The organism is Sinomonas mesophila, assembly GCF_001999765.1.
In the GTDB taxonomy this organism is placed as follows: domain Bacteria; phylum Actinomycetota; class Actinomycetes; order Actinomycetales; family Micrococcaceae; genus Sinomonas; species Sinomonas mesophila.
On sequence record NZ_MTIC01000008.1, the window covers coordinates 115,344 to 230,686 of the forward strand.

Consider the following 115,343-nt stretch of genomic DNA (forward strand, 5'->3'; position numbering starts at 1 on the left):
TCGGCCTTCTTGAGGCCCTCGTACGAGGACTGGTTGAACGACTGGTCGTCGAAGCCGCCGGAGTCGGAGACGATGCAGCCGATGAAGTCAGGGGCGCTCGCGGTGGGCCCAGTCGTCTCGGGCGGTGCGCCGCAGGCGGAGAGGACGAGTGCCGCGGCGCCGGCCAGCGCCGCGCCGGCAGCGGCCGTCTTCGCGAAATGGGGGCGTGTGGTGATCATGGGTTCCTCCAGATGCACAGGGCGCGGCGTGCCGGGATGCGGAGGCGCGGCCGCTGACGCGTGGTACACGTCACAGACTACTCCGAAGCAAGTCCTTCACACGCCGGTGTCCCAGTCGCGACCGGATCGTTGGCAATCTGTTACCTCAGGGTAGTGGCCAGCCGACGCGTGCGGCTCAGGCTGGGTACCGGGGCCCGACGCTTGCCGTGCTACAGCAGGTCGCGGATGCTCCGCAGCGCCGCGGCGGCGAGGACCTGGACCCCGCAGCCGATCGCCCGCTCGTCGACGACGAGGTCGCCGCGATGCAGGTCGTACTCCTCCCCGCCGGGGGTGTGGGTGCCGAGCCGGAACATCGAGCCGGGAACCTCGGCGAGGAACCAGGCGAAGTCCTCGCCACCCATCGACTGCGGGGTGAGCACGACGGCGTCCTCCCCCAGCTCGGCCCGCGCGGCCGCCTCGATGAGCGCCGTCTCGTGCTCGGAGTTCACGACCGGAGGGACGCCCCGCGTGTGCGAGAGGCTCACGTCGACGCCGTAGGGTGCCGCGACCTGCTCGACGACCTCGTCGAGGAGCTCGCCCGCGCTGTGCCAGGCCTCGCGGTCGAGGCAGCGCATGGTCCCGGACAAGGACCCCGACGCGGGGATCGCGTTGGGCGCCGAGCCGGCGGTGATCTGCCCCCAGACCATGGACACGCCACTTCGGACGTCGACCCTGCGGGACAGGACGGCGGGGACGTTGATCGCGATCTGCGAGAGGACGAAGACGAGGTCCTCGGTCAGGTGCGGGCGGGACGTGTGGCCGCCGCGGCCCGTGAGTTCGATCCGGATCGTGTCCGAGGCCGAGGTGATGGGGCCGATGCGCGTGCCGATCCTCCCGACCTCGATCCGAGGATCGCAGTGCAGCGCCATGATCCGCGGGACGCCCGAGAGCACGCCCTGGTCGATGCACGAGAGCGCCCCACCGGGCATGGTCTCCTCGGCGGGCTGGAAGATCACGCGCACGGTCGCGCCGAGCGGTCGCTCGCGGTCCATCTCGGCGAGCAGGAGCGCGGCGCCGAGCGCCGCCGTCGTGTGCACGTCGTGGCCGCACGCGTGGGTGACGCCGTGGTTGCGCGAGGAGAACGGCAGGCCGGACTCCTCGATGATCGGCAGGGCGTCGATGTCGCCGCGCACGGCCGTTGCGATGGAGCCGGAGCCGATGTCGACGACGACGCCCGTGCCCTCGAGCCGCTGCGGGGCGAGCCCGGCCTTCTCGAGCCGCGCCATGATCCTGTCCGTGGTGCGGAACTCCTGGAACGAGAGCTCGGGGTGTGCGTGGAGGTCGCGCCGGAAGTCGATCAGCTCTGGGAGAAAGGCCTCGAGCCGTGGTCCCACGATCGGCGTGGGCTCGGCTTCCGTCGTATAGTTCCGCACCCGTTCACTCTAGCGTCACCAACGCCTCCGCCCTGCGCGGCGGCACTCGACCAAGTCACAGAACAGCGTCACAGGACGTCGGTGTCGCCGCTGGCCTTGAGGGCGTCGACCGCGCCCTTGACCTTCTGGGCGTGCTCCTTTGTGGTCACGAGCAGCGCGTCGGGCGTGTCCACGATGACGACGTCCTCGATGCCGATGAGCGCGATGACGCGCTTCGTGTCGGAGACGACGACGCCCGAGGCCGAGTCGGCGAAGACGCGCGCGCCCTCGCCGAGCACGGTGACGTTGTTGTCCTCGCGCGCGCTGTTGAGCCGGCCGATCGCCGCGAAGTCACCGACGTCGTCCCAGCGGAAGGCACCGGGCACGACGGCGACGTCCCCGGCGGCGGCGGCCGGCTCGGCGACGGCGTAGTCGATCGCGGTCTTCGGCAGCGACGGCCACACGCGCGCGGCGACCTCGTCGCGCTCGGGGGTGTCCCACGCAGCGGCGATCTCGGTCACGCCCGCGTGCAGCTCGGGCTCGTTGGCCTCGAGGTGCTCGAGCATGAGCGCGACAGGGGCGACGAACATGCCCGCGTTCCAGAGGTACTCCCCGGACTCGAGGTACTTCTCGGCGACCTCGAGGCTGGGCTTCTCGACGAACTCGGCGACGGCGCGGGCGCTCGGGGCGCCGGGCACCTCGAGGGCATCGCCGCCGCGGATGTAGCCGAACCCGGTCGACGGGTGCGTGGGCTCGATCCCGATCGTGACGATCTTCCCGCGCGTGCCCACGGCCGCGGTGTGGACGGCCTCGCGCACGGCGGCCTGGAACACGTCGTCGGGGCTGATGACCTGGTCCGCCGCGAACGAGCCCATGATCGTGTCCGGGCTGCGGTGGTGCAGGATCGCCGCCGCAAGGCCGATGGCGGCGGCAGAGTCCTTCGGCTCGCTCTCGAGCACGAGGTCGTTCGGGTCGAGCTCCGGAATCTGCCGGCACACGGCCGTCTCGTGCGCGCGGCCGGTGACGACGAGGAACCGGCCCTGGGCCAGCGGCTTGAGCCGATCGTAGGTCGCGCGGATGAGCGTGCTGCCCGAGCCGGTGAGGTCGTGCAGGAACTTCGGCGCCGCGGCGCGGGAGAGCGGCCACAGCCTCGTCCCCACTCCGCCCGCGGGGATCACTGCGACGAAGCGGTCGAAGGGGGCGCGCGTCGGGGCAGGCTCGGCCTGGGCAGATTGTGTGCTCATCGCCCTTACTGTAACGGAGCGCCCGGCGCGCCCACGCTCTCGCCGCGCACGCAAGAGGGGAGAACGTGATAATTCCCACGCCCCCCAGAGGCCTTAAAGGGGCAATTCGGTAAGCTCTGAGCGAAGCCTAGATTTAGGCTGGAGCTCAAGAGCGAATGTGCCACTTCATGTCCTGCTGCATGGAAGGGCCACTCTGCACCGGCTGCCCCCTCCGCATGGGCCCCATGCGGGCGCCGGTGCCCGCAGGGAGGTTTATTCAGTGCCGACAAAACCAGCTGGCACCCTGTACCGCGGCCGTGAAGGCATGTGGTCCTGGGTCGGACACCGGGTCACCGGCGTCGTCATCTTCTTCTTCTTGTTGGTCCACGTCCTGGACACCTCGTTGGTGCGCGTGTCCCCCGAGGCATACACGGCCGTCATCGGCGCCTACAAGAATCCCCTCATGGCCCTCGGCGAGACGGGTCTCGTCGCCGCCATCCTCTTCCACGCCTTCAACGGCCTGCGCGTGATCCTGGTCGACTTCTGGAAGAGCGGCCCCAAGTACCAGCGCCAGCTGCTGTGGGCCGTGCTCGTGATCTGGCTCGTGGCCTTCGCCGGCTTCGCGATCCGCCATCTGTCGCTTGCGCTGGGAGGCCACTGACATGAGCGCCGCACCTGAGATCCGCGCCCCGCGCAGCACGTCGCAGACGGGCCGCGTCGCGCCGCAGTACCTCCGCTCCGGTGGCGCGAGGGGCCAGTTCGAGATGCTCGCGTGGCTGTTCATGCGCCTCTCCGGCATCGTCCTCGTGGTCCTCATCTTCGGCCACCTCTTCGTGAACCTCCTCGTCGGCGAGGGCATCCACGCGATCGACTTCGGCTTCGTCGCCGGCAAGTGGGCCGACCCGTTCTGGCAGTTCTGGGACCTCGCGATGCTCTGGCTCGCGATGCTCCACGGCACCAACGGCGTCCGCACGATCATCAACGACTACGCGGAGCGCGACAGCGTCCGGTTCTGGCTCAAGGTCGTCCTCTACGCCGCCACCGCGCTCATCGTCATCCTCGGCACGCTCGTGATCTTCACGTTCGACCCGTGCCCCGTGATCGACGGCGTCCGCCATGTCGCCGACTACTGCCCCGCGCCGTAGCGCGCCCCGACGAGAAGGAAGCATCAAAGCATGCAGGTCCACAAATACGACGTGGTGATCGTCGGCGCCGGCGGCGCCGGCATGCGCGCAGCCATCGAAGCGGGCCAGCGCGCGCGCACCGCCGTGCTGACCAAGCTCTACCCCACCCGCTCCCACACCGGCGCAGCCCAGGGCGGCATGTGCGCCGCCCTGGCCAACGTCGAGGAAGACAACTGGGAGTGGCACACCTTCGACACCATCAAGGGCGGCGACTACCTCGTCGACCAGGATGCCGCTGAGGTCATGGCCAAGGAGGCCATCGACGCGGTCCTGGACCTCGAGAAGATGGGCCTGCCGTTCAACCGCACCCCCGAAGGCCGGATCGACCAGCGCCGCTTCGGCGGCCACACCCGTGACCACGGCAAGGCCCCGGTGCGCCGCGCGTGCTACGCCGCGGACCGCACGGGCCACATGATCCTCCAGACGCTCTACCAGAACTGCGTCCGGCACAACGTCGAGTTCTACAACGAGTACTACGTGCTCGACCTCCTCATCGTCGAGGAGGACGCGACCCGCGCCGACGGCACGCCGTACAAGCAGAAGCGCGTCGCCGGCGTCGTGAGCTACGACCTCGCCTCGGGCGAGCTGCATGTCTTCCAGGCCAAATCGGTCGTGTTCGCCTCGGGCGGCGCCGGGAAGGTCTTCAAGACGACCTCGAACGCGCACACGCTCACGGGCGACGGCATGGGCATCGCCTTCCGCCGCGGCATCCCGCTCGAGGACATGGAGTTCTTCCAGTTCCACCCGACCGGCCTCGCGGGCCTGGGCATCCTCCTGACCGAGGGCGCCCGCGGTGAGGGCGCGATCCTGCGCAACTCGGAGGGCGAGCGCTTCATGGAGCGCTACGCCCCGACGATCAAGGACCTCGCGCCGCGCGACATCGTCGCCCGCGCGATGGCCAACGAGGTGCGCGAGGGCCGCGGCGCCGGCCCGAACAAGGACTACGTCTACCTCGACCTGACCCACCTCGAGCCCGAGCACATCGAGGCGAAGCTCCCGGACATCACGGAGTTCGCCCGCACCTACCTCGGCGTCGAGCCGTTCACCGAGCCGGTCCCGGTGTACCCGACCGCGCACTATGCGATGGGCGGCATCCCGACCAACATCAAGGCCGAAGTGCTCCAGGACAACGACACGGTCGTCCCGGGCCTCTACGCCGCCGGCGAGGTCGCGTGCGTCTCGGTCCACGGCTCCAACCGCCTCGGCACCAACTCGCTCCTGGACATCAACGTCTTCGGCAAGCGCGCGGGCATCCACGCCGCCGAGTACGCCAAGACCGCGGAGTTCATCGAGCTGCCGGAGGAACCGGCCGCGTTCACGGAGGGCCTCCTCGAGTCCCTGCGCAGCGCGAGCGGCACGGAGCGCGTCGCGCACATCCGCCGCGACCTGCAGGAGACCATGGACACGAACATGCAGGTGTTCCGCACCCAGGAGTCCCTCGAGACCGTGCTGCGCGACATCGAGAAGCTCGAGGAGCGCTACGCCAACATCTCCGTCGGGGACAAGGGCAAGCGCTTCAACCTCGATCTGCTCGAGGCCGTCGAGCTCGGCTTCCTGCTCGAGATCGCCAAGGTCATGACCGTCGGCGCCCTGCACCGCGAGGAGTCCCGCGGCGGCCACTACCGCGAGGACTACCCGGACCGCGACGACGCCAAGTTCATGAAGCACTCGATGGCCTACCTGGACACGTCCGTCACGGCGGAGTCCTCGGCCGAGGGCGTGGCTGGCATCCGGCTCGACACCAAGCCCGTCGTCTTCACCCGCTACGAGCCGATGGAGCGTAAGTACTGATGTCTGCTGCAACTGCCGAACCCGCATCCAAGGTCGAGCTCCCCGCCGGGTCCAGCGGCGGCGCGGTGCCGAGCTTCGACATCACGCTGCGCGTGCGCCGCTACGACCCCGAGGTCTCCGAGGAGGTCCGCTGGGACGACTTCAAGCTCACGATGTACGGCACGGACCGCGTGCTGGACGCCCTGCACAAGGCCAAGTGGGAGCACGACGGCTCCGTCTCGTTCCGCCGCTCGTGCGCGCACGGCGTGTGCGGCTCCGATGCGATGCGCATCAACGGCCGCAACCGCCTCGCGTGCAAGACGCTCCTGAAGGACCTCGACACGTCCAAGCCGATCCTGGTGGAGCCCATCAAGGGCCTGCCGGTGGAGAAGGACCTCATCGTGGACATGGAGCCGTTCTTCCAGTCGTACCGCGAGATCATGCCGTTCCTCATCTCCAAGGGCCACGAGCCCACGAAGGAGCGCATCCAGTCGGTCGAAGACCGCGAGCGGTTCGACGACACGACCAAGTGCATCCTGTGCGCCGCGTGCACGTCCTCGTGCCCGGTGTTCTGGACGGACGGGCAGTACTTCGGCCCGGCCGCGATCGTGAATGCGCACCGGTTCATCTTCGACTCGCGCGACGACGCCGGCGACATGCGCCTCGAGATCCTCAACGACAAGGAGGGCGTGTGGCGCTGCCGCACGACCTTCAACTGCTCGGAGGCGTGCCCGCGCGGCATCCAGGTGACCAAGGCGATTGCCGAGGTCAAGCAGGCCATCCTGGCCCGCCAGTTCTGAGGTACTGATCCCCGGGCACGGCCCGGAGTCGCGCAGAGGGCGCCGCTGCACCGCAGCGGCGCCCTCTGCGCGTCAGCGCACCGGTGCCTCGCCGCCGCCCTTCCGCAGGCCACGGAGCCATTGGACCGGGTGAAGCGCACGACGGCGACCCCCGGCTGGGTGCCGCCGCTCGCCGTCGTCCGCGTTCCGGGCCGCCGGAGCGGGTGCTGGGCCGTGGACCGCGTGCTGACGGGCGCGGATGAGCGCCGGGGAGGCATGCAGGCCCACGCGCGCGGAGCCGAAGGCCTCGGCCGCGTGGTGGCCGGCGGCGCTGAGGTCGGCCTGCCGGACTGTGCTCCAGGCCGCGGCCAGGAGGTACACCTGGCTCACGAGGTTGAACCAGATGAGCAGGCCGATGATGATCGCGAACGGCGCGAGAAGAGGGTTCGCCCCCGCCCGGGCCAGCAGCTGGGTGCTGAACGCCTGCAGGAGCGAGGTGCCGACGCCGGCGAGGACCGCGCCTTCAATGAAGGCCCGGCGGCCGAGCGTGAGCCCGCCCGCGAGGCGGAACATGATGACGGCTGTCACCGTGTTGAGGGCGAGGGGCACCGCGAGGCCCACGAGCCAGCCCACCGGGCGCATGAGCGCCCCGTCGAGCCCGAAGTTGCCGGCGATGAAGTCCAGCGCCGCGGTGAAGACGATGCTCACGGCGGACGTGACGACGATGAGCACGCCCAGAAGCAGGAGCGTGCCGATGTCCCGCAGCTTGAGCAGGACGGGGTTGACCGTGAGCGGAGGCAGCCCCACGACGCCGCGCAGCCCGTCGCGCAGGCCCGTGATCCAGCCCAGCGACGAGAACACGGTCACGACGACGGCGATGATCGCTGCCACGCCGAGGCCCGTGGGGTTGAGCAGGTCATCGGGGTCGACGAGGCCCTCTGAGCCGTCCACCCTGAGCAGGCCCGGCGCCGCGGCGGCGACGCTCGCCACGACCCGGTCGACGAGAGCCGGCTGCCCCGCGAGCACGAGGGCCGCGAGGGAGAAGCCCGTGGCCAGGAGGCCGAAGACGGAGAAGAACATGGTGAAGCCGATGCCAGCGCTCATGAGCGGACCGTGGGCGAGCGTGTAGTGCTGGAAGACCCGCACGGGGCGGAACGCCTTGAGCCGCGCGACGAGCCACTGCACCATCGCGAGGGTGACCTTGACCGTGCCCTCCCGGTTCCGCCGGGCCTTGCCGACGTCCTGCCGCCGGCGAAGGACCTCGAGGCGGAGCTTCGCGCGCTCAGTCGGCAGGGGCTGCTCAGCCGGCGTACGGCCGTTCGCGGTCTTCGTCCTCTGCTGCGCCAAATCGAAGCTCTTCCCTCAGCCGCCAGAACCCCTCGGCATCGTGCTCGTACAGGCCCATGCTAGCCACGGTGAAGGACTCGCTGTAGGAGTGGAGCGCCGATTCGGCGGCGTCGAGCTGCTCGGTCGGCACGTCGTGGGCCACCGTCACGTGGGGGTGGTAGGGGAACGGGAGCGTCCGCTCGAGCGGCCCCTGCTGGAGCGCCTCGTGCAGGCGGACGCACTCGTCGAAGCCGTCCGTGACCTTGAGGTAGACCACCGGGGAGACCGGCCGGAACGAGCCCGTCCCGGCCAGCTCGACCCGGAAGGGCTCGGCACCCGCCGCGACGGAGCGCACGTGGTCCACCGTCGCGTCCCAGTCGTCCGTCTCGGTCGTCGTCACGAGCGTGATGTGTGCGGGGATGACCTCTGCCATGGGGTCGCCGAAGGAGGCGCGCCATGACCTGAGCTCCCGCGCGATCCGCTCGGGGAAGCCGAGGATGACCCCCACGAGCGGCGCCGGCGCCGCCGCGGGCGCGGCGCCGCCCGCCGTCCTGGCGTTGTCGAGCTCGGGCATGGGCTAGGCGATCGTGGCGGCCGCCGGGGCGAAGGCTGGAAGGAAGCCGACGCGCTCGTAGACCTCCGCGAGCGTGGGCACCGCGATCTCGCGGGCCTTGGCCGCGCCGTGCGCCAGGAGCCGGTCGAGCTCGGCGGGGTCGGTCAGGAGCTCCTCGGTGCGGGCCTTGATCGGGGCGAGGGCCTCGACGACGATCTCGGCGAGGTCGACCTTGAGGTGGCCGTACATCTTGCCCTCGTAGGAGGCGACGATGTCCTCGATGGTGCGGCCCGTGATCGTCGAGTAGATGCTCAGGAGGTTCGAGATGCCGGGCTTGGCCTCGCGGTCGTACCTGATGACCGTCTCGGTGTCCGTCACCGCGGACTTGATGCGCTTGGCCGTGACCTTCGGATCGTCGAGCAGGTTGATGAGCCCGTTGGGCGAATCGGCGGACTTGGACATCTTCGCCATCGGGTTCTGCAGGTCGTAGATCTTGGCCGACGTGCGGGGGATGAGCGGCTCGGGGACGGGGAACGTCTCGCCGAAGCGGGTGTTGAAGCGGTGCGCGAGGTCGCGGGCGAGCTCGAGGTGCTGGCGCTGGTCCTCCCCCACGGGCACGCCGTAGGGCTTGTAGAGCAGGATGTCCGAGGCCATGAGCATGGGATAGGTGAAGAGGCCCGTGCTCGCCGACTCCTGCCCCTGGCGGGCGGACTTGTCCTTGAACTGGGTCATCCGGGAGGCCTCGCCGAACGTGGTGATGCACATGAGCACCCACGCGAGCTGGGCATGCTCGGGCACGTGGGACTGGACGAAGAGCGTGGCCTTGTCCATGTCGATCCCGCCGGCGATGTACTGGGCAGCCGTCTGCCGGGTGCGGTGGCGCAGCTCCGCCGGGTCCTGGGGGACCGTGATGGCGTGCAGGTCCGGGATGAAGTAGTAGCAGTCGTACTCGTCCTGCTGCGCGACCCAGTTCACGAGCGCGCCGAGGTAGTTCCCGAGGTGCAGCGATTCGCCCGAGGGCTGCATGCCGGAGAGCAGCCGCGGGCGGGTGGCGGGGGTCGTGGCGTTGGTCATGAAGTGAGCTTCCGGTCTAGAGCTTGTAGTCGATGACGAGTGGGGCGTGGTCGGACCAGCGGGTGTCCCACGCCGTCGCGCGGTCGACGACGGCGTTCTTCGCCGCGGCGGCGAGGGCGGGCGTGGCCATCTGGTAGTCGATGCGCCAGCCCGTGTCGTTGTCGAAGGCCCTGCCGCGCTGCGACCACCACGTGTACGGTCCGTCGACCTGGCCCGCGAGCTCGCGGTGGACGTCCTTCCAGCCGATCTCGTCGCCGAAGAAGCGGTCGAAGTACGCCCGCTCCTCGGGCAGGAATCCCGCGCGCTTCTGGTTCGCCTTCCAGTTGCGGATGTCCAGCGGCGTGTGGCCGACATTCAGGTCGCCCACGACGAGGGCGTACTTGCTGTGCTCCGCGAGCTCGGGAAGGCGCTTGAGCATGACGTCGAGGAAGCGGTACTTGTCATCCTGCTTGGGCGTGCCCGCCTCGCCCGAGTGCACGTAGGCGCTCACGACCGTCAGCTGCTCCCCGCCCTTGAGCGCGAAGTCCGCCTCGACCCAGCGGCCCGCCGTCGCAAAGTAGTCCTCCCCGATCCCGATGCGGGTCTCGGTCGGCGCTTCGCGCGAGGCGATGGCGACGCCGGCGCGGCCCTTCGCGTCGGCCTCGGCATGCAGGACGTTCCAGCCCTCGAAGTACTCGTTGACGAACGGATCGGGGGCCCGGACCTCCTGCATGCAGAGGATGTCCACGTCGCGCGTCGCGAGCCACTCCGGCATCCCCTTGCGCCATGCGGCGCGCAGGCCGTTGACGTTGACGGTGGCGATGCGCAGCGCCCCGCGCTTGGGCGCGTAGGCAGGCGTCGTGGGGGTATCGTCGCGGGTCACTGTGCCACTCTACCCCTCGTCGACGAGGGTCCCGGTGACGGGACCCTCGGGGTCGGGGCGCAGCATGTCGCGGGCGTTTGCCGCGGTGATCTGGATGGTCTCGAGGGCGCGGGCGACCTGGTCGGCGTCCTTGCCGAGGTTGTCGCGGACGACCCGTTCCTGGACCTGGATGATCTTGAAGGAGTGGTCGAGCTTGAGGTCGCGGGCGTCGTCGACCGTGCGGGCCTCACCTGCCGAGCCGCCGGACATCTTCGGCGCCCGGCCGCCGAACTGCCGCGCGGCCTCCTCGAACCGTGCCTGGGCGCGGCGCCCGGCGCCCCGGACCGTGAGGAAGACGAAGACGGCGAACGCGAGCCAGCCGAGCGAGATGACGGCCACGACCCAGCCGATGACGTCGTTCTGGTTCGCAGCGAAGATCACGGCGACCAGGAAGGCCAGCACGAGCACCGAGAGGCCGAGCGCGCCGACCCTGAACCCACCCGGGCGGCGTGACCCCTGGGTTGCGGGACCGGGCTGCTGGGACGGGCTGGGATGGCCGAGACTCTGCATGGGCCCCATTCTCCCAGACCCGCGGCCCCGCCCCGCCCATCCATCCCGCCGAGATGGGGTGGCGGGACGCCGAGATGGGGTGGTGGGGCGCCGAAGTGGGGTGGTGGGACGCCGAAGTGGGGTGGCGGGGCGCCGAAGTGGGGTGGTGGGACGCCGAAGTGGGGTGGTGGGACGCCGAAGTGGGGTGGTGGGACGCCGAGATGGGGTGGTGGGACGCCGAGATGGGGTGGTGGGACGCCGAGATGGGGGGCGCCGGGTCGGGCCGCGGGACCACGCCGTCGTGCCCTTCTGAGCCAGCGAGCATCTGCTGGCTTGGCACGCTTCTGCTGGGTGAATCCTCCCAGCACAAGCGGCTCAAGGCAGCACCTGTGGAAAGCTCAGCGGGCATGGACTGGCGGACGACGGCGGCTCCTCCACCCCCGGACGTCGGCTTCCTCATCGGTCCCTGCCGCCATCTCGGCGCCCCACCACCCCATCTCGGCGTCCCACCACCCCCATCTCGGCGTCCCACCACCCCATCTCGGCGCCCCACCACCCCACGTCGCGGTCACGGGACCCCACCTCGGCATCACTGGGCGGGTCAGCGGAGGAAGAGCGAGCGCAGGCGGCGGGTCGTGAAGGCGACGCCCACGAGGATCATGGCGGCGTAGTAGCCCACGTGGATCCAGGTGGCCGGCGTGAAGGCACCGATGCTGATCTGCCGCATGAGCTCGACCCCGTGCCACAGCGGGAAGGCCTGGACGACCCACTGGATCGGCTCCGGGTACACGGACAGGGGATAGAACGTCGCCGAGAACAGGAAAATCGGCAGCATGACGAAAGTGATCAGGTCCATCTGCTGGAACGTCTTCATGTAGCTCGTCACGGCCATCCCGAAGCTCGCGAAGCCGAAGGCGACCATGACCGAGGCCGGGACGAGCAGGAGCGCCCACGGCGTCGTGATGAGCCCCATGATCCCCATGACCCCCGTGAACCCGACGGCGTAGAGGAGCCCGCGGAACAGGGCCATGAAGATCTCCCCCATGGCGATGTCCAGCGGGCCGAGGGACGTGTAGAGCATGCCCTGGTAGAGCTTGCCGAAGTGCATCTTGAAGTACACGTTCCACGTCGAGTCGTAGATGGCTCCGTTCATGGCGGAGACCGCCAGGAGCGCGGGCGCGATGTACGCGGCGTAGGAGATGGGCGTCCCGCCCGGCCCCTCCACCTCGCCCACGAGGCTGCCGAGGCCGACCCCCATCGAGAGCAGGTAGAACACGGGCTCGAAGAATCCCGAGACGAGCACGATCCAGTTCTGGCTCCGGATGACCCGGAAGCCGCGCCAGATGACGGCCCGCGCGTTGCGGGCGTAGACCGCGCTGAAGGGTCGGGTGTCCGCGGCGAGGATACCGGCGTCGTCCGGGGGCGCGCTCACGCCCCGAGCCGCCTCGTGTAGTTCCGCCCCGCCCACGCGATTCCGACGGCGCCGAGCAGCGCGAGGTACGCGATGTGCACGGCGACGAGCCACGGCGGTTCGGCGAGGCCATAGGAGACGGCGCGGCCGAGCTGGTTCCCGTGCCACAGCGGCGAGACCCACCCGATCCACTGCATCGCGGCGGGCATCGTCTCGAGCGGGTAGAACGTCCCGGAGAAGAGGAACAGGGGCATCACCACGAACCGCTGGATCAAGGAGAATTGGAAGTTCTCCTTCTCGAGCCGGGCGGCATATGCCATGACCGGGGCGCCGAACGCCATGCCGGTCGCGACGCCGAGCGGGACCAGAAGCCACGCACTCCCGGCCGGGGCGGCGCCGAACGCGAGCATGATGAGGAAGAAGGCAGCGGACTGGACGGCCAGGCGCGCGCCGACAGCCATGATGTGCCCGGCCGCGAGCTGCCGTGGGGCGAGCGGGGTCACGTGCGGCCCGTAGTAGATGCGGCGCCACTTGAAGCCGTCCATGACCGGGAACATCATCTCGATCGCACACGTCATGACGGCGCTCGAGACGAGCAGCGCGGGCGCGGAGTACGCGAGGTAGCCCACGCCGTCGAACCCGCCGACGACTCTCCGGTCCACGATCGCCGCGAGGCCGATGCCCATCGAGAACAGGTACAGAAGCGGGTTGCCGACGCTGGTGACGACGATCGTGAGCAGGTAGGCGCGCATGGACCGCAGCTGGTGCTCGGCGAAGTAGAACGAGCCCCAGCGGCGCGCCCGGGCGGCGGAGACCTCAGGCCCGTGGGCGCGCAGCCGCCCGGCCCCCACCTCAGTCACCCCGCACCTCAGTCAACGAGGGACCGTCCCGTCAGGCGCAGGAAGACGTCCTCGAGCGATGCCCGCCGCACGAGGGAAGTCAGCGGGTGCAGGCCACTGGCGCGGATGCGCTCGAGCGAGCGCTCGCCGTCGTCCGTGTAGACGAGGAGGCGGTCGGGCAGCGCCTCGATCCGCTCGCCCACGTCCTCGAGCCGACGCACGACGGCGGCGTTCCGCTCCGCGCCGAAGCGCACCTCGAGCACTTCCCGGCTCGAGTGCTCCCGGATGAGCGCCGCGGGCGAGCCCTCGGCCATGATCCTGCCCTTGTCGACGACGATGATGCGGTCGCACAGCTGCTCGGCCTCGTCCATGTAGTGGGTCGTCACCACGAGGGTCACGCCCTGTTCCTTGAGCCGGAACAGCCGGTCCCACAGGATGTGCCTGGCCTGCGGGTCCAGGCCCGTGGTGGGCTCGTCGAGCAGGAGGATCCTCGGCTCGTTGACGAGCGAGCGGGCGATCGTGAGGCGGCGCTTCATGCCCCCCGAGAGCGAGTCGACCTTCGCGGCGGCCTTCTCCTCGAGCTGGGCGAAGGCAAGCAGCTCGTCGGCGCGCTGGCGCAGGTAGGCCAGCGGCAGGCCGAAGTAGCGCCCGTAGACGATGAGGTTGTCCCGCACGCGCAGCTCCTCGTCGAGGTTGTCCTGCTGGGGGACGACGCCGAGGTGCGCCCGCACCTCGGGGCCCTGGCGCTCGGGGTCGAGCCCCATGATCGTCAGGCGCCCGGACGTGCGCTGGGTGACGCCGCCGATCATCCGCATCGTCGTGGACTTGCCCGCGCCGTTCGGCCCGAGGAGGCCGAAGGACTCCCCCGCCGCGACCTCGAAGCTGATCCCGTCCACGGCTGCGAAGCCGCCGTACCGCTTGACGAGGTTCTCGGCCGAGATCACGGGTCGGCGCGGCGCCCCGTCGTCCGCGGGCGCCCTCGGGGAGGGAGCTGCTTGGTGTGACACTCATCGCACACTAGCGCGAGCCCGAACCTTCCGCAACGAGTCTTTCACAACGACGCTGGCGCGCTCCCGAGGGCCTCGACGGCGAAGTCCACGAGCGCCGCCGCGCGAGGGGTGAGCGCCATCTCCTCGGGCCAGATGGCCACGACGTTCGTGCCCATCCCCGGCGGGTCGAGCGGCCGCACGGCGAGCGGGCGCCCCTCGACGCTCACGGGGATGCTGTTCGGGCGGGACATGAGCAGGCCGTAGCCGACACCGCGGGCGACGAGCGCCTGGACCAGGATGACCTGCGGGACGCTCGCGACGATGCGCGGCGTCAGCCCCCGGGCCGCGAACACGCTGTGGGTGTTGGCGGTGCTGGGGCTCGACTCGTACATGACGAGCGGCTCGGGAGCGAGGTCCGCGAGGTCGACGGCGTCGCCGGCCGCGAGCGGGTGGTCCGCGGGCAGCACGGCCTCGAGCTCGGTCGGGAAGATCTCCCGCTGCGTGTATCCGGTCGGCAGGAGCATGTCGTAGACGATCGCGACGTCGAGCCGGCCGGACTGCAGCGCCGGCAGGAGGTCGTCGTGCGTGCCCACGGTGATCTCGACGTCGACCTCCGGGAACCGCCGCGGGAAGCCGTCGAGGATCTCGGGGACGACGGCGCTCGCGAAGCTCGCGAAGCAGCCGAGCTTCACCGGCCCGCGCAGCCCCCCGCCGTCGCCCTTGGCCCCGAGCACGAGCTCGCGCGTGTCCGCGAGGATCCCGCGCGCGCGGGCGGCGAAGTGCTGGCCGGCGGGGGTGAGCTGGAGGCCGCGGGCCTTCCGGCGCACGCAGAGCTGCTCGCCCACCGTGCGCTCGAGTGCCGTGATCGCCTGCGAGAGGGCGGACTCGGAGATGTGCAGGTGGTCGGCCGCGGCGCTGATCGTGGGGAAGTCCGCGAGCGCGGAGAAGAGCTCCAGCTGCCGGAGGGTCACGTCGGTCACGGTTCTCGGCCTTCCATCGTCGCGGCGCGGCAGGCCGCCGCCCGCCTCTACTTAAGCTGACTCGAACTATATTGACAGATTTCTGAAGTTTACATAAGGAAGTATGGGGGTCCACCATGGTGGTACCGCCGCCTCCCCGACACCAGCGCACCGCCGCGCGCCCCCGCGGCCACAAGCCGCCCCAGTCCGACGTCGCCGCCGACGCCGACCAGCAAGGACTTGAGCAATGAACACTTCCGGCGCCTCCGCCGCATCCAGCGCGTCCAGCGCAACCAATCAGCGAAGGGTCGCCTTCGCGACGATCATCGGCACGACGATCGAGTGGTACGACTTCTTCATCTACGCCACGGGCGCTGCCCTGGTCTTCGCCGAGCTCTTCTTCAAGCCCGCGGGCAGCGACATCGCCCTGCTGCTCTCGTTCGCCACCGTGGGCCTCTCGTTCCTCTTCCGCCCCCTCGGGGCGTTCCTGGCGGGCCACTTCGGCGACGTCATCGGTCGCCGCGCCATGCTGGTCATCACCCTGCTGCTCATGGGCGCGGCGACGACCCTCATCGGCTTCCTGCCCACCTTCGCCCAGATCGGCGTCGCGGCGCCGATCCTCCTGCTTGCCCTGCGCATCATCCAGGGCATCTCCGCCGGCGGCGAATGGGGCGGGGCCGTCCTCATGGCCGTCGAGCACGCTCCTGCGGACCGCCGGGGCCGCGCGGGCTCCTACCCGCAGCTCGGCGTCCCGCTCGGCATGCTCCTCGCCTCAGGCGTCATGGCGCTCATGACCGGGGTCATCTCGCCCGGTGCGGCCTTCCTCGAGTGGGGCTGGCGCGTGCCGTTCATCGTGAGCATCGTGCTCATCGGCGTGGGCTACTTCGTGCGCCGCTCGGTCGACGAGAGCCCCGTCTTCGTAGAGATCGCCGAGCGCGGCCAGCAGACCAAGGTCCCGATCGTGGCGCTGTTCCGCCGTCACTGGCACCTGGTGGCCCTCGCGGCCCTCGTCTTCGTGGGCAACAATGCGGCGGGCTACATGACCACCGGCGGCTTCATCCAGGGCTACGCGACCAACGGGCTCGCGATGGACCGGACCGCCGTCCTCGTGGCCGCCACGGTCGGCTCGGCCGCGTGGCTGGTCTCGACCCTCGCGGCGGGGATCCTGTCCGATGCGATCGGCCGGAAGAAGACGTACCTCGTCGGCTTCGTCCTCCAGGCGCTCGTCCTGTTCCCGGTCTTCTGGCTGATCAACACGGCGACCCTTGCCGGGCTCTACGCGGGCCTCATCATCCTCTCGATCGGCCTCGGCCTCACGTACGGGCCCCAGGCAGCGCTGTACTCCGAGATCTTCCCCGCCTCGGTGCGCTTCTCGGGGGTCTCGATCTCCTACGCGATCGGCGCGATCCTCGGCGGGGCCTTCGCGCCGACGATCGCCCAGGCCCTGCTCCAGGCGACCAGGACGACGGCGGCCGTGTCCCTCTACCTGCTCGTCGCAACCCTCGTCTCCATCGGCGCGGTGCTGTGCCTGCGGGACCGCAGCGGCATCCCGCTCGGCCCCGCGCACGAGGAGGAGCAGGCGGTCGGCGCCACCGTCTTCTACGCGGCCCGCACCCCCGCCAGGGACGAGGCCCCGGCCACCGTTTGACCCTTTGACGCCATCCTTTCGGGTACGCATCTCGTCGCCGAATCGCCATTTCGGGTGCACGCTGGTTGGCCCCCCGTGCACCCGAAAGGCCGAAAGCGCGTCGAGATGCGTACCCGAGATGAGGACGGGCGACGGCGACACCCCAGGTGGGTGCCGCCGTCGCCCGCTGCTGAGCCGCCCGCTGCTGGGCCGCCGCCCGCCTTCGGGTACACCGCGGGCCAGCCGCCGTGCACCCGAAATGCCCGAAACGCGTCGAGATCCGTACCCGAGACGGGGATGGGGTCAGGGCTTCTTGCGGTCGGCCCTCAGGACCTCGAGCCGCTGGCGGTACTCGGTCTCGTCGATCTCGCCGCGGGCGTAGCGCTCCCGGAGCACCGACTCGGCGCCCGCGCCCTGCATCTCGCTGGCATGCCGGCCCCACCAGAAGCGGCGCGCGAGCGCGAAGAACAGGATGAGCACGAGGATCCAGAACAGCGGGATCAGGAGGAACCACGGCCCCGCCCACGCTCCGGCCCAGGGGCCCGTGTAGTCCGCGGCGGTCTGTGCCGCGATGAGTGCTGCAGTCATGGCGTCGTCTCCCAGACTCTGTGATGCCGGCTGGCCTTCAGCCGCTGCCTCCAGTCTTCGCGCTGGCCGCGGCCCGCGCGTCGGCCGCCGGGAGTCACTTCGCGGGCCGCCGCCTACTCCCGCGGGAGCATGCGGGGCTGCGCCTCAGGCGAGCCAGCCCGGCCGTACGAGCCCCGATTCGTAGGCCAGCACGACGAGCTGCGCCCGGTCCCGCAGCCCGAGCTTGGTCATCGCGCGCGAGACATGCGTCTTCGCCGTGAGCGGGGTGATGACGAGCCGGGCCGCGATCTCGGCATTGTTGAGCCCCTGCCCGACGAGCGCCACGACCTCCCGCTCGCGCTCGGTGAGGAGTCCGACGTCGGCCGGGGCCCTCCCGGCCTCCGCTGGCCTCTCCGCGGCGAGCCGCTCGAGGAGGCGGCGGGTGACGGACGGGGAGAGCATCGCGTCGCCGTCGTGCACCGCGCGGACCGCGCGGATGAGCTCCTCCGGCTCGGTGTCCTTGACCAGGAAGCCGCTCGCCCCGGCACGGATCGCGCCCGTGACGTACTCGTCGAGCTCGAAGGTCGTGAGGATGACGACGCGCAGCCCGCCCGGCGCGGATTCGAGGATCCGGCGCGTGGCCTCGAGCCCGTCGCCGCCGGGCATCCGGATGTCCATGAGCACGACGTCGGGGGCGAGCCGGAGCGACTCGGACACCGCCTCCGCCCCGGAACCGGCCTCGCCCACGACCTCCATGTCCGGCTCGGCGTCCAGCAGCGCCCGGAAGCCCGCCCGGATGAGCGCCTGGTCGTCGGCGATGAGGATGCGGATCACGCCGTCACCCCCGGCGCCGAGCCGCCGCCCGCCTCGGGGAGCTCGGCGCGCACGCGGAGCCCGCCGTCGTCCACGAGGGTGAGCCTGCCGCCCACGGCCTCCACGCGCTCGCGCATCCCGCGCAGCCCCGCCCCCGGCGCGGCGCCGCGGAGGCCCGCGCCGTCGTCGTGCACCTCGACGGCGATCAGGCCGCCCTCGCGTGCGAGACGCACGTGCACCCGTCTGGCCCCCGCGTGCCGGACGGCGTTCGTGAGCGCCTCCTGCACCACCCTGTAGGCGATCCGCGCCAGAGCCGACGACGGCGGCGGGTCGATGCGGGCGTCGAACGTCACGGCAAGCCCGGCCCCGCGCGCGTCGTCGACGAGGGATGGGAGCCGCTCGAGTGGATCCCCCGGCGTGGTGGGCGCGTCCTGGCGGAGGACGCCGAGCAGCTCGCGGACCTCGCCGAGGGCCTCGTGGCTCGCGAGCTTGATGGCCTCGAGGGCCGGCCTGAGCTCCTCGGGCCTGCGCTCGGCCAGATGCAGGGCCACGCTCGCGCGGACGTTGATGAGCGAGAGGGAGTGCGCGACGACGTCATGGATGTCCCGCGCGAGCTCGAGCCGCTCCTGGTCGCGGGCCTCGCGGCGGCTCGCCTCCCACTCGCGGCGGCGGGCGGCGAAGCGCTCCCGGCGGACCCGCAGGCCCTCGCCGACCAGGAGGACGACGGCGGTCCACGCCACGGCCGCCCCGGCCCGCACCCACTCCCCCGCCACGAGGGCCCAGACGACAGCCGCGGCGGCGAAGGCCGCGCCGGCGGGCCAGGTCCAGCGGCGCGCCCCGGCCGCCGTCGCGAGGACGAGGCCGATCGCGGGCGCCACGAGCACGGGTCCCCAGGGGTACCCCGCCGCGAAGTAGCCGATCGTCAGGGCGACGACGGCCGAGGCGGCCTGGCCCGGACGCCAGCGCAGGGCCACGAGGAGGGCCGGGCCGGCCACGAGGAGGGCGATGCCGAACGCGTCGAGCGGGCGCGCCTCGGGCTGGCGGAAGGCGGCGCCGTGGGTCCCGGCGAGCTGGATCGCCGAGAGCACGACGGCGCCGGCGACCGCGAACGGCAGCGGCACCCGCCACCGGGCGCCGGCGCGCCGCTCGCTCTGCAACCGCATGAGGCGAGCCTACGCGCGCCGGTGCCGGGCGTCGTCGCCCGCGCGGCGCACCGCGCCGTCCGCCGCGTACTCCCGCTGGAGTAGGCGGCTCCCGGTGCCGCCACCACCCCCTCGGTTCCGGGTACGCATCTCGTTGCCGAATCCGCATTCCGGGTGCATGCCGGTCGGCCGGCGTGCACCCGGAATGCCCATATCGCGGCGAGATGCGTACCCGAAACCAGAGGGCGGGCGACGGCGCACGCGGACTTCTCGGGGCCCCGCGCCCGGCGTACCGTGGGCTCCACGCGGACCATCCGCGTGCCCGTCACCCGAGGAGTGCACCATGCGCCTGAACCCTTCCCGCTGGAGAGCCATCGCCGTCTCCACCGCCATCCTCGCACTCGCCGGAGCCTCCGCGCCGGCGCTCGCCGTCTCGGGCGGCATCCCCGCCATCCCACTCAATACCGGGCAGGAGGTCCCCGGCTCGGACACCGGCGCCTCGGGCTTCTTCAGCTACACGATCGCCGGCGACCAGCTGTGCTACACCCTCGAGGCGCGCGACCTGTCCGTCGCGGCGACGGCGGCGCACATCCACGTCGCCCCGCGGAACGTGGCCGGCGACGTCGTCGTGCCGCTCACTGTCGGCTCCGGGACGAGCTGGACCGAGACCGCATGCGCCACGGTGACCGACGCGGACCTGCTCGCCGCGATCGCCGAGAACCCGCGCGACTACTACGTCAACGTCCACACGCCGACCTTCCCCGGTGGGGAGATCCGCGGGCAGCTCAAGTAGCGCCCGGCAGATGCGAAAGGGCGACGGCGGCACCCGGGTGGGTGCCGCCGTCGCCCTTCGCCTGGCGGAGGAGGCGCTGCGGCTAGGCCTGGGCCGCGGCGCGCTCGGCCGCCTCGACCACGTTGGTCATGAGCAGCGCAACCGTCATGGGTCCCACGCCGCCCGGGTTGGGCGAGAGGTAGCCCGCAACCTCGGCCACGGCCGGGTCGACGTCGCCGAACACGAGCGGGCGCCCACCCTCCGGGTCGTCCTCGCGCGTCACGCCGACGTCGAGTACGGCGGCACCGGGCTTGACGTCCTCCGCCCTGACGACGTGCTTGACGCCCGCGGCCGCGACGATGACGTCCGCCTCGCGCAGGTGCTTGGACGCGTCCTTCGTGCCCGTGTGCGTGATCGTCACCGTCGCATTGACGTCCCGCCGCGTGAGCAGCAGCGGCATCGGGCGGCCGATCGTCACGCCGCGGCCGACGACGACCACATGCTTGCCGTTCAGGTCGTAGCCATTGCGCTCAAGCAGCTCGATGACGCCGCGGGGCGTGCACGGCAGCGGCGACTCGATGGGCTTGTTGACGTTGAGCACGAGCTTGCCGAGGTTGGTCGGGTGCAGCCCGTCAGCGTCCTTCGCCGGGTCGATGCGCTCGAGGATCGCGTCCGTGTCGAGGTGCTTCGGCAGCGGCAGCTGGACGATGTACCCGTGGCAGGCCGGGTCTTCGTTGAGCTCGTCGATGACGGCCTCGACCTGCTCCTGCGTCGCGTCCGCGGGCAGCTCCTTCTGGATCGAGTTCATCCCGATCGCCTTGGACTGCTTGTGCTTCATGCCGACGTACAGCTGCGAGGCCGGGTCGGCCCCGACGAGCACGGTCGCGATGCCCGGCGTGACGCCCTTGGCCTTGAGGGCCTCGACCCGTTCGGCGAGCTCGGCCTTGATGGCAGCGGAGGCTGCCCTCCCGTCGAGGACGACTGCCTTGCTCGAGGTGCGCTCGGCCATCAGTCCGCTCACCACTCCTCGTGCCCCGGGTAGAGGGGGAAGTCGTTGGCGAGCTTGTCGACGCGTGCGCGCAGCGCGTCACGGTCGGCGCTGCCCTTGAGGGCGGTCGCGATGATGTCGGCGACCTCCGTGAACTCGGCCGCGCCGAAGCCGCGGGTCGCGAGGGCCGGCGTGCCGATGCGCAGGCCCGAGGTGACCATCGGCGGGCGCGGGTCGAACGGGACGGCGTTGCGGTTGACGGTGATGCCGACCTCGTGGAGGAGGTCCTCGGCCTGCTGGCCGTCGAGCTGCGAGTTGCGCAGGTCCACGAGCACGAGGTGCACGTCGGTGCCGCCGGTGAGGACGGAGACGCCGGCGTCGGCGACGTCCTGCTGGTTGAGGCGGTCGGCGATGATCCTGGCGCCCTCGAGGACGCGCTCCTGGCGCTCCTTGAACTCCTCGGAGCCGGCGATCTTGAAGGCCACGGCCTTCGCGGCGATGACGTGCATGAGCGGGCCGCCCTGCTGGCCCGGGAAGACGTTGGAGTTGAGCTTCTTGCCGAACTCCTCCTTCGCGAGGATCACGCCGGAGCGCGGGCCCGCGAGGGTCTTGTGCACCGTGGAGGTCACGACGTGCGAGTGCGGGACCGGGGAGGGGTGCAGGCCCGCGGCGACGAGGCCGGCGAAGTGCGCCATGTCCGTCCACAGATAGGCGCCGACCTCGTCGGCGATCGAGCGGAACGCCGCGAAGTCGAGGTGGCGCGGGTACGCGGACCAGCCGGCGATGATGACGTTCGGGCGCTCGGCGAGGGCCTGCTCGCGCAGCTTGTCCATGTCGACGCGGAACGTGTCCTCCTCGACCTGGTACGCGGCGACCTGGTAGAGCTTGCCGGAGAAGTTGAGCTTCATGCCGTGCGTGAGGTGGCCGCCGTGCGCGAGCGAGAGGCCGAGGATCTTGTCGCCCGGGTTGATGAGGGCGGCGAGGGTCGCGGCGTTGGCCTGGGCGCCGGAGTGCGGCTGGACGTTGGCGTACTCGGCGCCGAAGAGGGCCTTGACCCGCTCGATCGCGAGGCTCTCGGCCACGTCGACGTACTCGCAGCCGCCGTAGTAGCGCTTGCCGGGGTAGCCCTCGGCGTACTTGTTGGTCAGGACCGAGCCCTGGGCCTCCATGACGGCGCGGGGGGCGAAGTTCTCGGACGCGATCATCTCGAGGGTGTTGCGCTGCCGGCCGAGCTCCTGGTCCAGGACGGCGGCGATCTCGGGATCGACCTCGGCGAGCGGGAGGTTGCTGACAGCGGACACTGTGGGAGTGGTGGGGCTCACGGGATCTCCTGTTGCAGGTGGCGGGAGGCTACTGGTCAGGCTACCGGCCCATCCCGCCCGCCGGTACTGCATGGCGGAGCGTGAAGGCGCGGCGCTGATCGACCCCTCGGCCCAGGCGTACGATCCGCGGTGTCCCGTGCGCGCCGCACCTCCCGCCCCGGAGGATCCCCGGGCCAGCGGTGCCGCGCGGTGCCGCTCCCCGGTGGTGACCCACCCAACGCCAGTCGCGACCCGGCCAGTCTACCGGCCGCCCGGGAACACGGAAGGCCCCCGTCCGGTTGACGAGAATAGTTGACGCATCAAAGGAAGCGGAAGGGGAGGCCCGGTGGAGGCACTCAGGACGGTCGTGGTCGGCGCGGGGCAGGCGGGCCTCAGCGCCGCATACTGGCTCGCCCGCCGGGGCCTTGCGCCGTGGTCGGACGTGGTGGTCCTCGACGCCAACGCCGGCCCGGGCGGCGCGTGGCGGCACCGCTGGGACTCGCTGACCTTCGACGCCGCGCACGGCCTCCACCCCCTCCCCGGCCTCCCGCTCGAGGCGCCGGAGCCGCGCGAGCCCGCCTCCGCCGTCGTGAGCCGCTACTACGGGGCGTACGAGCGCGAGCTCGGGATCCCGGTCATCCGCCCGGTCCGGGTCTCCTCGGTCTCGCACGCGGAGGCGCCACGACGCCGGCCCCTCCTCGTACGCGCGGGCGACGGCCGCGAATGGCTGGCTGAGACCGTCATCTCCGCCGCCGGCACCTGGGACCGTCCGCACTGGCCGTCCTATCCGGGCCAGCGGCTGTTCCGCGGGCGGCAGCTGCACACGCACGACTTCGTCTCGGCCGAGGAGTTCCGCGGGCAGCGCGTGCTCGTCGTCGGCGGCGGGACGAGCGCGCTGCAGTTCCTGCTCCAGCTCGACGCCGCCGGCGCCCGGACCGCCTGGTCCACGCGCCGGGCCCCCGACTTCACCGCGGCGCCCTTCGACGCGGACTGGGGCATCGACGTCGAACGCCGGGTCGGCGAGCGGACGCGCGCGGGGCTCCCGCCGCTGTCCGTGGTTGCCGCGACGGGCCTGCCGCTCACCGAGCAGTACCGCGCGGGCATCGAGGCCGGCGTCCTCGTCTCGCGCGGCCCGCTGGCCCGGCTCACGCCCACGGGCGCCGTCCTCGCGGACGGGACCGAGCTCGCGCTCGACGCGATCCTGTGGGCCACGGGCTTCCGGGCCTCGCTCAGCCATCTCGCGCCCCTCCGCCTGCGCGAGCCCGGCGGCGGGGTCATGATGGGCGACGACGGCGTCTCGGCTGTGCGGGAGCCGCGCCTCTTCCTCGTCGGGTATGGCGCCTCGGCCTCGACCGTCGGGGCCACGAGGGCCGGCCGGGCCGCCGCGGTGGCGGCGACGCGATTCCTCGCGGGCGCAGGGCGGGACGCGCGGCTCGCCTCGGTACCCTAGGACGCGTGGAACGCAACACCTTCATCGTGACCCTCTCCTGCCCCGACCGGCCCGGGATCGTCCACGCCGTGTCGGGAGCGCTGCTCGAGGCCGGGTGCAACATCGCAGAGTCGCGCCAGTACGAGAGCCCCGACACGGGGACCTTCTTCATGCGGGTCACGGTCGAGACCGCGTCCGAGCGCCCCGCCCTCGAGGCCTCGCTGGCGCCGGTCGCGGAGGCCTTCTCGATGAAGCTGGGCCTCTACAACGGCGGCGAGCCCGTGCGCACGCTCATCATGTGCTCGAAGGACGGCCGCACGCTCAACGACCTGCTGTTCCAGCAGCGCACCGGCACGCTGCCCATCGAGGTGCCCGTCGTCGTCTCGAACCATCCCGACCTCGCGCCGATGGCCGAGTTCTACGGCGTGCCGTTCGTGCACCTGCCCGTCACGCCCGAGACGAAGGCGGAGGCCGAGGCCAAGCTCCTCGCGCTCGTCGAGGAGCACGGGGTCGAGCTCGTCGTGCTCGCGCGCTACATGCAGGTCCTCTCGGACGACCTGTGCCGGGCGCTCGAGGGCCGCGCGATCAACATCCACCACTCGTTCCTGCCGTCGTTCAAGGGGGCCAAGCCGTACCACCAGGCCCACGCGCGCGGGGTCAAGATCATCGGGGCGACGGCGCACTACGTCACCGCGGCGCTCGACGAGGGGCCGATCATCGAGCAGGAGGTCATCCGCGTGGACCACGCGAAGACCCCCGAGCAGTTCGTCCGGCTGGGCCGCGACGTCGAGGGGCGGACCCTGTGCCGCGCCGTCCAGTGGCATGCCGAGCACCGGGTCCTCCTCGACGGGCACCGGACGGTCGTCTTCGACTGACGCCGAGATGGGGGCGTGTGGCGCCGAGATGGGGTGACCTGCCGCCGAGATGGGGGGATAGATCGCCGAAGTGGGGGCGTGTGCCGCCGAAATGGGGGCGCATGACGCCGAGATGGGGGCGTTCGACGCCGAGATGGGGGCGCATGACGCCGAGATGGGGGCGTACGACGCCGACATCGGGGCTTTCGTACTGCGCCGACGCCGAGGAGCTATGCATCCTGCCCGCCAGCCGTGGGATGAGCTAACCCCGAAGCCCGGTGACCGACGTCGTGCACGGGGCATGGATGAGCTACCTGGCCATGGACCCCGTCTTGGCGTCGGCAATCCCAGGGCCCCATTTCGGCGTTCTATGCCCCGATCTCGGCGCCACATCCCCCGATCTCGGCGCCACATCCCCCCATCTCGGCGCCACATCCCCCCATCTCGGCGCCACATCCCCCATCTCGGCGCCACATCCCCCCATCTCGGCGCCACATCCCCCCATCTCGGCGCCACATCCCCCCATCTCGGCGATGGAGGTGGGGCGGGTCAGTGCGTGGCGTTGGCCTTGCGGTGCGCCCGCGCGAGGTCGACGTAGTGCGAGGCGTTGCGGTGGACGCCGGCGACCTCCTCGTCGGTGAGCTCGCGCCGGACCTTGGCGGGCACGCCGGCAACGAGCGAGCGCGGCGGCACGACGGTGCCCTCGAGGACGACGGCTCCCGCGGCGACGAGCGAGCCCCGGCCGATCACGGCGCCGTTCATGACCGTCGCGCCCATGCCGATCAGGACGTCGTCCTCGACCGTGCAGCCGTGGACCACGGCGTTGTGGCCGACCGACACGCCCGCCCCGACGGTGCACGGAAAGCCCTCGTCCGCGTGGAGCACCACGTTGTCCTGGAGGTTGGTTCCGGCGCCGACGATGATGGTCGCCGTGTCGGCGCGGACGGAGACGCCGTAGAAGGCACTCGAGCGCTCGGCTAGGTGCGCGTCGCCGATGATGGACGCTGTCGGGGCGACGAAGGCGCTCGGGTGGATGTCGGGCGCTCTGCCCCCGAACTCGATGACTGGGCTCATGGGCCAAGACTAAGCCTTTCCTCCCCGGCCGCCTCGCGGAGCGCCCCCCGCCCGGTTTGCGTTCATTTCTTGACGACAAGGGCCTTCGAGAGGAAGCTAAGTCGCATGGTCTCCACCTTGCGCTCGACGACGAGCGCCGCCAATCCGGGCTCGCAGTCCGCGCTCCGACGGCTCAACGAGCAGCGCATTGTCGAGGCGCTCATGGCGGGGCCCGCGACCCAGGCCGAGCTCGCCCGTCAGACCGGCCTCTCCACGGCGACCGTGTCCAACATCGTCAAGGTCCTGCTCGACGCCGACATCGTCGCGACCGAGCCGACGACCAGCTCGGGGCGGCGCGCGCTGAGCGTGCGCCTCAACAGCAACTCCGCCGTCGCCGTGGGCATCGACTTCGGCCGGCGCCACCTGCGCGTCGTGCTCGCGAACCTCGCGTACGAGGTCCTCGCGGAGGAGAGCATCACGCTCCCCCTCGGCCATCGAGCGGACGTGAGCATCTCGGCGGCCGTCGACGTGCTCGACTCGCTGCTCGCCGAGGCGGAGGTGCGACGGGCCGACGTCGTGGGCGTGGGCGCGGGGATCCCGGGCCCGATCGACCACCGCACCGGCACCGTAGCCCAGGGCGCGATCCTGCCCGAATGGGTCGGCTTCCAGATCCTCGACCGCCTCGAGGAACACCTCGGGCTGCCCGTCTTTGTCGACAACGACGCCAATCTGGGCGCGCTCAGCGAGGTCACCTGGGGCCCGCACAGCGGCGTCGAGAACCTCATGTTCGTCAAGATCGGCTCGGGCATCGGCGCGGGCCTCATCCTCGGCGGCGTGCCGTTCTACGGCCACGTCGGCGTCACCGGCGAGATCGGCCACGCGACGATCGTCGAGCACGGCCACGTGTGCCGCTGCGGCAACCGGGGCTGCCTCGAGACCATCGCCTCGACCACGACCATGGCGGAGCTGCTCAGCCGGGGCGAGGCCGAGCCACTGACTCCGGACGAGATCGTTCGCCGGGCGCTCGCGCGGAACCCCGCCGTCCTGCGCGTGATCGACGACGCCGGGCACGCCGTCGGGCGCGCGCTGGGCAACGTCGCGAATCTCATCAACCCCGAGGTCATCGTGGTCGGCGGCCCGCTCGCCGAGCTCGGAGAGATCCTCCTCGAGCCCGTGCGGCGCGGCCTCCTGAGGCATGCCGTGCCCCTCATCGGCGAGACCACGACCCTCGCCATGTCCGCCCTCGGCACCCGCGCCGAGGTCCTCGGGGCTGCGGCCCTGGTCTTCCAACACGCCGACATTGCCCACCACGGCTGACCCCGGCGGGGGCGAAGGCGTCCGCCTTCCCGGCGCGACCATCCCGATTGCGTTCAAGTCTTGACGCCAACGGCGGGCGACTTGTTTACTTTTTACTCAGACGGCGCCGCCGACCAGGCCGCCGGACAACGACGTTCGACCAGGAGGCAGCGGCACATGGCGCCGAACGAAGCGGTGATCCTCGAAATGAGGTCCATCACGAAGGAGTTCCCCGGGGTCAAGGCACTCTCGGACGTGAACCTCAAGGTCAAAGCGGGCGAGATCCACGCGATCTGCGGCGAGAACGGCGCCGGCAAGTCCACGCTCATGAAGGTGCTCTCCGGCGTCTACCCCTTCGGGACGTACTTCGGGGACATCGTCTACCAGAACGAGATCCAGCAGTTCCGGGACATCCGCGCGAGCGAGCACGCGGGCATCGTGATCATCCACCAGGAGCTCGCGCTCATCCCCGAGCTCTCGATCATGGAGAACATCTTCCTCGGCAACGAGCCCGTCCGCCGCGGCGTGATCGACTGGAAGGAGGCGCGCAAGCGCTCCCTCGAGCTCCTCGCCCGCGTGGGCCTGCGCGAGGACCCGGACACCCCGATCAAGGAGATCGGCGTCGGCAAGCAGCAGCTCGTCGAGATCGCCAAGGCGCTGAGCAAGTCGGTCAAGCTGCTCATCCTCGACGAGCCGACGGCCGCGCTCAACGAGCACGACTCCCAGCACCTGCTCGATCTCATCCTCGGCCTCAAGGGCCGCGGGATCACGTCGATCATCATCTCCCACAAGCTCAACGAGATCGAGCAGATCGCGGACTCGATCACGATCATCCGCGACGGCAAGTCGATCGAGACGCTCGACGTCAAGGGCGACGGCGTCGACGAGGACCGCATCATCAAGGGCATGGTGGGGCGCACTCTCGAGTCCCGCTTCCCCGACCACACGCCGACCATCGGAGAAGTGCTCTTCGAGGTCAAGAACTGGACCGTCCAGCACCCGAACGTCCCGGACAGGCTCGTGTGCAAGGGCTCGAGCTTCTTTGTCCGCAAGGGCGAGATCGTCGGCTTCGCTGGCCTCATGGGCGCGGGCCGCACGGAGCTGGCCCGCAGCCTCTTCGGCCGCTCCTACGGGAAGTTCGTCTCGGGGCGCACCTTCATGCACGGCAAGGAGGTGCACATGCACACCGTCGGGCAGGCCATCGACGCCGGCCTGGGCTACGTGACCGAGGACCGCAAGACCCTCGGCCTGAACCTCCTGGACGACATCAAGACGACCACCGTCTCGGCGGCGCTCAAGAAGGTCACGCGAGGGCTCGTCGTCGACCGCAACCGCGAGTACCAAGTGGCCGAGGAGTACCGAAAGTCGCTGCGGACCAAGAGCCCAAGCGTGGACGAGGGGGTCGCGAAGCTCTCGGGCGGGAACCAGCAGAAGGTCGTCCTCGCCAAGTGGATGTTCACCGAGCCGGAGCTGCTCATCCTCGACGAGCCCACCCGCGGCATCGACGTCGGGGCGAAGTACGAGATCTACGGGATCATCCAGCGCCTCGCGACCCAGGGCAAGGGCGTCATCGTCATCTCGTCCGAGCTGCCGGAGCTGCTGGGCCTCTCCGACCGCATCTACACGATCTTCGAGGGAGCCATCACAGGCGTCCTGGCGAAGGAGGAGGCCACGCAGGAGAACCTCATGAAGCTCATGACCCAAGCCCGCAAGTCGGCGGCCTGAGACGAAGAACCAGGAGACCTAAGGACACCCCATGGACGCCCTCAAGAAGCTGTTCGGCGGCAACACGCGCCAGTTCGGGATGATCTTCGCCCTGGTGGCGCTCATCATCCTCTTCCAGATCATGACCGGCGGGCTCACCCTGACGCCGGACAACGTCATCAATCTCTTCAACGGCAACTCGTACATCCTGATCCTGGCCATCGGCATGGTCCTCGTGATCATCGCCGGGCACATCGACCTCTCCGTCGGGTCGGTCGCCGCCGCCGTCGGCATCGTCGTGGCCATCACCATGCGCGACTGGAATCTGCCCTCCTGGGTCGGGATCCTCTTCGGCCTCGCCATCGGCGCCGTGATCGGGGCATGGCAGGGCTTCTGGGTCGCCTACGTGGGCATCCCTGCCTTCATCGTGACCCTGGCCGGCATGCTCATCTTCCGCGGCGTGAACCAGTACATCGGCAAGTCCAACACCATCCCGGTCCCCCAGGACTTCCAGTTCATCGGCGCGGGCTTCCTCCCGGAGACCGGTCCCGTGACGGGCTACAACAACCTCACGCTCCTCATCGGGCTTATCGGCGTCGCCGCCGTCGTCTACCTCGAGCTCAGGAACCGCCGCGAGTCCAAGGCCCTCGGCGCAGACGTCCCCGAGCTGTGGGTCGCGGTGACCAAGCTCGTGCTCATCGGCGGCGCGATCCTCTACGCGACGTACCTGTTCGCGACCGGCCGTCCCGGCACGTCGTTCCCGATCGCGGGCATCATCCTCGGCCTCCTCGTTCTCCTGTACGGGTTCATCTCGTCCAAGACCGTCACCGGCCGGCACATCTACGCCGTCGGCGGCAACAGGCACGCGGCCGAGCTCTCGGGCGTGCAGTCCAAGAAGGTCAACTTCCTCGTCATGATGAACATGGCCATCCTCTCCGCCCTCGCCGGCATGGTCTTCGTGGCCCGCTCCACGGCCTCCGGGCCGTTCGACGGCACGGGGTGGGAGCTCGACGCGATCGCGGCCGTGTTCATCGGCGGCGCGGCGGTCACCGGCGGCGTCGGCACCGTCATAGGCTCCATCGTCGGAGGCCTCGTCATGGCCGTGCTCAACAACGGTCTGCAGCTGCTGGGCGTAGGGGCCGACATGACGGCGATCATCAAGGGCCTCGTCCTCCTCGCCGCCGTCGCGTTCGACGTCTACAACAAGATCCAGGGCCGGCCCTCCATCCTCGGCCTCCTCATCCGCGGAGCCCGCGGCACGGGCGGACCGACGATCAACGGTGGCAAGGGAACGCCTTTCCAGCCGGACGAGACGACCAAGACCAGCGAGGTCGTGGCCAAGGAGGCCTGAGGCCTCGAGCAGAACCCCACCGGGAATCCAGAGAACGTCAAGAAACTCCAACAAGTACAGGGAACAGAGAAAGCGGAGAACATGCGCATGTTTTCAAAGGCAGCCAAGGCCGCAGCGGTCGTTGGCATCGCAGCACTGGCGCTGACGGCCTGCGGTCGCGCCGACACGGGTGGGGGCACGGGTGGGACTGCCGCCGCTGGCTTCCCCAAGGACGCGCTCATCGGCGTTGCGCTCCCCCAGAAGACCTCGGAGAACTGGGTCCTCGCGGAGCAGCTGTTCAACGACGGGCTCAAGGAGGCGGGCTTCAAGGCGGACGTCCAGTTCGCCAACGGCGGCGTGTCCGAGCAGCAGAACCAGATCTCTGCGATGGTCACCAAGGGCGCCAAGGTCATCGTCGTCGGCGCGATCGACGGCTCGCAGCTCGGCACCCAGCTCGCCCAGGCCAAGTCCGCGGGCGCGACCGTCATCGCCTATGACCGGCTCGTGAAGAACACGGACGCGGTGGACTACTACGTCGCGTACGACAACTTCAAGGTCGGCGAGCTGCAGGGCCAAGCCCTCCTCGAGGGCATGCAGGCCAAGAAGCCCAGCGGCCCGTACAACATCGAGCTGTTCGCCGGATCCCCCGACGACGCCAACGCGAAGGTCTTCTTCGACGGCGCGATGAGCGTGCTCAAGCCGAAGATCGACGACGGCACCCTCAAGGTCGTCTCGGGCCAGGCCACGTTCGAGCAAGCCGTAACCCAGGGCTGGAAGGCCGAGAACGCCCAGAAGCGCATGGACACGCTCCTCGCCGCGAACTACACCTCCGCGCCCCTCGACGGCGTGCTCTCGCCGAACGACACGCTCGCCCGCGCGATCATCACCTCGGTCAAGAGCGCGGGCAAGCCGATCCCGGTCGTCACCGGCCAGGACTCGGAGGTCGAGTCGGTCAAGTCGATCATGGCGGGCGAGCAGTACTCGACCATCAACAAGGACACCCGCAACCTCGTGAAGCAGGCCATCGACATGGTCAAGCAGCTCCAGTCCGGCCAGAAGGCGTCCGTCAACGACGAGAAGTCATACGACAACGGCGTCAAGGTCGTCCCGGCCTACCTGCTGCCGCCGGTCATCGTCACGAAGGCCAACGCCAAGGAGGCCTACGCGAACGATCCGACGCTGAGCCAGCTCACGCAGTAGGACCAGCGCCACCAGCGCCCGCTCCAGCGGGTTGCGCGCGACGGCGGCCGTCCCCACCCAAGGGGGGCGGCCGCCGTCGTGCGCCGGGCCCCCGCATGGAAGGATGGGCGCATGACCCGTCACATCCAGCGCCCCTGGCTGTCCCAGCAGGACAACACCGACCCGCTCGCCGCGACCGGGCGCCCGCTGCGCTGGGGCGTCGTCGCGACCGGCGGGGTTGCCCGGACCGTCACGCGGGACCTGTCCCTCCTGCCCGATGCCGACCTCCGCGCGGTGAGCTCGCGCAGCCCCGACCGGGCCGTGCAGTTCGCCCGCGAGTTCGGCTTCGAGCGCGCCTACGGGGACGAGGACGGCGTGCCCGGCTACGTGCGCCTGGCCGCGGACCCGGAGGTCGACGTCGTGTACGTCGCGGCACCGCACGGGCAGCACTACGAGGTGTCACGGGCGGCGCTCGAGGCCGGCAAGCACGTGCTCGTCGAGAAGGCGTTCACGGTCAACGCGCACGAGGCACAGGGGCTCGTCGACCTCGCCTCGGAGCGGGGGCTGTTCCTCATGGAGGCCGTGTGGAGCCGCTTCGTGCCGGGCATGGTCCGGGCGTTCGAGATCGTCGAGTCGGGCGAGATCGGCGAGGTCCAGTGGGTCTCCGCGGACCTCGGCTTCCCCGCACCGAAGGACCCGACGAGCCGGATCTGGGACGTCGCGGCGGGCGGCGGCGCGCTCCTGGACCTCACCGTGTACCCCCTCCTGTGGGCCATCGGCACCCTCGGCTTCCCCGACTCCCTCACCGCGGTCGGGACCCTCAACGACGACGGCGTCGACACCCAGAACATCCTCGCCCTCTCCTACGCGGGCGGGCAGCTCGCCTCGCTCACGTCCTCGTTCCTCGCGCACGGACCACGCACGGCCACCGTCGCCGGGACGGAGGGCGTGCTCACGACCGTCGCGAGCGTGAACAACCCCGCGGAGCTCGTGGTCAGGCGCGGCTGGGACCCGGCCAGGGTCGAGAAGATCGAGATCGTGGGGCGCGGCTACGTGTACGAGTTGCGCGAGGTCACGCGCTGCATCCAGCAGGGGCTGGTCGAGAGCCCGACCATGCCGTGGAAGCACACGCTCGACACGATGCGCCTCTTCGACGGCGTCCGCGCGCAGCTCGGTGTGCAGTATCCGAACGACGCGCGGATCGGCCACCGGCGCTGACGCCGTCCCCTCCGGGGCGCCCGAGATGAATCTGTGACAATCGCTGATCGAAGTCTGGACGGCCTCCGGGGGCCCTTCTAGCATTGCAAGCAATTCAGCCTCAGGGGACTTCCGGGGGGAGGACGGCTGATGCGAAGCGAAAGCTCATGGCGATCGCGCGCGGTCGCCCTCGTTCGGCATGCTGTCGCAGCCGCCGGCCTCAGTCTGGCGTGGCTTGCCCTCTCGGGTTCCCCCGCCGCCGCCCTGGGTGACATCACGGACATCGCCGGGGGCGCGACGTCGTCGGTCGTCTCCGCCGTCACGGAGACCGCTTCTGCCCCCGCCAGGCTCCTCTCGGGCGGGCCGGATGACCGACCCACCGGTTCCCTCGGCCAGGCCGCCAGCACGACGACGTCGGGCCTCGCCTCCGTCGTCGAGACCGCGCCGGCGGCTCTTGAGCCGGTGCTTCCGGAGCCGCTCGAACCGCTCGTCCCAGTGTTCGAGGAGACGACCGACGCGGCGGCGGGCCTCCTGGAGGACGTCGGCGGCACAGCCGCCGGGACGCTCGGGCTCGCCGATGCCGTCGTCGGAAACCCGCTCACTGAGCTCCCGGTTCCGGCCCCTCCCGCGCCGCCCGTCCCTGAGGTCGTACCCGCCTTCCCTGCTGCCCCTGCCGAGGCGGTCCCGGCTCCTGAGCCAGTCGCGGCAACGCCAGCGGCCCCAGTGCCCGCCGTATGGGAGCCCACGTTCCTTGCCAGGCTGGCCGCCTCGGGGCTGCCCCTCCCCTTCGATGCCCGCGCGGCGGCGGCCGTCCTGGGGGCCCTCGCCGGCGGGCCCGTGACCTGGCACCTCGATCTTCCGCCGTACGCCATGCCCGCCTCGCCCGGTACCGTGGGCTCCGGCGGTCTGCTCGGCGGCCCGCTGCCGGCCCTCACCGGCGGTGCCTTCCTGCTCGCGCTCGTGTGGCGCGTGGGGCCGCGTCTCTTCCCCGCGGCCCCTGAACTGCCCGGTTCTCCGGCCTTCGATCCGGGGTCAACTCCCGACTGAGCGGGGGACGAGTCTGCCTACGGGCAGACAGACGTCCCGACGCCTTGCGCGTCCACCGACTCTGTCAGGAGAGAACTGTGAATACCCTTGCGCGCCGAGCGTTGCTCGGCACCTTGGTCGCGGGAGGCCTCTTAGGCCTCGGCCAGGCCGCCGCACATGCGGAGGACCTCACCGCGACCACCAATCCCACCGCGTGGGTCACTGCACCCACGACCCTCACCACCGGAACCGGCGACGGGCTGCTCGACCGCACGACCGTGACCACCGTCCCGGCCGCCGCCGTCGCCGCACCGACCGAGGTCAACCTCGGAACCGGCAACGGGCTGCTCGGCGGCACGACCGTGACCACCGTCCCGGCCGCCGCCATCGCCGCACCGACCGAGATCACCCTCGGAACCGGCAACGGGCTGCTCAGCGACGCGTCCGTGACCACCGTCCCGGCCGCCGCCATCGCCGCACCCACCGAGATCACCCTCGGGACCGGCAACGGACTGCTCGGCGACACGTCCGTGACCACCGTCCCGGCCGCCGCCCTCGCCGCACCGACCGAGGTCAACCTCGGAACCGGCGACGGGCTCCTGGGCCTCGGCAGCACGAGCGTGACCACCGTCCCGGCCGCCGCCCTCGCCGCACCGACCGAGGTCAACCTCGGAACCGGCGACGGGCTCCTGGGCCTCGGCAGCACGAGCGTGACCACCGTCCCGGCCGCCGCCCTCGCCGCACCCACCGAGGTCGACCTCGGAACCGGCGACGGGCCCCTCGGCCTCGGCGGCACGACCGTGACCACCGTCCCGGCCGCCGCCCTCGCCGCACCGACCGAGGCCGACCTCGGAACCGGCGACGGGCCCCTCGGCCTCGGCGGCACGACCGTGACCACCGTCCCGGCCGCCGCCCTCGCCGCACCGACCGAGGGCAACCTCGGAACCGGCGACGGGCTCCTGGGCCTCGGCAGCACGAGCGTGACCACCGTCCCGGCCGCCGCCCTCGCCGCACCCACCGAGATCAACCTCGGAACCGGCGACGGGCTCCTGGGCCTCGGCGGCACGAGCGTGACCACCGTCCCGGCCGCCGCCATCGCCGCACCGACCCAGGTCACCTTGGGTGACGGCAACGGGCTCCTCGGCACCGGGGTCCTCGATGGTGCGTCCGTGACCACCGTCCCGGCCGCCGCCCTCGCCGCACCCACCGAGGTCAACCTCGGAACCGGCGACGGGCCCCTCGGCCTCGGCGGCACGAGCGTGACCACCGTCCCGGCCGCCGCCCTCGCCGCACCCACCGAGGTCAACCTCGGAACCGGCGACGGGCCCCTCGGCCTCGGCGGCACGTCCGTGACCACCGTCCCGGCCGCCGCGATCGCCGCACCCACCGAGATCAACCTCGGTGACGGCAACGGGCTCCTCGGCCTCGGCGGCACGACCGTGACCACCGTCCCGGCCGCCGCCATCGCCGCCCCGACCCAGGTCACCCTGGGTGACGGCAACGGGCTCCTGGGCCTCGGCGGCACGTCCGTGACCACCGTCCCGGCCGCCGCGATCGCCGCACCCACCGAGGTCACCCTCGGAACCGGCGACGGGCTCTTGGGCACCGGCGTCCTCGGCGGCGGCCTCCTCGACCTCGGCGGCACCGACGGCCTGCTGGACATCCTCGACCTCGACGGGCTCTTCGGCGTGATTGGCGGCGGGGACTCCAAGGGCGACGGCGGTAAGTCCGATGGTGGTTCCCGTACCGACGGGCGGCTTGGCGGCGGCTCCGGCCAGGGCACAGGCGCTGGCTCCGGCCAGGGCACGGGCTCTCAGGCCGGAACGGGCGGCAGCCGGACCGTCGTCGTCCGGGTCGTTGTCGAGCAATCTGGCGCAGGCCTGGCGAACACCGGCTCGGCCGGTACGCAGGGGCGCGCCGCGGGCTCGGCTCAGGGCGCGACCACGGCCGGAGGCTCGGCCGCGACCGGCGGCGTTGCCGCCGGAGCGACGGTCGACGCCGGGGCTGCCGCCGCCGCTGGGGGGACTGCCACTGGCGGTGCGGCGGCTGCCCTGGACATCTGCCCGGCGGCCTTCGTGGACGCCGAGCGTGACGGGTTGAACGTCAGCATGGCCATGCTGCTCGCAGCGGCCACGCTCGCGCTCGGCCTCGGCCTGGGTCTCGGCCTCGGCCTCCTGCGCCGCCGCACGGCGGCCTGACGCGGCACGGGAAGGGGCCGAGCGCTGGGGGCCCGGCCTCTCCCCTACCGCCCCGGCCGACGGCACGTACGGCCAGAATCCACGAGCCAGAGGAAGCCAGCCTCAGGAGAGAAGGGAGGGGAAGATCCTGACCTCGTCGACGATGTGGATCATGTAGGGCGCGGGTCGCCCCAGCAGCGACCTCGTCCGAGCACACGACGGCGTCGACCAGGAGACGTGGTCCGGCCGCCCCGGTAGCGTGCGCCGGGACGTCCGGGCCGCCGTCAGGCGTCCCGGCGGAAGCCCTCCGGTGGGCGATCCGTCGTTCGCGCTCTCGGCCTGGATCCGCCGCGGCCTGGCGGTGTCGCCGTGCCCTCTGGGGCCCGGGGGCTCAGGCGGCGAGGGGCGACCAGCGGTCCTCGCGGCGGCCGAACAGCTTCCCGTCCACGGAGAGGCGACCGGGGCCGACGAGGGCCAGCGCGGCCGCACCGGCGGCCAGGACGAGGACGAACTCAACGCCGCCCTTGTCGGAGAACAGGCCCGCAGGGAGGTGCACGAGCACGAGAGCCACCAACATCTGGACCGCGAGGGCCGCGGCAGCGATGCGGGTCACGAGGCCGAGGATGAGCGCAGCGCCGCCCACGAGCTCGAGGCTCGCGGCGACCGGGGCGGCGATCTCCGCGGCAGGGATGCCCATCGTGCCGAACGCGGCCTGGGCGCCCGGGATCGTGAACTGGAAGAACTTCTGCCAGCCGTGGGCGAGAAAGACGACGCCGAGCGCGACGCGCAGGATCGTGCGGGCGAGGTCGGAGGCGAGGGTCGTGGTCACGGGGAGCTCCTTGCTGTCGGTGGTCATCGGGATTCGGTGGCCGCCAGGCGGGCGACATTTATTGAAGCTTCAACCTAATCCTTGCAAGGGTCCGCGAGCGGTGTCAAACGGGAGTGGCGGCATAACGCCGTCCTCACGCACGACGACGCCCCGCACCCAAGGTGAGAATTCTCACCCCAGGCGCGGGGCGCCGTCGTCCGCCAGGAAGTGCTAGCCGGCGAGGCCGTCCACGATGCCGTTGAGCGTCGCGGACGGGCGCATGACCGCCGAGGCCTTCGCGGCGTCGGGGCGGTAGTACCCGCCGATGTCGGCCGGGGAGCCCTGGACGGCGAGGAGCTCGTCGACGATCGTCTTCTCCTGCGACGTCAGGGCCTCGGCGACCGGGCGGAACGCCGCGGCGAGGGCCGCGTCCTCGCTCTGGCCGGCCAGCTCCTGGGCCCAGTAGAGGGCGAGGTAGAAGTGGCTGCCGCGGTTGTCGATCGTGCCGAGCTTGCGGCCCGGGGACTTGTTCTCGAGCAGGAACGTCGCCGTCGCGCGGTCGAGCGCGTCGGCGAGCACCTTCGCGGCGGGCACGCCTGCCTGCTCGGCGTAGAGCTCGAGCGAGGGCACGAGGGCGAAGAACTCGCCGAGGCTGTCCCAGCGCAGGTAGTTCTCGGCGACGAGCTGCTGGACGTGCTTCGGCGCGGAGCCCCCGGCGCCGGTCTCGAAGAGGCCGCCGCCGTTGATGAGCGGGACCACCGAGAGCATCTTGGCGCTCGTGCCGAGCTCGAGGATCGGGAAGAGGTCCGTGAGGTAGTCGCGCAGGACATTGCCGGTCACGGAGATCGTGTCCTCGCCCTTGCGCAGGCGCTCGAGGGTGAACGCGGTGGCCTTTTCCGGGGAGAGGATCTCGATCTGCAGGCCCTCGGTGTCGTGCTCCTGGAGGTACTCGCGGACCTTCGCGATGAGGTTGGCGTCGTGCGCGCGGTCCTCGTCGAGCCAGAAGACGGCCGGGGTCTGGGAGGCGCGGGCGCGGGTGACGGCGAGCTTGACCCAGTCGCGGACCGGGACGTCCTTGGTCTGGCACGCGCGCCAGATGTCGCCCGGGGCGACCTCGTGCTCGAGGAGCACCTCGCCGGCGGCGTTGAGGACCTGGACGGTCCCGGCGGCCTGGATCTCGAAGGTCTTGTCGTGGCTGCCGTACTCCTCGGCGGCCTGCGCCATGAGGCCCACGTTCGGGACGGTGCCCATCGTGGTCGGGTCGAAGGCCCCGTGCTCGCGGCAGTCGTCGATGACGACCTGGTACACGCCGGCGTAAGAGCTGTCCGGCAGGACGGCGAGCGTGTCGTGCTCCTTGCCGTCGGCGCCCCACATGTGGCCCGAGGTGCGGATCATGGCCGGCATCGAGGCGTCGACGATGACATCCGAGGGGACGTGCAGGTTCGTGATGCCCTTGTTCGAGTCGACCATCGCGAGGGCCGGGCCCTCCGTGAGGCCCTTCTCGATGAGGCCCTTGACGCCCTCCCGGACGTCCTCCGGCAGCTCGTCGAGGCCGTTGAGGATCGAGGCGAGGCCGTTGTTCGGGCTCAGGCCCGCGGCGGCGAGCTGCTTGCCGTAGGTGTCGAAGAGCTCGGCGAAGTAGGCCTTGACGACGTGGCCGAAGATGATCGGGTCCGAGACCTTCATCATGGTGGCCTTGAGGTGGGCCGAGAAGAGGACGCCCTCCTCCTTGGCGCGCGCCACCTGGGCGGAGAGGAACTCGTCGAGGGCGGCGGCGCGCATCACCGTGCCGTCGACGACCTCGCCCTTGAGGACCTTGAGGCCCTTCTTGAGCTCCTTGACCGTGCCGTCCTCCAGAACGAGCTGGATCGAGAGCGTGTCGTCGGCCGGGAGGACCACGGACTTCTCGTTCGAGCGGAAGTCGTTCTGGCCCATGGTCGCGACGTTCGTCGTGGAGTCGCCGCTCCACGCGCCCATCGAGTGCGGGTTCTTGCGCGCGTAGTTCTTGACCGACAGGGGCGCGCGGCGGTCCGAGTTGCCCTCGCGCAGGACGGGGTTCACGGCCGAGCCCTTGATCTTGTCGTAGCGCGAGCGGATGTCCGTCTCCTCGTCCGAGGAGGGGCTGTCCGGGTAGTCCGGGAGCGCGTAGCCCTGGGACTGCAGCTCGGCGATGGCGGCCTTGAGCTGCGGGATGGAGGCGCTGATGTTCGGCAGCTTGATGATGTTCGCCTCGGGAGTCTTCGCCAGGGCGCCCAGCTCGGAGAGCGCGTCGGAGGTGCGCTGCTCCTCCGTCAGGTAGTCCCCGAACGCCGCGACGATGCGGCCGGCCAGGGAGATGTCGCGGGTCGTGACGCTCACGCCGGCGGCCGAGGCGTACGCCTTGACGATCGGCAGGAACGAGTAGGTGGCGAGCATCGGCGCTTCGTCGGTGTGCGTGTAGATGATCTGGGCCATGGGTGGGCGCCCCTCCTGCGGCTGGAGCCGACCGCGGCGTCGGTGCGCGTCAGCGTATCGCCGCAGTAAGCATGGGTGCTGCTATGTCAACGTCCTTAACTTACCGCCAGTGGCGCGGCCCCGATGATTCGTGACGCCCTGCTCCGGCCCGGCCTGCGCGGATCCGCGCCATCCCGGGCCATAGACTGCCTCTCGGACTGCGCACAGGGCAGCCCGCGCGTCGGCACGGCGCGCGCCACGACCCCAGGGGGAGACGTATGGCACAGCATTCCGCGGCAGCCGGCGACGGCGAGGTTCCGGAGGACGAGGTTTCGGGCGCCGACGAGCTCGGCACGCTCGTCCTGCGGGTGTGGCGCGAGCCCGGCTCCGAGGAGGGGCTGCGTGTCCGGATCATGGCCGCCGAGGGCTCGCGCGAGCCGGTGACCGTTTCCATCGCCTCGGAGCCGGAGTCGGCGGTCGAGTCGGTGCGCACGTGGCTCGCCGGGCTCTCCGGCCAGGGCTCCTGAGCCGCCGGCGGGGCTAGCGCCCACACGCACGACGGCGCGTCCCCGGCAGGGGACGCCGTCGTGCGTGCGCGGGCCCGCCGCCCGGAGGCGGCGGGCCCGCGAGGGTCAGTGGAAGAAGTGCCGCGCCCCGGTGAAGTACATCGTCACCCCGGCCGCCCTGGCCGCGGCGATGACCTCCTCGTCCCTGACGGAGCCGCCCGGCTGGACGACGGCGCGGACGCCGGCGTCGATGAGGATCTGCAGGCCGTCGGCGAACGGGAAGAAGGCGTCGGAGGCGGCGACGGCGCCCCGGGAACGCTCGGGCGCGCCGCCCACGGCAGAACCAGCATCGGTGCCGGACGCGCCGCCCGCAGACTCGACGTCGGACGTGACCTCGATGCCGAGCGTGTTGGCGCGCTCGACCGCGAGGCGGCACGAGTCGACGCGGTTGACCTGGCCCATGCCGATGCCCACCGAGGCGCCGTCCTTCGCGACGAGGATGGCGTTGGACTTGGCCGCGCGGGAGGCCCTCCACGCGAACGCGAGGTCCGCGAGGGTCGCCTCGTCGGCGGCCTCGCCCGCGGCGAGGGTCCAGTTCGCGGGGGCGTCGCCGTCGGCGTCGAGCGTGTCCGAGACCTGGACGAGCACGCCGCCGGAGATCTGGCGGATCTCGGTCGGGTAGCGGCCGTAGCCCTCGGGGAGGGCGAGGAGGCGGATGTTCTTCTTCTTCGAGAGGATCTCGACGGCCTCGGGCTCGAAGTCGGGCGCGATGACGACCTCGGTGAAGATCCCGGCCACGGTCTCGGCCATGCCCTTGGTCACGGTCCGGTTGGCCGCGATGACGCCGCCGAACGCCGAGACCGGGTCGCATGCGTGCGCCTTGGCGTGGGCGTCGGCGATCGGGTCCGCGGCGCCCGGGGAGGCGACGGCGATGCCGCACGGGTTGGCGTGCTTGATGATCGCGACGGCGGGCTCGTCGAAGTCGAACGCGGCGCGCAGGGCGGCATCGGCGTCGACGTAGTTGTTGTAGCTCATGGCCTTGCCGTGGAGCTGGTCCGCCTGGGCGATGCCGGCCGGGGCGGCCTTGTCGACGTAGAGGGCGGCCTGCTGGTGCGGGTTCTCGCCGTAGCGCAGCACCTCGGAGCGCTCGAGCGCGAGGCCCGAGTAGGCGGGCCAGCTGAAACTGCCCGCGGCCGCGTCGTCGTGGTCCTCGTCCTCGAACTGGCTCGCCGTCCACGTCGCCACCGCGGTGTCGTACGCGGCGGTGTGCGCGAAGGCCTTGGCCGCGAGCCGGCGGCGAGCGGCGAGGTCGAAGCCGCCGGCAAGGGCCGCGGAGACGACGTCGCCGTAGGCGCCCGGGTCGACGACGATCGCGACGGCGGCGTGGTTCTTCGCCGCCGAGCGCACCATCGCGGGGCCCCCGATGTCGATCTGCTCGACGACGTCGTCGAGGCCCGCGCCGGAGCGGACCGTCTCGACGAACGGGTAGAGGTTCACGACGACGAGGTCGAACGGCTCGATCTCCATCGCCGCGAGCGTGTCCATGTGCGCCGGCACGCGGCGGTCGGCGAGGATGCCGCCGTGCACGCGCGGGTGCAGGGTCTTGACCCGGCCGTCGAGCATCTCGGGCGAGCCGGTGACCTCCTCGACCTCCTGCACGGGGACGCCGGCGGCGGCGATCTTCTTCGCCGTCGAGCCCGTCGACACGATCCTCACGCCCGCCTCGTGGAGGCCGAGGGCGAGTTCCTCGAGGCCGGTCTTGTCGTAGACCGAGATGAGGGCTCGGCGGATCGGGACGCGGTCCAGCTGGACGGATCGCTCAGCAGTGCCGGCGGTCTCAGGGCTCACAGAACACTCCAGGTGAGTAGAGAAAAGGGGGTGGGTCCGGGCCAGTCTATCGCCTAGGCTGGGGGCGGAACGGGCCGCGAAGGCCAGAGCACCGCCGAGGAGATAGCCATGGGATTCACGCTCAGCCACGCCGTCCTGCGCCTCGCGACCGGGGCCTACATCCTCAACTCGGGGGTGTCCAAGCTCCAGCTCGATGCGGAGGGCGCCGCGGCCCTGCAGGACATGACGGCCAACGCGATCCCGCAGGCCAAGCAGCTGCCGCCGGAGACGTTCGGCAAGGCCGTCGCGGCGACCGAGATCGGCCTCGGAGCCGCGCTCCTGGCCCCCTTCGTCCCGACGAAGCTCGCGGCCCTGGGGCTCTCGGCCTTTGCGGGGGGCCTGCTCGCCGTGTACGCGAAGACCCCGGGGGCCACGAAGGCCGACGGCATCCGGCCCACGAGCTCCGGCACGGTGATGGCCAAGGACGTCTGGCTCGGGGCGATCGGCCTGGCGCTCCTCCTCGACCGCAGGCACCGCAAGCACAGCGGCCCGGGCAAGCCCAAGAAGTCCTAGCCCGAACCCGCCCCGCCGGGCGGCGGGTCTAGAGTCTTTCCCATGAGCACCTCGACCGCGCTGCCGGCCGGCGACGCCATTGTGCAGAACCTCCCCTGGCGCTGGGGCGTCCAGGGCCGGATCTTCCTCATCGGCGGCCTCGGCTTCATGTTCGACGCGTGGGACGTGACGCTCAACGGCGTCCTCATCCCGCTCCTGTCGGCGCACTGGGGGCTCGAGCCCGCGCAGGCCGCGTGGATCGGCACGTCGAACCTCATCGGCATGGCCGTCGGGGCGTTCACGTGGGGCACGATCGCAGACCGGATCGGCCGCAAGGTGGCCTTCACCTCAACCCTGCTCGTGTTCTCGGTGTTCACCGTCGCGGGGGCCGTGAGCCCGGACATCGTCTGGTTCTGCGTGTTCCGCTTCCTCGCCGGCTTCGGCCTCGGCGGCTGCGTGCCCGTGGACTACGCGCTCGTCGGCGAGTTCACGCCGCGGCGGCAGCGTGGGCGCGTGCTCACGGCGATGGACGGCTGGTGGCCCGTCGGCGCGGCCCTGTGCGGCTTCGTCTCGGCCTGGCTCGTCGGGGCGTTCGCCGACTGGCGGCTGCCTCTGCTGGTCATGGTGCTCCCTGCCCTGCTCGTCTTCTGGGTGCGCCGGGGCGTTCCCGAGTCCCCCCTGTTCCTCATCCACCGTGGCCGGTCCGGGCAGGCCCGTGCGGTCATCGACGAGCTCGTGCGCCGGACGGGTGCCGAGGCCGTCCCCTACCGCCTGCCCGCCGCGCACGACGCCGCGCCGCTCTCCGCCGGCAGCTGGGGCTCCCAGCTCGCGCGCGTGTGGCGATTCGACTGGAAGATCACGGGCGTCGCATGGGCGCTGTTCTTCAGCATCCTCATGGTCTACTACCTCGCCCTGACGTGGATGCCGCGGATCCTCATCGGCGCCGGCTTCGCCGAGTACCTCGCGTTCCTCACGACGGCGGGCATGGCCGCCGTCGGCCTGCTCGGCGTCGTCGTGGCCGCCCTGCTCGTCGAACGCCTCGGGCGCAAGGCCGTCCTGGCCGTCTCCGGCCCGTTGTCGGCCCTGAGCCTCGTCGTCGTCGCCTGGGTCGTGGACGTGCCGTCGGCGGCACTGGCCTCGCTGCTCGTGTACGGCTTCCTCGTCCAGGTCGCCATCCCCGTCCTGTACGCGTACGTCTCGGAGCTGTACCCCACCGAGCTGCGCGGCTCGGGGTTCGGCTGGGCCTCGACATTCTCGCGGATCGGCGCCGGCTTCGGTCCCCTCGTGTTCGCGACGTGGCTGTGGCCGAACCTCGGCCTGGCGGCGTCCTTCGCCGTCGCCGCGGCACTCGTGGTGCTCGCCGTCGTCTGGATGGGCGCCTCGGCGCCCGAGACGAGACAGCGCTCGCTCGATTAGCAGCGCTGTTTGGCCCGCCCGCCCCGGGGTAGTGCCACAATGACGGTCCAGAACGAGGCCGTCGGCAGGGCGACGCCCATCAGCGGACGCCGCAACCCGTCTGCCGAAGCAAGCGCCAACCCTCAGGAGCAACGCATGGCTACTGTGCATGAAACCATCGATGTCGCCGTCCCGGTCTCCACGGCGTACAACCAGTGGACCCAGTTCGAGACCTTCCCCGAGTTCATGGGCGGTGTCGAGTCAGTCGTCCAGCAGGACGACACGCATCTGCACTGGACCACGAAGGTCGCGGGCCAGAAGCGCGAGTTCGACACCGTCATCACCGAGCAGCACCCCGACGAGCGCATCGCATGGAAGAGCCTCGAGGGCGTCGAGCTCGCCGGTGTCGTGACCTTCGACCGGCTCAGCGATATGGAGTCCCGCGTGTCCGTCGACTTCCAGTGGGACCCGGACACGGCCGCGGAGAAGATCGGAGCCGCGTTCGGCGCGGACAGTGCTCAGGTGAAGTCTGACCTGAGGAAGTTCAAGGAGTTCGTCGAGTCCCACGGGGCGACGGGCGCTTGGCGCGGGGAGATCGACACCCCGCCGCCGACCGGCTCGACCTTCTAAAGGCTCACCGCCGGTGCCGCGGAAGGCGCACGACGGCGCGTGCCCGCCCGGGTGCGCGCCGTCGTCGTGCGCGGGGCACCCGCAAGGCCGTGCACCCGAAACGCCGAAACCGCGGCGAGATACGTACCCGAGACGCCGACGGGCGTCGAGATACGTACCCGAGACGGTCAGGGGGCGGCGACCTGTCCCGCGGCGAGGCGGCGCAGGACGTCGATGAGCAGGCGCCGCTCGACGACCTTGATCCGCTCGTGCAGGGACTCCTCGTCCTCGCCGTCCGCGATGGCGACGGCCTCCTGGGCGATGATGGGGCCCGTGTCGACGCCGGCGTCGGCCCAGTGCACGGTGCAGCCCGTGACCTTGACCCCGTAGGCGAGGGCGTCGCGGACGCCGTGCGCACCCGGGAACGCCGGCAGGAGGGCCGGGTGCGTGTTGAGGTACCTGCCGCCGAAGCGGTCGATGAAGTCGGAGCTCACGATCCGCATGAACCCCGAGGAGACGACGACGTCCGGCGCGTACTCCGCGACGCGCTCGGCGAGCGCCGCGTCCCACTCGGACCGGGTGGGGAACGAGTTGAAGTTCACGACGAAGGTCTCGAGGCCGGCCTCGGCCGCGCGCTCGACCCCGTAGGTCCCCTCGCGGTCCGCGCCGACGGCGGCGATCTCCACCCCGGCCAGCTCCCCCGACGTGACGGCGTCGATGACCGCCTGGAGGTTGGAACCGGTGCCGGAGACGAGGACCACGATGCGCATGGACCCACCTTACCGGGGCCCGGATGCCGCCTCAGCGTGCTCCCGGGCGCGGGGCTGCGGGCCCGCGTAGGCTGGGGCGCATGACCGACGAGGACCCCGCCCTGGACCGCACCAAGCTCCTCTTCCGCGTCGCCGCGGTGGGTCTCGTGCTCGCGTGGCTCGTGGCCTCCCGCGGCGTCGCGTGGGCGTGGGCCGCCGGGCTCCTCGCGCTCGGGGGGCTCGTGCTCGGCGTCGTCGTCCTCGTGCGGGTGGCCCGCTTCCGGCAGCCGCGCCTGCTGTCCGTGGGCGCCGTCTCGGGGATGGCAGTGGGGTTCATCCTCGTGCTGTACGCCGCGGCTGCGATCGTCTTCGCGCCGCAGGTGGCGGCGTACGAGGAGTGCGCACGGCACGCGATCACCGACACGGCGAAGGGGCAGTGCCAGGCCGAGCTCCAGGACGCGATTCTGGGCGGGTAGCGCCGCGCTCCCTGCGCCCAGCGCCCTCCCTGCGCTCCGTGCGCAGCTCAGTGCGCTCCGCGCTCTGTCCGGCGGTGCTCGATCCACGGCCCGAGCGCGTAGCCGATGCAGGCCCCGACGGCGGCCTCCGCGCCGACCCACACGAGCATCCAGAGGGGGTCCACGCCGAGCTCGGTGAACCGGCCCAGCGCCGCGGAGCCGCCCGTGACCCACGCGAGCCCGGCGGCGAGCGCACCCGCGGCGGCGCCGACGAGGGCGCCGAGGAAGATCGCCGAGACGGGCGCCGTGAACCAACGGGCCCGGACCTTGATCGAGAGCCACTCGTCGAAGTGGTCCTCCCCCTCGCGCACGAACCACCAGCCGCCCATCGTGCCCGCGAGGACGGGCAGCGCGAGCGCCGCGGGGCCCAGGAGCAGCTCGCCCGTCGGGACCGAGGCGAGCACGGGAATCGGCGGGAGCGGGCCCACGGCCGTGACGAGGGACCCCGCCGTCGAGCCCACGCCGAGCGTCACGCCCGCGCCGGAGGCCCAGCCAAGCGTCCACACGAGCAGGTTGGGCGCGTAGCCGAGCTGGGCGACGGTGAGCGCGGCCCCGCCGACGGCGCCGGCCTCGAGCGCCTCGTAGACCGTGACGATCTGGGCCCAGTGCACGGCGAGGTCGGCGACGAGGAGCGCGCCGGAGAGCGCGAGGGCGCACATGAGCGCGACGAAGCCCGCGCGGAGCACGGCCCACAGGTAGCTCCCCGTCCAGCGCGAGTACTGGCCCGTGCGCGCGATCCAGTCGACGGCGTCGACCCCGATGAGCCGGGTCCAGGCCCCCGCCTCGCGGCGCGCCCCGACCACGAGGCCGAGTCCCACGGGGACGAGCGGGATGAGCGAGCCAGCGGTGATGCCGACGCCCACCTCGGCGGTCCGGCAGACGAAGGCGGTGGCGAAGCCGAAGGCGGCGTAGACCCCGCACGCGCCCAGAAGCGACTGCCACAGGTTGTCCGCGTAGGAGGCACGGGCGAGGCGGCGGCCGGCCCGCCACGAGAGCAGGAACGGGATGAGCGTGAGCCCGAGGGGAATGAAGGAGAGCGCCCCGGTCGGGGCGCTGCCGCCATCTGCGCCGCCACCGGCTGCGCCATCCGCCGTCGTCAGGTCCAGCGGAACCCCGTGGACGAGGAGCCACGCCTGGCCGCCGAGCCGCGCGACCGCCTCCGGGTCCCAGGGCCCGAGCCCACCCGTGGCCCACACCGCGACGACCGGGACGAGGGCCAGCAGGGCGGAGATCAGGACGGCCTGGACGGACTCGACCGCGCCCTGCAGCCACAGCGGCATGGGCAGGCCGCGGAGGCCTGACTGGTCGGCGCGGAGTTTCATCGCCCTCCACTGTGCCACGGACGGCCTATCGCGGGACTCAGGCGCACCGGGCCGCGGGCGCACGACGGCGACCACTCGCCGTCGTGCGCCCGGCCTCGGTGCGAGGCTCAGCTCAGCCGGAGCCGGTCCTCGGCGCTGAACGGGCGGATCTCGTCGGTGCGGCCGTCGCGGAGCTTCGCGACCCAGGCCGGGTCGCTCAGCAGCACCCGGCCGGCGGCGACGAGGTCGAACTCGCCGCGCCCGAACTGCTCGAGCAGCCTCTCGAGCCCACGCACCCCGGAGCGGCCGCCCTCCTGCCAGGAGACCTCGAAGGCGTTGTCGAGGCCGACGGAGCCGACCGTGATGACGGGCAGGCCCGTGAGCTTCTTGGTCCAGCCGGCCAGGCCGAGGTGCGCGTCCGCGGTTCCTCCGGCCGCCCCGGACCCGGGGAACGCCGGGTCCCAGTGGCGGCGCGTGGAGGGGTGGAAGGCGCTCACGCCGGCGCGGGCCAGCGCGCCCAGGATCGTGCCGAGCTCCTCGGGGGTCTCGGCGATGCGGGCGCCGTAGTCGCCGGACTTCCACTGCGAGAAGCGGAAGATCACCGGGAAGTCGGGGCCGACGGCGGCGCGCACCGCCTCGACCACCTCCACCGGGAAGCGCAGCCGCGCCTCGAGCGAGCCGCCGTAGGCGTCCTCGCGGCGGTTGGTGCCCTCCCAGAGGAACTGGTCGATGAGGTAGCCGTGCGCGCCGTGGAGCTCGACGGCGTCGAACCCGGCCTCCTTGGCGGCGGCCGCGCCGCGGGCGAAGTCGTCACGAATGCGCGCGAGCTCCTCGACGGTCGCGGCCCGGCCGCGCGCCACCCCGTTCGGGGCCAGGCCCGAGGGGCTCAGGGTGGGCAGGTCCGGGTTGAGCTCCGTGTGGTCCCCGCGGGCGGCGCCGAGGTGCCACAGCTGCGGGGCGATCTTCCCGCCCGCGGCGTGCACGGCGTCGACGAGGCGCTTCCACGCCGCGAGCGGCTCGTCGCCGAAGAGGCGGGGCACGCGGGTGCTCGGGCCGGAGTCCTCGGAGACGTAGACCCCCTCCGTGATGAGGAGGCCGACGCCGGCGGCGCCGCGCCGCGCGTAGTAGGAGACGACGTCGTCCGTCACCACCCCGTCGGGCGAGAACTCGCGCGTCATGGGGGCCATCACGAACCGGCTCGCGAGCCGGACAGGGCCGAGGTCGAACGGGGTGAAGAGCGCGGAGAGGGCGGCGGGAGCGGCCTGCGCGGGGGCGTTCTCGATCGTCATGGTCACGGCAACCAGCCCACACCCGCGGCGCATTCCCGCGGCAGGGCCACTGTGACGCAGCCCACTACCGGACGTAGAATTAACGCGTTGATGCTGCGGCCTCCACCGGCCCCACGGTTCGAGCCCCGGGCCGGCGCGCATGCGACACCAGCGCCCGCGCGGCGCCTGCCGGGCGGGCAGTCCAAGGGTCGGAGGAGACATGACCACTGCCGCTCCGCATGCACATGGCATTCACTTCGGACGCAGGGATGTCCAGAACGTCGCCATGGGTGCCGGGGCCATCGTGTTGCTCGTCGGCATCCTCGGGTTCATCCCCGGGATCACGACGAACTACGGGGAACTGCTGTTCCTCGGGCCCGACTCGCACGCCATGTTCCTGGGCCTGTTCCAGGTCTCTATGCTGCTGAACATCGTGCAGCTGGTCATCGGCGCTGTGGGTCTGACGATGGCGCGCACCTGGACCGGAGCCCGCAGCTTCCTGCTGTGGTTCGGCGTCCTGTACGTCGTCTTCGGCATCTACGGATTCGCCGTCGGCACCGCCAGCCCGGCGAACATCCTCTCCTTCAACATCCCCGACAACTGGGCGCACGCCGTGCTCGGCCTCGCCATGATGGCCTGCAGCTGGCTGTTCACCCGGCATCTCGCGGCTGACGAGGCAGGAGGAACAGGAGGCACGGAAGAAATGCGACGCGGCTGACCAGGCCGCACAGGACGACGGCGCGGGCCGACTCGGCGGGGCCCGCGCCGCCCCATGTCTGCCCCACCCCGTCTCCCCGCCCCCTCTCCCCCGCCCCGCCTTCCCCGCCCCTCGTGGATGCGCCCTCCCGTTCATCTAGGCTTCCCCGACATGTCACGCCCCCTCTGCCAGCCGGTCAGGCGGCGGCGGGACCGTGGACAGCGTGAGGGTTGCGATTGTCGCAGAGTCTTTCCTGCCGCAGATGAACGGGGTCACCCACTCGATCCTGCGGGTTCTGGACCACCTGCAGGAGCGCGGCGACGACGTGCTCGTCCTGGCCCCCTCCGGCGAGGGCGCGAGCGCGGTCTTCCCGCTCCCCGAGAACGTCTCCGGCGCCCGCGTCGTGCGCCTGCCCGCGCTGCCCGTGGCCGGCTACCCGAACGTGCGGGTCGCGTTCGGCATGGTCCCCAAGGTCAAGCGCATGCTCCGGGCGTTCGCGCCCGACGTCGTGCACCTCGCCTCGCCGTTCGAGCTCGGCTGGCGCGGCGTGCGCGCCGCCCACCAGCTCGGCCTCCCGACCGTCGCCGTCTACCAGACCGAGGTCCCCGGGTACGCCGCGCGATACGGTGTGCCGTTCCTCGAGAACTGGGCGTGGCAGCGGGTCGAGGCCATCCACCTCCTCGCGGACCGCACCCTCGCGCCGTCGACCTTCGCCCTCAACCAGCTGCGCGGCCGCGGGATCCTCGACGTCGAGCTCTGGCGGCGCGGCGTGGACACCGTGCGCTTCCACCCCGCGAAGCGCGACGCCGCGTGGCGGGCTACCGTCGGCGGGCTCCGCGAGGACGGCAGGCCGGTGAAGATCATCGGCTACGTCGGTCGGCTCGCCGCCGAGAAGCAGGTCGAGGACCTGCGCGCCCTCGCCGACCTGCCCGGGACGCGGCTCGTCGTCGTCGGCGACGGCCCCCTGCGCCCGCAGCTCGAGGCGCAGCTGCCGCACGCCCACTTCACCGGGTTCCAGGGCGGCGAGGAGCTGGCCCGGATCGTGGCGAGCTTCGACCTGTTCGTGCACCCCGGAGAGTTCGAGACGTTCTGCCAGACCATCCAGGAGGCCATGGCCTCCGGCGTGCCCGTCGTCGCGACCGGCCGCGGCGGTCCCCTCGACCTCGTCGAGAACTCCAAGACCGGGTGGCTCTACTCGCCCGGGGACCTGAAGCAGATGCGCTCCTACGCCGTGGACCTGCTCGGCGACGACGCCAAGCGGGCAGCCTTCGCCGAGGCCGCACATCGCAGCGTGCAGGGGCGGTCGTGGCGGTCCATCAGCCAGCAGCTCATCACCCACTACGAGGACGTCATCGCCAGGAGGCCCGCGGCGGTCGCCGGCTAAATGAACGCGAAAGGAACCCCCATGAAGATCTCGGTCATCGGCTGCGGCTACCTCGGCGCCGTGCACGCCGCCACGCTCGCCTCGATGGGCCACGATGTCGTGGGCATCGACACAGACGCGGACAAGGTCGGGCACCTCTCGCGCGGATTCGCGCCGTTCTTCGAGCCCGGGCTCGAGGAGCTGCTCGCCGAGGGCCGCGAATCGGGCCGGCTCGTCTTCGGCACGGACATGGGCCTCGTGGCCGAGGCGGACGTGCACTTCCTCTGCGTCGGGACGCCGCAGGCCAAGACGAGCGACATGGCGGACCTGAGCTACCTCGAGTCCGCGACGCGCGCGGTGGCGGCGCGCGCGAAGGCGGGCTCGGTCGTCGTCGGCAAGTCCACGGTGCCGGTGGGCACGGTGGCGCGCGTGCGCGAGTGGCTCGGCGGGGACGAGGTGGCGCTCGCGTGGAACCCCGAGTTCCTGCGGCAGGGCACCGCGGTGAAGGACTCGCTCGTTCCCGATCGGCTCGTGTACGGCGTCGAGGGGACGGACGACGGCGACTCCGGGTCCGCAGCGCAGGACACGGTCCGGACGCTCGACGAGGTCTACGCTCCCCTCCTGCACGCCGGAGTGCCGCGGATCGTGTGCAACTTCGCGACGGCCGAGCTGATCAAATCGGCCTCGAACGCGTACCTGGCCACGAAGCTCTCCTACATCAACGCGATGGCCGAGCTGTGCGATGCCGCGGGGGCCGACGTCACGCAGCTTGCCGCCGCGATGGGCCTCGATCCGCGGATCGGGCAGCGGTACCTCGCGGCTGGGCTCGGGTTCGGCGGCGGCTGCCTGCCCAAGGACATCCGCTCGTTCCGGGCGCAGGCGCGGGAGCTCGGCGTCGACTCCGTGGACGCGTGGATGGGGCTCGTGGACTCCGTCAACGTGGGCCAGCGCGGGCGCGTGGCCGCGATGGCGGCGGAGCTGTGCGGCGGGGACGTGGCGGGGCGCCGCGTCGCGGTGCTCGGTGCGGCCTTCAAGCCGGACACCGACGATATCCGCGACTCCCCCGCCCTCGACGTCGCGACGCGGCTCGCGGGCGCTGGGGCGCACGTCATCGTGACGGACCCGAAGGCGATCAACCACGCGTGGATGCGGTTCCCGCAACTGCAGTTCGAATACTCCGTGCCCGCCGCTGTCGGCGGCGCGGAGCTGGTGCTGCTGCTGACCGAGTGGCCCGAGTTCCGTGGGCTCGACCCGCACGAGCTCGCGCGGATGGTCCAGCGGCCCGTGATCATCGACGCGCGCAACGTGCTCGACGCCGGCGCCTGGCGGGCGGCCGGATGGACCGTGCGAGGCCTGGGCACGGGCGAGGCGGCGCGGGCGAGCAGGGCAGACTCCCGCCTCGCCTGATCTGCCTCCGCCCCCGATGCGGGGTCACCTCCCAGCGTTGCGGGGTCACCTCCCTGCGTTGCGGGGTCATGTCCCAACGTTGCGGGGTCACCTCCCTGCGTTGCGGGGTCACCTCCCTGCGTTGCGGGGTCACCTCCCTGCGTTGCGGGGTCGATCACGAATTGGGGCCACCAGCGCCTTCCCGTAACCCTGTGGATAACCCACGACGAACTCCGTCATGTCCTTGTAGACTCACCGAAAGCTCACGTCGCCGACTTGGCGGCACACCAACGACCTCGGGGGATGTCAATGGCGCCTCGTCGCTCGCTCCTGTCCATCCTCGCTCTGGCGTCGGCGCTCGCCCTCTCGGCATGCGGCGGAAACGCCCAGCCAAGTGCCCCTGGAACGCCGATCGCGACCGAGACGGCGAGCCCGACTCCCACGGTCGACACGCGTCCGACTCCTGCCAACTCGACCGGTCCGGGCCGGAACATCCCCAAGCCGGAATTGCCTGAGGCAGCGAAGCAGAACACCAAGGAAGGCTTCGAGGCGTTTACACAATATTGGTTCGACACCGCCGCATATTCTCTGGCCACAGGCGACAAGACGGCCCTTGAAGCGATCTCTGCTGACGACTGTAAACTCTGCAACGGCTATATTGCCGACGTCGCCAGCGGCGGCTGGACGGTTGGAATAACTTGGACAACCTCGGGATTCGTTTCCGATCTGACTTTGGACCCCCTTGGTCAGGCCGTTGGTTACTTCATGCTCGATGAATCTCCCTCGCAGTGGTACGACGCGACGGGTAAACTCACTAATGACCGCTCGGGCGTCAGCAACGGACGTCCCAAGGCGATATATGCCTCGTTCATCGACGGCGCGTGGATGGCTCGGCAACTGGGGCAGGCGTGAATTATCTGGCTGGGATCGTTGTCCTAGTTATCGGACTATCTCCACTGGACCAAAGCGATCCCGCGCCGACTCGTAATGACTCATACTTTGATCAGGAAACAGTAGTTCTCAATGGTACGCTCGACGGAACACTACTATTTGAGTTTCCGAAAGTAGAGGGAGTGGAGGATGTCTTCATCTACTCTTACAAGCCTCTCTGTTCCGCGGAAGACACTGGCGCAGAGTTAGACGTCTGCCGAGGCTTGGCACGTGAATGCGATAGCCCGGGTGCACAGTCGGTGCTCTGGTCCCGCCTTGATAGACGCAATCCCAGCGCGGATTGGCAGCGACTTGAGCAAGATTGCCTCATCCCGGGCGAGACACCAGATCGTCCAGGAGACGTCGTTGTCGCGGTCACTGAGAAGCAGCTGCGGGAACTGCCCATCGCCGCGCCAATGCTGGGGTCCCAGCCCGGTCGGCACACGCTCAAGGGCGCCGAGACGAACATCTACGCCGAGCCCGCCGACCAGTCATTCACCATCGACATCCTCGGCCGTCGCGTCGACGTGCGAGTGAAGCCCAGCGAGTACCGCTGGGACTACGGCGACGGCACCTCGCTCATCACTGCGGCCCCCGGCGGTCCTATCCCCGAGAGCCGCTGGGGCGAGAAGACGGTTACGAGCCACGTCTACCGTCAGACCGGCGACTTCGCCGTGAATCTCACCACTGTTTTCACCGGCGAATTCTCGGTCGACGGCGGGCCCTACCAGCCCATCGTCGGCAACGCACCCATCCCTAGCGCACCCAGGACGCTCAGCGTCTGGCGTTCAGAGGTCAAGCTCTACGCCGACGACTGCAACGTCAACCCGCAGGGCGGCAGCTGCCAATAGCCCCTACGACTGGCCTCTAACGAGGACTGTCAGACCCCCATGGGACGATAAATCCATGACGGCCTTCCCCCTCCCCCGCGAGGACAGCACCGGAGAGCACTCCGACCTGCCCATCGTGGACACCACGGGGATGGTCTCAAGGATCGGCCCGGCCGCCATGGCCAGGGCGCACAACTACGCCCGTGGCGGCCATGTCCTCTCGTTTACCTACGACCCGGGAGCGGCGGAGATCGTCGGCTTCGTCCAGGGCGGCGACCCCGAGCCATACGAGGCCTGCGCCTACCTCAAGCGCACGCGGACAGGCTTCACCTATTCCGGCAGCTGGTGCACGTGCCCCATCGGCGCCGACTGCAAGCACGTCGGGGCCCTCGTCATCGCCTCCAACACCGCGAGCCTGCGGGGCATGGCCGCAGCGTCCGCGCCGGAGGCGCCCCCGGCCCCCGAGCCCGCCTGGAAGTCCGAGCTCCGCCGCATCATCGACCCAGGCGGTCGGCATGCCCGCTCCGGCCCGGCCCAGCGGCTGGGCCTGCAGTTCGAGCTCCGGGACCTCGACGCAGACCTCGGCAAGCGGTTCGGCAGGCCCCTCGCCGAGCGGTATCGGCAGGGCAGCAAGCTCGGCATGCGCCCCGTCGTGCACAACCCCTCCACGAACAACTGGATCAAGAGCAACCTCACCTGGACCACGTTCGGGCGCCAGGACCTCTACGGCGACTACCTCGAGCCGCACTTCGCGTGCTTCCGTGAGATCCAGGCCCTGCGCCTCGGCACGGAATCCGGGTACTGGAATGGCAACGACCCGTGGATGTACCTCGACGACTTCGCCAGCCCGCTCCTCTGGACCCTCCTCGACGCCGCCGGCCATCTCGGCGTCGAGTTCGTCGGCACCCGCAAGGGCATGGTCGTTGGATTCGGCGACGGCCCCGCGACGGTGACGCTCGAGGCGCTCCCCTCGGACGACGGCGGCCTCCGCCTCAAGCCGGTCCTCGCCATGGGCGGATCTCCGGTCGCGGCCACGGCGGCGGGCACGATCGGCGACCACGGCGCCTACGCCGTCGTGCGTGGCGGAGGCGACGACCACATCTTCCTCGCTCCGAGCGAGTCCCGGCTCGGCGGCCGCGAGCGCGCCCTGCTCGCGACCGCTGACGGGATCGAGATCCCCGCCGCGGACCGAGACGCCTTCATCGCCGAGTTCTACCCGGATCTGGCCCGCTCGGTGGTCCTCACCGCGGCCAACGACGCCGTGGACCTCCCGCCCATCGACCCGCCGCTGCTCGTGCTCACCGCGAGCTTCGAGCCCGACGACGTGCTGCGCCTCGCCTGGCACTGGGAGTACCGGACGGGCGACGCCGTACGGCGGCTCGCGCTCGTGGCGTCCCCGGACGACGGCGCCCGTCGGGACGAGCCCGCGGAGGAGGCGGCGGTCGGAAGGGTGCAAGGCGCGCTCGCGGACAGCCCTTTGCGCGGGAAGCCACTCGGCCCGGCGCGGCTCGAGGACCTCGACACGGCGGACTTCGCGGAGCGTGTCCTCCCTGCGCTGCGCAGGCTCGACGGCGTCGACGTGCGCGTCGAGGGCATCCAGCCCGACTACCGGAGGCTTGAGGGGTCGCCGCAACTCGTGGTCAGCACGGTCGAGAGCGAGAAGCGCGACTGGTTCGACCTCGGCCTGATGGTCCAGATCGCAGGCCGGTCGATCCCGTTCCAGGACATCTTCACGGCCCTCGCGCGCGGCCGCGACAAGGTCCTGATGCCGGACAAGACCTGGTTCCGCATCGACACCCCGGAGATCCAGCGGCTGCGCCGGCTCATCGACGAGTCCCACGAGCTGCGCGAGTGGCGGGCCGAGAGCACCTCGAAGAAGCCGCCGCGGCTGAGCCTCTATCAGGCCGGACTGTGGGACGAGATCGCGGAGCTCGCCGGCCAGACCGAGGAGGCACCCCGCTGGAAGCAGGCCGTCCAGGGCCTCCTGGACCCGCACGCCCTCGACCGCGTGCCCGTCCCCGCCAGCCTCAACGCCGAGCTGCGCCCCTACCAGGAGGAGGGCCTCCAGTGGCTCGCTTTCTTGCACCGGCACGGGCTCGGCGGGGTGCTTGCCGACGATATGGGCCTGGGCAAGACGCTGCAGACCCTCGCGCTGATCCTGCACGCGCGGGACGCCGACTCCGCGCATCCGAAAGCGCCGTTCCTCGTCGTCGCCCCGACCTCCGTCGTGCCCAACTGGGCTGCCGAGTGCGCGCGGTTCGCCCCGGAGCTGAGGACGGCCGCGCTCGCTGACACGCAGGCCAAGGCCGGGACCCCACTCGCGGAGACGGCCGCCGGGGCGGACATCGTCGTCACGAGCTACGCCCTCTTCCGCCTCGACTACGAGGCCTACGCGGACCTGGACTGGGCAGGGCTCATCATGGACGAGGCCCAATTCCTCAAGAACCGCGCCACCAAGGCGCACCAGTGCGCCCGCGACCTCGCCGCGCCCTTCAAGCTGGCCCTCACCGGCACGCCGCTCGAGAACAACCTCATGGAGCTCTGGAGCCTCTTCGCGATCGTCGCGCCGGGCCTCTTCCCTGCCGCGCACCACTTCGCCCAGGACTTCGCCAAGCCCATCGAGAAGAACGCCGACGCCAAGCGCCTCGCGAGGCTGCGACGGCGCGTCCGGCCGCTCATGCTGCGCCGCACCAAGGAGGCCGTCGCGACCGAGCTGCCGGAGAAGCTCGAGCAGCGCCTCGACGTCGACCTCGACCCCCGGCACCGCAAGCTCTACCAGCAGTACCTCCAGCGCGAGCGCGAGAAGGTCCTGGGCCTGGTCGAGGACCTCGACCGGAACCGCTTCATCGTCTTCCGCTCGCTCACGCTCCTGCGGCTCATGGCCCTGGATCCCGCCCTCGTCGACGAGGCGCACGACGGCGTGTCCCCGGCGAAGCTCGACGCGCTCCTCGAGCAGCTCGGCGACGTCGTCGCGGAAGGCCATCGGGCGCTCGTGTTCAGCCAGTTCACCTCCTTCCTCAAGAAGGCCGCGGCCCGGCTCGAGGCCGAGGGCATCGCCTACGAGTACCTCGACGGCACGACCCGGCGCCGCGGCGAGACCGTCGCCCGGTTCAAGGAGGGGCAGGCGCCCGTCTTCCTCATCTCGCTCAAGGCCGGCGGCTTCGGGCTCAACCTCACCGAGGCGGACTACTGCTTCCTCCTCGACCCGTGGTGGAACCCCACGGCCGAGGCCCAGGCCGTGGACCGCGCCCACCGCATCGGCCAGACCCGGCGCGTCATGACCTACCGGCTCGTCGCCAAGGGCACCATCGAGGAGAAGGTCATGGAGCTCAAGGAGAAGAAGGCCGCCCTCTTCGCCTCGGTCATGGACGACGACGCGATGTTCGCCTCGACCCTCACCGCCGACGACGTGCGCGGCCTGCTCGCGTAGGGAAACCCTCAGCGGCTGGCGGCGCCTTCACGCCAGCGGCCGGGGGCGCCGCGTTCGTGTGCGACGCCGCGGATCGCGCGCGGGCCCCGGGCACCTTGAAGTGCCTCCTTACGCCGCGAATCGATTACTCGCTCACGCCGCCGGGGCCGGTCCCTCCTGCCGCTCATCGCGAGCATGAAGGCCTGGGCCGAGGAGAACATGGAGGCCGTCGCCGACTCCCGGCTCGCCACCGACCGCACCCGCATGGCCGGCTCCGCCAACTGACGCAGGGAGAAGCCGACAGACAGGGCCGGCGCGGATGGGCACCGGTTTCGTTGTGAGACCGGTGCCTGGCTGCGAGACCGGGGTCTTTCCAACCTGTCTCGCAGGGACGGACCTGTCTCGGCCCGAGACAGGCCCCTTCCGTTGAGCGGCCGGGCGGCGACACCGCCGGACGGGCCGCCGCGGATGGGCGCCGGTTTCGTTGTGAGGCCGGCGCCTCGCTGCGAGACCGGGGTCTTTCCAACCTGTCTCGCGGCGACGGACCTGTCTCGGCCCGAGACAGGCCCCTTCCGCCCCTTCGGTTGGGCCGCCCGGCGGCCGGACCATCCCAAGCCCAAATTTCCGTAGAACGGAAATAATTTTCCCTATTGCAGACGGGATACCAAGCCTGTACATTTGGGATACCAGAGCGCGAGACGCGGGTCACAGTAGCCCGAGACTCGCACCACAGCGGCTCCCCCCGGGCCGCGCTGCTGAGCCTCACAGCGACAACAGGCAAACAGGCACAGCGGATCACCCGAGAATGGCCCAGTGGGCCGCGTTCCCCGATCCGAGAGAAGAACCCATGAACAGCACCACGGACATCGTCGTCCCGCCGCTGGACACCGCCGGAATCGCCGGCGGGCACGCGCCGTCGTCCCTCCCCGACGGTGTGAGCCCCCGCCTCTACAACAAGGACCTCGCCCCCACCCAGCGCGCCGGCCGCAAGTGGACCGCCTACAGCATCTTCACCCTGTGGGCCAACGACGTGCACAGCCTCGGCAACTACGCCTTCGCGATCGGCCTCTTCGCCCTCGGGCTCGGCGGCTGGCAGGTCCTCGCGGCGCTCGGCGTCGGCGCGGCCCTCCTGTTCGCCCTCCTGAACCTCTCGGGCTTCATGGGCCAGAAGACCGGCATCCCCTTCCCGGTCATGAGCCGCATCGCCTTCGGCATCCACGGCGCGCAGATCGCCGCGGTGCTCCGCGGCGGCGTCGCGATCGCCTGGTTCGGCATCCAGACCTACCTGGCCTCCGTCGTCCTGCGCGTCCTCATCCTCGCCCTCGCCCCGGGCCTCGCACCGCTCGACGAGGGCTCGATCCTCGGCCTCTCCCCGCTCGGCTGGGCGGCGTTCGTGGGCCTGTGGATCGTCCAGGTCGTCATCGTCTCCTACGGAATGGAGATGATCCGCAAGTACGAGGCCTTCGCCGGTCCCGTCATCCTCGTCACGATGCTCGCCCTCGCCGTCTGGATGTTCGCCCAGGCCGGCTTCGAGATCGCGTGGAGCACTGACAAGAGCCTCACCGGCGGGGACATGTGGCTCCAGATCCTCGGCGGCGGCGCCCTCTGGGTCTCGATCTACGCCACCTTCGTGCTGAACTTCTGCGACTTCACCCGCTCGGCCAAGTCCAAGGGCGCGATCGTCAAGGGCAACTTCTGGGGCATCCCGATCAACATGCTCCTCTTCGGCGCCATCACCGTGGTCCTCGCCGGCGCCCAGTTCAAGATCAACGGCCAGATCATCACGAGCCCCTCGGACATCGTCGCCGAGATCCCGAACACGCTCCTGCTCGCAGGCGCCTCGGCCGCGCTCCTGATCCTGACCATCGCCGTGAACCTCATGGCCAACTTCGTCGCCCCGACGTACGCCCTGACCAACCTCTTCCCGAAGCGGCTCGACTTCCGCAAGGCCGCGATCGTCTCGGCCGTGATCGGCCTCGTGATCCTGCCCTGGAACCTGTACAACAACCCGGTCGTGATCGTGTACTTCCTCGGCGGCCTCGGTGCCCTCCTCGGCCCGCTGTTCGGCGTCATCATGGCCGACTACTGGCTCATCCGCCGCGGCAAGGTCAACGTCCCGGCCCTCTACTCCGAGGACCGCGCCGGCGAGTTCCACTACACGAAGGGCGTCAACCCGCGCGCCGTCGCCGCGCTCATCCCCGCCGCGGCCGTCGCGATCGCGATCGCCTTCATCCCGGCGCTGGGCGCGCTGAGCTCCTTCTCGTGGTTCTTCGGCGCGGGCATCGCCGCCGTCAACTACTGGTTCATCGCCGACCGCCAGCGCACTTTCGCGGACGCCGACGGCGAGGCCATCGCCGTCCCGAGCGTGCACTAGCCGCCCACCCTTAAGCACGACGGCGGCGGGCCGGCTCACAGCCCCGGCCCGCCGCCGTCGTCCGCACCACTCCCCGCACGGCCGCCCGCCGCGCCAGAGCCCGAAGCAAGGAAGACCCATGCGCATCCTCGTCGCCAACGTCAACACGACCCAGTCCATGACCGACTCGATCGCCGAGGCAGCCCGCGCCGCCGCCTCGCCCGGGACCGAGATCGTGGGCATCACGCCGCACTTCGGCGCCGACTCGTGCGAGGGCAACTTCGAGTCCTACCTCGCCGCGATCGCCGTCATGGACGCCGTGACCCGGTACGAGGGCGAGTTCGACGCCGTCATCCAGGCCGGCTACGGCGAGCACGGCCGCGAGGGGCTCCAGGAGCTGCTCGACGTGCCGGTCGTGGACATCACCGAGGCGGCCGCCTCGACCGCGATGTACCTCGGGCACAAGTACTCGGTCGTCACGACCCTCGACCGGGCCGTGCCGCTCATCGAGGACCGGCTCAAGCTCGCCGGCCTCGACGCCCGGTGCGCCTCGGTCCGGGCCTCGGGGCTCGGCGTGCTCGAGCTCGAGGAAGACCCGGATCGGGCGGTCAAGGAGATCGTCTCGCAGGCGGAGATGGCCGTGGGCGACGACAAGGCCGAGGTGATCGTGCTCGGCTGCGGCGGGATGAGCGGGCTCGACGCGCAGATCCGCGAGTGCTGCGGCGTGCCGGTGGTCGACGGCGTCGCGGCGGCGGTCGCGGTGGCTGAGGGGCTCGTGCGGCTCGGGCTCTCGACGTCGAAGGTGCGCACGTACGCGCGGCCGCGGGAGAAGAAGGTCATCGGCTGGCCGCTCTCGGCGCGGTAGCCCTGCGCGGTTATCCGCGCGCTGCGCGGTTTGGCACCGGTCTCGCCACGAGGCCGGTGCCTTGCTGCGAGACCGCCGCGGAGCCGACCTGTCTCGCGGGGAAGGACCTGTGTCGGGCGGGACCGGTCCTTGCCGTTCTCTGGCAGCCCACAACCAGGTTTCTCCAAACGATGGACTGCGCCTTGGTTTCTCCAGTCGATGGATTTAGACTGGAGGCCTACCTGCGAGGTGCACCATGTGCGAAGTGCCCAAACGCCATGTCCTGGCCGCCATTCGCCCCGCGCGCGTCCTGATCGCCGCGGCGGGAATCGCCGCGATCGCCGCGGGCTGGTTCGTGCCCACGCTCCTCTCCGCAGTCCCGATCGGCGCCGGCGCGCTGGTCCTCCTCGCCGCGGCCCTGCCGGCGGTGCGGGACGTCGAGCTCGGCCTGCCCGGAGACATCCGGCTCTCGGCGGCCCTCGCCGGCCGGCAGACGGACATCGCCTCCGTGTTCGAGCAGCAGCGAGGCGACCTCCAGCTGTGCGCCCAGCTCCTGTGCGGCGATCCTGAGCAGGCGAAGGCCCTCCTCGAGGCCGCGTGGGCCCGCACCGCCGAGGTGTGGCGCGGCCCCGTCACCCCGCAGCTGCGCCTCTACACCCTGTGCGTCCTCGTGCACCTGCTCGACCGGCAGGACCGCTGGGGCCCGGCAAGGAAGCCCAAGCACCCCAAGACGCTCCTGGCCGCGCTCCCCGCCGGCGAGCGCATCGTCGTCGTGCTCCACGACTTCGCCTCCCTCACCATCGCCGAGATCGCCGGGCTCACGGAGAGCACGACGACGGCGGTCACCGAGCGCCTCGAGCGCGCCAACGAGAGGGCGCAGCTCGCGCTGGGGAGCGGGCAGCCGTGAACACCGACCTGCGCCAGCTGCTCTACGCCGAGGCAGTCGAGTTGGCCGAGCGGCACCCGGCGGACCTCGACCGGTCGGTGGCCCTCGGGCAGCAGCGGCTGCGCTCGCGCCTGTCCCTCGTCAGCGTCCTGACGGCCGTGCTGGTGCTCGCCGCGGCGGCCACGCTCGTCGTCGTGCGGCTCCTGGGCGCGGGCGAGGGCCCAGGGCCCGCGACGGTCGTCGGCGTCGCCGTCACCGCGCCCGGGCACGCGCTCGAGCTGGGCACCCGCGTGCAGGCCACGGCGACTGCCGCGCTGAGCGACGGCGGCTCGCGCGTCCTCGGGGGCGGGGTCGTGTGGGCGAGCGCGGACCCCGCCGTCGTCGCTGTCGACGGCGCCGGGCTCGTGACCGCCGTCGGCCCCGGCACCGCCGAGGTCACCGCCGCGTTCGGCGGGCACAGCGGATCGGCCGCGTTCGCCGTCGCCGGAGGGCCGACGCCGAGCCCGACGCCGCTGCCCCACATCGTCGCGCTGCGCGTCGACCCGGACTCCCTGACGGTCGAGGCGGGGACGACGGGCACGATCAACGCGCACTTCATCTACAGCGACGGCTCGTCGGCGGCGCCAGCGCACGCCGAGTGGTGGTCGTCGGACCCCACGGTCGCGACCGTGGCGGCGCAGCCGAACGGCGGGGCAACCGAGACCGCCATCGCCGCGGGGACCGCGAAGATCACGGCCCTCGCGAGGGACGAGGCGGGGACGGCCTTCACGGCGACCGCGACCGTCACCGTCAACCCGCCCGCCGTCGTGCGCATCACGATCTACCCGCCCGAGCTGCCGATCCTCTACGCCGGGGACAAGCCCGTCAAGCTCACCGCCACGGTCGTGTACCGGGACGGGACGAGCGGGGAGAGCGACCTCGTCGCCTGGGCATCGACGGACAACGGCATCGCGCACGTCGACAGCCGCGGCTACGTCTACCCCGAGGGCCACGGCACGGCAACGATCACCGCCGCGCTCGGGGACGTCACGAGCCCGCCGGTCACCGTCACCGTCAAGCAGATCTACTGACCTCGCACCCATCACCCACCGAATGAGAGGAACCAGCAATGACAACGACACCAGAACTCGTCGACGATCCGCACGGCGCCGTCTCCAACGAACCCGAGGCCCTCGGCGAGGAGACCGTCACCCAGCCGATGGCCGAGGAGCCGTCAACCGGCTCGAACGGCGAGGCCTCGGGGGATCTCGAGGACGACGGCGCCGAGCCGCTTCCCGGGGCCCGCCTGGCGGAGCTCGCCCCCGAGCCGTCGTGGGTCGTGCCCGAGCTCGACCTGCCGGACATCGGCGAGGCGTCCTTCGGCACCCCGGCGGCGCTGCCGGAGACGGTCCACGGGCCGGACGACCGGGTCCAGATCTCGCCCGCGAACACCTACCCGTGGCGCGTCCACGCCTCCCTCCTCATCACGGCCGCGGACAACTCGCTGTGGATCGGGACGGGCTGGTTCATCGGCCCGCACACGCTCATCACGGCCGGGCACGTCGTGTTCATCAAGAACAGCGGCGTGCCGGGCCGGGACGGGTGGGTCAAGAAGATCCAGGTGATGCCGGGCCGCGACGGCTCGTCCCTGCCCTACGGCTCGGTCACAAGCACGAGCTTCCGCTCGGTCAAGGGCTGGACCGTTTCCGGGAGCGAGAACTACGACTACGGCGCGATCATCATCCCGACCGAGCTCGGCACCTCGACCGGCTGGTTCGGCTATGGCGCGTACACCGACGCGGACCTGCTCAGCGTGACGGCGAACATCTCGGGCTACCCGGGCGACAAGCCGTCCGGGACGCAGTGGTACGCGGCCCGGAAGGTCGCGTCGGTGGGGCCGCGCAAGGTGCGGTACGACATCGACACGGCCGGCGGGCAGAGCGGCTCCGCCGTCTACCGGATCAAGTCCGGCGGGAGGTACGGCATCGCGGTCCACGCGTACGGCGGGGCGACGACGAACTCTGGCACGCGCATCACGGGCCCGGTGTTCGACAACTTCAAGGCGTGGAAGGCGTAGCGCACACTGGTCCCATGCCTGCCCTGCTCACCGGCCGGGTGACCGACGACGGCGGCGCCCCGCTCGCGCTGGCGAGTGTCGCCGTCGTGCGCGCCCCGGTCCCCATGCCGGACATTGCGGCCCTCACCGACGCCGATGGCCGCTTCACGCTCACCGCGCCCGCGCCCGGCGAGTACGAGGTGGGCGTGAGCGCGGACGGCTTCGAGCGCACGACGGCGGAGGTCACCGTCGGTGGCGACGGCGAGGCCGCGCTGGAAATCCGGCTGCGGCGCGCGTCCCCCGGCAGCTGACTTTCGCCGGCTCACCCGAGCCGCGTTCGCGATCGGCGCGGCCCGTTAGGCGCGGACGAGGGCCCGCAGCGCCTCGTCCCATGCGAAGCCGGCGCGGGGTGTCCTCGATGACCGCGCCGGCGCCAAAAGGGGTCTAAGGTCAGCGACCCCAGAACGGCATGATGATCACCAACAGCAGCAGCCATGTGAACACGATGGCCCTGCCGGACGGAAGCAGTGTCCTGTTCCGGGCCGCGCGCTCATTGATCTCCGCCAGATTCTTTTCGAAGTTGGCGCGCCGCTCGGGCGTCCAGTACTCCTCTTGCTCGGGGGTCATGCTGTCTCTCCTCTCATCGTGAACGTGTGCAACCATTCCGCGAGGCCCGCTGGCTGTGCCGCTGTGAAAGTCGTCGTCGTTCGGATTCGTTCAATGTCCCAAAGGGATTTCCATGCGGGCGCGGGCGCGGCGGGTGTCAGCAGCCCGAGCGCGGCGATCGCCGCGATGCGCGGGGGTGGGGCTCGAACGGACAGTCCAAGGCCACGTGAACACCTCATGATGAGGAAGAAGACCGCAAGGATGAACCACGCCCTGCGCCCCCTCACGCTGCTCCTTGTCTGCGCAGCCAGCATCTCCTCGACGGTAGTCGGGTAGCGCTTCATGGTCAGATGATCGCTCCTCCCACCGACAGTTCTCGGGCACGAGAAGGCACGCGGCCGAGTACCGGGTTCTTCCTTGTGCGGAGAAGTGCGGTCGTCAGGCATTCCGAACCCACGTGTGTGAAGGTCAGGGCCATCTACCGCTGACAGAATCCCCGCCGAATAGCGCTCGCCGCGTCCGCGGTGCTCGGCACGGTCGTTGGCGGGCGGCTCACGGGGCTCCTGGCCCGGGTCTGAGTGACCCTGCAGCGCAGGAACGTGACCCCGCATCGCAGGAAGGTGACCCCGCAACGCAGGAAGGTGACCCCGCAACGCAGGGAGGTGCGGCTTAGGCTGGGCGCATGAGTGCACCGGAGCGGACGCGCGTGGCGGTGGTGGGCGGCGGGCCCGCGGGCATGGTCCTGGGGCTGCTGCTCGCGCGGGGCGGGATCGACGTCGTCGTGCTCGAGAAGCACGCCGACTTCCTGCGGGACTTCCGCGGCGACACCGTCCACGCCTCGACCCTGACGCTGCTCGACGAGCTGGGCCTCGCGACGGCGTTCGGCCGGCTGCCGGCCAGGCTCCTCGACCGCGCAGAGATCCGGCTCGACGCCGGCACCGCCCGCCTGACCAACCTCGGCGCGTCCATACCCGGGCGGCACCGCGGGATCGCGCTCGTGCCGCAGTGGGACTTCCTCGAGATGCTCGCGAGAGCGGCCGAGGAGGAGCCGTGCTTCACGCTCGTCCGCTCGGCCGAGGCGGTGGGCCTGGCGCACGACGGCGCGCGGGTCGCCGGGGTTCGCTGGCGCGAGTACGTCCCGGGGGCGGGGGCCTCGCCGGGCGGGGCGCAGCGGGAGGTCAGGACCCTCGCCGCGGACCTCGTCGTCGCGTGCGACGGGCGCGGGTCCGCAGTGCGGGACGCGGCGGGCCTCGTGGCCCGGCGGTTCGGCGGGGCGATGGACGTGTGGTGGTTCCGGCTCCCGCGCCGCGAGGGCGATCCGGCCGGCGGGATCGGGCGGCTCTCGAGCGGGTCCTTCCTCATCAGGATCGACCGGGGCGACTACTGGCAGTGCGGCTACGTCATCCCGAAGGGTGCCGATGCCGAGCTGCGGGCCGAGGGCATCGAGGCGTTCCGCGAGCACGTCGCCAGGCTCGCCCCGGAGATCGCGGACCGGCTCAGTGAGGGGCCCCGGTCGATGGACGACGTCAAGCTCCTCGACGTGCGCATCGAGCGCCTCCCGCGCTGGCACCTGGACGGGCTCCTGTGCCTCGGCGACGCCGCGCACCCGATGTCCCCGGTGGGCGGGGTGGGCATCAACCTCGCGATCCAGGACGCCGTCGCGGCGGCGCGGATCGTCGGCGGGCGGATGCGCCGGCAGGCGGGGCCCGTCCCCGAGTCGGTGCTCGCCGCCGTCCAGCGGCGGCGGTGGTGGCCGACGGCGCTCCTCCAGGGGTTCCAGCGGATGGCCTACGCGCTCGTCGTGCGCAGGGCCCTGGGACGGAAGGACCTCCCCCGGCGGGAGCCGCGCGGGATGCCGCTCCCGCTGCGGCTCCTCACGCGATTCCCGGCCCTGCAGCGCTTCCCCGCGTACTTCGTCGCGATCGGGCCCCGGCCCGAGCATGCGCCGGAGTGGGCCCGGCGGCCCGAGCCGCTCTGATTCCTATGAGTCCGGCGGCGCGCCCGGGCGACACACGACGGCGGCGACGCACCCGCGTGGGTGCGTCGCCGCCGTCGTATGTCGCGTGGTTATCCGGGCCGCGGCAGCTCCCCGCCGCCCCGGGACCCTACGCGACGGGCTGGGTGGATTCCTGCTGGGCGAACTGTGGGAGGCGGGCGCTCAGGAAGTGCTCGAGCAGGGCGCGCGCCGGATCGGTCGGATGTTCGGCCATCTTGCCGGCGAGGGCGTCGCGGGTCGCGTCGTCGAGGGTCTCGTCGTCCAGAACCTCGCGCATGATGTCGCGGGCCTGCTCCCCCACGATCGCGGCGGTGAGGGCCCTGGCCTGCTGGTCCTCGTTCTGGGTTTTCCACTCCATGGGCACGACGGTAAGGGCAGACAGATCGTTCTGTCCACGCGCCACGCGGTGGCCGCCAGCGGTGCGGTAGGGATGGGCCCGATGGGGTAAAGCTTTTGACATGGTCTCGCGCGACGCAGCCGGCACGACAATGTCTTCCCCTGACCCCTCTCGGGCCAACGGCAGACGCCGCGACGGGCCGCGGGAGCGCATCCTCGACACGTCCTTCGAGCTGTTCTCCCACCGGGGGATCCGTGACGTGGGCGTGGACGAGCTGATCGAGCGCTCGGGCGTGGCCCGGGCGACGTTCTACCGAAAGTTCCGCTCCAAGGACGAGCTCGCGCTTGCATACCTCGACCGCTGGTACCGGGCGCGCAGCGCCGCGGTCGCCGAGGCGACGGCACGCCACGGCGGGAGCGGCGAGGCGGCGCTGCTGGCGATCTTCGACGTGTTCAACGAGTGGTTCCAGCAGGGCGCGGCCGAGGTGAGCTCGTTCCTGCACGTCATGATGGAGATGGGCGCGGAGCATCCCCTCGGCAGGGCCAGCATCGAGTACCTCGCCCGCACCCGGGAGGAGATGGCCTCGCTCGCCCGCTCGGCCGGGCTCCGCGACCCCCAGGATTTCGCATGGTCGTGCCACATCCTCATCAAGGGCGCGATCGTCGCCGCCGCCGAGGGCGACCAGCGGGCTGGCGAGCGCGCACGGGAGATGGCGTCCATCCTCATCGAGCACCATCGGGTGGCGAGGTCCTGAGCGGCCCGGGAGCCGTTCCCGGCGGTCACGGCCGGGCGGTCGCGGTGGGGCGGGACGATGGCCTCTGGAGTGCGCGGTCCGGCGCGCCGACAATGGGGGCAGGCGCCGCGGGTCAGTTCCGTGGCGGTGGGGCCGGAGGAGGTCCGTCATGTACTGGAACGGCCAGATGGGCGCTTGGTGGCAGGTGCTCATGAGCCTGGGCTTCGTTCTCTTCTGGGCCGCGGTGATCACGCTCATCGTCCTCCTCGCGCGGTCCCTCCGGGCGAACCAGCTCCGTGGCAGGCAGGGCTGGGGCGGCGGCCCCGCGCAGTCGCAGGGCTGGGGCGGCGGGCCGGCGCAGCCGCAGGGCTGGGCCTCGGCTCCGCAGCAGCCGGGCTGGGCTCCCCCGCCTCCGGTGCCGCCGGGACAGCCCGAGGCGATGTACGCCGGGGGCCGGGCCGAGGATGTGCTCGCGGAGCGCTTCGCCCGCGGGGAGATCGACGAGGCCGAGTACCGGGCCCGCCTCGACGTCCTGCGGCAGCAGCGCGGGGGCGCCTGAACAGGCTCCCGGCCCGGGCCAGGCCCCAGAGCGTGCGCGACTATTCGACCCGCTCGAGCACATCCCCCGGCGGCGCGTCCCGCGATACCTTGAGCGCATGAACATCGAAGTCGAACCGGTCAGCGTGACGGTCTTCCGGAAGCGGGACGGAACCTGGTGGACCAGGCTGTGGGACGATTCGGGCGCCCTCCTGAAGGAAGCTCCCATCCCCTGGGACGGCGAAGGCGACTTCTACACTCGAGGGCTGGCCTTCGTGCGTCTCCAGATCCCCGATGGCTACGACTACCTGAACTGGGAGGAGCTGGGGGACGAGACCTACACGGCAGTCCTGCGCCGGCTAGACCCGCACGCCGGCCTGTAGCCGTCCGCGATCCCTCTAGGGTGACTTCGTGAGGACCGTGGGGATCGACCTGGCGGCGGATCCGAAGAAGACCGCCGCCGCCGTGCTCGAGTGGTCGGCCGGGGAGGCGCGGCTCGCCGAGCTCTCGCTCGGGGTGACGGACGACGACGTCGTGCGGCTCTTCGGGGAGGGCGACGCCCTGGGCGTCGACTCGCCGCTGGGCTGGCCGCGGCCGTTCCTCGAGTTCCTCGCCGGGCACGTCGGGTCCGATCCCGGGCCGGTGCTGGCGCACGATGGCATCGCCGGCCGCCGGCGGCTCGCGTACCGGGAGTCGGACCGATTCGTCACGGCGCGCACGGGCCTCGTCCCGCTGAGCGTCTCCGCGGACCGGCTCGCGCACCCGGCCATGCGCTGCGCCGTCATCCAGGCCCGGATCGCCGAGGCCTTCGGGGCCCAGCCGCGCGACGGGTCCGGGCGGCTGGTCGAGGTCTACCCCGCCGGGTCGCTCAGGGTCTGGGGCCTGCACGCCCGGAAGTACAAGGGCGCCGGGGCCGAGCCGGCGGCCGTGCGGGCCGGGATCGTCGACGCGCTCACGAGGGCGGCGCCCTGGCTCGCGCTCGAGGAGCACCGGGAGGCGCTGGCCGCCTCGGACGACCTCTTCGACGCCGTCGTCGCGTCGCTCACGGCGCGCGCCGCGGCGGTCGGGGCGACGTGGCGGCCGGCGCCGGAGGTGGCGGAGCTGGCCCGGGACGAGGGCTGGATCCACCTGCCGAGCGGGCCGCTCGCGGACCTGGCGCCGTGACGCTTGGGCGACCACGCGCCGTCGTGCGCCGCTCTCTCGGACCCCTCGAGTGGGTTGCCGCCGGCTCCGTAGCAGGCCGGGGCCTGCCAGGGCTGATTCGGGCACCTAGTCACGGGGCCTCAACTCCTTCGGGAGCGGAACGTTGGACCAGATGATCTTCTGCATACGCTGATTCCACTCCTCCTGCGTCTCCGGGCCGGGAGGGCGGGTGGCAGCAACAAGGTCCTGGAACTGCCGCTCCCAGAGAGCGAGTTCCGCCTCATGCTGTTTGCGCTTGAGACGGCGCGACTGGCGCATGAACTCCTCGTAGCTCCCGCTCACGAGGTGTAGCCCTGCCGGAGGCAATGAATGTTCATGAGGGCACCTTAGGACCGGGGTCCGACAGTCCTCAGAATCCATGCCTGGCGCTCGAAGGGCCTCCTCAAACGTCTTCGATCGGCGTGGCTGCCGCACTATCGCAGGAGAGTTTGCCCGCCGTTCGAGTCCTGTCGGACCCTGCCCCTAGCATGGACTCTGCCAGTGATCGCCCGCGGAAGGAGGCCGGCATGGACTTCTTCGCCGTCCGCGCCCTCCGGGAGAACCATCCAGGCTGGTCGCTCCTGTGCGCCCAGACCGCTCCCCTCGCGCTGGGCTTCTTCATGGCCGCCTTCACCGTCCCGAACCGGCGCAACCTCGGCCGGCAGGAGCTCATCGACGCGCTCGACGACGTCCTGTTCCGCGTCCGCGCGAGCCTCGGCGAGGACGCGTTCCCCCGGCCCGCGGCCGAGTACCTCGACGAGTGGGCAGGCCCCGAGAAGGCCTGGCTGCGGAAGTACTACGCCGAGAGCCGCGACGAGCCGGTCTACGATCTCACGGCGTCCACGGAGGACGTCGTCCGCTGGGTCGAGTCCCTCGAGGGGCGCGAGTTCGTGGCCACCCAGTCGCGGCTGTCCGGGATCTTCGCGCTCCTCAAGGCCCTCGTCCAGGGCTCCGAGACGGATCCCGAGGTGCGCCTCGCCGAGCTGCGCGCGGAGCGGGACCAGATCGACGCCGAGATCGGGCGGGTCGAGCGCGGGGAGGTCCGAGTCATGGGAGCGCCCGAGGCCCGGGACCACCTCCAGCAGCTCACCGCCCAGGCCAAGGAGCTCCTCGCCGACTTCCGCGAGGTCGAGCAGAACTTCCGCGCCCTCGACCGGCAGGTGCGCGAGCGCATCGCCACGTGGGAGGGCACCCAGGGGGATCTGCTCGAGGACATCTTCGCCAACCGGCAGGACATCGCCGGCTCCCTCCAGGGCCGCACCTTCCAGGGCCTCTGGGACTACCTCATGTCCCCGTCCCAGCGCTCGGAGCTGCTGGGCCTGCTCGAGCGGGCCGGCCACATTGAGGCCCTCCGCGGGCTTCCCGAGCTCGAGGCCCTCCCGGCCATGCACCAGGACTGGCTCCCGGCCCTCGAGCAGACCCAGGCCACCGTCCGCCGGCTCTCCCAGCAGATGCGCCGCCTCCTCGACGACAAGGTCTTCCTCGAGAACCGGCGCATCGTCACCCTCATCCGCAGCATCGAGGGCCACGCGCTCGCCCTCCGCGACAGCCCGCCGCGGGGGACGGTCGCCGAGATGCCCGCCCAGCACGTCGAGGTCGGGCTGCCGTTCGAGCGCCCGCTCTACTCCCCCAGCGGCCGGGTCGCGGTCGACGACGCCGTGGAGGTCGCGGACGATGGCGGGCTGGACGCCGAGGCGCTCTTCGGCCAGTTCGCGGTGGACCGCGAGCGCCTGCGCGGCCAGGTCGACGCGGTGCTCGAGGCGGCGGACCAGGCGACGCTCGCCGACATCGTGGACGCGTACCCGATCGAGCAGGGCCTCGCCGAGGTCGTGGGGTACTTCCAGCTCGCGGCGGAGTCGCCGTGGGCCGAGATCGACGCCGGGCAGCAGCAGCGCCTGGCCTGGACCCTCCCCGACGGGGAGATGCGGGAGGCAGTCGTGGAACGCGTCATCTTCGTGAGGCCGGCATGAGCATCGGCGAGCCGATCAGCGGCCCCGGCCCGGCGCCGTCGTCCGCGCCGCACCCGGACGAGCTGCCCGCCGTCGTCACGCGCCTCTTCAAGGGCGTCCTGTACCGCGAGGCGGACGAGAAGCTGTGGCAGTCCCTCGGCGAGCTGAGCTCGCACGTGCAGGACCACGTCTCCGTCCTGGGGCTCGAGCTGTTCCTCGACGACGCCGAGGGCTACGCGTTCCTGCGCTCGCGCACCGACGCGGACGCCGAGCTGCCGCGGCTCATCCCGCGCCGGCAGCTCACCTTCACCGTGAGCCTCCTCCTCGCCCTGCTCCGGGCGCGGCTGGCCGAGTTCGACCAGCGCAACGAGGAGACCCGGCTCGTCATGAGCGAGGCCCAGCTGCGGGACATGCTCGCGGTGTTCCTGGCCGAGACGAGCAACGAGGCGCGGATGCTGGACCAGCTGAACGCGACGATCAAGAAGGTCGTGGAGCTCGGCTTCCTGCGCCGAATGCGGGGGCAGGAAGCGGAGTACGAGGTGGCCCGGATCATCAAAGCGTTCGTGGACGCGCAGTGGCTCGAGGAGTTCGACGCCCGGCTCGCCGACTACCGCGCGGCCCTGACCGAGGGGGACGGCGCGTGAGCGTGGACGAGCAGGAGCAGCTCTTCAGCCTCGAGGGGCTCGCAGACGAGACGGCGCAACCGGCGGGAGACGGCCAGGGGCTGCGGCCGGGCTTCCGGCTGCACCGGCTCGAGCTGCTGAACTGGGGCACGTTCGACGGCGGGGTGCGCACCTTCCGCCTCGACGGCGAGACGAGCCTGCTCACCGGGGACATCGGCTCGGGCAAGTCCACGGTGGTCGACGCCGTCACGACGCTCCTGCTGCCGGCGCACCGGATCGAGTACAACAAGGCCGCGGGCGCGCAGCGGAAGGAGCGCACCCTCATGTCCTACGTGCGCGGCTTCCACAAGAGCGAGCGCACGGCCGCCGGGGACAGCTCGAAGCCGGTCGCGCTGCGCGGGCCGGGCAGCTACTCGGTGGTCCTCGGCGTGTTCCGCAACGAGGCGCTCGGGAAGGCCGTCTCGCTCTCGCTCACGCTGTGGGCCACGCAGGAGGCGGGGCAGCCGAGCCGCTTCTACAGCGTCGCCGGGCGGGAGCAGGGCATCGCCGGGGACTTCTCGGACTTCGGCGGCGACCCGGCGAAGCTCAAGCGGACCCTCCGGGCCGCCGGGGTGGACGTCTTCGACGACTTCGGCCGCTACGAGTCCGCCTTCAAGCGCCACTTCGGGATCACGAGTGGACAGGCCATGGAGCTGTTCCACCGCACGGTCTCGATGAAGCAGGTCGAGAACATCACGCAGTTCGTGCGCGACAACATGCTCGACGACGACGACGTCCGGGCGAGGATCGACAACCTCCTGCACCACTTCGACGACCTGACAAAGGCGCACGACGCCGTGCTGCGGGCCAAGGACCAGATCGCCCGGCTCGAGCCCGTGCGCGACGGCGCCGCCCGGCACGACGAGCTCGCCGCCAGGGAGAGCCGCGGCCGGGCGCAGCGCGACCAGCTCAAGCCCTGGTTCACCGCCCGGCGCCTCGAGCTGAGCCTCGAGCACGAGGCCGAGCTGGCCCGGACGGCGGAGCGCCTCGAGCGCGAGCGCGGCGAGCGGCTCGCGGAGGAGCTCGCCGTGGAGCGGGAGCTCGCGCAGATCCGCGAGGACCTGCGCACGCAGGGCGGCGGCCGGATCGCGGCCATCGACGCGGAGATCACGGACCTGACCGCCGGGATGGAGCGGCAGAAGTCCAGGCGCTCCGCCTACGCCACGGCCGCCGAGGGGCTCGGCCTGCCCGATCCCGTGGACCGCGTCGGGTTCGACGACAACGCGAGCCGGCTCGACGCCGTCGAACGCGGCCTGCGCGAGCGCGGCGAGACCCTCGCGGACGAGCAGGCCCGGCTCCTCGCCGAGCGCAACGAGGCCGAGGCGCGCCGCGCCGAGCTCGACGCCGACGTCCGCAGCCTCTCGGCCCGGCAGAACCTCCTGCCCCGCCAGCAGCTCGAGCTGCGCGCCCGCCTCTGCGTCGGCGCCGGGATCGCCGAGTCCGCCCTCCCCTACGCCGGCGAGCTCCTGCGCGTGCGCGACGGCGAGTCGCTCTGGGAGGGCGCGGCTGAGCGGACCCTGCGCGGGTTCGCGCTCTCGCTGCTCGTGCCCGAGGAGCACTACGCGGCGGTGAGCTCGTGGGTCGACGCGAACAACCTCCGGGCGCGGCTCGTGTACCTCAAGGTCGGGGCGTCGTCCGGCTCCGCCGTCCCGACGGCCGAGCCGGGGACGCTCGGGTCCAAGATCGCCGTCAAGCCGGGCACGCCCTTCCGCGAGTTCCTGCTCGGCGAGCTGGCCCGCCGGTTCGACCACCGCTGCTGCGAGAGCCTCCAGGACTTCCGCCGCTCGCCGCGCGCCGTCACGCCGAACGGGCAGCTCAAGACCGGCGGCGGTCGGCACGAGAAGGACGACCGCCGGGACCTCCGCGACCCGCGCGGGTACGTCCTGGGCTGGGACAACCACGAGAAGATCGCCCGGCTGCGTGCCGAGCTCGAGGACGCCGAGGGGCAGCTGACGGTCCTCGGCGGGCGGATCGACCGGGTCGTCGAGGGCCTCGGCGGGCTCGCGCGCGGCCAGCAGCACCTCGGCGGCCTGCGCGGGGTCGCGTTCGAGGAGATCGACTGGCGCGGCACCGCCCGCAAGATCGACGCCCTTTCGGAGGAGAAGGCGCAGATCGAGGGGGCGAGCGACGCCCTGCGCGAGCTCGCCGCCCGGGAGGCCGACGCCGTCGTGCGCCTGGGGCGGGCCCGCGAGCGCGTCGCGGCGGTGCAGCGGCGGCAGGGCGCGAACGAGGCCGAGGAGCGGGCGATCGCGGAGGCGATCGAGGAGTGCCGGGCGGTGCTCGCCGAGTCGCCGGTCACGGACGACGCCGGGCTGCTCGCCGAGCTCGCGGAGCTCGCCGCCGGGGTGCTCGGCGAGGAGCAGCTGACGTACAAGACGGCGGAGCGGGCGCAGAGCCGCGTGCGGGAGCGGCTCACCGGGGAGCTCGACGCCCTGAACAAGCAGGTGGCCAGGGCCGCTGAGCGCACCATCAACCTCATGGCGGCGTTCCGCGCCGCCTACCCCGCCGAGGCGACCGAGTTCGACGAGTCCCTCGACGCCGCGCCGGAGTACAACCGGCTCCTGGCCCAGCTGCAGGGCAACGACCTGCCGCGGTTCGAGGAGCGGTTCAAGGAGTCGCTGAACCAGAACACGATCAACGAGGTCGTGGGCTTCAACGCCTTCCTCGACGCGCGCAAGACGGACATCGCGGCCCGGATCCGGGAGATCAACGCCTCCCTCGCCGAGATCGAGTACAACCCGGGCCGGCACATCCAGCTCGAGCACCAGCCCACCGCGGACTCGGACATCCGCGAGTTCGTCGCGGACCTGCGGGCCTGCTCGGAGGGGACGCTCGGGGCCGAGGAGCAGTACTCGGAGCAGAAGTTCCTGCAGGTCGAGAAGCTCGTGGAGCGGTTCCGGGGCCGGCAAGGCCTCACCGCGCTCGACGCGCGCTGGACGGCGAAGGTCACCGACGTGCGGCAGTGGTTCACGTTCAGCGCCTCGGAGCGGTGGACCGAGACCGGCGAGGAGCACGAGCACTTCACCGACTCGGGCGGCAAGTCCGGCGGGCAGAAGGAGAAGCTCGCGTACACGATCCTCGCCGCGGCGCTCGCGTACCAGTTCGGGCTGGCCCGCAGGGCGCCGGGGGGCTCGGTGGGGGCGAGCGGCGTGGCCGATCGGGGTTCAGCCCAGCGGGGCCGCCCCGAGCGGAGCTTCCGCTTCGTGGTCATCGACGAGGCGTTCGGGCGCGGCTCGGACGAGTCGGCCCGCTACGGGCTCGAGCTGTTCCGGCGGCTGCGGCTCCAACTGCTCGTGGTCACGCCGCTGCAGAAGATCCACGTGATCGAGCCCTATGTGGCACACGTGGGCTTCGTGGCCAACCCGACCGGGCAGGACTCGCGGCTGCGCAACATGACGATCCAGGAGTACCGCGACGAGCGGGACCGGCGTGCCGGCTGGGCGCGCCGCGCGGGCCGGGGCCGGGCCGGGGTGGACCGGCGTCGCCGAGCTCAGGGCCCTCGCGCAGCGCTCGTGGGACCGGGGCGAGCTCGTGCGGGAGGCGATCGCGCCCACGGGCCTGTACCCGCGCCGTCGTCCGCTCAAGCGGCCGACGGCGGCGCAGCTGCGGGACGACTACGCCGCCGCGCGCGAGTGGGCCACGCGGCTGCACGCCGCCGCGGGGCCGTTCCGGGTCGAGACGACGGAGGCCGGGCGGACGACGATCGGGGCGAACCTCGTCCCGTCCGCGGTCGTGTTCGACTCCCCCGGGGACGAGGCCGCGTTCCTCGGCCAGGGGCGGGAGCTCGAGGCGTTCCGCCGCCTCGCCGGCGAGGTCCTCGCCGCCGAACCCTCGCTCGAGGGCTGGCTCCTGCGGCGGCCGCTCCAGGCCCTCGAGGCGGCGGAGCGGCTGCCGGACCTCGTGCGGGCGGCACGCTGGTTCGCGGGCCATCCCTCCCCCGGCCTGTACCTCCGGCAGCTCGCGCTGCCCGGCATCCACACGAAGTTCCTCGAGGCGCACCGCCGCCTGCTGGACGAGCTCGTCTCGGCGCTGGACCCGGACCGGCCGCCGGGCGGGTTCGAGGCGCGGCACGGACTCCTGACCGAGGCGCCCGCCGTGCGCTTCCGCCTCCTGGACCCCGCGCTGGCCTTCCCCGGCGGGGCCACGGACGTCGTGCTGCGCGTGGACGACTTCGCCCGGCTGCGCCTCGACGTCGAGATGGTGATCGTGGTCGAGAACAAGGTGACCTTCCTGTCCCTCCCGCCGATGCCCCGGGCCGTGGCGGTCTTCGGGGCCGGGTTCGGCTCCGGAACCCGCGTGCCGGCCTGGGTCGCCGACGCGCGCCTCCTCTACTGGGGCGACCTCGACTCCCACGGCTTCGCGGCCCTCGACCAGCACCGGGCGGCCCATCCGCATGTCGAGAGCCTGCTCATGGACCGGGAGACGCTGATGGCGCACCGGGAACTGTGGGTCGAGGATCCGAAGCCGACGCGGGCGGCGCTCCCCCGGCTGACCGAGGCGGAGTCGGCGGTCTACGCGGAGCTGACCGGCGGTGGACTCGGGCCGGGCACGTGGGCGGGCGTGCGCCTGGAGCAGGAATACGTGCGCTGGGACTGGGCAGTGGAACGTCTGCTCCTGCCCGATGTTGTGGAACACGCGAACTCGCCTTCTGGCAATCTCAGTGATCCCGCCTGTAGCGTCGCTCCTGCCAGTTCGGAATCGGACATAGGGGAAGTCATGACCGAAGAGCCTCTGAAGGCGTACAACCTGTTCCTGAAGGTGCTCCGCGAGCATCAGCCCGTGCTCCTGGGTCGCTGCGAGGCCAAGGATCCTCTTGAAGGTGAGCGTCTGAGCAATCGGAAGATCGCGGAGTACCTGATGGACAATCCGAAAGCGGAGTTCGAATGGGCCCAGTTGCGAGCGGCCGACAGCGACAAGCCGGTCATCCACTGGAAGGACGCCCCGGAGCCGCAGCAGCTCCCGCGATAAACGACGACAACCCCGGCAGTCTTGCCGGCGACGCGATTCATCCGCGCTAGCGAGGAAGGGAGCGACGGCGTCACCAGCCGCCGCGGGTTGGCGTGCGCCCCTTCCCGGCGTCGTCTGGCATGGCCATTTCGGCCCGCAGGCCGAGGAGCCGGATCGGACGGCCCGGTTCGATGTCGACTGCGAGGTCCAGGGCCCGCGCGAGGACTTCGTCCGGGAACGGGGCGTACCTAATCTTGAGAGTCAGCCCGATCACCGGCCTTCCATCGGCCACGACGTCCTCGAGACGTGCGCCGTCAGCTCCCTCACGGCGTCGTCCACCATGGCGGTCGAGGTCGGGTCGCGCTGCGCGTACCAGGGCCCCATCCTGGGGCCGAACTCCGGGACCAGGTCTTGGGGATCGCAGCCGGCGAGCTTGGCGACGGTGTTGATTCCGAGATTGGCCAGCCGGCCGGACACCTTGGTCCCGACGCCCACAGCTCCCTGGCCGGCCGGCTTGCCGAATCCGGTGGCGACCTTGGCCCGGACCAGGATGTCGCCGATGCCCACGCTGCAGTGCAGCCGCATCCGCTCCAGGACGGCGGCCCGCACCTGCCGGGCGTAGGCCTCTGGATCCTCCGTCTCGATGCCCACGAAGGCCTCATTCCAGCCCAGCACCTGCGCGGTGGCGCCGGGCTGCTTAGCCGCGATACGCGAAGAATTGGACGAGCTCACGCCAACAGGTCGTACAAGATGATGATGGCGCCGCATGCGACCATGTTCCCCGCCTGCAGGTACACCCCAACCGTGAGTCCTACACCAAGAAATGCACAAATGACGAGCGAACCATCAGAGGCTCTAGGATGAGGCCGAAGCTGGACTGAACAGCCGGAGAGGGAGAGCAATCGCATGAAAGCCGTCGAGTCCAACCTGCTGAAGTTTCTGCAGGCGTCGCCGCAGTTCGTGATCCCGATCTACCAGCGCACGTACAGCTGGACGATCAAGGAGTGCCAGCAGCTCTGGGACGATGTCATGCGCGCCGGCAAAGACGACAAAGTCAACGCCCATTTCATCGGCTCGGTGGTCTACATCCAAGAGGATCTGTACCAGGCTTCTCGGCAGTCGCCTCTGCTCGTGATCGACGGACAGCAGCGCCTGACTACTGTCTCACTGATCCTTGAGGCCCTTGCACGGCATGTCGAGGGTGAGCCTATTGATGGATTCAGCGCCCTCAAGATTCGCCATTACTTCTTACAGAACCCTCTCGAGTCAGGGGACAGGGGGCACAAGCTGCTTCTGACTCAGAATGACAGGACGAGCCTGCTCGCTCTTGTACGCCAGCAGCCACTTCCTGACAATAGCTCGATCCGTGTTAGGGAGAACTTCGAATTCTTCGACCAAGCGGTCGAAAAGCTCGATTCGAACCTTGATGCCCTGTGCAAAGGCCTCCTCAAGCTCATGATCGTCGACGTATCACTCAGCCGCGGACAGGACAACCCGCAGTTGATCTTCGAGAGCATGAATTCGACCGGTCGGGAACTGAGCCAGGCCGACCTGATTCGGAACTATGTCCTCATGGGGCTCGATCCAGATCATCAGACGCAGCTGTACGAAGCCCACTGGCGTCCCATGGAGACACGCTTCGGTCAGGAATCCTACGGCACTCACTTCGACCGCTTCATGCGCGATTACTTGACGATCAAGTCCTCTGATATCCCGAATGTCAAAGCGGTCTACGAAGCGTTCAAGGACTATGCCACCCTCGGTCCAATCGCCAATGCCGGCGTCGATTCACTCGTGCAGGACATCGAACGGTTCGCGAACTACTACTGTGCGATGGCCCTGGGGAGGGAGCCCGACAAACGCCTGGCCGAAGCCTTTCAGGACCTCCGAGAGCTCCGAGTCGACGTCGCGTACCCGTTTCTGCTGGAGGTGTACGCGCGCTACGACGAGGAACGGCTGAGCCGAGACGACTTCCTCATGATCGTTCGGCTCGTCGAGGCTTACGTGTTCCGGCGTTCGGTCTGCGCGATCCCGACGAACTCGCTCAATAAGACGTTCGCCACCTTTACGCGAAACCTCAACGATGACTCCTACCTCGAAAGCGTCCAGGCGGCGTTCCAGTTGCTGCCTTCTTACAGACGCTTCCCGAACGATGACGAATTTCGCCGCGAATTCGAATTGCGGGACATCTATAACTTCCGCAGCCGTAGCTACTGGCTGCGTCGAATCGAGAACGATGGCCGCAAGGAGCGCGTGCCGGTCGATGAGTACACGATCGAGCACATCATGCCCCAGAACAACGACCTCCCAGCAGCCTGGCGAAACGAGATAGGGCCCGACTGGGAACGCGTGCACAAGACCAAGCTCCACACACTGGGAAACCTCACCCTAACCGGCTATAACAGCGAGTACAGCGACAATCCCTTTGCCGAGAAACGGGACAGGGCTGGCGGTTTCCGCGAAAGCCCTCTACGCCTCAACGCCGGACTCGGAACGACTGCCAGATGGAACGAAGACGCGATCGACGCGCGCGCCGCAAAGCTCTCAGAAATCGCAACGCGAATCTGGCGAGCGCCGGACCTCCCCACCCACGTTCTCGACTACTATCGGCCGGCCAGTACTCCAGCAGTCGCAGCCTCCTACGCCATCGACGACCACCGCAACCTGACGGCCGGAACGGCGACCCGTGACCTCTTCGAGCAGTTCCGCAAAGAGGTCCTCTCCCTCGACCCGGCAGTGACCGAAGAGTTCCTGAAGCTGTACATCGCCTACAAAGCAGAGACCAACTTCGTCGACGTCATCCCCCAGACGACTCGCCTACTGTTGTCGATCAACATCCCATTCCACGAGCTGAACGACCCGCGCGGACTGGCCCGCGACGTCACCAACCTCGGCCGATGGGGGAACGGCGACTGCGAAGTATTCCTCGACTCGAGCACCGAACTTTCTTACATCCTAAATTTGGTCGGGCAGGCGTTTGAGCGACAGATGGACATTGATCCGGCATAGCCCGGGTGTATGCCCGGCACCAGGGACCAATCAGCCGGAAGGCGGCTTCCTTATATCCATATTTCGCTGAAATCGCGTCTGATTTAGCCGGGCCAATCGCGTCCGGGAGCGACGCCGTCACCAACCGCCACGGGTTGGCGTGCGCCCCCGACGGGCGTCGTCGAGCATGGCCATCTTGGCCCGCAGGCCAGGAGCAGGATCGGCGGCCCGGTTCGATGTCGGCTGCGAGGTCCAAGGCCCGCGCGAGGACTTCGTCCCGGTCGAAGGTCTCGGGAATCTTCTTCCCGTGGGTCGTGGTGACGAATGGGGCGTACCGAATCTTAAGGCAGCCCCCCGACCACGGGCCTTCCATCGGCCACGGCGTCCTCAAGAACGTGCGCCGTCGGCTCCCTCACGGCGTCGTCCACCATGTCGGTCGCGGTCAGGTCGCGCTGCGCGTACCAGGCCCCATCCTGGGGCCGAACTCCGGGACCAGGTCCTGCGGGTCGGACGCCGCGAGCTCCGGCCGCCGAAGCACCTCGACCGCCGGGATGAACTGGTCCAGATCGACGTGCACCACCCACCGGATTCCACGCACCCCACCAGTCTGCCCACAACAGCGTTGGGTCATGAAGAGTGAACCGTCCGCTCCGAGCATAGGTGCCTATCTCTCTCGCTGGCATAGGACTACCATTTCTACACATACCGTCGCGTCTGGGGGCGCAGCCCGAGGAAGAAGCCCACCGTGGTCGCCCCCCAGCCCCAGTCGATCAGAACCCCCGACGGCGGCACCCTGGCCGTCTACAGCTACGGCACCGGGCCGGGCGCCGTCCTCCCCGCAGGCAGCCTGACCCGCACCGTCCTGTACGGCAGATTCGCCAGCAGGCTCTCGACCACCATCCCGGTGCACGTGTACGACCGGCGGGGCCGCGGCCGCTCGAGCCCGCAGCCGGCCGACTATTCCATGCAGACCGAACTGGACGACTTGAAGGCCGTTCTGGACGCCACGGGGAGCTCCGTCGTCCTCGGCCACAGTTACGGCGGCGGCATTGCGCTAGAGGCCGCGCTGCGCCTGCCGGTGAGCCGGGTCGCCGTCTACGATCCCGCCGTCAACATCGAAGGATGCCTGCCGACGCGAATGCTGCCCCAGCTGGTCGACGCGGCGGCCAGAGGAGACCACGTCCGGGCCGTCATGGTCTTCTCCCGAGTGGTCGACCCGCGGATGCAGAAGGTGCGTCTGCCCGACCCGGCCAGCCGGGTGCTCCTGTGGGCCGCCTCCCGCCTGACGAGGGATGGACGCGCGTGGAAGGAGATGGTCCCCGCCCTCGCCCAGGAGATCTCCCTGCTGGACAGCAGCCGGGCAGCCCCCGATCGGTACGGCGGCATCGCTGTCCCCGTCCTGCTGCTTGCCGGCGCCAATAGTCCCCGGTACTTTCACACGATCGCCTCCAACATTGCCGCGTCCCTCTCGAGCGGCACCAGCCTGATCGTCCCGAGAGCGGACCACGGCGCCCTGCACCACCCGTCCGAGACGATCCTCACGCTCTTCCGGCGGTTTCTGGGGCAGGGGGTGTAGGGTCCTGCAGGCTCAGGCCGCGTTCTCGGGGCTGGGCCTCCGCTCGAGCGTGGTGACCAGAGCCGCCATGGCCAGGGTCGCGACGCTCAGCACAGCCAGAAGGGTCCCGCCGGGAGTCTGGAAGCTGAAGATGCCCAGGCCGTGCGCAATGACGGCCCCGACCATGGTGGCCAGAACCGACGCGGCGATCGCCCCCGGCACTGGGCCGCCGCGTCGCCGTGAGAGGCAGAGGAGCACGATGCCGCCGGCCAGGGTGGTGGCGCCGCCGAGGAACAGGATCCACAGGGCTGCGTCGGCCCCCTGCTCCGCCAGATCGTGCCGACGGGTGCTGCCGATCGTGATTCCGAGCCACAGCAGCAGGTCGATCGTTGCCGTGACGATGGCGACGACGCCGGCGGCGATCCGGATCCGAGAGCGTGCGTGGTGGGCCGAGATTAGGGCTTGGGCGCCCGCCGTAGTGCCATGCGTGATGTCCATGTCCTTGGAAGTCACTGGATGTGCCCGCGGCGGCGCTGTTCCCCGAGCCAGCCCGGGTACTCGTCCAGCACCATCCCGTAGAGGTCCTCGGGGCGGGTGGTGTCGACGTCGCCGACCGGCTTGTAGTCGGCATTGTCCACGTACCGGTCCTCGAGGTCGTCCACCTTCTGCAGGAAGGCAATGCTCTCGCTGCCGATGGAGAAGAACTGCCAGAAGACCGGCGCGTACGAGGCTCGGGTGAGCTCCGCGACGGCCGCGGTGCGGCTGTTCGGGGCGCCATCTGTCAGGAATACCGCGAGCACGGGCTGCCCGTCGGAGGCCCCGACGGGCTCTACACTGCGGCGGCGCAGGAGCCCGCCAGACGTCTGCGGGGTGAAGCCGTAGTGCTGTAGGACCGTGGCGAACGCCGCCGCATAGTCGGTGGTGCCCATCCGGCGGCGGCGGACGATGTCATCGATGACGCCGCGGAAGTTGTCCAGAGTCACCGTGCCCTCGAAGCGGGCGGCGGAGTCGAAGGTGAACAGGTCGATCTCGCCGTCGTCATCGAGATGGACGCCGAGGGCGAGGACCTTCTCGACGAGGCGCTGCATGGCCCCGCTGCCGTACTGCTTGCTCATCGAGCCCGAGTAGTCGAGCACGAGCGCGACCTTGGACTTCTGCCCGCCCAGACGGGCCGTGTCGACGGCCGCGGCGGCCGTCTTGGCGAGGCTGAGCAGCTCGGGAGCCTTCTGCTCCACCTTGTCCAGTGTGATCCCCATCGCTGTTTCCTTCCGGTGCTGGCCCGCCAGCTAGTGAGGTCAGGCGGGGTGTTCCCTGATGATGTGTGCCAGTCCGGCACGTGGTTCACATGCATGCAGCGGGCGAGGGGAGCGGAAGTGTCCGCGCCCCTCGCCGCTGTCACTTGTCGCAGGCCCAGCCGTCACTGTCGCCGTCGAGGGCAGGGCGGTAGCCGGGCTGCGAGATGTGCAGCGGGGCCACTCCGGCCGCCCTGACGGCGTCGCAGTTCTTGTAGTAGACGCTCGAGGGAGCCGGCGCCGCAGGTGCCGGTGCTACTGGAGCGGGAGCCACGGGTGCTGGCGCTGGCACGGGAGCCGGAGGGGGAGCAGGGGCCGGGGCCGGAGCTGGCGCGGGGGCAGGCGCCGGGGCCTGCGTCGGCTCGGGTGCCTTCTGGTTGGTCGGGGCGGTCTGGTCCGGGCAATCGCTGAGGATGCGCTTCATCGCGTCGTGCTCGGCCTGATTCACCCACAGGCTGTAGGTGGCCTTCACCGAGATCTGCCGGGCCACGTACTCGCAGCGGAAGGCCTTGTTCGGCGGCAGCCACGTGGCGGCGTCGCCGTCGCCCTTCTGCTGGTTGATGGGCCCGTCGGTGGACTGCAGGTTGAGCGGATCGTTCGCGAATGCGGTCCGCTGGGCCAGGCTCAGCTGCTGGGCGCCCTTCTGCCAGGCGTCAGAGAGCGCCACGACGTGGTCGATCTGCACAGCAGCGGAGTTGGGGCCGCGGACGAAGTCGATCCCGGTGCCGGTGTACGGGTCCTCGAGCCGCCCCGTCAGGACGACACAGTTGTTCGTCCCGGGCTTGAACGTCTCCCCGCTCAGGTCGCGGGCGAGCATGTCGTTGCGGGTGTCGCAGCCGTTCCGGTCCACGTCGGCCCACGCCTGGCCGAACTGCGTCCGGTCGTAGCCCGTCTTCGGGGCCCGTCCCTTGATCGGGAGCGTCGCTAGCAGGTCCAAGGCCTTGGTGGCGTAAGCCGGCTGCTCCTGGAGCACTGAACCCTCTGCTGCGACGACCGCGTCAGCATCCAGCGGCGCGATATCGGACGTCGTCGGAGTCGGCGTAGCCGTGGGGGTCTGGGCCGGGGCCGACGGCGCGGCGACGGCAGCCGGATTCTCGGACGAGGACTGGGCAAGCCGGTCATCCGTCGCCGACCTCGGGGCGACAGCTGCCGCCACGACGAACAGGACGAAAGCTGCGCCCAGCACGGCCCCGCCCATCTTCCGGCCGCCCGGGATGCGGGCCCAGGACCGCCTCCCCGTGGCCACGATGTAGAGGCCCGTCAGGACTGCGGCAAACGACAGGACGAGCAGGAAGCCGGCGAAACCTCCTCCTACCAGGAGCAGGATGGCGAGGAGCGCGACGATTCCGCCGACGATCCACGTCGAGCGGCCGGGCTTTCCCGGAATCTTCGCTCTGCGGCCGTCAGGCGGCAGCTGGGTGTAGCCCATATTCGGTTATCCCCCATGGATAAAAGTTCTGACGACCTCCGAAATCGACGGAGGCATGAGCCGGAGTCTAGGGCTCATTCCCGATCACCAGTGACCGGGTTCGGAAAGACGAGTACACAAACCAAGAACACGTAGTTATGGCGTGACCACAAGCAGTCTGGAGGTGCCGTCTCCCTCTCTGATGATTCGAACGCTCACCCCACCCAGGACGAGATCGTGACCGCCGAGGAAGGCGCCATAGCGCCTGAGCCTCTCGTGAGCGGGAAACGAGCTGAAGTGAGAGGCCGCATCGTGGAAGAAGATGGCTGGCAAGGAGAGACCCGCGAGCATCTCTTCCCGGTGCGCGGCAAGCTTCCTGTCCACTCTGGTGAGCTGGTCGGGGGTGAGCAGCAGCACGAGCGCGAGCACCGCCGCCACCACGAGACTGATGCTGTTCACTGTCACGGCGAAGGCGAGCACGAATCCGAGCACGACCAGCAGTGAGCGTCCGCCGACGTTGATGATCCTCGACACGTTTCGATGCATGGCGATTCTGGCGAGCAGCAGGCTGGCCTCCGCCATGGCGAGCAGCTGGCCGTCATCGAGCACCAATTCCTTCACGAGCCTGCTTCCATCAGGCAGCACACGGTCCTCCTCGCCAAACTGTCGAATTCGCACGGCACACCACCCTTCATTACGCGCCCTACAGAAAATGCTTCCAGAGGTAGTCGCGCCGAACGGCTTCATCGGGAATTCCTCGGGGAATCCTCGGCTATGCGCCAACGTCTCAGGCAGCAGCTCCGAACTGCCGACTTCATGAATCGTGTCCCCGAGCGGCTGTCAGATGTGGGGTCGCGTGGTAGAAAGGCCACGTATTCCGTGCGCCGGCACTGCTGGCGAAGGGCCTACCTCGGGGGGAACCATGATCGACTTGACCAACGGCTCGCTGTTCAAGCTACAGCCCATCAACATGCAAGACGTCGCCGGCGACATCCAGCCGCTGCTCGTCCAGGGCGAGAACCCCATCGCGGCGTTCCGCGGGATCCGCGACTTCGTGACCTTCACGGACAAGCGGATCATGACGGTCAACATCCAGGGGATGACCGGCAAGAAGCGCGACTTCACGTCCCTCCCCTACTCAAAGATCCAGGCGTTCTCGGTCGAGACCGCGGGGACGTTCGACCTCGACGGCGAGCTCGAGATGTGGTTCAGCGGCCTCGGCAAGGTGCGGCTCGAGTTCAAGGGAAACGTCAACGTGCAGGGGCTGTCGCAGCTGATTGCTCAGTTCGTGCTCTAGGTCGAACGACCGTGGCGCGCTCGCTTCCCGAATCCCCCGGCTTCGAGGCGGGGCACGAGGCCGAGCGGGCCGTCTGGGAGCGGCTCGTCGACGCGCTGCCGGACGACGCCGTCGTCTGCCACTCCGTGCAGGTGCGCGACGGCGCCGCCGAGCACGAGATCGACCTGCTCGTGCTGTGGCCGCACGTCGGCATCGCGTGCATCGAGGTCAAGGGCGGGCGTGTGAGCGTCGACGGCGGGCAGTGGTACCAGTCGGACCGGGGCGGGAAGCACCGGATCAAGAGCCCGGTCGCGCAGGCACAGTCGGCGATGCACGGCTACCGCAACATGGTGGGCGACCACCTCGGCACCCCGCTCACGAGCCGCATGGTCTACCTCGCCGCCTTCCCGTACACCGACGTCCCCCACAACTGGACGATGGCCGGCGTGCCCCGGAGGCTCGTCCTCGACCGGCGTGATCTCGACAGCCCGCTCGATCTCGCCGAGGCCCTGCGGGGCGCGATCCACGCCGAGGCTTCCGGGCACGCCACGCTCGCCCCCGCCTACGCCGCGCGCCTCGAGCGCTTCGTCGCCGGTTCGCTGGCGGAGGACGACGGCGGGCAGGGGCCGGCGGTCGAGTCCGAGGACGTGCAGGACACGCTCACGGAACGGCAGTCCGTCCTGCTCAACGCGACCCGGTCCCTCCGGCACGTGCGATTCATCGGCGGCGCGGGCAGCGGGAAGACGTGGCTGGCCGTCGAGAAGGCCAAGCGCCTTTGCCGCCAAGGCCTGAGGGTGGGTCTGTTCTGCTACAACAAGGGGCTCGGCGAGCACCTCGCACGCCAGACCAAGCGCTGGAAGCACCGGCAGCCCGTCTTCGCGGGCGAGTTCCACGAGTATGCCCTGAGCCTCGGGGTGCCTCCAGGCTCCGGGCAGGAGTACTTCGACGCCGACATGCCCAGGCTGCTCGCCGGGATCGGGTCCCGTCTGGACCCGTCCGAGAAGCTCGATGCGATCGTCGTCGACGAGGCGCAGGACTTCGCGCCGTCCTGGTGGGAGGCCCTCCTCTCCTGTGTCCGGGACCCCGACCGCGCCACGGTGTACGCCTTCATGGACAGCCAACAGGACGTCTACCGCCGCTGGGACGGCGCCGACCTCGCCCAGTCCCGAGACGCCGTCGTCCGCTTCGCGCCCCTCCACGTCGACGACAACCTGCGCAACACGCGGCGGATCGCCGAGACATTCCGCTGCTTCGCCGGCGAGCACTTCACCCCGCGCACCGGGACAGGGCTGCCGGTTCGGCTCGTCCAGGCCGCCACAGAGGATGCGCTGGACCGGGCATCCGACTGCGTCGACGCGCTCCTCGAGGACGGCTGGGCGAACAACCAGATCGCCCTGCTCACGACACGCCGACGGCACCCGATCCACCAAGAGGCGTTCGACGCCGGCCCGGAGGCGGTCGCCGAGTACTGGCGTGCCTTCCACGACGGCGAGGGCGAGTTCTACGGGCACGTCCTCGGCTTCAAAGGCCTGGAGCGGTCGGTCGTGATCCTGTGCGTCGACGGGTTCAAGGAGATGGCCCGCGCCGCCGAGCAGCTCTACGTGGGGCTGTCGCGGGCGCGGAGCCTGCTTGTCGTGGTCGGGGATCCGGAGATCATCCGCGAAGCGGGCGGGGACGAGATGGCCCGGGCGCTTGCGTCGGCAGAGGTGTGGCAGCCGTAGCCCCTTGCAGACACAACTGTGCCGCCCCAATTCCCCACTACGAGTGCCGTGATGCGAGTTCTACATAAAGCCGTTCCACGACAGCAGGGATGAGCTTCGCACCTACGCTCTCGGACAGTTCCTCGCGGTAGTGATCTACCCACAGGGCGACCTTCGCCTGCAGATTCGGGGGCAACCCCTCGAAGTGCGAGGTATTCCTGCTCGGTATGCTCTCGTCCAGTCGCGTTTCTTCCGCCGGGGTAGCGTTCGACGGCGATTGGGGTAGGTCACCCAGCTCTGGCACTGTGAAGGGATCGGCGACCCGGGCAATCGTCTGCGGAACCGCGTGCTCGGATGCAGCAACTGATGGATCCACGAATGGATCGGCTGCTGCATCGCGATCGCCATCGCCATTCGGCAGCAAGTCCCGCAAGACCCCTGGAACTCTGCCTGCCGGGATCACCAAGTCAAGCATCGTAGTCGTGCGTGTGAGGGCGATGTAGAGCAGACGGAGTCCGTGGGGCATCTCCACGATTCGCTGGGGATCAACGACAATTACAGCGTCGAACTCCAGTCCTTTGGCGTCCGCGGGAGTAACGAGATTGATGGATCCTGAGAGCTCTCCCGAGGTCGATTCTGCCCATTTGAGCCCCTCGTGGCGGAACTTCGTCCGCAATTCCTCCCAATGGTCGGGATGAGCGATGATGCCGACGAAATAGCCTCGACTGCGATCGATGACTGCTTGGGCCACTGCCGCGCCCAATTCGTCCTCTGGCACCAGGCTCCACACGGGTGCGTGGTCGACCTCCCGGAGAACCAGAGGCGGCTGAACCGCCGGCGCGGCCGACGCCAGCACAGGGACGGCTAGGTCGAAGGCCTGTTTCGGGACGCGGTAGCCGTGCTCAAGTGGGGCCACTTGAGCAATGAGCCCGAGCTCCAAAGCGCGGATAACTGGATCCCATGAGTCCCGGGCGTGGGGACCGGTTGACTGCGCGATGTCACCGACGACGGTCATGGAACCATTGCGCGATCGGGCACGCAAGGCAACCAGCTCCATGTAGGAGAGGTCCTGCGCTTCGTCGATGACGATGTGCTCGTACTTCTGGGGCACTTCTCGCATCAGCGCCTGAGCCAGGTCGACTACCGCAAGGTCCGCCCTCGTCCACGGTTCGTCGGCGATGCGAGACGCCATCGGCCGGTAAAGGAGCTCCAACTCCCCGTGGGAGAACTCCTTATTCGCCTTCGTGAGCCGGTCGCGCGACCCGTAGAGCTCGCGCACCAGCTGAGCGGGCGTGAGCTGCGGCCACATGCGCTCAACAGCTCCTTCGACTGAGGCAGGATCCAACAAGCTCTCCGGATCAATCCCCCGGGCATTGCCCAATCGATCAGCACAGGCTTCCACGAGTCGCCGTCGGAGGTGAAGGCGTCCTTCGGCATACGGGATCGGCTTGATGCCGTCAAACAGGAGTTTCGCTTCCTGAGGGCTGAGCCTAAGGGCAGTGGCCGAATTCCTCCTGCGCACCAGGACATCGTCCTTGGGGACGCGCGGACGGAGTCGGATTGCCCGGTTGAGGAGCCCCGCCATTGGTGCGGAGCCTTTGAGGGCAGCGGTCTCGTCCCCTTCCTCACCGCGGACCCTGATCTCGCCCCTGAGGACAGCCTCGAGGGACTGCTGCACGACATCCTCGTCGCCTAGGCCAGGGAGTACCTTCCGGATGTAGCGGGCGAATGTCGCATTCGGCCCGACGATCAGGATGTCTTGAGGTTGCATAGACTCTTGGTGGTTGAAGAGAAGCCACGACACGCGATGCAGGGCTACGGCCGTCTTCCCCGTCCCCGGTCCGCCCTGGATGACCAGCAATTGGTCTTTGTCCTGCCGAATCAGCTTGTCCTGGGCCGCTTGGATGGTGGAGACGATGTCTGCCATCTCGCCCGTCCGCTTGCGGCTGAGGACATCCTGCAGGAGCTCGTCGGCACCGTAGCTGAATGTCTGGAGGGCCTCGAGCCGTTCTGCGATCTCCTGAAAGACCAGATCGTCAAAATCCCGAATTTCGTTATAGGGAGCGTTGAAGGTCCGTTTCCACGCTAGTCCTTGAGGGTCAGATGGGGAGGCCTGGTTGAAGGCCGATGCTGCCGGCGCCTGCCAGTTCATGACCAAGAGGTTCTTCTCATGATCGAAGATCGGAACCTTGCCGACGTAATAGGACTCGCCGTCCGAGGTCGTCATGCGCCCGAAGGCAACAGGTTCATCGGCAGAGACGACAGGACGTTTAGCTGCCGCAGCCTTGAAGGCCCTTCGCTCGACGGCGGTGCCTCCCGAAGAACCGTTCTTCAGCCACTCCGCTGCCTCAGACCGGAAGTCGTAGGCGACGTCAAAGTATTCCTGCTCTGCGCGGATCACCTCGGCCTTTCGGCCGAGCGTCGCGGATGGCTTTTCTGTCAACTGTCCCCCCATGAGATGGCTGTCCGATGATGATCGGAAGATTACAGCGTCGGTCTGACAAAACTTTCGGCCCGTCCTGAGGCTCAAGCAACCTCCACAGCTCCTATCGCCAGCCGCTGAATGGACCGAAGCCATGTGTTCGGGGGTCTCGACTAGTCCAGTCGAAACCCCGACGCACACAGAACGGTCTCCCAGCTGCCGAGCAGGAACTACCGGATGTTTGCCGCGTTGCAGAGTCTCCGGACGTCACACGACCGGCACTTTGATCGTTCTGGCTTCGGCACGTACTCGCGCCGCTTGAGGCTCTCGACTGTAGCGATCACCATCGCCTCAGCATTCACTATGGTCTGCTGATCGATGTTGACGTCTTGCCGTTGTGTTGTGCCCAGGTCGTGGATGAAAGCTGCTGAAACATTGAGCCCTTCGCGGCGTCCGGCATCGGCGTAGATCTGGAGCTGAAGTGGATTAGTCTGTCCACGAGTTGAGGTCTTGTAGTCGACGATTGCCAGACTTCCCACTTGACCGTTGTGCTCGTCGTAGATCACATCCGCTCGGCCCGAGATGACGGCACCCTCCAGATAGAGTTCGAAGGGGCGCTCGGTGGCCCAGGTGCGCAGGAGATCCGACGGGTGATCGGTCACATAACGCTGGACCAGTTTGCGGGCCTTTTCACGCATTTCCTTGTGACCCGCTTTATTGGCGTACGGCAGGAAGAATTCAGAATCGAGCAGCCGGTCGATCTGCGTCTCGGTCGGGAGTACTCCTGTGGCCTTGGTCTTCTCGGCGATCACGCGCATCGCGTGGTGGACTGCGTTGCCGTAGCCCAGTTCGGCCTGAATCGTCGGCATGAAGCCCAGCTGGATCTTCAGTTCGTAGCTACGTGGACAGGAGTCGAACGCGGCCAGCTCGCTGTACGTGATGGCCAGTTCCGAATTTGCCGCGCCACTCTTGCCGGAAATTGACGTCGGCTGGCCATCGTTCGTGAAGACTCGGCGGGCGTAGTCGTAGTAGGGCGAAGAGCTACGGTTCTTGCCTCCCTTCATCCGCGCGTGGCATGAAAGCAGGACGCCATCTCGGGCCCGAGTGAGGGCGACGTAGAAGAGACGGCGTTCGTCGTCGTCTGTGCCTTCGTATCGTCCGACGTCGAATCGGCCCAGCAGTGATGGTGGCCAGTCCTGTCGGTTTCCGTTCTTACTCGATGGGAAGCGGGTCTTCACCAGCGAGGGCAGGAAGACTACCGGCCACTCAAGCCCCTTGGCGCCGTGGACTGTTCCGAGCGCGACCCCATCCTCGAAGAGATCTTCCTCGCCAGCGAAGTCGTCGTAGCTGCCGACCGCGAAATTCGACAGCAGGATTGCAAAATTCTTGTAAAACCACTCGCCGCCGCTCCTTGCGCCTACCTGCTCACCGGGGTTGTCAGGATCCTTACGCGCCCGCCAGCTCACGCCCTCGTAATCCGCGAGGACGTTGGTGAACCGGGCGATTGTGCCCAGTCGGTTCCGCGTCAGGCCGTCGGTGAGATTCCAATGGTTCACGCCGAGAAGCTCGACGAGAACGTAGAAGTCTCCAACCAGGCTCTCATTGAACTCGCTGCCTAGCGCCTTTGACTTCCACGCAACCAGGTACTCATTCAGTACCTCGCGATTCGCTGTCGTAAGGCCGAAAATGCGCGTGTAGTCGCCTAGAAGGCGATTCAGCGTGATGGTTTGGCGTGGGCCGAACTGCTTGGGCGACCAGTCGACCCCGCCGATCCAGGAGTAGGTGGCTGCGAACACCTCCGCTTCCGGCTGGGCGAACAGGCCGGTCCTTCCACCAGGCTGGACGGGGATTCGGTGAGCAGCGAGTGCCTCAAGGATCGCCGGGTACGCCGCCTTCCCTCGCACGAGGATGGCGATGTCGCTGTACTTGACGCCGTTTCGGTAGAACTCAATGATCTTCTTCGCAATTTCCTCCGCCTCGTCATGCTCCGTGCCAGGGTTTTGAGAGAATGCCACGGACGGCCCGATCGCATCGCGAATCGACCGCATCTCCTTGTCGATGCGCCCGGAGATCGTTGCGGCGAATGCGTTGGCGAGTTCAACGACGCCGGGGCGGGAACGACGATTGGTCAGCAAGCGGAATTGCTTGACATTCGGATATCGGTCTTGGAATGTCACAATGTTCTCAACCGCCGACCCGCGCCACTGGTAGATGGCCTGGTCATCGTCACCCACGACCACCACGTCGGCGGTGCCGCGGGGCTTTGCCAACTGCGAGATCAAGCGCTCTTGGGCAGGATTGACATCCTGATACTCGTCAACCACCAGGTGCCGCAGCGGTTTCGTGACCTGCGCGTGGATCTCGGCGTTCTCGAGCGCCTCGACGGCACGAACGATTTGGGTCCCGAAGGACATGAACTGGTAGCGGTCAAGCATTGCGTAGTACTCGGTGACCGCCGATTTGAAGGCATCTTCAGGCAACGAGTCGACAGCGATCAGCTCGTTCTCGATGACGTCCACGCCTCGCTGGAACATCATGATGTTCCGGAACAGTGTTTGGGTCGCGAGGTTCTTGATGCCGAGACGGTGGCTTTCGCGGTAAAGCAGGTTCGTGAGCTGATTTGTGTCTAGGGGCGTGTACGTCTCGTAGCTCGGCACGTACGTCTGGAGCATCCGAAAACAGTACGCGTGGATCGTGCCAACAAACAGCCGCCCAAGCCGGTCGCTCGCCTCTGCTCCCTGAACCGCCGTCACGCGGTCGCGGATACGCTCCTTGAGCTCTGCGGCAGCCTTCTCTGTGAAGGTGAAAGCGACGATGGACTCTGGCGGCTCACCGTCGACGAGGAGTGATGCTACTCGCTGTGACACAACTTCCGTCTTGCCAGAGCCGGCCGCGGCGATGATCTGGAGATGGCTTCCACGATGGGCAACAGCCTCGGCCGCGTCGCCCTCAAGCTTCGGGACGTCTGTGGTTGCACGAGGTTCAGAGGCCGACCCGAAGCTCTTCGACTTCTGGTAGCTGAAACCCAATTGATCCTCCCCGTTGCGGAACACTCGGCGCCTCCCTTGCGCCAACATTCGTGCCGCTCAAATGAGGATCGCAGCTCAAAGGCGAGCAGCCTCGAAACTTTAGGAATTCATGGGCCAATCTTGCGGCATGCGCTAATTTGAGAATGCCTTTCCAAGCGTGGCATACGAAATCCTGAGATTGCCAGATGTCTTGGATCTCGACGTGGCCCGTTGAAGCAGCTTGAGAGGCAAAGGGGACGCGCTACGACAGGTCTTGCTTCCCGGGGGAAATCGGCGGCCCCATCGCCGCGGTCAAGCTTCGGAGGACCTGCGGAGGGCTTCGAGGGCGTGGGCCCAGGGTATCCGTTCTTGCTCAAGTCGGATGCCGCCGCGTTCACTGAGGCCCGTGACGACGGCCAACTCATCCGGATCCAGGTGCGTGAGGGCGCCCATCGCGGGCGTTGGCTCGGGGACCCAGAGATCTGTGAACGCATCGAGCGTGGCGAGGTCCATGAGAACCGTATGGGGTAGGAGTGCCTGAGCCCGGAGGCGGTTGAGGATTGCGAAGCCGTGGGTGTCCAGATCGCCCCAGTACACGAGTCGCGCGGTCTCGACCCACGGCAGCCTGCTGATCCGCTCCACAGCGTAGCCCGAGCCGTGCACCACGATGGCATCGTGCCATGGGGGCATCGCAAGGACTGACTCGAGGTTCTCAAAGACGAACACGGTCCGCGGGCGGATCGCGAGGCCCGCCGCCTCCGAGAGTGGCGCGGCCACATCGCAGAGACCACCCGGGGCGAGAGCCGGGTCGAGGAAACGCATTCGGATGAGATCCGGTTTGGGCGCCAGCCCGAGATCCTCCCGGCCTGTTGCAGCGCGGTGCAATCTCGCCACGAGTGGCTCGTGCCTGCCCACCCACTTCGTGTCCACGCCCCGGATCGGCAGCTGGCGTATGTAGAGTCCGGATTCGGGATGCTCGGAGAGCCATGCGAGGGTGTCCGCGAGTCTGCCGAAGTCCGCATCGTCGAGGTCGGTGATCGCTCGTATGGAACGCACGACGGCGTCTCGCAGCTCGCGCGCGCGGGCAGGGTCGCCACCGTGGGCACCCCCGATGAGTGACCTTGCCCTCGAGCTTGCCCTATGCCAGTGCGGGACGCGGCCCGCGAAGGAGGCGACGTCGTCGGGTCTCGTGAGGACGAGCCGCACCGGGACGCTCTGCCGCCCGAGCGATGCCCACGCCCGCTCGCCCCACTCGACACCGTGCTGCCCCGCCCACGATCGCACCCACCCGACCGCGCTGGCCTGGTCGGCGAGGGCTGTCCGTTCCGTCGGAGGGTGCAGTGGCAGCGCAAGTGCCGGTGCGTCTGGACGTTCGACCGCCCAGGAGCCCACGTACTTCTCGTACTTCTTCGCCGCCGCGGAACGTGCGGCGGCGACGGTCACGGGAGCGGGCATCAGAAGAGATGACCAGCTGTCTCGGTCGACGCTGCCGTGGGATGCGGCCCGGCTCCAGCGGCGTCCTCGTCGGCTAACTCCTCGATCGTCACGAGCCCCACGCGCGAGTCCCGGGAGTCGATGCAGCGCACGGCCGCGATCCCGCCGATGTAGTCCTCGAGTGTCTGCAGGAGCTTGAGCGGGGTCGCGAGCACCATGTGGAAGCCGAACTCGTGGAACACGTCCATTGCCATGCGCGTGAAGTTCGAGTCTGCCTTGTCGAAGGCCTCATCCATGATCACTGTCCCGTACGAGGGGATGTCCTCATCGTCGCCCGCGAGCTGGTAGCGCAGCGCCGCTGCGAGGCAGAATGTCACGAGCTTCTGCCTCTGCCCACCGGAAAGCCCCGCGCCTGTGTCGTGAACCGCCAGCTCGCGGTTTTGGGCGTCGACCTCGGCTGCGATGAAGCGCACGTGCAGGCGCGTATCGAGCACATGGCTGCGCCAGTTCACGTCCGCAGACTCGCTAGAGCCGAGCTTGGACATGAGCGCACGCATGACATTGAAGCGCTGCTCGGCGTCAGCACGGTCCTCAAGGCCCCACGAGCCCGTGCTGATGGTCTGCAGGTCCGCGAGAAACTGCTTCGCGAGCTCGCCGCGGGCCTCGCGGACTCGGATCTTGAGATATTTGCCGGCGTCGAACTCGGAACGACGCAGCGAGCGGTTGACTGGGTCGATACGCTCGTGCACCTCGCGGATCGCGCCGCGGATCTGCTGGGAGAGCTGCGCGACGTTCTGCTGGGACTGGGTCTGCAGGAGCTCGAAGAAGCGGTTCTCGAAGTCGGGGAGCCGGTCCACCTGGAGCCGCTCGAGGACCGCGAGGAACCCGCCGCGGTCGGCGACGTCGGGCCGGAGCTCCGCTGTGAGGGCGGGCCACCGGCGGCACACGTCCCCGGCGGACTTCTCGAACTCGCGGCGCGCCGACTCGGCTCCCTCGCGGGACTCCTTCCCCTCGGTCGCGAGGGCGCGCGAGACGGCGAGGGCGACATCGCTGACAGTGTCGAATGTGATGCTGCGCCGGTGGCTGAGGAAGCGCCGCTCGAGCTCGGCCGCGAGGTCGCCGGGGACGGGATGCTCTTGGTCAGCCCTGTCCTCGAGCTTGCGGATCTCGTCGGCGATCTGCGACCGGCGAGCCCGCTGGTCGGACGCTTCGTCGTTGGCACGGCGCTCCGCGTCCTTGGCGGCCTCGAATCGGTCCAAGGCCTCGCGGGCGGCGGCTTCGGCCACGCGGAGGTCGTGGCTAGCGCCGAGGAGCTCGTCGAGGGTGTCCTGCCGCTCGCCTGTCAATCGAGCGGCCGCGTCGACGTCGATGTTGTCCCATTCGACTGAGGCGAGGGCCTCGAGTGCGTCGACCCGTCGGCGTCGCGCGTCACGCCGATCCTCAGCCGCGTCGAGAGTCTTCTTCGCCTCGGCGACCGCCGAAACGGCGGGGCCTCGGAGCGCGAGGAGATGCTCTATCTTGTCGTGGTTGTCGAAGCCCAGGATCCAGCGGGAGCGGTCGTCGACGGCGGCACTGTCGTCCTTCTCGTGCCGCGTGCGGGAGCGCTTGACCTGGCCGGCACGGGTCACGGCCGCGTCGGGGGCCGCGAGCTCGGCGGGAGAATCGACGCACTCGTAGTCGTACTGGCGGGTCAGGACCGAGAGCAGCCAGTTCTCCATGGGCCCGTGCTTGACTTCGACGCAGTGGACGAGAGAGCGCTCCGAGCGCGGGCTCCGGGCCGGCTCGGGGCGGGGCTGGACCGCCTCGAACACGAGCCGTGTGCCGAGGTGGCGGGCGTCGACGGCCGCACGGACCTTCGCGATGTGCGCCTCCGGCACGAGCATGACGGTTGCCAGGGGCCGCAGTACCCGCTCGATCGCGCCCGTCCATTCCGCGTGCTCGGGCCGCACCTGGAGCAGCTCGGCCGCGAACGGGAAGGCGGCCGGGGGGAGCCCTGTAGCGTCCGCGACGAGCTCGCGCGCCCGGACCAGCCGGTCGTCGATGTTCGACCGGCGCCTTCGGAGGGATGCGACCTCGGCCTCGATCTCGGCAACCTTCCGCTTCGCGGCGGAAAGACCGTCGAACAGAGCGAGCCGGGCGTCCTTGCCCGCGGCTTCGGCGGCGTCTGATTCGGTGCGCTCCCGCTCGGCTGCCCCGCGCAACTCCGCGAACTCGTCGAACGACGTCGGGCACGCGACCGACGCCGTCGCTAGCCGCTGCTCGAGCGCCGCACGGGCCCCGCGGACGATACGCTCGCGCTCCGCCGCGATGTCGATCAGCGCGCGCTGCTGGGCCAGGGCCGCGCCGCCGCGATGCTCGACGTGTGCGAGGGCGGACTGGTGCTCGGAGGCCCGCTCCGCCGTCGCCGCAGCTGCAGTCTTCGCCTTGTGCTCGGCCCGTTCGACGGCGGAAGCCGCCTCCGCGTGCGCCTTCCGCGCGAGGTCGAGCTTCCACGCGTCTGTGAACGGGCTGAGCGCCCCGAAGAGCTGGTCGGCCGCATCCGCTCGGGCACTGCCGCCTTCGAACCGAGTGGCTGGCCCGCGCAGGCGGCCGAGGGCCTCGACCTGTTCGCGCGCCTCGACCACGGAGCGGTGCGCCTCTGACAGCTCCGCGAACTGTTCCACGGCGGTCTCGGCCAGATCGAACGTCCTGGGCCGGTCGAGCATGAACATGCGGAATAGGTCGTCGAGCGTGCCGAGGGATTTGGCCGACTGGGTCCTGTGCAGGAGCATGAGTGCGTTGTCGCCGCGGATCCCGAGGGCACGCGAGAACCGTTCGGCGAAGCGCGTGTGGTTGTCCGTGACGAATGCGTCGGGCCACGCGGCGCTGATCTTGCGCTTGTCGATCCCCTTGGTGAGGTACGGGACGAAGGCCGTGAGCACCGTATCCTCGTTGAGCATGAGGCTCAGCTCCGAGACGTCCGCGGGCGTGTTGGCCCCACGCTTGAGGTGGTAGAGCTTGACGAGCAGTACCGGCTTGGATGCCGTCTTGCCCCCTGCTCCTTCACGACCGTCGCTGTACTTGAGTAGGACCCCGCTGAACGTCGCGTCCTTGCGCAGGTAGTCGCTCGCGACCTCGCCCGTGTCCTCGTCCGCGCTGCGCCGCCACGCGCCGCGCACGTACGTCACGAGCGAGCGATCCTCGCCGCGCGTGCTCGTGTCCTGCGCCGCGGCGTTGAACCTCAGCTTCCCGCGCGGCGTCTGGACAGCGGCGGCGGCATCGACGAGCGAGGACTTGCCCGAGCCCGAGTGCCCCGTGAGTAGGAACCCCCGCCTGGCGATGTCCACGGTGTGATGCCCGCCGAAGGTGCCCCAGTTGAGCACTTCGAGGCGCGCGAGCCGCCACTGCCCGGGCCGGATCTCGCTCATGCGTCCTCCTCGCCGTCGTCCGTGCCGTCCAGCGGCTCCACTTCGTCTGCGCCGACGAGCCGGCGGTACTCCTCTTGGACGGCACGGATCTCCTCCGCGCCAAAAACAAGCCTTAGGACGGGCGAGACCTCGAAGCGGCCCTCCGTGCTCGTGGACGCGAGGAGGCCGTAGCGAACCATCTTGTTCCATGAAGCGTCGATCCGCTTGGCGAATCCGGCAGGATCCGCCTTGTCACGCCCCTGATAGACCTTGAGCTGGTCGGCGACCTCGTCGTGGCCCACGATCGTCTTCGACCCGCCAGCGTCATGCAGGAGCTGCTGGCGCAGATGAAGGAGTAGCGCGGTGTCGAGGAACGTGAGCGGGGCAGTGCGCAGCACCTTGGGCACGTCGGGGCGTTCGACGGCAGCAACGTTCCGTACGAACGCCACTTCCGCCTCGAGGTCCAGCACGAGGTCCAGGTACATGTCGGCCAGACGAGAGCGGATCGGGGCCTCGTCCGCCAGGAGCGCCGACCAGAGGTTCGCGTGCCGGGCAGAGGAGAGATACGGTCCCTTGACCAGCTGGACGAGAGCCCGGCGCGACCGGTCCCGGAGCTGGCCCGCGTCGCCGTCCCAGAGCTGCGCAGAGGCCGGCTCGCCATCGGTGTCCGTCGTCGTAGCGGGGCTCAATGCATCCGCAGTCTCCGGCGTCATCTCTGTCATGAGGCGGGTCTCCTGCCTTGGCGTGCGCCGATCGGGTCCGTGAAGAGGTAGCGTCCCACGCTGCCCCGCCGTGCCGTCCCGCGCGAAGATTCCCAGATGACCTCCTCGCGCCCCTCGAGCGGCCGTGCGTGCTCCTCCGCGAGGACGAGCAGACCCACGACGCTGGCCACCCCCTGCGTGGCGGGCCGCAGCGCGAGGACGTCCGAGATCGTGGCGGCGCTGAGCTCGACCAGGGCCGTATTAACGCTCTCGCGCAGCTCCTCCATATCGATGTCGGAAGCCCGGGCGAGCTCGCGGAGCTGCTCGATATCGACGGGCTCCGCAGCGTGCGCGACAACGTGGTCTGGCGCCGCGAAGTCGCCGGGGTTGTGCAGGCTCAGCGAGGAAACGGAGTCAAGGGGAACGCTCGAGAGGTTGAGCGTGAGGGCCGTCTTGGCATAGGGCTTGACTGTGTCCGACGTATCGAGCGCGAGCCGGACGGCCGAGCGGAGCTCGCGATTGATGACACGGTCCTCGAGAAACTCCTGCGACTGCACGAAGCGGCGCAAGCTGCGACTGAACGCCGTCATGACGCCGTGGATCTCGGAGCTGCGGTCTTGGAGGGTCGGGAGGATGCGGCGCAGGCTCTTCGCCTGCTGGCCCGTGACAGTGTCCATAAAGTCCCGACCCAGCACGTCCTGGACGCTCTCCTCGAACTCAATGCCGCGCTCGGGGTCGAGCAGGAGGGCGTAGAAGCCTGCGAAGCTGCGGCCTGCGTCGGAGGAGGCGAGAAGGTCCACCCCGAGGAAGATGTCATCCAGGACCGCACCGCGGCTGCCCTCCTGCTCGGTGAGCCTCTCCCGGAGGTCGCGGTTGAGCCCCTCGAGTTCGGAGCGGACCCGTGCGAAGTCAGCAGGCACCTCGTCGACAAGTGCGAGGATGTCACGCAGTCGCTCGGCGGCATGCTCTGGAGCCAGAACGTCCACGTCGCCTGCTGCCACGCGCTCGATCTGTGCGTCTAACCGGGCCCGCTCGTCCTGAAGCGCGCGGAGGCGCGAGCTGATGTCTGGGTCCGTGTCGCGCGCGAGGGTGCGCAGTCGCTCAATGACTGTCGCGAGGCGCGATTCGGTGACGGAAGCGGAAGGTGCGGACAGTTGGGCCGCGAACCGGATCGCAGTGAGCGCTCCTTGGGAAAGCTCGAGCGTCTCCTCGCGGACGTCCTCGGCCGCGCGGCGGATGAGGATCCCCGCCGAGCGCCATTCGGCGCAGTACTGCTGGGCTGTCTGGGGCAGGTCAAAGCCGTGGGAGCGGAGTTCTTCCAGGTCATCCCCGATCCGTTCGAACAGGACGGGGGCGGCGACGCGGCGGGATTCACCGCCGAGCTGCTTGTCGAGGATCGCAATCGCGACGGGTGCGTTCCGCCCGCGGAGCATGGCCCAGGCTGTGTCCGACTCCTGGAGTCGGGTGGCCTCGAGCGCGGCACGCAGTACACTCACCGATCCAGCGTAGCGGGCCCCCGCCTGACAACAACTTGCGACAAGTCCGGCCAGAACGCCAACAGAAACCCTTCACGAACGATGTCAAAACGAGTGTCGCGAAAACTGTCGGGCCCCTCCCGCACACTCACCCTCAGGAGCAACGCCGCTCCTCTGGGATCGAGGAGGGTCACGATGTCCGACGGCTACGAGGTTTTCGACACGGGGCACAACGGCTGGCGGCCTGTGCGCCAGCACCTCAACGCGGCCCAGACCGAGAAGGTCCTCAACGCCGTGCGCCGCTTGCAGCCCGCTTCCCTGGAGGAGGCCCGCCTCCTGCTCAGGCACGCGGCCGGGCACCGGATCGAGGCGATATCGGACCTCTACGACGTTGAGCTCCAGCCGGTCCTCGAGAAGCTCGGGCGGATGGAGCGGGAGCGGACGAGGATACAAGGCCGGACGGGCGGGCACCATGCCTGACACCGGCCAAGAACGCCGGGGGCGGACGGCCCTGCCGCCCCGCCCGGACGGCGTGGTACAACAGCCTTCTAATTCGTGCATGGGGGAGACGATGATTGTCGAGTTCGGGTGGTTCCTCGACCGCGCGCCGTGGGCCTATTCGCGGCCAGGGCTCAACCGGGTCCGGGTCGGCCGGAAGAACTTCATTGGGCTGCTCCAGACCCGGCTCGGGCTGACGCGGCCGGACACGCCGAACGCCGGGCGCGTGAGCCAGTACCTGCGCCGGCTCGAGCGCCTCGACACGCCCGACGCATGGTTCCACGGCTCCCTCCAGGCCGACCCGTGGTCCACCGCCCAAGAGCTCCTCGCCGCTCGCGACGACGCCGTCGCCAATGGCTGGGACGGCTCGCTCCGCGAGCCCGTGCAGGGGACGGACGACGCCGGCCCGTCGCCTCTGCTGCGCACGCTCGCCGCCGCCGAGCGCGCTCCCGGCGAGCTCGCACCGTCGCTCGCGGACGACGTCGTCGAGCTCCTTGCCGAGCTCGGCTCGTCTCCCCTGCCGCTCGGCATCGACGAACTGGTCCTCCAGCATCCCGAGGCCACGTTCCCGGAGATCTGGCGGCGGATCATTGGGGCCCTCCGCGCCCGCGGGGTCCGTGTGAGCGAGACACCCCGGCCTGCCCAGTCCCCCGAGATCACGGTCCTCACGGCCGGGACCGAGTGGGAGGCCGCCGAGCACGCCGCCCGCTGGCTCGCCGCGGGGACTAACAATCGGACGGCGGTCGTGTGCTCAGAGCCGACGTCGGTCCTCGACCAGTACCTCACCCTCCACGGCCAGCCACGCCTCGGCGTCGGAGACAGGTCGCCGTGGCGGGCTCAAGACCAGCTCATCCCTCTGTTCTTCGAGCTTGTCTGGGCCCCGGCCAACGTGCACCTGCTCGCCGAGTTCCTCACCCTCCCCGACTCCCCCGTCCGCCGCGCGGCGGGCCGGCACCTCCTGCACGCGCTCGCGCAGGAGCCCGGAGTCCACGGTGCCGCCTGGGCGGAAGCCATCGCCGCGATCAGCAGCGACCCGTCGCTCGGCCCCGGCCCTGCCGACGCGCTGGACCGCACTTTCCGCACCCGCCTCCTGAAGGAGGAGGAGCGCCCGTCCGGCACCCAGCTCATCGAGGCTACCGCCTGGCTAGCCAGCACCCTCTCGGCCAGGGCTGCGGTCACGGAACGGCTCCAGCCCACCCTGGCCCAGCTCAAGCGGGTGCTCGAACTCCTGGCCCCACTCCCCCACGTGTCACGCCGGGACCTGCGCCGCATCATCGCCTCGGTCCTGACCCCGCATTCCGAGCCCGTCCTCCCGGCGGAGGCGGCCCCATGGCTGCGGCTCAACCACCTCGTGGAACTCGGCGAGGACGTCGAGGATGCCCTCTGGTGGGGCTTCCCCTCTGCCTCGACCCCTTCGGCCCGCCGCTGGGACGCGCACGATGCCGATTCCCTCGCCAAGGTGGGGGTGCACCTGCCAACCCCGAAGGAACTCACGGCACTATCCGTGCGGGAGACCCTCGCCGCAGCCGGGCGATGCAAGCGGCTCATCGTGGTCCAGACCGCCCAACGCAATGGCGAGCGCGTGGACGCGAACCCGCTCCTCGAGGCCCTCGTCGCGGCGCATGACCACCCTGACGGGGTGAGCACGACGCTGGCCGAGCGGATCGCGCAGGCGACCCGCGCGCCGTCGTCCCTCAATAAATACGGCATGTGGCGGCTCGCCGGGCGGGAGACGCGGCTCACCCGGGCCGCGGCCGTACTGCCGGTACCCCCGGAGCCGGCACTCGAGGTCGGCGCGAACCCCGCGCTGGCGCCGGAGCGGCTCTCCTTCTCCCAGCTCGAGGTGCTGCTGGGCTGCTCGCTCCGCTGGGCGCTCGAGCGCAAGGGCCGGCTCACGGTGCCGGACGCGGCGGACATCCCGGAGGGTTCGCGGATGATCGGCACGTTCGCCCACCGGGTGATCGAGCGACTCCACGAGGGCCTGCGCGCCGAACACCGGGCCGTGCCCACGGACGCGGAGATCAGTGCCGCGATCGACGGGCTCCTGCCCGCGGCCGCGTCCGAGCTGCTCCTGCCCGGACAGAAGGCGCGCCGGCTCACGGTCGTCGCGGCGATCACCGAGGCCGCGCGCGTCTTCTTCAGCCGCCTGCAGAGCGGCGGGGTGGCGCTGCAGGAGATGGAGAAGCCGATCCTGAGGGAGCTCCAGCTCGTCACCCAGGACGGCGTCCTGGCCATCCCGGTGTCCGGCAGCGCGGACGCCGTGGGGATCGATTCCGAGGGTCACACCGTGGTGGTGGATCTCAAATGGTCGTCCGGCGGTGGGCACCTGCGCGAGAAGGTGCGCAAGGGCACCGCCCTGCAGCTGGCCCTGTACCAGTGGGCGATCGGCGAGGGAGAGGCCCCCGCCGATCATCCGACCGCCTACTACCTGCTCAAGCAGCACGACTTCTCCTCCGCCCATCCCCACTTCGGCCCGCGCACCCCGCGGGCATGGGGACCCGATGAGCTCTGGCAGCGGGCCGTGCGCTCCGCCGAGCACATCGTGGCGCAGGTCCTCGCCGGCCGCGTCACGGCGGCGAAGCCGTACGCAGATGCGCTCGAGGAACAGGGCGGGGACGGGCCCGCGACGTTCGAGGAGATCGAGACGGCCGTAGGCCGGCTGTACGTGGAGCCGGGGTGCCGGTTCTGCCGGTTCGGTGCCCTGTGCGGCCTGAAGGGGGACTACTCATGAGCATCCACCAGCCCCAGACCGGGCGCGGGGGCGCGGGCGTCCTGGACCGAGACCTCCTGGCCAACGTCACGATGGTCTCGGCGAGCGCTGGAACGGGGAAGACCTACACCCTCACCGAGAAGATCGTGGGCCAGATCGCGGAGGGCGTGCGCCCGGACCAAATCATGGCCACCACGTTCACCACGAAGGCGGCCGGGGAGCTGCGGGAGCGCATCGCGGCGCGGCTGCTCGAATCGGCCTGGGCGTCGTCCGCGTCCCAGGAGCTCGGGGCGAGCCTCATCGGAACGGTGAACAGCGTGTGCGGGCAGCTGCTCGCGGAGTACGCGATCGATGCGGGGCTCTCCCCCGCGCTCGAGGTGATCGGCGAGGACCAGCTGGATGCGATGTTCGCCCTCGCCACGGACGAGGTGCGTGCCGCATGCGCCGAGACGATGGCGCCGCTCGCGTGGCGCATGGGCACCCACCCGGACCAGACGGGCGAGTACGGCGTGGAGCCGTGGGATGCGACCGTTCAGCGCGTCGTGACGTACGCCCGCACGAACCTCCTCGACGCCGAGGCGGTGCGCCGCTGCGCCGACGACTCGTGGGCCGGGTACCGGGAGGAGCTGCTCGACGAACCGGGCCCTGACTGCCGCGAGGAGTGGCTGCGCGAGCTGCGGGCTGGCGCGGCCGAGTTGGAGCTGACCGTGGAGCGCGGCAAACACAGTGACGGCACCAAAGCCAACCTGAGCACCAAAGCGTTCGAGGTGGATTACCCCAAGACGCTGGTGAAGATTGCCAAAGCCCAGGAGATCGGGACGACCCCTTGGGAGGTGTGGCGCGGATTCGTCGGCTCGAAGCCTCCAGCTCCCCTCAAGAAGATCTTCTGGGAACTCCGCGAGCGGATCCATGGAGAGCTGCTCTCCAACCCCGCCTTTCATCGGGACGTGGAAGCGTACATCCGCGGGGTGTTCGCCTGCGCGGCGGACTGCCTCGACGCGTACGAGGGGTTCAAGCGGGACAACGCCCTCATGGACTTCGTGGACCAGGAGGCCAAGGTCCTCGACCTGGCCCGGGGCAATGCCGCGTTCCGCACAGCCTTCGCGGGCCGCATCCGGTTCCTCGTCGTGGACGAGTTTCAGGACACGAGCCCGCTCCAGCTGGCACTCTTCCTCGAGCTGAGCTCGCTCGTCGAACAGGCCGTTTGGGTGGGCGATCCGAAGCAGGCCATCTACGAGTTCCGCGGTACCGACCCGGAGCTCATGGAGGCCGTCATGGCTGCGGTGCCGGCGGAGCGGCGCGAACAGCTGTCGGAGACGTGGCGGTCGCGGCAGGCGCCGGTGGACCTCTCCAATGCCGTGTTCGAGCGGGTCTTCACGAACGGCGCCGCCGGGCACCGCATGACCCGAGAGTCCGTACATCTGGATCTGCCCGCCGCCAAGGCCGCCGAGTATGGCGAGGACCGTGGGGGCATCGAGGCCTGGACCCGGCCCCAGAGCAAGTCCGAGGACCGGCTCCGCGCGACGGCTGCCGGCGTGAAGGAGCTCCTCGCCCGGCGGCCGGACCTGCGCCGGTGCGACGTGGCCGTGCTGGCCAGGACCAACGCCGAGGTCCGGGCCCTCTCGGCGGCCCTCGACGGCCTCGGTGTGCGCGCGAGCCTGGACCCCCGCGCCCTCGGCTCGGTCCGGGAGGTGCAGCTCGTGCGGGCCGGGATGGCCTATGTCGCAGACCGTCTGGACACGGTCGCGCTCGCCGAGCTCGTGGCCCTGCATCCCGGCCACCCCTCGCACGGGATCTGGCAGCGGGAGCTGCTGGCCGCAGTCGTGAACCCCGATGCGGAGAAGGACTCGGACGGTGCCATAGTGGCTGGGCCGCGGCTCGTGCACGAGGCCTGGCGCAGCGCCCCGCTCGTCGCGGCCCTGGATGCGCTGAGGGAGCAGGCTGTGGCGGCGACGCCGACGGAGGTGCTCGAGGCGGTGAGCGGGGTGCTCGGGCTGCCGGGGCTCATCGCCGTGTGGTCGGCGCCGGAGCGGAGGCTGCGGAATCTGGACGCGTTCCGCGGCGCGGTCCAGCTGTACTTCGAGCGCTGCCGGGCCCTGCGGTTCCCGGCGACGCTCCGTGGATTCCTGGGTTTCTTCGCCTCGGACGAGCACGAGTCGGCGGAGAACGCCGGGCCGGACGTGGTGAACGTGCTCACGTACCACAAGGCGAAGGGCCTCGAGTGGCCCGTGGTGGTCATGGAGAGCCTGGACAAGGAGACGAAGGCGCGCCCGTTCGGCACGGGGGTGGAGCAGACGCGGGAGCTAGACCTCGCGGATCCGCTAGCGGGGCGGTGGATCCGGCTGTGGCCGAGCCCGTTCCCGTTCGGCGGGTCGCCGCTGGACACGCGGGCGCAGGCGAGCGAGGCGGCGGCGCGGTTCCTCGAGCGCGAGCAGCGGAACCAGGCCCGGCTCATGTACGTGGGCATGACGCGGGCCGCGGAGACCACCGTCCTGACGTCGAAGACCGGCTCTCCGGGCCTCCTCAATGACCTCGGCGTGGAGGGTCTCGTGGCGTGGAAGGCGGGCCGCGGCGAGGTGGTCGTGGGCCGGGAGGACTCGCTGCCGGCGTTCGTCGCGGAGCTCGAGCCGCTCGAGGCGACGGCGGACGACGGCGTGTGGGAGCCGAGGTTCGTCGACCCGCCCTTCGCTGGGGCCGTCGTCGGGGGGAAGCCGGCGCGGCTGAAGGCCAGCGCCGCGGACGGGGCGGACGGACTGGCTTCTGCCGACATCCGCGCCATCGCCACGCTCGGTAGTCCCCTCGCTACCCACGGCTCGGAGGACTGGGGCGCCGTGGGCAGCGCCGTGCACGCGTATCTGGGCACGGAGTTCGGCCTTCTCGACGCTCCGGGGCGGTCCCGACTGGCAGAGCGGCTCATCGGGCGGTGGGGCGTGGGGCAGACGGTCGACGCCGGGCTGCTCACCGCCGCCGGGGAGCGCTTCGAGGCCTGGCTCGACGACGAGTTCCCGGGCTGGACCCGGCACCGGGAGGCCGCCATCGGCTGGCGGCCCGAGGGCCAGACGATGGAGGGCTGGATCGACCTGCTCCTCGAGGGCCCGGACGGGTTCGTGCTCGTGGACCACAAGACCTACCCGGGGAAAGACCCGGAGGGGCACATCCGTGCCAAGTACCTCGGCCAGATGGAGGCCTACCGGCGGGCCGTCGAGGCTGCGACCGACAGGCCTGTCGTGCGGATGTTGATACACCTGCCGGCGCTGGGGCGGGTGTTCGAGGTCGTCATGCCTCATCTACTCTGAATATGAAAATCGATGTACCTGAATGTGCAGACGGGCTTAACCGCTCCGAAGGAGATTGATCGAATGTCCAAGACAGTCTTCCGATCCACATCGTTTACACTGCGACATCTGGTTGACAATATCCAACGAGGTGACATTGCCCTCCCAGAGCTGCAGCGACCGTTCGTCTGGTCGAACGCGAAGGTGCGGGACCTTTTCGACTCAATGTACCAGGGCTTCCCAGTAGGCTACTTGCTCTTCTGGGAGACGGGGCGCGGAGGTCGGCGCGCGGCAAATCGGCGTTACAGGCAAAGATGCCCGCGTGGCGCGATGGCTCATCGTCGATGGGCAGCAACGCATGACCTCCCTATACTCTGTGATGACCGGAGAAAAGGTTGTTCGCGAGGATTACTCGGAGTCACGAGTGAAGCTCGCCTTCCGGCCACGCGACGCTCATTTCTCAGTTTCAGATGCCACGACAGAGAAGAATCCGGAGTTCCTAAAAGACGTCACGCAGCTCTGGAGCGACTTCCGTAGGACCAGCTCTCAGTTCTTTGCAGATTATGAGGCCGCCCGCGGCCCCCTTGAGCCAGTCCAGAGAAACGCATGGGAGGACGCCCTCGACCGGGTCAGGGATCTGCAGAATTTCTCTTCAACGTAGTGGAGCTCGATGCTGCAGTAGATGAGGAGCAAGTCGCAGAAGTCTTCGTGCGCATAAACTCTGAGGGCGTAAAGCTTAATCAGGCCGACTTTATCCTCACCCTCATGAGCGTATTCTGGGATGAAGGGCGCAAGCAACTCGAGGCGTTCTCCCGAGCCGCTAAGGCTCCTTCAATCTCGACGGCGTCGTCATTCAACTGGTATATCTCCCCGTCGCCTGATCAGCTGCTCCGCGTCGTTATCGCGTTGACCTTTGATCGTGCGGTCCTGCGGCACGCGTACTCGATACTGCGAGGGAAGGATCTGGAGACCGGGCACACCAGTCTTGAACGACGAGACCAGCAGTTCCAGGCATTGCAGAGCGCCCAAGCGGAGGTGCTGAAACTCACACACTGGCACGAGTACCTGAGAGCCTTGGAACGTTCGGGGTACCGGAGCGCAAAGATGATCTCCAGCCAAAATGTCGTGCTATTCAGCTACGCTCTCTGGCTTCGCGGCCGAGTAAGACACGGCGTTCCAGTGGACCAGCTGCGGGAGGTGATCGCCAGATGGTTCTTCATGGCCCGCTTGACGTCACGATACTCCGGATCCTTTGAGACGCAGGCAGAGAGGGACTTTGGGCGCATCGACGAACTCGCCGCCGAGATCGGCTTCAAGGCCGCCCAACCGAATCATCAACGACACACTGACCGGAGATTTTTGGACGATCACACTGCCCAACGAACTTGCTACCGCGGCGTCGCGAAGTCCTGCTCTCTTCGCCTATTTCGCAGCTCTCAATATTTTGGACGCGGATGCTCTACTGTCAACTGGCAAGGTCCGAGAGCGCCTAGACCCAGCAGTGATCAGCACTAAAGGCATTGAGCGACACCACCTTTTTCCCCGCGCCTACCTTCGCGACGTTCTCGGGGTCAAAGATAGCCGCCAGATCAACCAGATTGCTAATATGACGCTCGTTGAGTGGAACGATAACATCGCCATCTCTGATGCTGCACCTCGCATATACTGGAAAGCCCAACTCGAGTCCAAGAAGTACTTAACCGCTGAGCGGCTGGAAAGGCAGCTTGAATTGCATGCACTGCCTGCCGAATGGACGGACATGGAGTTCACCGACTTTCTGACACTCCGCCGCAAGCTCATGGCTTCGGTCGTTCGGGAGGCCTTCCAGAGACTTTCGGACCCCTCCTACTCCGCCGTCTACCCAACCACCCAGGAGCCGCTATCGCTGGCAGCAACCACTGCTCCTGAAGATTCGGAAACTCCGAGTCCGGTGAGCGTTAGACAGCTCGTGGAAAGCGGTTTGCTCCCAATCGGCACGGTGCTAACGCCTGCCCGTGGGGGAATCGATGCCCTTGGAGAGATCGATGAGAGCGGAAGCATTGTTGTCGAGGGTATCCCCTACCCGACTCCATCTGCTGCAGCTGTGGCCGCGGCTGGCAGCCGAGCCGAAAACGGGTGGACTTTCTGGGTCGCGGATACTCCTGCCGGGGAACGGCGCCTCGATCGTCTCCGTGAACAGTTCCGCTTGGACAATGTTGCCGACGATGTCGGCGGGGTGCCCGTCGGCTAAACACCACCCCTTGCGACCACACGTCGGCCCCTCGGTGGACCGTGCAGGCCCACTGCGGCGACGGCAGCGCCTCCGACAGCACGAAGAAGGCCGCCAACGACGCCAGCACCACCCCCGTCGAATCGGTCTTCTCGGCTCCACTCGTCAGATCAGACCTCCGCGCTGAAGGAACCCTGCGCCCTCGCCTGGCCCTCTACGGGTCTGCTCCCTCGCCCGGACCCCTTGCCCCCAGCTCACCGCGTTCTACCACCGCCTCATGACCAAGTGGGGGCGTTGCCACACCCTGAGGGGCTGAACGGTGGAGCGCCCCGGCATGAGTCCGCTCAGACTCCAAGCTCGACGCGCAAAGCGTTCGCAAACCGTGAGCAGGGACGAGGCCACCTGAGGCATCCTGTCCCGCCAAGGCCGTCGAACTCAAGCGGGAGGTATCGGGACAGCATATCGTCCTGCCGTCCAAGCAGGGGTGATGGACCCTGCCCTGAAACCAACAACACGCAGGCTCTACTGTCCCGTTCATACCAATCCACACCTTGAATGCGCCCCCGATCTCGCCGAGGTTCCGGGCGGAAACTTCGGCAGAAGGGCAATGTCGAGCTCGAGCAAGGAAGTAACTGATGCATATCAAGTTTATCGATTTCGGCCATGAGAAAGGTCGGCCCCGCGACGGCATCTCACTGAGGCCCAGTCCCCTGGAGATATCGGGCTATACTCCAAAACTGGTCCGTCAGTGTCCGTCCTGGCAGACTTGCCTAAACGGGCTCTTCACAATCCGGGGTGTAGTCGGGGTCTGAATCCGCCGGTTTCGAGCAGGGACCTGGCGATGTAGTTCGTCAGGTTGCGGAAGCCCAGAGGCTGAGCCGCGGAGGTGCTCGAGCCGGCCATTGATGGCCTCGGTGGGCCCGTTGCTGGTGCCGGGTCGGTCGAAGTAGGCAAGCACGTCGGCGGCGCGTTTCTTCAGCGTCCGTCCCAGGCTGATGATCTCGACCAGCGCGGCCGGGACGCCGCTGGCGACGGAGTCGATCACGCCCTGCATCAGCTCGCGTCCGCGGCACCGGTCGGGTTCGCGGTAGGCGGCGATCAGGCGCTGGTAGATGCCCCAGGTCGCTTCGACCTCGACGTGGGCCTCGCCGTGGATGTCCGCGGCGAACAGGTCCGCCAGCCGGTCCTGCTGCCTGTCCGTGAGCAGGTCCGCGCCGGTGTGCAGCGTCCCCCGTGCCTGGTAGAGGGGGTCGTCCTTGCGGCCGCGGTGGCCGTGGAGGGCGTGCTGGACCCGTCGGCGGCACCGATCGAGGGCGTCGCCTGCGAGGCGGACGACGTGGAAGGGGTCCATCACCGCGGCAGCGTCGGGGAGCTCTTCGGCGGTGGCCGTCTTGAAGCCGGTGAAGCCGTCCATCGCGACCACGTCGACGCCGTCGCGCCAGGCTTGGGGACGGGCTGCGAGCCAGGTCTTGAAGGCCTGCTTGGAGCGGCCTTCGACCATGTCCAGCAGCCGGGCCGGGCCGGTTCCCTCGCGCACTGCGGTGAGGTCGATGATCACGGTGACGTACTTCTCACCGCGCCTCGTGTGGCGCCACACATGCTCGTCGACGCCGATGGCCTTCACCCCGTCGAACCGGTCGGGGTCCTCGATCAGGGCCCGCCTGCCCTCGGCCAGGACGGCGTCGTTGGCGGTGTTCCACGCGACCCCGAGGCCTTCGGCGACCCTGGCCATGGTCAGGTGCTGGACGACGATCCCCTCCAGTGCCCACCGCAGCCTGCGGCGGGAGAGCCTGGCCCGGGGCTCGGCCGCCCGGGTGGTGTCCTGACGCCACACGTGCCCGCACCCCGGGCAGCGGTAGCGGCGGACCGTCACGAGCAGGGTGGTCGGCCGCCAGCCGAGGGGCTCGTGCGCCAGCGGCCGTGTCACCGTGTCACGCGGCACGCCTTCGCAGCCGCAGCGGCGACACCACTGGTCCGGTTCGACGACCCGGCAGGCCAGGACCGCGCGGTCCGGCTCGAGGCGTTGGCCGACGACTTCGCGGCCGAGCTCCTCGACGCGGGCGAAAGCGGACAGGTCAGGGCAGGCGAAGCCCACAGCAGGAGTAGCGTTGGACAAGTCGAGGTCTTCTGGATGGACGGCGTAGGAACCCCCATCATCGGAAGACCTCGACCTCTACCCCGCCCGACGCGCCGGGCCCGACTACACCCTCATCCGTGAAGAGCCCCTAAACGTGCTTCCAATACCGACCTGATGCCGATCTGGAGGTAGAGCCACAGCAGCGCTGCTCCCTCCTCACGCAACTGCAGGCCACCGCATAACGAGTCAAGGGCCGGCATTTCTAGATTGAGTCTTCGAGAAGCAGCGTGCCGCTGCTGCCTTAGGGTGGATACGTGCGAGCTAACGGAGCTTCAGTTCATTCGAGTGCACGCTTAGAATGGCCATGCGGATCGACTTCTCTGGATTACTCGCCGTCACATGGCCCGGGTCGGTCACGACTTGCGCCGAGGCCGTGTAGCGTCCGTCCCGTGCATTCTCGCCGCTATCGGCGACGATGATCTTGACCTCTTCATTCGAGTCATTGAGCAGGCCGCGGAAGGTCCGCTCTTCCGCCACCTCCGTGAGGCCCTGTCTGCGATTGCCTCGATGATCTCGGTCCTGTAGTCCACGGCGCCCTCCAGATGCTGTAGATCAGGCGGTGGCTTGATCCTTACAACCGCCCGGAAGGACTCGATCTTCGACCGGCAAGGGTCACGTCTGCGAGGCGATTCGACTCAGGACTGTTGTCGTTCTATGGCGGACTGCACCACAGTACATTGCGCAGGACAGTCGCCGTCCGACCTGAAGACTCTCCGAGTTGGCTGCACAGTGCCCGAGATCAGCGCCGGTAGCATTGAGGCGTGCCCTACACTGTCCATCGCGCTGCAGACTTCCGCAAGATCGAGCTCGCCCTGCTCCCTTCCGCGGAGGCCGTGACCTCTGATGCCATCGTGGCCCGCGGCGACTCGTTGGACCTACTTGCCCACGTTCCAGACGAGTCTGTGTCGCTGATCCTGACAGACCCGCCGTACCACTCCACGAAGAAGGACAACATCTACGGAGACAAGGCGTTCGAGGAGGATGAGCACTTCCTCGAGTGGATGGAGGCGTACGCCGTGCATTGGAAGCGCATCTTGAAACCGAACGGCACGATTTACCTCTTCTGCTCCGCCCAGATGTCGGCTCGGCTCGAGGTCATGATGTCTAAGTATCTTCGACCCATCAACCACATCACGTGGACCAAACCCAATGAACCTGGCTATGACGGGTGGAAGGGCAAAATGAACAAGGAGGCGCTGCGGCGCTGGTACCCGCACTCAGAGCGCATTCTCGTCTTCGAACAGGGTTCCTATGGCGACATGAATGCGATCCGGCGTTCTCCGCTAGGACAGTATTTGCTTGAGTGCCGAAAAAAGGCTGGCATGTCAGGGCATACGCTGACGGAAACTATCGGCGCGTATGGAAAAGTCAACCATGGCGGCGCGGTCGCGAATTGGGAGGCTGGCCGCAACATTCCTAGCCGGGAACAATACGCCAAGATCTGCGAAGCCATTGAGGCCACCGGTGCCGTCGAGAAGATGCTCCCTTATGAAGACATCGTCCGTCCCATGGACCTTCACGGCGGGATAGAGTTCACCGACGTCTGGAACTTCTACAGCGTGCGTCCGTTCAAGGGGAAGCACCCTGCCGAGAAGCCGCTCGACATGCTCCGACACATCATCGGCGCCTCTAGCTATCCAGGTGACATCGTTCTTGACTGCTTCGCCGGCTCTGGAGCCACCGCCGTCGCGGCCCTACAGCTAGGGAGGCGCAGCGTCTGCATCGAAATTGAGGACCAGTGGATCGAGCGCATGCAGCGAGAGATACCTCGGACTGAGCGTCTTGGTGATGACGATCAGGTTCAGCGGCCAGCGAAGAAAAAGGGGGTCAGGCGCCCGGTGCTACCGGTTGACAGCCTCTTCGACTGAAGCTGTCTCCTTTTCGAGGCGTGCCCAAGAGTCCCCGTTGCGGTCTAGGACGGACTTCATCCACTTGAGTGTGGGCATAATGCCTGCATCCTTCACAACCGTATTGCAGTGAGCATGTCCCCAGCCCAAGTTGTACGGCTTGTGCTGAAGCTTGCCAACGCGAAGCTCATCGATGTGAAAGAGAGTCACTTCGGTGAGGGTGAGGTCATACGTCTCACGCCCCGCTGCTTGATCTGCGCGCTTGAGGAAGTCGCTTACGGATAGCTCATCGAGACAAAGCGGACAGACAGTGTGGCGAGCCTGATTGATCAGGCGTGCATTGTGCAAACGGTCGACGTCCCAGAGGTCCATCTCCCTTGCCCGCTTCATTTGGGCAGCCTGTCGCTGCATGCGCGAGGGCCTGTTCATGCGGGGATCGTCCGGCATGTCCTCAACGTCGGCGCAGGCCCATATAAGACACTCGAGTTGGACCTTGGCGGCCTCAGCAGTCGCCTGTGACGCGTACTCGTAGACCCTAATGCCCGCACCACGCATCCGCGTCGTGTTGTAGCCGTGGACGATTTCCTCGCCCCCCTCGGCCGTGGTCGCGTGGATACGGGCCATGTAGGTTCCGCCGAGGGGAGCCGTCCGGCTAAAAGCGGGGGCAAAGGGAAGACCATTCTCCAGGCGTCCACCGCTCGGTCTGAAACTCCTCCACTGATAGCGCCGCCGATACAGGAGTAGCGCGTTCGTTCCGAGCGCTAACCCTTCCAGCGCCAAGACACCATCGGCATCAGACGTCGTGAAGTACCAGTCAGGCTCGATCAGGACGATAAACCCATTCTGATAGGTGCTGGTGCCGTCATCAGGTGACTTGCACGACGCCCACTGCTCCCATGGGATGACCACGCGGTTCCACCGCGTTACGCGGTTCTGATAGATCTCCCGGTGCGTTGCGCCGCGCGTGTAACCAGTCTTGGCAAGCTTCTCCTGGACAAGAGCCGGCAATGACGGCAGTCGTCCTCCCCCATTCAATGACACGTTCTTAACCGTAATGCATGCTGTGCCTGGGTCCACCTGCTGCGTGCGGACGGAATCACGGGCCCCCTCACACAAGCGCTGCCGCCCGCACCACCTCTCCCCCGATCACGGTCGCGGCCGCTGTGACCTCCCGGATCCCGCAGGATCAACTGCGAAGATGTCCTCGCTCAGGACCACGAAGTCCGCGAGCATGCCCCGGCGAGCGTCCCGACGTCGCCCTCGCGGCCCACGGCGTAGGCCGAGCCGTCCGTGTAGGCGCGCACGGCCTCCGCGACGCCCACCCGCTCGGCCGGGGCGAACTCCTGCCCCGAGGCGGTCCGGCGGTTGACGAGGTCGTGGATGCTCACGAACGGGTTGGCGTCAGACACGGGCGAGTCGGTCGAGCCGGGCACGGTCATCCCGGCGTCGAGCAGCGAGCGCATCCGGTACGTGCCTGCGGAGCGCTCGGGGCCGATGGCCTCGAGGATCCCGTCCCCGAAGTCGGAGATGAACACCCCCTGCGGGACGGGCACGATGCCGAGCTCGGCGCACCGGCGCACCTGGTCGTCCGTGGCGATCGCGAAGTGCTCGATCCGGTGCCGCACCCTCCGAGGGGCGATCCGCGGCGCCTCGGCGACGGAGTCGAGGACGTGGTCGATCGCCCGGTCACCGATCGCGTGCGTCGCCACCGCCCAGCCGGCGCGATGGAACGCGACGATCTGCTCGCGCAGCTCCTCGGGGGACAGCTGCAGGACGCCGAGGTTGTCCGGCTCGCCGCAGTAGCACTCGTGCACGGCGGCGGAGCGGCCGATGAGCGAGCCGTCGGAGATGACCTTGACCGGGCCGAGCCGGAGGCGGTCGTCGCCGAGCCCGGTGCGGACGCCCATGTCGAAGGTCTTCCACCCCTCGGGGCCGTCGAGCTCGTGCAGCGCCGTGTGGAACGGCATGAGGGTCATCCGCGGCCGCACCCGGCCGGTCTCGACGGCGACCTGGTACGCGTGCACGTCGGCCCACCGGCGCGTCATCGTGCCGGAGGCGATGACGCCGGGCTCGGTGATGCTCGTGAGGCCGTAGGAGACGGCCTGGTCCGAGGCGAGCTCGATCGCCGCCACCGCGTCGTCGATCGTGAGGTGGGTGGAGACCTCCCTGATCGGGTCCATGGCGCGCGCTCCTGCAGGAGCCCCTCGGCGCGGCCGGCGGCGTCGCGGAACACGCGCCCGCCGTCGATATCCGGGAACCGTCGGTCGGGGAAGCCGGCCAGCTCGAAGGCGCGCGTGTTCGCCACGAGCATGTGCGCCGAGACGTGCTCGACGATCGCGGGCCGGCCGCCGACGGCGCGGTCGACCGCCTCGGCGGTCGGGTGCTGCCCGCCCAGGAGGTTCTGGTCGTAGCCGGTGGCCTTCACCCAGGCGTCCGCCGGCAGCTGGGCGGCGCGCTCGGCGAGGCGTGCGTAGACGGTCTCGACCGACGTCACCCCGCGCAGGTCGACCATCGCGAGCCGGTGGCCTGTGAAGGACAGGTGGTGGTGGGCGTCGTGCAGGCCCGGGATGACCCGGGCGCCACCGAGGTCGTGGACCTCGCGCGCCTCGAGGCCGTCGATGTCGTCGACCGCGAGGATGCGGCCGCGGTGCACGGCCAGGATCGTCGCCTCGGGGTGCCCGGCGTCGCCGGTCCAGAACCGGCCGTTGGTGAACAGGGCGTCGATCTTCACAGTGTTCCTTCCTGAGTAGGGGGTGATGCGCGCGGCCGGTCAGCGGACGACGGCGGGCTGCGCGGCGCCGTCGTCCGCCGCGGCGGTGCGGCGGCAGACGTGGGCGAGGCCCCAGACGCCTGAGCCCACGCTCCCCAAGGCGAGCAACGCCTCTCCTTGCACCGCAGGCTGACGCCGGGTAGGCGCCCGTCCGCCGCAGCGCGTAGCCTTGACAGGGTGACATCGCCCTTCGACGATCCCGAGTTCACTGCCCGACTTGCCCAGATGGGCGTCGTCCACACCCCCGGCATGGCGGCCCGGATGATGGATGAGCTCGCGCCGCTGCTCGCCACCGAAGGGATCGACCTCCACGACCTGGACGACGACGTCGACCTCAGCGAGGTCAACGAGGCGCTCGCCCGCGCGACCGAGCGTCACAACCTCACGCTGTTCACGCCCGTCGGCGCGCAGCGCGCCGGTGCCCTCGCGGTCCTGCGACTGTTCGCCGAGTCATTCGCCGAGGGCGATGAAGCCCGTGCCGCCGACGTGCTCGCAAGCGTCGAAAGCGATCCGGCGGGCGATGCGCCGGCAATCTCGCATGTCATCGGCGTCAGCCTCGGACTCCTCGACAGTTGGCACACCGACTCGGAACTGCGCGCAGCGCTCACGGCCACGCGCGTGCCGCGGTGGAACCGTGCAGCACGCGCTGCGGCGACGGATGTCCTCGCCCTCGCCCGCAAGGGGCGCGCGTTCGCGTCGCTGGCTAGCCTTCACCGGCACGGCGGGCTGGCGCTGTTCGAGGGATCCGTGCTCCTCGTCGCGGCGTCCCTCAGCGCGCGCGCCACGAGCGAGGAGGCGTCGGTGCGCGACCTCGCGGGGCGGGTGCTCGTGGACACCGGCTCGGGCCGACCTCCCGCGCCGGCTCTCCCGTCAGCAGCCTCCCCCCATCGGCCGGGAAGCAGCTTCATGCGCCCACAGGCAGCGGGCGACGCGAGAGGGCGGCGCCGAACTGACTCGGGGCGGGCCAGGGCCCGCAGCGCGCGGTCCGCCGACCGCGCGCTGCTGCGAGGCTTCGGCGCGTGGCTCGAAAGCGCGCCGTCGCTCGCCGCCCCCTCGGTTGACGACGAGCTGAAGGTGATGCAGGCGCTGGCGGACATCGCATGGGACCACCGTCTGGATCTGAACCGTGCCCGGGACGTCGAACCACTGATCGACCTCCTCTGGGACGCCGACGATCCCGAGAACCCCGAGGCGCTCGAGGCGGCGCTCGAGATGCTCCACGACTACGTGCACTTCCGCCTCGACGCCGGCCACGATCCGGGCGGATGGGAGGAGGCGCACGAGGCTGTCGAGGACGCGTTCGACGACTCCGGCGCCGGATCGGGACCCCTGGGTGCGATGCTGGAGGATGCGGAGAAGGTCGACCCGGATGCACGCCGCGGCGCTCTCGCGCAGACCCCGCTCATCGCGGCGGTGAAGGAGCTGCTCGAATGGGTCGGCACCGGCAGGCCGGCCACGCAGACCGGCGGTGTGCGTCGTGCCGACATCGAGAAGGTCGCGAAGATGCTGGGTATCCAGGCGGTCGGAGTCGCGAAACGCGTGGGCAATGAACGCGACGAGAATGCGCCCGTCCAGGCCCTGTCGATGGCCGAGGTTCCCCTGCTCGCACAGTGGTGGGAAGCGCTCTCGACCGCGCAGGTCATCCGGACCACCTCGTCCAGCGTCCGGCCCGGTCCCGCAGCCGCCGAATGGAGCGCCGAGGCGCTTCCGCCGCTGGAACTGGCCGAGACGATCGCAGGGACATTCGTCGCCATGACTTTGGCGCACCCGATGAGCCAAGGCACCTTCGGCGCGCTCATTGTCAAGCAGTCCATGGTCCAGCTGATGCGCGCCCTGGCTCCCGAGGATCTCGAGGTCCCAGAGCTAGCCCTGCTCGGCCAGGGGCCCGTGTGGACAGTGCGGAACCTCGAACGTGCGGGCTTCTTCACCGGCGGCTCCTCGGATGGCCTTCAGGTCCCCGACGGGCTGCGGGCCTCTGTTGCCCGCGGGCTCCTCCTCGCCGTGGCGCTCCTCGCCGGAACCGAGGAGGGGTAGACCTCTCCCGGC

94 protein-coding genes and 5 pseudogenes (1 of these 99 only partly in view) are annotated in these 115,343 nt (G+C 69.7%); 55 read left to right on the forward strand and 44 right to left on the reverse strand.

Annotation, left to right across the window (positions count from 1 at the left end; translation table 11 throughout):
- The 3 genes from BV907_RS13905 to BV907_RS13915 form a co-directional block, all read right to left on the reverse strand.
- Nucleotides 1-218 carry the 5' portion of a BMP family lipoprotein gene (locus BV907_RS13905; protein ID WP_077490338.1) on the reverse strand. The gene continues 886 nt to the left of window position 1, outside the view, so 218 of the gene's 1,104 nt are visible here — the first part of the coding sequence; its start codon is at nucleotides 216-218; the stop codon falls past the left edge of the window.
- 209 nt (nucleotides 219-427) lie between these two features.
- A complete protein-coding gene (locus tag BV907_RS13910) occupies nucleotides 428-1,630 on the reverse strand; it encodes an amidohydrolase (protein ID WP_077490339.1) in 1,203 nt (400 codons plus the stop codon).
- Nucleotides 1,631-1,698: 68 nt separating this feature from the next.
- The gene (locus tag BV907_RS13915) at nucleotides 1,699-2,853 is read right to left on the reverse strand and encodes a mannose-1-phosphate guanylyltransferase (RefSeq protein WP_077490340.1); all 1,155 of its coding nucleotides are present in this window, start codon (nucleotides 2,851-2,853) and stop codon (nucleotides 1,699-1,701) included.
- Nucleotides 2,854-3,112: 259 nt separating this feature from the next.
- On the opposite strand from BV907_RS13915, the gene sdhC reads away from it, so the two are divergent.
- The 4 genes from sdhC to BV907_RS13935 are packed head-to-tail and all read left to right on the forward strand — an operon-like array spanning nucleotide 3,113 to nucleotide 6,586.
- Nucleotides 3,113-3,493: a succinate dehydrogenase, cytochrome b556 subunit gene (sdhC, locus tag BV907_RS13920; RefSeq protein WP_077490341.1), complete on the forward strand. Its 381-nt coding sequence runs from the start codon at nucleotides 3,113-3,115 to the stop codon at nucleotides 3,491-3,493.
- A gap of 1 nt (nucleotide 3,494) precedes the next feature.
- A complete protein-coding gene (locus BV907_RS13925; RefSeq protein ID WP_077490342.1) occupies nucleotides 3,495-3,977 on the forward strand; it encodes a succinate dehydrogenase hydrophobic membrane anchor subunit in 483 nt (160 codons plus the stop codon).
- 30 nt (nucleotides 3,978-4,007) lie between these two features.
- The gene (gene sdhA, locus BV907_RS13930) at nucleotides 4,008-5,807 is read left to right on the forward strand and encodes a succinate dehydrogenase flavoprotein subunit (RefSeq protein WP_077490343.1); all 1,800 of its coding nucleotides are present in this window, start codon (nucleotides 4,008-4,010) and stop codon (nucleotides 5,805-5,807) included.
- Complete coding sequence (locus tag BV907_RS13935) at nucleotides 5,807-6,586, forward strand: succinate dehydrogenase iron-sulfur subunit (RefSeq protein WP_077490344.1); 780 nt, start codon at nucleotides 5,807-5,809, stop codon at nucleotides 6,584-6,586. Before sdhA ends, BV907_RS13935 begins: the two co-directional genes overlap by 1 nt.
- Nucleotides 6,587-6,658: 72 nt before the next feature.
- Here the strand turns inward: BV907_RS13935 and BV907_RS13940 are convergent, their stop codons facing one another.
- The 9 genes from BV907_RS13940 to BV907_RS13980 form a co-directional block, all read right to left on the reverse strand.
- Nucleotides 6,659-7,912: a YihY/virulence factor BrkB family protein gene (locus tag BV907_RS13940; protein WP_342745557.1), complete on the reverse strand. Its 1,254-nt coding sequence runs from the start codon at nucleotides 7,910-7,912 to the stop codon at nucleotides 6,659-6,661.
- The gene (locus tag BV907_RS13945; protein ID WP_077490345.1) at nucleotides 7,866-8,465 is read right to left on the reverse strand and encodes a 2'-5' RNA ligase family protein; all 600 of its coding nucleotides are present in this window, start codon (nucleotides 8,463-8,465) and stop codon (nucleotides 7,866-7,868) included. Before BV907_RS13945 ends, BV907_RS13940 begins: the two co-directional genes overlap by 47 nt.
- Before the next feature lie 3 nt (nucleotides 8,466-8,468).
- On the reverse strand, nucleotides 8,469-9,518 hold the full coding sequence (trpS, locus tag BV907_RS13950) for a tryptophan--tRNA ligase (RefSeq protein WP_077490346.1): 1,050 nt from the start codon (nucleotides 9,516-9,518) through the stop codon (nucleotides 8,469-8,471).
- A 16-nt stretch (nucleotides 9,519-9,534) separates the two neighbouring features.
- On the reverse strand, nucleotides 9,535-10,380 hold the full coding sequence (locus tag BV907_RS13955) for an exodeoxyribonuclease III (RefSeq protein WP_077490347.1): 846 nt from the start codon (nucleotides 10,378-10,380) through the stop codon (nucleotides 9,535-9,537).
- A 9-nt stretch (nucleotides 10,381-10,389) separates the two neighbouring features.
- A complete protein-coding gene (locus tag BV907_RS13960) occupies nucleotides 10,390-10,929 on the reverse strand; it encodes an MARVEL/CASP family protein (RefSeq protein WP_077490348.1) in 540 nt (179 codons plus the stop codon).
- 580 nt (nucleotides 10,930-11,509) lie between these two features.
- Nucleotides 11,510-12,340, reverse strand: a complete 831-nt coding sequence (locus tag BV907_RS13965; RefSeq protein ID WP_077490349.1) for an ABC transporter permease — start codon at nucleotides 12,338-12,340, stop codon at nucleotides 11,510-11,512.
- Complete coding sequence (locus BV907_RS13970; RefSeq protein ID WP_245827985.1) at nucleotides 12,337-13,179, reverse strand: ABC transporter permease; 843 nt, start codon at nucleotides 13,177-13,179, stop codon at nucleotides 12,337-12,339. Before BV907_RS13970 ends, BV907_RS13965 begins: the two co-directional genes overlap by 4 nt.
- Nucleotides 13,180-13,187: 8 nt before the next feature.
- A complete protein-coding gene (locus BV907_RS13975; protein WP_077490350.1) occupies nucleotides 13,188-14,165 on the reverse strand; it encodes an ABC transporter ATP-binding protein in 978 nt (325 codons plus the stop codon).
- 44 nt (nucleotides 14,166-14,209) lie between these two features.
- Nucleotides 14,210-15,127 carry a LysR family transcriptional regulator gene (locus tag BV907_RS13980; RefSeq protein WP_077490351.1) on the reverse strand — a complete coding sequence of 306 codons (918 nt, stop codon included), beginning with the start codon at nucleotides 15,125-15,127 and terminating at the stop codon, nucleotides 14,210-14,212.
- A 226-nt stretch (nucleotides 15,128-15,353) separates the two neighbouring features.
- Here BV907_RS13980 and BV907_RS13985 point away from each other — a divergent pair, with 226 nt between their 5' ends.
- Nucleotides 15,354-16,754 carry an MFS transporter gene (locus BV907_RS13985; protein WP_077490352.1) on the forward strand — a complete coding sequence of 467 codons (1,401 nt, stop codon included), beginning with the start codon at nucleotides 15,354-15,356 and terminating at the stop codon, nucleotides 16,752-16,754.
- 282 nt (nucleotides 16,755-17,036) lie between these two features.
- On the opposite strand, the gene BV907_RS13990 is transcribed toward BV907_RS13985, so the two are convergent.
- From BV907_RS13990 to BV907_RS14000, 3 genes are all read right to left on the reverse strand, one after another.
- The gene (locus tag BV907_RS13990; RefSeq protein ID WP_077490353.1) at nucleotides 17,037-17,321 is read right to left on the reverse strand and encodes an SHOCT domain-containing protein; all 285 of its coding nucleotides are present in this window, start codon (nucleotides 17,319-17,321) and stop codon (nucleotides 17,037-17,039) included.
- Nucleotides 17,322-17,465: 144 nt separating this feature from the next.
- Complete coding sequence (locus BV907_RS13995) at nucleotides 17,466-18,134, reverse strand: response regulator (protein ID WP_077490354.1); 669 nt, start codon at nucleotides 18,132-18,134, stop codon at nucleotides 17,466-17,468.
- On the reverse strand, nucleotides 18,131-19,276 hold the full coding sequence (locus BV907_RS14000; RefSeq protein ID WP_077490355.1) for a sensor histidine kinase: 1,146 nt from the start codon (nucleotides 19,274-19,276) through the stop codon (nucleotides 18,131-18,133). Before BV907_RS14000 ends, BV907_RS13995 begins: the two co-directional genes overlap by 4 nt.
- Before the next feature lie 322 nt (nucleotides 19,277-19,598).
- On the opposite strand from BV907_RS14000, the gene BV907_RS14005 reads away from it, so the two are divergent.
- Entirely contained in the window at nucleotides 19,599-20,048 is a 450-nt protein-coding gene (locus BV907_RS14005) for a CHRD domain-containing protein (RefSeq protein WP_077490356.1), read from the forward strand.
- An 82-nt stretch (nucleotides 20,049-20,130) separates the two neighbouring features.
- On the opposite strand, the gene BV907_RS14010 is transcribed toward BV907_RS14005, so the two are convergent.
- Both BV907_RS14010 and glyA read right to left on the reverse strand, forming a co-directional pair.
- Nucleotides 20,131-21,036: a bifunctional methylenetetrahydrofolate dehydrogenase/methenyltetrahydrofolate cyclohydrolase gene (locus tag BV907_RS14010; protein ID WP_077490357.1), complete on the reverse strand. Its 906-nt coding sequence runs from the start codon at nucleotides 21,034-21,036 to the stop codon at nucleotides 20,131-20,133.
- An 8-nt stretch (nucleotides 21,037-21,044) separates the two neighbouring features.
- Nucleotides 21,045-22,337, reverse strand: coding sequence for a serine hydroxymethyltransferase (glyA, locus tag BV907_RS14015; protein ID WP_077490358.1), 1,293 nt, complete (start codon nucleotides 22,335-22,337; stop codon nucleotides 21,045-21,047).
- A gap of 325 nt (nucleotides 22,338-22,662) precedes the next feature.
- Here glyA and BV907_RS14020 point away from each other — a divergent pair, with 325 nt between their 5' ends.
- Nucleotides 22,663-23,766 (forward strand): FAD-dependent oxidoreductase, encoded by a 1,104-nt coding sequence (locus BV907_RS14020; RefSeq protein WP_245827986.1) that lies wholly within the window; start codon nucleotides 22,663-22,665, stop codon nucleotides 23,764-23,766.
- A 5-nt stretch (nucleotides 23,767-23,771) separates the two neighbouring features.
- Nucleotides 23,772-24,620: a formyltetrahydrofolate deformylase gene (gene purU, locus BV907_RS14025; protein WP_077490359.1), complete on the forward strand. Its 849-nt coding sequence runs from the start codon at nucleotides 23,772-23,774 to the stop codon at nucleotides 24,618-24,620.
- A gap of 528 nt (nucleotides 24,621-25,148) precedes the next feature.
- Here the strand turns inward: purU and BV907_RS14030 are convergent.
- Nucleotides 25,149-25,673, reverse strand: a complete 525-nt coding sequence (locus tag BV907_RS14030) for a gamma carbonic anhydrase family protein (RefSeq protein WP_077490360.1) — start codon at nucleotides 25,671-25,673, stop codon at nucleotides 25,149-25,151.
- Between the two features lie 105 nt (nucleotides 25,674-25,778).
- Here BV907_RS14030 and BV907_RS14035 point away from each other — a divergent pair, with 105 nt between their 5' ends.
- The 7 genes from BV907_RS14035 to BV907_RS18915 all read left to right on the forward strand — a co-directional run bounded on the left by BV907_RS14035 (nucleotide 25,779) and on the right by BV907_RS18915 (nucleotide 35,582).
- Nucleotides 25,779-26,969 (forward strand): ROK family transcriptional regulator, encoded by a 1,191-nt coding sequence (locus BV907_RS14035; protein WP_077490361.1) that lies wholly within the window; start codon nucleotides 25,779-25,781, stop codon nucleotides 26,967-26,969.
- Between the two features lie 156 nt (nucleotides 26,970-27,125).
- On the forward strand, nucleotides 27,126-28,673 hold the full coding sequence (gene mmsA, locus BV907_RS14040; protein WP_077490362.1) for a multiple monosaccharide ABC transporter ATP-binding protein: 1,548 nt from the start codon (nucleotides 27,126-27,128) through the stop codon (nucleotides 28,671-28,673).
- Between the two features lie 31 nt (nucleotides 28,674-28,704).
- A complete protein-coding gene (mmsB, locus tag BV907_RS14045; protein WP_077490363.1) occupies nucleotides 28,705-30,003 on the forward strand; it encodes a multiple monosaccharide ABC transporter permease in 1,299 nt (432 codons plus the stop codon).
- An 81-nt stretch (nucleotides 30,004-30,084) separates the two neighbouring features.
- A complete protein-coding gene (locus BV907_RS14050; RefSeq protein WP_077490364.1) occupies nucleotides 30,085-31,182 on the forward strand; it encodes a substrate-binding domain-containing protein in 1,098 nt (365 codons plus the stop codon).
- 111 nt (nucleotides 31,183-31,293) lie between these two features.
- On the forward strand, nucleotides 31,294-32,379 hold the full coding sequence (locus tag BV907_RS14055; RefSeq protein ID WP_077490365.1) for a Gfo/Idh/MocA family protein: 1,086 nt from the start codon (nucleotides 31,294-31,296) through the stop codon (nucleotides 32,377-32,379).
- A 129-nt stretch (nucleotides 32,380-32,508) separates the two neighbouring features.
- A complete protein-coding gene (locus BV907_RS18910) occupies nucleotides 32,509-33,405 on the forward strand; it encodes a hypothetical protein (RefSeq protein WP_077490366.1) in 897 nt (298 codons plus the stop codon).
- 77 nt (nucleotides 33,406-33,482) lie between these two features.
- Complete coding sequence (locus BV907_RS18915; protein WP_175637466.1) at nucleotides 33,483-35,582, forward strand: hypothetical protein; 2,100 nt, start codon at nucleotides 33,483-33,485, stop codon at nucleotides 35,580-35,582.
- Between the two features lie 370 nt (nucleotides 35,583-35,952).
- Here the strand turns inward: BV907_RS18915 and BV907_RS14070 are convergent, their stop codons facing one another.
- Together BV907_RS14070 and BV907_RS14075 are read right to left on the reverse strand one after the other, a co-directional pair.
- On the reverse strand, nucleotides 35,953-36,417 hold the full coding sequence (locus BV907_RS14070; RefSeq protein ID WP_077490368.1) for a DoxX family protein: 465 nt from the start codon (nucleotides 36,415-36,417) through the stop codon (nucleotides 35,953-35,955).
- 183 nt (nucleotides 36,418-36,600) lie between these two features.
- Complete coding sequence (locus BV907_RS14075; RefSeq protein WP_077490369.1) at nucleotides 36,601-38,823, reverse strand: NADP-dependent isocitrate dehydrogenase; 2,223 nt, start codon at nucleotides 38,821-38,823, stop codon at nucleotides 36,601-36,603.
- 257 nt (nucleotides 38,824-39,080) lie between these two features.
- On the opposite strand from BV907_RS14075, the gene BV907_RS14080 reads away from it, so the two are divergent.
- Nucleotides 39,081-39,329 carry a hypothetical protein gene (locus BV907_RS14080; protein WP_077490370.1) on the forward strand — a complete coding sequence of 83 codons (249 nt, stop codon included), beginning with the start codon at nucleotides 39,081-39,083 and terminating at the stop codon, nucleotides 39,327-39,329.
- Nucleotides 39,330-39,434: 105 nt separating this feature from the next.
- Here the strand turns inward: BV907_RS14080 and purH are convergent, their stop codons facing one another.
- The gene (gene purH / locus BV907_RS14085; RefSeq protein ID WP_077490371.1) at nucleotides 39,435-41,156 is read right to left on the reverse strand and encodes a bifunctional phosphoribosylaminoimidazolecarboxamide formyltransferase/IMP cyclohydrolase; all 1,722 of its coding nucleotides are present in this window, start codon (nucleotides 41,154-41,156) and stop codon (nucleotides 39,435-39,437) included.
- Between the two features lie 108 nt (nucleotides 41,157-41,264).
- Between purH and BV907_RS14090 the strand changes: the two genes are divergently transcribed.
- The 3 genes from BV907_RS14090 (at nucleotide 41,265) to BV907_RS14100 (ending at nucleotide 43,712) form a co-directional block, all read left to right on the forward strand.
- Complete coding sequence (locus BV907_RS14090) at nucleotides 41,265-41,708, forward strand: DoxX family protein (RefSeq protein WP_077490372.1); 444 nt, start codon at nucleotides 41,265-41,267, stop codon at nucleotides 41,706-41,708.
- A 42-nt stretch (nucleotides 41,709-41,750) separates the two neighbouring features.
- Nucleotides 41,751-43,103: an MFS transporter gene (locus BV907_RS14095; protein WP_077490373.1), complete on the forward strand. Its 1,353-nt coding sequence runs from the start codon at nucleotides 41,751-41,753 to the stop codon at nucleotides 43,101-43,103.
- 135 nt (nucleotides 43,104-43,238) lie between these two features.
- Nucleotides 43,239-43,712 (forward strand): SRPBCC family protein, encoded by a 474-nt coding sequence (locus BV907_RS14100; RefSeq protein WP_077490374.1) that lies wholly within the window; start codon nucleotides 43,239-43,241, stop codon nucleotides 43,710-43,712.
- Between the two features lie 167 nt (nucleotides 43,713-43,879).
- Here BV907_RS14100 and purN read toward each other — a convergent pair whose 3' ends face one another.
- Nucleotides 43,880-44,461, reverse strand: a complete 582-nt coding sequence (gene purN, locus BV907_RS14105) for a phosphoribosylglycinamide formyltransferase (RefSeq protein ID WP_077490375.1) — start codon at nucleotides 44,459-44,461, stop codon at nucleotides 43,880-43,882.
- A gap of 80 nt (nucleotides 44,462-44,541) precedes the next feature.
- Here purN and BV907_RS14110 point away from each other — a divergent pair, with 80 nt between their 5' ends.
- Complete coding sequence (locus BV907_RS14110) at nucleotides 44,542-44,916, forward strand: hypothetical protein (protein WP_077490376.1); 375 nt, start codon at nucleotides 44,542-44,544, stop codon at nucleotides 44,914-44,916.
- 47 nt (nucleotides 44,917-44,963) lie between these two features.
- Here the strand turns inward: BV907_RS14110 and BV907_RS14115 are convergent, their stop codons facing one another.
- Both BV907_RS14115 and BV907_RS14120 read right to left on the reverse strand, forming a co-directional pair.
- Nucleotides 44,964-46,277 carry a cell division protein PerM gene (locus BV907_RS14115; RefSeq protein WP_077490377.1) on the reverse strand — a complete coding sequence of 438 codons (1,314 nt, stop codon included), beginning with the start codon at nucleotides 46,275-46,277 and terminating at the stop codon, nucleotides 44,964-44,966.
- Nucleotides 46,278-46,384: 107 nt separating this feature from the next.
- On the reverse strand, nucleotides 46,385-47,545 hold the full coding sequence (locus BV907_RS14120) for an NADH:flavin oxidoreductase (protein WP_077490378.1): 1,161 nt from the start codon (nucleotides 47,543-47,545) through the stop codon (nucleotides 46,385-46,387).
- Nucleotides 47,546-47,744: 199 nt separating this feature from the next.
- On the opposite strand from BV907_RS14120, the gene BV907_RS14125 reads away from it, so the two are divergent.
- The 12 genes from BV907_RS14125 (at nucleotide 47,745) to BV907_RS14170 (ending at nucleotide 62,568) form a co-directional block, all read left to right on the forward strand.
- The gene (locus BV907_RS14125; RefSeq protein WP_077490379.1) at nucleotides 47,745-48,242 is read left to right on the forward strand and encodes a DUF4383 domain-containing protein; all 498 of its coding nucleotides are present in this window, start codon (nucleotides 47,745-47,747) and stop codon (nucleotides 48,240-48,242) included.
- A 202-nt stretch (nucleotides 48,243-48,444) separates the two neighbouring features.
- Complete coding sequence (locus BV907_RS14130; protein ID WP_077490471.1) at nucleotides 48,445-49,605, forward strand: glycosyltransferase family 4 protein; 1,161 nt, start codon at nucleotides 48,445-48,447, stop codon at nucleotides 49,603-49,605.
- Between the two features lie 21 nt (nucleotides 49,606-49,626).
- On the forward strand, nucleotides 49,627-50,991 hold the full coding sequence (locus BV907_RS14135) for a UDP-glucose dehydrogenase family protein (protein ID WP_077490380.1): 1,365 nt from the start codon (nucleotides 49,627-49,629) through the stop codon (nucleotides 50,989-50,991).
- 282 nt (nucleotides 50,992-51,273) lie between these two features.
- Nucleotides 51,274-51,882: a DUF6318 family protein gene (locus tag BV907_RS18450; RefSeq protein WP_175637467.1), complete on the forward strand. Its 609-nt coding sequence runs from the start codon at nucleotides 51,274-51,276 to the stop codon at nucleotides 51,880-51,882.
- Between the two features lie 434 nt (nucleotides 51,883-52,316).
- A complete protein-coding gene (locus BV907_RS14140; RefSeq protein WP_077490381.1) occupies nucleotides 52,317-52,751 on the forward strand; it encodes a PKD domain-containing protein in 435 nt (144 codons plus the stop codon).
- A 55-nt stretch (nucleotides 52,752-52,806) separates the two neighbouring features.
- Nucleotides 52,807-56,160 (forward strand): DEAD/DEAH box helicase, encoded by a 3,354-nt coding sequence (locus BV907_RS14145; protein WP_077490382.1) that lies wholly within the window; start codon nucleotides 52,807-52,809, stop codon nucleotides 56,158-56,160.
- Nucleotides 56,161-56,986: 826 nt separating this feature from the next.
- Nucleotides 56,987-58,513 carry an NCS1 family nucleobase:cation symporter-1 gene (locus tag BV907_RS14150; protein WP_077490383.1) on the forward strand — a complete coding sequence of 509 codons (1,527 nt, stop codon included), beginning with the start codon at nucleotides 56,987-56,989 and terminating at the stop codon, nucleotides 58,511-58,513.
- A 118-nt stretch (nucleotides 58,514-58,631) separates the two neighbouring features.
- Nucleotides 58,632-59,357, forward strand: coding sequence for an aspartate/glutamate racemase family protein (locus BV907_RS14155; RefSeq protein ID WP_077490384.1), 726 nt, complete (start codon nucleotides 58,632-58,634; stop codon nucleotides 59,355-59,357).
- A gap of 244 nt (nucleotides 59,358-59,601) precedes the next feature.
- Nucleotides 59,602-60,243: a sigma factor-like helix-turn-helix DNA-binding protein gene (locus BV907_RS18460; protein WP_175637468.1), complete on the forward strand. Its 642-nt coding sequence runs from the start codon at nucleotides 59,602-59,604 to the stop codon at nucleotides 60,241-60,243.
- A complete protein-coding gene (locus BV907_RS14160; protein ID WP_139346783.1) occupies nucleotides 60,240-61,292 on the forward strand; it encodes an Ig-like domain-containing protein in 1,053 nt (350 codons plus the stop codon). Before BV907_RS18460 ends, BV907_RS14160 begins: the two co-directional genes overlap by 4 nt.
- Nucleotides 61,293-61,330: 38 nt before the next feature.
- A complete protein-coding gene (locus BV907_RS14165) occupies nucleotides 61,331-62,278 on the forward strand; it encodes a trypsin-like serine peptidase (protein WP_077490386.1) in 948 nt (315 codons plus the stop codon).
- 14 nt (nucleotides 62,279-62,292) lie between these two features.
- Nucleotides 62,293-62,568, forward strand: a complete 276-nt coding sequence (locus tag BV907_RS14170; protein WP_077490387.1) for a carboxypeptidase-like regulatory domain-containing protein — start codon at nucleotides 62,293-62,295, stop codon at nucleotides 62,566-62,568.
- 139 nt (nucleotides 62,569-62,707) lie between these two features.
- On the opposite strand, the gene BV907_RS18920 is transcribed toward BV907_RS14170, so the two are convergent.
- Together BV907_RS18920 and BV907_RS18465 are read right to left on the reverse strand one after the other, a co-directional pair.
- Nucleotides 62,708-62,884 (reverse strand): hypothetical protein, encoded by a 177-nt coding sequence (locus BV907_RS18920; RefSeq protein ID WP_175637469.1) that lies wholly within the window; start codon nucleotides 62,882-62,884, stop codon nucleotides 62,708-62,710.
- A complete protein-coding gene (locus BV907_RS18465; RefSeq protein WP_139346784.1) occupies nucleotides 62,881-63,207 on the reverse strand; it encodes a hypothetical protein in 327 nt (108 codons plus the stop codon). Before BV907_RS18465 ends, BV907_RS18920 begins: the two co-directional genes overlap by 4 nt.
- 338 nt (nucleotides 63,208-63,545) lie before the next feature.
- Here BV907_RS18465 and BV907_RS14175 point away from each other — a divergent pair, with 338 nt between their 5' ends.
- Nucleotides 63,546-64,841 carry an FAD-dependent oxidoreductase gene (locus BV907_RS14175; RefSeq protein WP_077490388.1) on the forward strand — a complete coding sequence of 432 codons (1,296 nt, stop codon included), beginning with the start codon at nucleotides 63,546-63,548 and terminating at the stop codon, nucleotides 64,839-64,841.
- A gap of 127 nt (nucleotides 64,842-64,968) precedes the next feature.
- Here BV907_RS14175 and BV907_RS14180 read toward each other — a convergent pair whose 3' ends face one another.
- Entirely contained in the window at nucleotides 64,969-65,217 is a 249-nt protein-coding gene (locus BV907_RS14180) for a hypothetical protein (protein ID WP_077490389.1), read from the reverse strand.
- A gap of 130 nt (nucleotides 65,218-65,347) precedes the next feature.
- Between BV907_RS14180 and BV907_RS14185 the strand changes: the two genes are divergently transcribed.
- The 9 genes and pseudogenes from BV907_RS14185 (at nucleotide 65,348) to BV907_RS19145 (ending at nucleotide 75,227) form a co-directional block, all read left to right on the forward strand.
- Nucleotides 65,348-65,950: a TetR/AcrR family transcriptional regulator gene (locus BV907_RS14185; RefSeq protein WP_245827987.1), complete on the forward strand. Its 603-nt coding sequence runs from the start codon at nucleotides 65,348-65,350 to the stop codon at nucleotides 65,948-65,950.
- Nucleotides 65,951-66,098: 148 nt separating this feature from the next.
- On the forward strand, nucleotides 66,099-66,488 hold the full coding sequence (locus BV907_RS14190; protein ID WP_077490391.1) for an SHOCT domain-containing protein: 390 nt from the start codon (nucleotides 66,099-66,101) through the stop codon (nucleotides 66,486-66,488).
- 97 nt (nucleotides 66,489-66,585) lie between these two features.
- Nucleotides 66,586-66,849, forward strand: a complete 264-nt coding sequence (locus tag BV907_RS14195) for a hypothetical protein (RefSeq protein WP_077490392.1) — start codon at nucleotides 66,586-66,588, stop codon at nucleotides 66,847-66,849.
- Between the two features lie 28 nt (nucleotides 66,850-66,877).
- Entirely contained in the window at nucleotides 66,878-67,630 is a 753-nt protein-coding gene (locus BV907_RS14200) for a DUF429 domain-containing protein (protein ID WP_077490393.1), read from the forward strand.
- Between the two features lie 545 nt (nucleotides 67,631-68,175).
- A complete protein-coding gene (locus BV907_RS14210; protein ID WP_077490395.1) occupies nucleotides 68,176-69,618 on the forward strand; it encodes a DUF3375 domain-containing protein in 1,443 nt (480 codons plus the stop codon).
- Nucleotides 69,615-70,241, forward strand: a complete 627-nt coding sequence (locus tag BV907_RS14215; protein WP_077490396.1) for a DUF4194 domain-containing protein — start codon at nucleotides 69,615-69,617, stop codon at nucleotides 70,239-70,241. Before BV907_RS14210 ends, BV907_RS14215 begins: the two co-directional genes overlap by 4 nt.
- Before the next feature lie 2 nt (nucleotides 70,242-70,243).
- Nucleotides 70,244-73,519: pseudogene (locus BV907_RS14220) on the forward strand (ATP-binding protein); the annotation flags it as partial.
- A 271-nt stretch (nucleotides 73,520-73,790) separates the two neighbouring features.
- Nucleotides 73,791-74,810, forward strand: a pseudogene (locus BV907_RS19800) (DUF3322 domain-containing protein); the annotation flags it as partial.
- Between the two features lie 165 nt (nucleotides 74,811-74,975).
- Nucleotides 74,976-75,227 (forward strand): hypothetical protein, encoded by a 252-nt coding sequence (locus BV907_RS19145; protein WP_217697947.1) that lies wholly within the window; start codon nucleotides 74,976-74,978, stop codon nucleotides 75,225-75,227.
- A 70-nt stretch (nucleotides 75,228-75,297) separates the two neighbouring features.
- On the opposite strand, the pseudogene BV907_RS14230 reads toward BV907_RS19145, so the two are convergent.
- A pseudogene (locus tag BV907_RS14230) lies at nucleotides 75,298-75,905 on the reverse strand (DNA polymerase IV); the annotation flags it as partial.
- A 207-nt stretch (nucleotides 75,906-76,112) separates the two neighbouring features.
- Here BV907_RS14230 and BV907_RS14235 point away from each other — a divergent pair.
- A complete protein-coding gene (locus BV907_RS14235) occupies nucleotides 76,113-78,215 on the forward strand; it encodes a DUF262 and DUF1524 domain-containing protein (RefSeq protein WP_077490397.1) in 2,103 nt (700 codons plus the stop codon).
- Between the two features lie 421 nt (nucleotides 78,216-78,636).
- Here BV907_RS14235 and BV907_RS19805 read toward each other — a convergent pair whose 3' ends face one another.
- Nucleotides 78,637-78,792 (reverse strand): hypothetical protein, encoded by a 156-nt coding sequence (locus BV907_RS19805; RefSeq protein WP_425441643.1) that lies wholly within the window; start codon nucleotides 78,790-78,792, stop codon nucleotides 78,637-78,639.
- Nucleotides 78,793-78,939: 147 nt separating this feature from the next.
- Here BV907_RS19805 and BV907_RS14245 point away from each other — a divergent pair, with 147 nt between their 5' ends.
- Nucleotides 78,940-79,770, forward strand: coding sequence for an alpha/beta fold hydrolase (locus tag BV907_RS14245; protein WP_077490398.1), 831 nt, complete (start codon nucleotides 78,940-78,942; stop codon nucleotides 79,768-79,770).
- Between the two features lie 12 nt (nucleotides 79,771-79,782).
- Here the strand turns inward: BV907_RS14245 and BV907_RS14250 are convergent, their stop codons facing one another.
- The 4 genes from BV907_RS14250 to BV907_RS14265 all read right to left on the reverse strand — a co-directional run bounded on the left by BV907_RS14250 (nucleotide 79,783) and on the right by BV907_RS14265 (nucleotide 83,196).
- The gene (locus BV907_RS14250; RefSeq protein ID WP_077490399.1) at nucleotides 79,783-80,247 is read right to left on the reverse strand and encodes a hypothetical protein; all 465 of its coding nucleotides are present in this window, start codon (nucleotides 80,245-80,247) and stop codon (nucleotides 79,783-79,785) included.
- 11 nt (nucleotides 80,248-80,258) lie between these two features.
- Nucleotides 80,259-81,005, reverse strand: a complete 747-nt coding sequence (locus tag BV907_RS14255; protein WP_077490400.1) for a VWA domain-containing protein — start codon at nucleotides 81,003-81,005, stop codon at nucleotides 80,259-80,261.
- A 139-nt stretch (nucleotides 81,006-81,144) separates the two neighbouring features.
- Entirely contained in the window at nucleotides 81,145-82,470 is a 1,326-nt protein-coding gene (locus tag BV907_RS14260) for a GmrSD restriction endonuclease domain-containing protein (protein WP_077490401.1), read from the reverse strand.
- Nucleotides 82,471-82,605: 135 nt separating this feature from the next.
- Nucleotides 82,606-83,196: a hypothetical protein gene (locus BV907_RS14265; protein ID WP_175637470.1), complete on the reverse strand. Its 591-nt coding sequence runs from the start codon at nucleotides 83,194-83,196 to the stop codon at nucleotides 82,606-82,608.
- A gap of 175 nt (nucleotides 83,197-83,371) precedes the next feature.
- On the opposite strand from BV907_RS14265, the gene BV907_RS14270 reads away from it, so the two are divergent.
- Both BV907_RS14270 and BV907_RS14275 read left to right on the forward strand, forming a co-directional pair.
- The gene (locus tag BV907_RS14270) at nucleotides 83,372-83,746 is read left to right on the forward strand and encodes a PH domain-containing protein (protein ID WP_077490403.1); all 375 of its coding nucleotides are present in this window, start codon (nucleotides 83,372-83,374) and stop codon (nucleotides 83,744-83,746) included.
- An 11-nt stretch (nucleotides 83,747-83,757) separates the two neighbouring features.
- Nucleotides 83,758-85,446 carry a nuclease-related domain-containing DEAD/DEAH box helicase gene (locus BV907_RS14275; protein WP_077490404.1) on the forward strand — a complete coding sequence of 563 codons (1,689 nt, stop codon included), beginning with the start codon at nucleotides 83,758-83,760 and terminating at the stop codon, nucleotides 85,444-85,446.
- 37 nt (nucleotides 85,447-85,483) lie between these two features.
- Here the strand turns inward: BV907_RS14275 and BV907_RS14280 are convergent, their stop codons facing one another.
- The 6 genes from BV907_RS14280 to BV907_RS14305 all read right to left on the reverse strand — a co-directional run bounded on the left by BV907_RS14280 (nucleotide 85,484) and on the right by BV907_RS14305 (nucleotide 97,872).
- Nucleotides 85,484-87,868, reverse strand: a complete 2,385-nt coding sequence (locus tag BV907_RS14280; RefSeq protein ID WP_175637471.1) for a HelD family protein — start codon at nucleotides 87,866-87,868, stop codon at nucleotides 85,484-85,486.
- A 209-nt stretch (nucleotides 87,869-88,077) separates the two neighbouring features.
- On the reverse strand, nucleotides 88,078-90,900 hold the full coding sequence (locus tag BV907_RS14285) for an ATP-dependent helicase (RefSeq protein ID WP_217697934.1): 2,823 nt from the start codon (nucleotides 90,898-90,900) through the stop codon (nucleotides 88,078-88,080).
- A gap of 267 nt (nucleotides 90,901-91,167) precedes the next feature.
- Complete coding sequence (locus BV907_RS14290; RefSeq protein ID WP_175637472.1) at nucleotides 91,168-92,298, reverse strand: Wadjet anti-phage system protein JetD domain-containing protein; 1,131 nt, start codon at nucleotides 92,296-92,298, stop codon at nucleotides 91,168-91,170.
- 11 nt (nucleotides 92,299-92,309) lie between these two features.
- Nucleotides 92,310-95,696, reverse strand: coding sequence for an ATP-binding protein (locus tag BV907_RS14295; RefSeq protein ID WP_077490408.1), 3,387 nt, complete (start codon nucleotides 95,694-95,696; stop codon nucleotides 92,310-92,312).
- The gene (locus tag BV907_RS14300; RefSeq protein ID WP_245827988.1) at nucleotides 95,693-96,397 is read right to left on the reverse strand and encodes a DUF4194 domain-containing protein; all 705 of its coding nucleotides are present in this window, start codon (nucleotides 96,395-96,397) and stop codon (nucleotides 95,693-95,695) included. Before BV907_RS14300 ends, BV907_RS14295 begins: the two co-directional genes overlap by 4 nt.
- The gene (locus BV907_RS14305; RefSeq protein ID WP_077490409.1) at nucleotides 96,394-97,872 is read right to left on the reverse strand and encodes a DUF3375 domain-containing protein; all 1,479 of its coding nucleotides are present in this window, start codon (nucleotides 97,870-97,872) and stop codon (nucleotides 96,394-96,396) included. The genes BV907_RS14300 and BV907_RS14305 overlap by 4 nt, the downstream gene beginning before the upstream one ends.
- Nucleotides 97,873-98,046: 174 nt before the next feature.
- Here BV907_RS14305 and BV907_RS14310 point away from each other — a divergent pair, with 174 nt between their 5' ends.
- The 7 genes and pseudogenes from BV907_RS14310 to BV907_RS19160 all read left to right on the forward strand — a co-directional run bounded on the left by BV907_RS14310 (nucleotide 98,047) and on the right by BV907_RS19160 (nucleotide 106,564).
- Nucleotides 98,047-98,331, forward strand: coding sequence for a hypothetical protein (locus BV907_RS14310; protein ID WP_077490410.1), 285 nt, complete (start codon nucleotides 98,047-98,049; stop codon nucleotides 98,329-98,331).
- A 79-nt stretch (nucleotides 98,332-98,410) separates the two neighbouring features.
- A complete protein-coding gene (locus BV907_RS14315; RefSeq protein WP_175637473.1) occupies nucleotides 98,411-101,080 on the forward strand; it encodes a RecB family exonuclease in 2,670 nt (889 codons plus the stop codon).
- Nucleotides 101,077-104,355 carry a UvrD-helicase domain-containing protein gene (locus tag BV907_RS14320; protein ID WP_077490412.1) on the forward strand — a complete coding sequence of 1,093 codons (3,279 nt, stop codon included), beginning with the start codon at nucleotides 101,077-101,079 and terminating at the stop codon, nucleotides 104,353-104,355. The genes BV907_RS14315 and BV907_RS14320 overlap by 4 nt, the downstream gene beginning before the upstream one ends.
- Nucleotides 104,356-104,418: 63 nt before the next feature.
- A pseudogene (locus BV907_RS19810) lies at nucleotides 104,419-104,607 on the forward strand (GmrSD restriction endonuclease domain-containing protein); the annotation flags it as partial.
- A 106-nt stretch (nucleotides 104,608-104,713) separates the two neighbouring features.
- The gene (locus tag BV907_RS19365; RefSeq protein ID WP_245827989.1) at nucleotides 104,714-104,995 is read left to right on the forward strand and encodes a hypothetical protein; all 282 of its coding nucleotides are present in this window, start codon (nucleotides 104,714-104,716) and stop codon (nucleotides 104,993-104,995) included.
- Entirely contained in the window at nucleotides 104,995-105,849 is an 855-nt protein-coding gene (locus BV907_RS19155) for a hypothetical protein (RefSeq protein WP_217697936.1), read from the forward strand. Before BV907_RS19365 ends, BV907_RS19155 begins: the two co-directional genes overlap by 1 nt.
- Nucleotides 105,850-105,940: 91 nt before the next feature.
- A complete protein-coding gene (locus BV907_RS19160; RefSeq protein WP_217697937.1) occupies nucleotides 105,941-106,564 on the forward strand; it encodes a restriction system modified-DNA reader domain-containing protein in 624 nt (207 codons plus the stop codon).
- Between the two features lie 762 nt (nucleotides 106,565-107,326).
- Here the strand turns inward: BV907_RS19160 and BV907_RS14330 are convergent.
- Together BV907_RS14330 and BV907_RS18470 are read right to left on the reverse strand one after the other, a co-directional pair.
- A pseudogene (locus BV907_RS14330) lies at nucleotides 107,327-108,659 on the reverse strand (ISL3 family transposase).
- A gap of 282 nt (nucleotides 108,660-108,941) precedes the next feature.
- On the reverse strand, nucleotides 108,942-109,157 hold the full coding sequence (locus BV907_RS18470; protein ID WP_139346787.1) for a hypothetical protein: 216 nt from the start codon (nucleotides 109,155-109,157) through the stop codon (nucleotides 108,942-108,944).
- A gap of 284 nt (nucleotides 109,158-109,441) precedes the next feature.
- Between BV907_RS18470 and BV907_RS14340 the strand changes: the two genes are divergently transcribed.
- A complete protein-coding gene (locus BV907_RS14340) occupies nucleotides 109,442-110,548 on the forward strand; it encodes a DNA-methyltransferase (protein ID WP_077490414.1) in 1,107 nt (368 codons plus the stop codon).
- On the opposite strand, the gene BV907_RS14345 is transcribed toward BV907_RS14340, so the two are convergent.
- The 3 genes from BV907_RS14345 to BV907_RS19375 form a co-directional block, all read right to left on the reverse strand.
- A complete protein-coding gene (locus BV907_RS14345) occupies nucleotides 110,522-111,535 on the reverse strand; it encodes a BstXI family restriction endonuclease (RefSeq protein ID WP_175637474.1) in 1,014 nt (337 codons plus the stop codon). The two genes, BV907_RS14340 and BV907_RS14345, sit on opposite strands and share 27 nt — an antisense overlap.
- A gap of 200 nt (nucleotides 111,536-111,735) precedes the next feature.
- A complete protein-coding gene (locus tag BV907_RS19370; RefSeq protein ID WP_245828000.1) occupies nucleotides 111,736-112,659 on the reverse strand; it encodes an amidohydrolase in 924 nt (307 codons plus the stop codon).
- The gene (locus BV907_RS19375; protein WP_245827990.1) at nucleotides 112,569-113,258 is read right to left on the reverse strand and encodes an amidohydrolase family protein; all 690 of its coding nucleotides are present in this window, start codon (nucleotides 113,256-113,258) and stop codon (nucleotides 112,569-112,571) included. Before BV907_RS19375 ends, BV907_RS19370 begins: the two co-directional genes overlap by 91 nt.
- 216 nt (nucleotides 113,259-113,474) lie before the next feature.
- On the opposite strand from BV907_RS19375, the gene BV907_RS14355 reads away from it, so the two are divergent.
- Nucleotides 113,475-115,331 carry a hypothetical protein gene (locus BV907_RS14355; RefSeq protein ID WP_139346789.1) on the forward strand — a complete coding sequence of 619 codons (1,857 nt, stop codon included), beginning with the start codon at nucleotides 113,475-113,477 and terminating at the stop codon, nucleotides 115,329-115,331.
- Nucleotides 115,332-115,343 lie beyond the last annotated feature (12 nt).

Coding starts and splice junctions, on each gene's coding strand:
- BV907_RS13915 (WP_077490340.1), bottom strand. CDS start 2,853: ATGAGCACACAATCTGCCCAGGCCGAGCCTGCCCCGACGCGCGCCCCC.
- BV907_RS13925 (WP_077490342.1), top strand. CDS start 3,495: ATGAGCGCCGCACCTGAGATCCGCGCCCCGCGCAGCACGTCGCAGACG.
- sdhA (WP_077490343.1), top strand. CDS start 4,008: ATGCAGGTCCACAAATACGACGTGGTGATCGTCGGCGCCGGCGGCGCC.
- BV907_RS13935 (WP_077490344.1), top strand. CDS start 5,807: ATGTCTGCTGCAACTGCCGAACCCGCATCCAAGGTCGAGCTCCCCGCC.
- BV907_RS13945 (WP_077490345.1), bottom strand. CDS start 8,465: ATGCCCGAGCTCGACAACGCCAGGACGGCGGGCGGCGCCGCGCCCGCG.
- trpS (WP_077490346.1), bottom strand. CDS start 9,518: ATGACCAACGCCACGACCCCCGCCACCCGCCCGCGGCTGCTCTCCGGC.
- BV907_RS13960 (WP_077490348.1), bottom strand. CDS start 10,929: ATGCAGAGTCTCGGCCATCCCAGCCCGTCCCAGCAGCCCGGTCCCGCA.
- BV907_RS13985 (WP_077490352.1), top strand. CDS start 15,354: ATGAACACTTCCGGCGCCTCCGCCGCATCCAGCGCGTCCAGCGCAACC.
- BV907_RS13990 (WP_077490353.1), bottom strand. CDS start 17,321: ATGACTGCAGCACTCATCGCGGCACAGACCGCCGCGGACTACACGGGC.
- BV907_RS14000 (WP_077490355.1), bottom strand. CDS start 19,276: ATGCGGTTGCAGAGCGAGCGGCGCGCCGGCGCCCGGTGGCGGGTGCCG.
- BV907_RS14005 (WP_077490356.1), top strand. CDS start 19,599: ATGCGCCTGAACCCTTCCCGCTGGAGAGCCATCGCCGTCTCCACCGCC.
- BV907_RS14010 (WP_077490357.1), bottom strand. CDS start 21,036: ATGGCCGAGCGCACCTCGAGCAAGGCAGTCGTCCTCGACGGGAGGGCA.
- BV907_RS14030 (WP_077490360.1), bottom strand. CDS start 25,673: ATGAGCCCAGTCATCGAGTTCGGGGGCAGAGCGCCCGACATCCACCCG.
- BV907_RS14035 (WP_077490361.1), top strand. CDS start 25,779: ATGGTCTCCACCTTGCGCTCGACGACGAGCGCCGCCAATCCGGGCTCG.
- mmsA (WP_077490362.1), top strand. CDS start 27,126: ATGGCGCCGAACGAAGCGGTGATCCTCGAAATGAGGTCCATCACGAAG.
- mmsB (WP_077490363.1), top strand. CDS start 28,705: ATGGACGCCCTCAAGAAGCTGTTCGGCGGCAACACGCGCCAGTTCGGG.
- BV907_RS14050 (WP_077490364.1), top strand. CDS start 30,085: ATGCGCATGTTTTCAAAGGCAGCCAAGGCCGCAGCGGTCGTTGGCATC.
- BV907_RS14055 (WP_077490365.1), top strand. CDS start 31,294: ATGACCCGTCACATCCAGCGCCCCTGGCTGTCCCAGCAGGACAACACC.
- BV907_RS18910 (WP_077490366.1), top strand. CDS start 32,509: ATGCGAAGCGAAAGCTCATGGCGATCGCGCGCGGTCGCCCTCGTTCGG.
- BV907_RS14070 (WP_077490368.1), bottom strand. CDS start 36,417: ATGACCACCGACAGCAAGGAGCTCCCCGTGACCACGACCCTCGCCTCC.
- BV907_RS14075 (WP_077490369.1), bottom strand. CDS start 38,823: ATGGCCCAGATCATCTACACGCACACCGACGAAGCGCCGATGCTCGCC.
- BV907_RS14080 (WP_077490370.1), top strand. CDS start 39,081: ATGGCACAGCATTCCGCGGCAGCCGGCGACGGCGAGGTTCCGGAGGAC.
- BV907_RS14090 (WP_077490372.1), top strand. CDS start 41,265: ATGGGATTCACGCTCAGCCACGCCGTCCTGCGCCTCGCGACCGGGGCC.
- BV907_RS14095 (WP_077490373.1), top strand. CDS start 41,751: ATGAGCACCTCGACCGCGCTGCCGGCCGGCGACGCCATTGTGCAGAAC.
- BV907_RS14100 (WP_077490374.1), top strand. CDS start 43,239: ATGGCTACTGTGCATGAAACCATCGATGTCGCCGTCCCGGTCTCCACG.
- purN (WP_077490375.1), bottom strand. CDS start 44,461: ATGCGCATCGTGGTCCTCGTCTCCGGCACCGGTTCCAACCTCCAGGCG.
- BV907_RS14110 (WP_077490376.1), top strand. CDS start 44,542: ATGACCGACGAGGACCCCGCCCTGGACCGCACCAAGCTCCTCTTCCGC.
- BV907_RS14115 (WP_077490377.1), bottom strand. CDS start 46,277: ATGAAACTCCGCGCCGACCAGTCAGGCCTCCGCGGCCTGCCCATGCCG.
- BV907_RS14120 (WP_077490378.1), bottom strand. CDS start 47,545: ATGACGATCGAGAACGCCCCCGCGCAGGCCGCTCCCGCCGCCCTCTCC.
- BV907_RS14125 (WP_077490379.1), top strand. CDS start 47,745: ATGACCACTGCCGCTCCGCATGCACATGGCATTCACTTCGGACGCAGG.
- BV907_RS14135 (WP_077490380.1), top strand. CDS start 49,627: ATGAAGATCTCGGTCATCGGCTGCGGCTACCTCGGCGCCGTGCACGCC.
- BV907_RS18450 (WP_175637467.1), top strand. CDS start 51,274: ATGTCAATGGCGCCTCGTCGCTCGCTCCTGTCCATCCTCGCTCTGGCG.
- BV907_RS14140 (WP_077490381.1), top strand. CDS start 52,317: ATGCTGGGGTCCCAGCCCGGTCGGCACACGCTCAAGGGCGCCGAGACG.
- BV907_RS14145 (WP_077490382.1), top strand. CDS start 52,807: ATGACGGCCTTCCCCCTCCCCCGCGAGGACAGCACCGGAGAGCACTCC.
- BV907_RS14150 (WP_077490383.1), top strand. CDS start 56,987: ATGAACAGCACCACGGACATCGTCGTCCCGCCGCTGGACACCGCCGGA.
- BV907_RS14155 (WP_077490384.1), top strand. CDS start 58,632: ATGCGCATCCTCGTCGCCAACGTCAACACGACCCAGTCCATGACCGAC.
- BV907_RS14165 (WP_077490386.1), top strand. CDS start 61,331: ATGACAACGACACCAGAACTCGTCGACGATCCGCACGGCGCCGTCTCC.
- BV907_RS14170 (WP_077490387.1), top strand. CDS start 62,293: ATGCCTGCCCTGCTCACCGGCCGGGTGACCGACGACGGCGGCGCCCCG.
- BV907_RS18920 (WP_175637469.1), bottom strand. CDS start 62,884: ATGACCCCCGAGCAAGAGGAGTACTGGACGCCCGAGCGGCGCGCCAAC.
- BV907_RS18465 (WP_139346784.1), bottom strand. CDS start 63,207: ATGAAGCGCTACCCGACTACCGTCGAGGAGATGCTGGCTGCGCAGACA.
- BV907_RS14175 (WP_077490388.1), top strand. CDS start 63,546: ATGAGTGCACCGGAGCGGACGCGCGTGGCGGTGGTGGGCGGCGGGCCC.
- BV907_RS14180 (WP_077490389.1), bottom strand. CDS start 65,217: ATGGAGTGGAAAACCCAGAACGAGGACCAGCAGGCCAGGGCCCTCACC.
- BV907_RS14185 (WP_245827987.1), top strand. CDS start 65,348: ATGTCTTCCCCTGACCCCTCTCGGGCCAACGGCAGACGCCGCGACGGG.
- BV907_RS14190 (WP_077490391.1), top strand. CDS start 66,099: ATGTACTGGAACGGCCAGATGGGCGCTTGGTGGCAGGTGCTCATGAGC.
- BV907_RS14195 (WP_077490392.1), top strand. CDS start 66,586: ATGAACATCGAAGTCGAACCGGTCAGCGTGACGGTCTTCCGGAAGCGG.
- BV907_RS14210 (WP_077490395.1), top strand. CDS start 68,176: ATGGACTTCTTCGCCGTCCGCGCCCTCCGGGAGAACCATCCAGGCTGG.
- BV907_RS14215 (WP_077490396.1), top strand. CDS start 69,615: ATGAGCATCGGCGAGCCGATCAGCGGCCCCGGCCCGGCGCCGTCGTCC.
- BV907_RS19145 (WP_217697947.1), top strand. CDS start 74,976: ATGACCGAAGAGCCTCTGAAGGCGTACAACCTGTTCCTGAAGGTGCTC.
- BV907_RS14235 (WP_077490397.1), top strand. CDS start 76,113: ATGAAAGCCGTCGAGTCCAACCTGCTGAAGTTTCTGCAGGCGTCGCCG.
- BV907_RS14250 (WP_077490399.1), bottom strand. CDS start 80,247: ATGGACATCACGCATGGCACTACGGCGGGCGCCCAAGCCCTAATCTCG.
- BV907_RS14255 (WP_077490400.1), bottom strand. CDS start 81,005: ATGGGGATCACACTGGACAAGGTGGAGCAGAAGGCTCCCGAGCTGCTC.
- BV907_RS14260 (WP_077490401.1), bottom strand. CDS start 82,470: ATGGGCTACACCCAGCTGCCGCCTGACGGCCGCAGAGCGAAGATTCCG.
- BV907_RS14265 (WP_175637470.1), bottom strand. CDS start 83,196: ATGAAGCCGTTCGGCGCGACTACCTCTGGAAGCATTTTCTGTAGGGCG.
- BV907_RS14270 (WP_077490403.1), top strand. CDS start 83,372: ATGATCGACTTGACCAACGGCTCGCTGTTCAAGCTACAGCCCATCAAC.
- BV907_RS14295 (WP_077490408.1), bottom strand. CDS start 95,696: ATGAGCGAGATCCGGCCCGGGCAGTGGCGGCTCGCGCGCCTCGAAGTG.
- BV907_RS14300 (WP_245827988.1), bottom strand. CDS start 96,397: ATGACAGAGATGACGCCGGAGACTGCGGATGCATTGAGCCCCGCTACG.
- BV907_RS14310 (WP_077490410.1), top strand. CDS start 98,047: ATGTCCGACGGCTACGAGGTTTTCGACACGGGGCACAACGGCTGGCGG.
- BV907_RS14315 (WP_175637473.1), top strand. CDS start 98,411: ATGGGGGAGACGATGATTGTCGAGTTCGGGTGGTTCCTCGACCGCGCG.
- BV907_RS14320 (WP_077490412.1), top strand. CDS start 101,077: ATGAGCATCCACCAGCCCCAGACCGGGCGCGGGGGCGCGGGCGTCCTG.
- BV907_RS19365 (WP_245827989.1), top strand. CDS start 104,714: ATGACCGGAGAAAAGGTTGTTCGCGAGGATTACTCGGAGTCACGAGTG.
- BV907_RS19160 (WP_217697937.1), top strand. CDS start 105,941: ATGACGCTCGTTGAGTGGAACGATAACATCGCCATCTCTGATGCTGCA.